General features: G+C 66.3%; 121 protein-coding genes and 5 pseudogenes (2 of these 126 cut by a window edge). 63 read left to right on the plus strand and 63 right to left on the minus strand.

Annotation, left to right across the window (positions count from 1 at the left end; all coding sequences use genetic code 11):
- Positions 1-417 carry the 5' portion of a class I SAM-dependent methyltransferase gene (locus C8E83_RS09240; RefSeq protein ID WP_121369596.1) on the minus strand. Its footprint begins 384 nt before the window's first position, so 417 of the gene's 801 nt are visible here — the first part of the coding sequence; it begins with the start codon at positions 415-417; the stop codon falls past the left edge of the window.
- Between the two features lie 246 nt (positions 418-663).
- Between C8E83_RS09240 and C8E83_RS09245 the strand changes: the two genes are divergently transcribed.
- The 3 genes from C8E83_RS09245 (at position 664) to C8E83_RS09255 (ending at position 1,608) form a co-directional block, all read left to right on the plus strand.
- Complete coding sequence (locus C8E83_RS09245) at positions 664-900, plus strand: hypothetical protein (protein ID WP_147430127.1); 237 nt, start codon at positions 664-666, stop codon at positions 898-900.
- A 66-nt stretch (positions 901-966) separates the two neighbouring features.
- Positions 967-1,206: a hypothetical protein gene (locus C8E83_RS09250; protein ID WP_121369600.1), complete on the plus strand. Its 240-nt coding sequence runs from the start codon at positions 967-969 to the stop codon at positions 1,204-1,206.
- Between the two features lie 69 nt (positions 1,207-1,275).
- Positions 1,276-1,608, plus strand: coding sequence for a hypothetical protein (locus C8E83_RS09255; RefSeq protein ID WP_121369602.1), 333 nt, complete (start codon positions 1,276-1,278; stop codon positions 1,606-1,608).
- A gap of 85 nt (positions 1,609-1,693) precedes the next feature.
- Here the strand turns inward: C8E83_RS09255 and C8E83_RS09260 are convergent, their stop codons facing one another.
- Entirely contained in the window at positions 1,694-2,272 is a 579-nt protein-coding gene (locus tag C8E83_RS09260) for a hypothetical protein (protein ID WP_245981554.1), read from the minus strand.
- 72 nt (positions 2,273-2,344) lie between these two features.
- On the opposite strand from C8E83_RS09260, the gene C8E83_RS09265 reads away from it, so the two are divergent.
- The 5 genes from C8E83_RS09265 (at position 2,345) to C8E83_RS09285 (ending at position 7,157) form a co-directional block, all read left to right on the plus strand.
- A complete protein-coding gene (locus C8E83_RS09265) occupies positions 2,345-4,135 on the plus strand; it encodes a hypothetical protein (protein ID WP_121369604.1) in 1,791 nt (596 codons plus the stop codon).
- Between the two features lie 262 nt (positions 4,136-4,397).
- Entirely contained in the window at positions 4,398-5,048 is a 651-nt protein-coding gene (locus C8E83_RS19175) for a hypothetical protein (protein WP_147430128.1), read from the plus strand.
- The gene (locus C8E83_RS09275; protein ID WP_121369608.1) at positions 5,045-5,302 is read left to right on the plus strand and encodes a hypothetical protein; all 258 of its coding nucleotides are present in this window, start codon (positions 5,045-5,047) and stop codon (positions 5,300-5,302) included. The genes C8E83_RS19175 and C8E83_RS09275 overlap by 4 nt, the downstream gene beginning before the upstream one ends.
- 65 nt (positions 5,303-5,367) lie before the next feature.
- Complete coding sequence (locus C8E83_RS19465; RefSeq protein ID WP_170159891.1) at positions 5,368-6,273, plus strand: hypothetical protein; 906 nt, start codon at positions 5,368-5,370, stop codon at positions 6,271-6,273.
- The gene (locus C8E83_RS09285) at positions 6,270-7,157 is read left to right on the plus strand and encodes a metallophosphoesterase family protein (RefSeq protein WP_170159892.1); all 888 of its coding nucleotides are present in this window, start codon (positions 6,270-6,272) and stop codon (positions 7,155-7,157) included. Before C8E83_RS19465 ends, C8E83_RS09285 begins: the two co-directional genes overlap by 4 nt.
- A 325-nt stretch (positions 7,158-7,482) precedes the next feature.
- Here C8E83_RS09285 and C8E83_RS19180 read toward each other — a convergent pair whose 3' ends face one another.
- The 6 genes from C8E83_RS19180 to C8E83_RS09305 all read right to left on the minus strand — a co-directional run bounded on the left by C8E83_RS19180 (position 7,483) and on the right by C8E83_RS09305 (position 12,980).
- Entirely contained in the window at positions 7,483-8,712 is a 1,230-nt protein-coding gene (locus tag C8E83_RS19180) for a hypothetical protein (protein WP_147430129.1), read from the minus strand.
- A 441-nt stretch (positions 8,713-9,153) separates the two neighbouring features.
- Positions 9,154-9,663 (minus strand): hypothetical protein, encoded by a 510-nt coding sequence (locus C8E83_RS19185; RefSeq protein ID WP_147430130.1) that lies wholly within the window; start codon positions 9,661-9,663, stop codon positions 9,154-9,156.
- A gap of 68 nt (positions 9,664-9,731) precedes the next feature.
- Entirely contained in the window at positions 9,732-10,280 is a 549-nt protein-coding gene (locus C8E83_RS09290) for a hypothetical protein (protein WP_121369613.1), read from the minus strand.
- A 470-nt stretch (positions 10,281-10,750) separates the two neighbouring features.
- Positions 10,751-11,155 (minus strand): hypothetical protein, encoded by a 405-nt coding sequence (locus tag C8E83_RS09295; RefSeq protein ID WP_121369615.1) that lies wholly within the window; start codon positions 11,153-11,155, stop codon positions 10,751-10,753.
- A gap of 272 nt (positions 11,156-11,427) precedes the next feature.
- The gene (locus C8E83_RS09300; protein ID WP_121369616.1) at positions 11,428-12,738 is read right to left on the minus strand and encodes a site-specific integrase; all 1,311 of its coding nucleotides are present in this window, start codon (positions 12,736-12,738) and stop codon (positions 11,428-11,430) included.
- Positions 12,735-12,980: a helix-turn-helix transcriptional regulator gene (locus C8E83_RS09305; RefSeq protein ID WP_121369618.1), complete on the minus strand. Its 246-nt coding sequence runs from the start codon at positions 12,978-12,980 to the stop codon at positions 12,735-12,737. Before C8E83_RS09305 ends, C8E83_RS09300 begins: the two co-directional genes overlap by 4 nt.
- Before the next feature lie 494 nt (positions 12,981-13,474).
- On the opposite strand from C8E83_RS09305, the gene C8E83_RS09310 reads away from it, so the two are divergent.
- The 4 genes from C8E83_RS09310 (at position 13,475) to C8E83_RS09320 (ending at position 16,619) form a co-directional block, all read left to right on the plus strand.
- Entirely contained in the window at positions 13,475-13,687 is a 213-nt protein-coding gene (locus C8E83_RS09310) for a helix-turn-helix domain-containing protein (protein WP_170159893.1), read from the plus strand.
- 238 nt (positions 13,688-13,925) lie between these two features.
- Entirely contained in the window at positions 13,926-14,465 is a 540-nt protein-coding gene (locus C8E83_RS19190; protein WP_147430131.1) for a hypothetical protein, read from the plus strand.
- A gap of 202 nt (positions 14,466-14,667) precedes the next feature.
- On the plus strand, positions 14,668-15,081 hold the full coding sequence (locus C8E83_RS09315) for a hypothetical protein (protein WP_121369622.1): 414 nt from the start codon (positions 14,668-14,670) through the stop codon (positions 15,079-15,081).
- Complete coding sequence (locus C8E83_RS09320; RefSeq protein WP_121369624.1) at positions 15,078-16,619, plus strand: relaxase/mobilization nuclease domain-containing protein; 1,542 nt, start codon at positions 15,078-15,080, stop codon at positions 16,617-16,619. The genes C8E83_RS09315 and C8E83_RS09320 overlap by 4 nt, the downstream gene beginning before the upstream one ends.
- Positions 16,620-16,692: 73 nt before the next feature.
- On the opposite strand, the gene C8E83_RS09325 is transcribed toward C8E83_RS09320, so the two are convergent.
- Both C8E83_RS09325 and C8E83_RS19195 read right to left on the minus strand, forming a co-directional pair.
- Entirely contained in the window at positions 16,693-17,076 is a 384-nt protein-coding gene (locus C8E83_RS09325) for a hypothetical protein (protein ID WP_121369626.1), read from the minus strand.
- Between the two features lie 82 nt (positions 17,077-17,158).
- A complete protein-coding gene (locus C8E83_RS19195; protein ID WP_147430132.1) occupies positions 17,159-17,380 on the minus strand; it encodes a hypothetical protein in 222 nt (73 codons plus the stop codon).
- 550 nt (positions 17,381-17,930) lie between these two features.
- On the opposite strand from C8E83_RS19195, the gene C8E83_RS09330 reads away from it, so the two are divergent.
- Genes C8E83_RS09330 through C8E83_RS09355 form a run of 6 tightly spaced genes read left to right on the plus strand, consistent with a single transcriptional unit; the run spans position 17,931 to position 19,993 of the window.
- Positions 17,931-18,296 (plus strand): MerR family transcriptional regulator, encoded by a 366-nt coding sequence (locus tag C8E83_RS09330; protein ID WP_121369628.1) that lies wholly within the window; start codon positions 17,931-17,933, stop codon positions 18,294-18,296.
- 8 nt (positions 18,297-18,304) lie between these two features.
- The gene (locus C8E83_RS19200) at positions 18,305-18,553 is read left to right on the plus strand and encodes a hypothetical protein (RefSeq protein WP_147430133.1); all 249 of its coding nucleotides are present in this window, start codon (positions 18,305-18,307) and stop codon (positions 18,551-18,553) included.
- Positions 18,546-18,983, plus strand: coding sequence for a hypothetical protein (locus C8E83_RS09340; RefSeq protein WP_147430134.1), 438 nt, complete (start codon positions 18,546-18,548; stop codon positions 18,981-18,983). The genes C8E83_RS19200 and C8E83_RS09340 overlap by 8 nt, the downstream gene beginning before the upstream one ends.
- Entirely contained in the window at positions 18,976-19,419 is a 444-nt protein-coding gene (locus C8E83_RS09345) for a hypothetical protein (protein WP_121369634.1), read from the plus strand. The genes C8E83_RS09340 and C8E83_RS09345 overlap by 8 nt, the downstream gene beginning before the upstream one ends.
- The gene (locus C8E83_RS09350; RefSeq protein ID WP_121369636.1) at positions 19,416-19,754 is read left to right on the plus strand and encodes a hypothetical protein; all 339 of its coding nucleotides are present in this window, start codon (positions 19,416-19,418) and stop codon (positions 19,752-19,754) included. Before C8E83_RS09345 ends, C8E83_RS09350 begins: the two co-directional genes overlap by 4 nt.
- Positions 19,754-19,993 carry a hypothetical protein gene (locus C8E83_RS09355; protein WP_121369638.1) on the plus strand — a complete coding sequence of 80 codons (240 nt, stop codon included), beginning with the start codon at positions 19,754-19,756 and terminating at the stop codon, positions 19,991-19,993. The genes C8E83_RS09350 and C8E83_RS09355 overlap by 1 nt, the downstream gene beginning before the upstream one ends.
- A 583-nt stretch (positions 19,994-20,576) precedes the next feature.
- Here the strand turns inward: C8E83_RS09355 and C8E83_RS19205 are convergent.
- The 7 genes and pseudogenes from C8E83_RS19205 to C8E83_RS09390 form a co-directional block, all read right to left on the minus strand.
- Positions 20,577-20,948: a hypothetical protein gene (locus C8E83_RS19205; RefSeq protein ID WP_147430135.1), complete on the minus strand. Its 372-nt coding sequence runs from the start codon at positions 20,946-20,948 to the stop codon at positions 20,577-20,579.
- A 560-nt stretch (positions 20,949-21,508) separates the two neighbouring features.
- On the minus strand, positions 21,509-22,228 hold the full coding sequence (locus C8E83_RS09365) for an aspartate/glutamate racemase family protein (protein WP_342768915.1): 720 nt from the start codon (positions 22,226-22,228) through the stop codon (positions 21,509-21,511).
- Positions 22,225-23,271 (minus strand): ornithine cyclodeaminase family protein, encoded by a 1,047-nt coding sequence (locus C8E83_RS09370; protein WP_121369642.1) that lies wholly within the window; start codon positions 23,269-23,271, stop codon positions 22,225-22,227. The genes C8E83_RS09365 and C8E83_RS09370 overlap by 4 nt, the downstream gene beginning before the upstream one ends.
- On the minus strand, positions 23,268-24,167 hold the full coding sequence (locus tag C8E83_RS09375) for an ABC transporter substrate-binding protein (RefSeq protein WP_121369644.1): 900 nt from the start codon (positions 24,165-24,167) through the stop codon (positions 23,268-23,270). Before C8E83_RS09375 ends, C8E83_RS09370 begins: the two co-directional genes overlap by 4 nt.
- 76 nt (positions 24,168-24,243) lie before the next feature.
- Complete coding sequence (locus C8E83_RS09380; protein ID WP_245981557.1) at positions 24,244-25,689, minus strand: MFS transporter; 1,446 nt, start codon at positions 25,687-25,689, stop codon at positions 24,244-24,246.
- A gap of 209 nt (positions 25,690-25,898) precedes the next feature.
- On the minus strand, positions 25,899-26,516 hold the full coding sequence (locus C8E83_RS09385; RefSeq protein ID WP_170159894.1) for a GntR family transcriptional regulator: 618 nt from the start codon (positions 26,514-26,516) through the stop codon (positions 25,899-25,901).
- A 722-nt stretch (positions 26,517-27,238) separates the two neighbouring features.
- Positions 27,239-27,526 (minus strand): annotated as a pseudogene (locus C8E83_RS09390) (integrase core domain-containing protein); the annotation flags it as partial.
- Positions 27,527-27,581: 55 nt separating this feature from the next.
- Between C8E83_RS09390 and C8E83_RS19755 the strand changes: the two are divergent.
- The 5 genes and pseudogenes from C8E83_RS19755 to C8E83_RS09410 form a co-directional block, all read left to right on the plus strand.
- Positions 27,582-27,872 (plus strand): annotated as a pseudogene (locus C8E83_RS19755) (integrase core domain-containing protein); the annotation flags it as partial.
- 669 nt (positions 27,873-28,541) lie between these two features.
- Positions 28,542-29,054: a helix-turn-helix transcriptional regulator gene (locus C8E83_RS09400; protein WP_211331681.1), complete on the plus strand. Its 513-nt coding sequence runs from the start codon at positions 28,542-28,544 to the stop codon at positions 29,052-29,054.
- A gap of 787 nt (positions 29,055-29,841) precedes the next feature.
- The gene (locus tag C8E83_RS19210) at positions 29,842-30,180 is read left to right on the plus strand and encodes a hypothetical protein (RefSeq protein WP_147430136.1); all 339 of its coding nucleotides are present in this window, start codon (positions 29,842-29,844) and stop codon (positions 30,178-30,180) included.
- Positions 30,177-31,352: a zinc-dependent alcohol dehydrogenase gene (locus C8E83_RS09405; RefSeq protein ID WP_121369650.1), complete on the plus strand. Its 1,176-nt coding sequence runs from the start codon at positions 30,177-30,179 to the stop codon at positions 31,350-31,352. The genes C8E83_RS19210 and C8E83_RS09405 overlap by 4 nt, the downstream gene beginning before the upstream one ends.
- Positions 31,353-31,400: 48 nt before the next feature.
- A complete protein-coding gene (locus tag C8E83_RS09410; protein ID WP_121371839.1) occupies positions 31,401-32,549 on the plus strand; it encodes a glutathione-independent formaldehyde dehydrogenase in 1,149 nt (382 codons plus the stop codon).
- 341 nt (positions 32,550-32,890) lie between these two features.
- Here the strand turns inward: C8E83_RS09410 and C8E83_RS09415 are convergent, their stop codons facing one another.
- Both C8E83_RS09415 and C8E83_RS09420 read right to left on the minus strand, forming a co-directional pair.
- Positions 32,891-33,100, minus strand: a complete 210-nt coding sequence (locus C8E83_RS09415) for a hypothetical protein (RefSeq protein WP_121369651.1) — start codon at positions 33,098-33,100, stop codon at positions 32,891-32,893.
- Complete coding sequence (locus tag C8E83_RS09420; protein ID WP_121369652.1) at positions 33,100-33,420, minus strand: DUF7882 family protein; 321 nt, start codon at positions 33,418-33,420, stop codon at positions 33,100-33,102. Before C8E83_RS09420 ends, C8E83_RS09415 begins: the two co-directional genes overlap by 1 nt.
- Positions 33,421-33,903: 483 nt before the next feature.
- Between C8E83_RS09420 and C8E83_RS09425 the strand changes: the two genes are divergently transcribed.
- Positions 33,904-34,311: an ROK family protein gene (locus C8E83_RS09425; protein WP_121369653.1), complete on the plus strand. Its 408-nt coding sequence runs from the start codon at positions 33,904-33,906 to the stop codon at positions 34,309-34,311.
- Between the two features lie 79 nt (positions 34,312-34,390).
- On the opposite strand, the gene C8E83_RS09430 is transcribed toward C8E83_RS09425, so the two are convergent.
- Complete coding sequence (locus C8E83_RS09430) at positions 34,391-35,524, minus strand: GAF domain-containing protein (protein ID WP_170159895.1); 1,134 nt, start codon at positions 35,522-35,524, stop codon at positions 34,391-34,393.
- Positions 35,525-35,813: 289 nt separating this feature from the next.
- Here C8E83_RS09430 and C8E83_RS09435 point away from each other — a divergent pair, with 289 nt between their 5' ends.
- From C8E83_RS09435 to C8E83_RS09450, 4 genes are all read left to right on the plus strand, one after another.
- Complete coding sequence (locus C8E83_RS09435) at positions 35,814-36,842, plus strand: AraC family transcriptional regulator (protein WP_121369655.1); 1,029 nt, start codon at positions 35,814-35,816, stop codon at positions 36,840-36,842.
- A 135-nt stretch (positions 36,843-36,977) separates the two neighbouring features.
- On the plus strand, positions 36,978-37,259 hold the full coding sequence (locus tag C8E83_RS09440) for a transposase (RefSeq protein WP_121369656.1): 282 nt from the start codon (positions 36,978-36,980) through the stop codon (positions 37,257-37,259).
- Positions 37,256-38,113, plus strand: a complete 858-nt coding sequence (locus C8E83_RS09445; RefSeq protein WP_170159896.1) for an IS3 family transposase — start codon at positions 37,256-37,258, stop codon at positions 38,111-38,113. The genes C8E83_RS09440 and C8E83_RS09445 overlap by 4 nt, the downstream gene beginning before the upstream one ends.
- A gap of 226 nt (positions 38,114-38,339) precedes the next feature.
- On the plus strand, positions 38,340-39,185 hold the full coding sequence (locus tag C8E83_RS09450) for an RHS repeat-associated core domain-containing protein (RefSeq protein ID WP_121369657.1): 846 nt from the start codon (positions 38,340-38,342) through the stop codon (positions 39,183-39,185).
- A gap of 227 nt (positions 39,186-39,412) precedes the next feature.
- Here the strand turns inward: C8E83_RS09450 and C8E83_RS09455 are convergent.
- Positions 39,413-40,656, minus strand: a protein-coding gene (locus C8E83_RS09455) for an IS3 family transposase (protein ID WP_425454761.1) whose coding sequence is annotated in 2 segments (ribosomal slippage) — positions 39,413-40,365 and positions 40,365-40,656 — 1,245 coding nt in all. Because the reading frame shifts where the segments join, the coding sequence is not laid out codon by codon here.
- A 109-nt stretch (positions 40,657-40,765) separates the two neighbouring features.
- On the opposite strand from C8E83_RS09455, the gene C8E83_RS09460 reads away from it, so the two are divergent.
- Positions 40,766-42,022, plus strand: a complete 1,257-nt coding sequence (locus C8E83_RS09460; RefSeq protein ID WP_121369658.1) for an integrase core domain-containing protein — start codon at positions 40,766-40,768, stop codon at positions 42,020-42,022.
- A gap of 497 nt (positions 42,023-42,519) precedes the next feature.
- On the opposite strand, the gene C8E83_RS09465 is transcribed toward C8E83_RS09460, so the two are convergent.
- The 3 genes from C8E83_RS09465 to C8E83_RS09475 all read right to left on the minus strand — a co-directional run bounded on the left by C8E83_RS09465 (position 42,520) and on the right by C8E83_RS09475 (position 45,827).
- Entirely contained in the window at positions 42,520-43,494 is a 975-nt protein-coding gene (locus C8E83_RS09465) for an FAD-dependent oxidoreductase (RefSeq protein WP_121369659.1), read from the minus strand.
- A gap of 157 nt (positions 43,495-43,651) precedes the next feature.
- Positions 43,652-44,968 (minus strand): MFS transporter, encoded by a 1,317-nt coding sequence (locus C8E83_RS09470; protein WP_170159898.1) that lies wholly within the window; start codon positions 44,966-44,968, stop codon positions 43,652-43,654.
- Position 44,969: 1 nt separating this feature from the next.
- A complete protein-coding gene (locus C8E83_RS09475; protein ID WP_121369661.1) occupies positions 44,970-45,827 on the minus strand; it encodes an NmrA family NAD(P)-binding protein in 858 nt (285 codons plus the stop codon).
- A 125-nt stretch (positions 45,828-45,952) separates the two neighbouring features.
- On the opposite strand from C8E83_RS09475, the gene C8E83_RS09480 reads away from it, so the two are divergent.
- The 4 genes from C8E83_RS09480 (at position 45,953) to C8E83_RS09495 (ending at position 48,855) form a co-directional block, all read left to right on the plus strand.
- Positions 45,953-46,513, plus strand: coding sequence for a CGNR zinc finger domain-containing protein (locus C8E83_RS09480; RefSeq protein WP_121369662.1), 561 nt, complete (start codon positions 45,953-45,955; stop codon positions 46,511-46,513).
- Between the two features lie 155 nt (positions 46,514-46,668).
- A complete protein-coding gene (locus C8E83_RS09485; protein WP_121369663.1) occupies positions 46,669-47,613 on the plus strand; it encodes an SDR family NAD(P)-dependent oxidoreductase in 945 nt (314 codons plus the stop codon).
- Entirely contained in the window at positions 47,610-48,371 is a 762-nt protein-coding gene (locus tag C8E83_RS09490) for an SDR family NAD(P)-dependent oxidoreductase (protein WP_121369664.1), read from the plus strand. Before C8E83_RS09485 ends, C8E83_RS09490 begins: the two co-directional genes overlap by 4 nt.
- The gene (locus C8E83_RS09495; protein ID WP_121369665.1) at positions 48,358-48,855 is read left to right on the plus strand and encodes a VOC family protein; all 498 of its coding nucleotides are present in this window, start codon (positions 48,358-48,360) and stop codon (positions 48,853-48,855) included. Before C8E83_RS09490 ends, C8E83_RS09495 begins: the two co-directional genes overlap by 14 nt.
- Here C8E83_RS09495 and C8E83_RS09500 read toward each other — a convergent pair.
- Positions 48,779-49,339 (minus strand): TetR/AcrR family transcriptional regulator, encoded by a 561-nt coding sequence (locus C8E83_RS09500; RefSeq protein WP_121369666.1) that lies wholly within the window; start codon positions 49,337-49,339, stop codon positions 48,779-48,781. The two genes, C8E83_RS09495 and C8E83_RS09500, sit on opposite strands and share 77 nt — an antisense overlap.
- A gap of 215 nt (positions 49,340-49,554) precedes the next feature.
- Between C8E83_RS09500 and C8E83_RS09505 the strand changes: the two genes are divergently transcribed.
- The 7 genes from C8E83_RS09505 to C8E83_RS09535 all read left to right on the plus strand — a co-directional run bounded on the left by C8E83_RS09505 (position 49,555) and on the right by C8E83_RS09535 (position 57,383).
- Positions 49,555-53,637: a discoidin domain-containing protein gene (locus C8E83_RS09505; protein WP_121369667.1), complete on the plus strand. Its 4,083-nt coding sequence runs from the start codon at positions 49,555-49,557 to the stop codon at positions 53,635-53,637.
- A gap of 1,110 nt (positions 53,638-54,747) precedes the next feature.
- Positions 54,748-55,002 carry a hypothetical protein gene (locus tag C8E83_RS09510; protein WP_121369668.1) on the plus strand — a complete coding sequence of 85 codons (255 nt, stop codon included), beginning with the start codon at positions 54,748-54,750 and terminating at the stop codon, positions 55,000-55,002.
- A 192-nt stretch (positions 55,003-55,194) separates the two neighbouring features.
- Positions 55,195-55,518 (plus strand): hypothetical protein, encoded by a 324-nt coding sequence (locus C8E83_RS09515; RefSeq protein WP_121369669.1) that lies wholly within the window; start codon positions 55,195-55,197, stop codon positions 55,516-55,518.
- Positions 55,519-56,045: 527 nt separating this feature from the next.
- Positions 56,046-56,243 (plus strand): hypothetical protein, encoded by a 198-nt coding sequence (locus tag C8E83_RS09520; RefSeq protein WP_121369670.1) that lies wholly within the window; start codon positions 56,046-56,048, stop codon positions 56,241-56,243.
- Positions 56,244-56,247: 4 nt separating this feature from the next.
- Positions 56,248-56,484 (plus strand): hypothetical protein, encoded by a 237-nt coding sequence (locus tag C8E83_RS09525; RefSeq protein ID WP_121369671.1) that lies wholly within the window; start codon positions 56,248-56,250, stop codon positions 56,482-56,484.
- A gap of 16 nt (positions 56,485-56,500) precedes the next feature.
- Positions 56,501-56,818 carry a biopolymer transporter Tol gene (locus C8E83_RS09530; protein WP_121369672.1) on the plus strand — a complete coding sequence of 106 codons (318 nt, stop codon included), beginning with the start codon at positions 56,501-56,503 and terminating at the stop codon, positions 56,816-56,818.
- A 109-nt stretch (positions 56,819-56,927) separates the two neighbouring features.
- On the plus strand, positions 56,928-57,383 hold the full coding sequence (locus tag C8E83_RS09535) for an SRPBCC family protein (protein ID WP_121369673.1): 456 nt from the start codon (positions 56,928-56,930) through the stop codon (positions 57,381-57,383).
- Positions 57,384-57,574: 191 nt separating this feature from the next.
- Here the strand turns inward: C8E83_RS09535 and C8E83_RS19470 are convergent, their stop codons facing one another.
- The gene (locus C8E83_RS19470; RefSeq protein ID WP_170159899.1) at positions 57,575-57,730 is read right to left on the minus strand and encodes a hypothetical protein; all 156 of its coding nucleotides are present in this window, start codon (positions 57,728-57,730) and stop codon (positions 57,575-57,577) included.
- A gap of 471 nt (positions 57,731-58,201) precedes the next feature.
- Between C8E83_RS19470 and C8E83_RS19215 the strand changes: the two genes are divergently transcribed.
- Positions 58,202-58,528, plus strand: a complete 327-nt coding sequence (locus C8E83_RS19215) for a hypothetical protein (RefSeq protein ID WP_147430139.1) — start codon at positions 58,202-58,204, stop codon at positions 58,526-58,528.
- A 1,203-nt stretch (positions 58,529-59,731) separates the two neighbouring features.
- Positions 59,732-60,160 carry a BLUF domain-containing protein gene (locus tag C8E83_RS09550; RefSeq protein ID WP_121369676.1) on the plus strand — a complete coding sequence of 143 codons (429 nt, stop codon included), beginning with the start codon at positions 59,732-59,734 and terminating at the stop codon, positions 60,158-60,160.
- Positions 60,161-61,278: 1,118 nt separating this feature from the next.
- Here the strand turns inward: C8E83_RS09550 and C8E83_RS19220 are convergent.
- The 5 genes and pseudogenes from C8E83_RS19220 to C8E83_RS19475 form a co-directional block, all read right to left on the minus strand.
- Positions 61,279-61,968 (minus strand): TetR/AcrR family transcriptional regulator, encoded by a 690-nt coding sequence (locus C8E83_RS19220; RefSeq protein ID WP_147430140.1) that lies wholly within the window; start codon positions 61,966-61,968, stop codon positions 61,279-61,281.
- Between the two features lie 259 nt (positions 61,969-62,227).
- The gene (locus C8E83_RS19225) at positions 62,228-62,494 is read right to left on the minus strand and encodes a hypothetical protein (RefSeq protein ID WP_147430141.1); all 267 of its coding nucleotides are present in this window, start codon (positions 62,492-62,494) and stop codon (positions 62,228-62,230) included.
- A gap of 861 nt (positions 62,495-63,355) precedes the next feature.
- Positions 63,356-63,624 (minus strand): annotated as a pseudogene (locus C8E83_RS09560) (GlsB/YeaQ/YmgE family stress response membrane protein).
- A gap of 490 nt (positions 63,625-64,114) precedes the next feature.
- Positions 64,115-64,330, minus strand: a complete 216-nt coding sequence (locus tag C8E83_RS09565; protein WP_121369678.1) for a hypothetical protein — start codon at positions 64,328-64,330, stop codon at positions 64,115-64,117.
- Positions 64,331-64,412: 82 nt separating this feature from the next.
- Complete coding sequence (locus tag C8E83_RS19475) at positions 64,413-64,565, minus strand: hypothetical protein (protein WP_170159900.1); 153 nt, start codon at positions 64,563-64,565, stop codon at positions 64,413-64,415.
- Positions 64,566-65,045: 480 nt separating this feature from the next.
- Between C8E83_RS19475 and C8E83_RS09570 the strand changes: the two genes are divergently transcribed.
- Positions 65,046-65,573: a MarR family winged helix-turn-helix transcriptional regulator gene (locus tag C8E83_RS09570; protein ID WP_121369679.1), complete on the plus strand. Its 528-nt coding sequence runs from the start codon at positions 65,046-65,048 to the stop codon at positions 65,571-65,573.
- Here the strand turns inward: C8E83_RS09570 and C8E83_RS09575 are convergent.
- The 3 genes from C8E83_RS09575 to C8E83_RS09585 all read right to left on the minus strand — a co-directional run bounded on the left by C8E83_RS09575 (position 65,547) and on the right by C8E83_RS09585 (position 68,298).
- A complete protein-coding gene (locus tag C8E83_RS09575; protein WP_121369680.1) occupies positions 65,547-65,873 on the minus strand; it encodes an SDR family NAD(P)-dependent oxidoreductase in 327 nt (108 codons plus the stop codon). The genes C8E83_RS09570 and C8E83_RS09575 overlap by 27 nt on opposite strands.
- 116 nt (positions 65,874-65,989) lie before the next feature.
- The gene (locus C8E83_RS09580) at positions 65,990-67,258 is read right to left on the minus strand and encodes a glycosyltransferase family 2 protein (RefSeq protein WP_121369681.1); all 1,269 of its coding nucleotides are present in this window, start codon (positions 67,256-67,258) and stop codon (positions 65,990-65,992) included.
- A complete protein-coding gene (locus C8E83_RS09585) occupies positions 67,234-68,298 on the minus strand; it encodes a glycosyltransferase family protein (RefSeq protein ID WP_121369682.1) in 1,065 nt (354 codons plus the stop codon). Before C8E83_RS09585 ends, C8E83_RS09580 begins: the two co-directional genes overlap by 25 nt.
- Before the next feature lie 129 nt (positions 68,299-68,427).
- Between C8E83_RS09585 and C8E83_RS09590 the strand changes: the two genes are divergently transcribed.
- Genes C8E83_RS09590 through C8E83_RS09605 form a run of 4 tightly spaced genes read left to right on the plus strand, consistent with a single transcriptional unit; the run spans position 68,428 to position 72,495 of the window.
- Positions 68,428-69,513: a glycosyltransferase family protein gene (locus C8E83_RS09590; RefSeq protein ID WP_121369683.1), complete on the plus strand. Its 1,086-nt coding sequence runs from the start codon at positions 68,428-68,430 to the stop codon at positions 69,511-69,513.
- Positions 69,510-70,643, plus strand: coding sequence for a glycosyltransferase (locus C8E83_RS09595; RefSeq protein ID WP_121369684.1), 1,134 nt, complete (start codon positions 69,510-69,512; stop codon positions 70,641-70,643). Before C8E83_RS09590 ends, C8E83_RS09595 begins: the two co-directional genes overlap by 4 nt.
- A complete protein-coding gene (locus tag C8E83_RS09600) occupies positions 70,640-71,668 on the plus strand; it encodes a glycosyltransferase (RefSeq protein ID WP_121369685.1) in 1,029 nt (342 codons plus the stop codon). The genes C8E83_RS09595 and C8E83_RS09600 overlap by 4 nt, the downstream gene beginning before the upstream one ends.
- Positions 71,665-72,495: a glycosyltransferase family 2 protein gene (locus tag C8E83_RS09605; protein WP_121369686.1), complete on the plus strand. Its 831-nt coding sequence runs from the start codon at positions 71,665-71,667 to the stop codon at positions 72,493-72,495. Before C8E83_RS09600 ends, C8E83_RS09605 begins: the two co-directional genes overlap by 4 nt.
- Here the strand turns inward: C8E83_RS09605 and C8E83_RS09610 are convergent.
- Positions 72,428-73,678, minus strand: coding sequence for a glycosyltransferase family 4 protein (locus tag C8E83_RS09610; protein ID WP_121369687.1), 1,251 nt, complete (start codon positions 73,676-73,678; stop codon positions 72,428-72,430). The genes C8E83_RS09605 and C8E83_RS09610 overlap by 68 nt on opposite strands.
- Before the next feature lie 101 nt (positions 73,679-73,779).
- On the opposite strand from C8E83_RS09610, the gene C8E83_RS09615 reads away from it, so the two are divergent.
- The gene (locus tag C8E83_RS09615) at positions 73,780-74,727 is read left to right on the plus strand and encodes a WcbI family polysaccharide biosynthesis putative acetyltransferase (protein ID WP_121369688.1); all 948 of its coding nucleotides are present in this window, start codon (positions 73,780-73,782) and stop codon (positions 74,725-74,727) included.
- Positions 74,728-75,624: 897 nt separating this feature from the next.
- Here the strand turns inward: C8E83_RS09615 and C8E83_RS09625 are convergent.
- Both C8E83_RS09625 and C8E83_RS09630 read right to left on the minus strand, forming a co-directional pair.
- The gene (locus C8E83_RS09625) at positions 75,625-76,683 is read right to left on the minus strand and encodes an AI-2E family transporter (RefSeq protein WP_121369690.1); all 1,059 of its coding nucleotides are present in this window, start codon (positions 76,681-76,683) and stop codon (positions 75,625-75,627) included.
- A gap of 84 nt (positions 76,684-76,767) precedes the next feature.
- On the minus strand, positions 76,768-77,655 hold the full coding sequence (locus C8E83_RS09630) for an SDR family oxidoreductase (protein ID WP_121369691.1): 888 nt from the start codon (positions 77,653-77,655) through the stop codon (positions 76,768-76,770).
- 120 nt (positions 77,656-77,775) lie between these two features.
- On the opposite strand from C8E83_RS09630, the gene C8E83_RS09635 reads away from it, so the two are divergent.
- The 5 genes from C8E83_RS09635 (at position 77,776) to C8E83_RS09655 (ending at position 83,069) form a co-directional block, all read left to right on the plus strand.
- On the plus strand, positions 77,776-78,792 hold the full coding sequence (locus C8E83_RS09635) for an aminoglycoside phosphotransferase family protein (RefSeq protein WP_121369692.1): 1,017 nt from the start codon (positions 77,776-77,778) through the stop codon (positions 78,790-78,792).
- A 79-nt stretch (positions 78,793-78,871) separates the two neighbouring features.
- Complete coding sequence (locus C8E83_RS09640; protein ID WP_170159901.1) at positions 78,872-80,221, plus strand: ABC transporter substrate-binding protein; 1,350 nt, start codon at positions 78,872-78,874, stop codon at positions 80,219-80,221.
- Entirely contained in the window at positions 80,218-81,162 is a 945-nt protein-coding gene (locus C8E83_RS09645; protein WP_121369694.1) for a carbohydrate ABC transporter permease, read from the plus strand. Before C8E83_RS09640 ends, C8E83_RS09645 begins: the two co-directional genes overlap by 4 nt.
- A gap of 1 nt (position 81,163) precedes the next feature.
- Complete coding sequence (locus tag C8E83_RS09650) at positions 81,164-82,063, plus strand: carbohydrate ABC transporter permease (protein WP_245981559.1); 900 nt, start codon at positions 81,164-81,166, stop codon at positions 82,061-82,063.
- Between the two features lie 124 nt (positions 82,064-82,187).
- Positions 82,188-83,069: a manganese catalase gene (locus tag C8E83_RS09655; protein WP_121369695.1), complete on the plus strand. Its 882-nt coding sequence runs from the start codon at positions 82,188-82,190 to the stop codon at positions 83,067-83,069.
- A 101-nt stretch (positions 83,070-83,170) separates the two neighbouring features.
- Here the strand turns inward: C8E83_RS09655 and C8E83_RS09660 are convergent, their stop codons facing one another.
- Positions 83,171-83,407, minus strand: coding sequence for a hypothetical protein (locus C8E83_RS09660; RefSeq protein WP_245981561.1), 237 nt, complete (start codon positions 83,405-83,407; stop codon positions 83,171-83,173).
- Positions 83,404-83,859, minus strand: a complete 456-nt coding sequence (locus C8E83_RS09665) for an SRPBCC family protein (protein ID WP_121369697.1) — start codon at positions 83,857-83,859, stop codon at positions 83,404-83,406. The genes C8E83_RS09660 and C8E83_RS09665 overlap by 4 nt, the downstream gene beginning before the upstream one ends.
- Before the next feature lie 550 nt (positions 83,860-84,409).
- Here C8E83_RS09665 and C8E83_RS09670 point away from each other — a divergent pair.
- Positions 84,410-84,823: pseudogene (locus C8E83_RS09670) on the plus strand (BLUF domain-containing protein); the annotation flags it as partial.
- A gap of 12 nt (positions 84,824-84,835) precedes the next feature.
- On the opposite strand, the gene C8E83_RS19480 reads toward C8E83_RS09670, so the two are convergent.
- The 3 genes from C8E83_RS19480 to C8E83_RS19485 form a co-directional block, all read right to left on the minus strand.
- A complete protein-coding gene (locus C8E83_RS19480; RefSeq protein WP_170159902.1) occupies positions 84,836-84,985 on the minus strand; it encodes a hypothetical protein in 150 nt (49 codons plus the stop codon).
- A gap of 287 nt (positions 84,986-85,272) precedes the next feature.
- Positions 85,273-85,773, minus strand: coding sequence for a MarR family winged helix-turn-helix transcriptional regulator (locus tag C8E83_RS09680; protein WP_121369700.1), 501 nt, complete (start codon positions 85,771-85,773; stop codon positions 85,273-85,275).
- A 28-nt stretch (positions 85,774-85,801) separates the two neighbouring features.
- Entirely contained in the window at positions 85,802-85,954 is a 153-nt protein-coding gene (locus tag C8E83_RS19485; protein ID WP_170159903.1) for a hypothetical protein, read from the minus strand.
- Positions 85,955-86,136: 182 nt separating this feature from the next.
- On the opposite strand from C8E83_RS19485, the gene C8E83_RS19490 reads away from it, so the two are divergent.
- Positions 86,137-86,304 carry a hypothetical protein gene (locus tag C8E83_RS19490; RefSeq protein ID WP_170159904.1) on the plus strand — a complete coding sequence of 56 codons (168 nt, stop codon included), beginning with the start codon at positions 86,137-86,139 and terminating at the stop codon, positions 86,302-86,304.
- 3 nt (positions 86,305-86,307) lie between these two features.
- Positions 86,308-86,451, plus strand: coding sequence for a hypothetical protein (locus tag C8E83_RS19495; RefSeq protein ID WP_170159905.1), 144 nt, complete (start codon positions 86,308-86,310; stop codon positions 86,449-86,451).
- A gap of 218 nt (positions 86,452-86,669) precedes the next feature.
- Here the strand turns inward: C8E83_RS19495 and C8E83_RS09690 are convergent, their stop codons facing one another.
- The 9 genes from C8E83_RS09690 to C8E83_RS09730 form a co-directional block, all read right to left on the minus strand.
- The gene (locus C8E83_RS09690) at positions 86,670-87,077 is read right to left on the minus strand and encodes a hypothetical protein (RefSeq protein WP_121369702.1); all 408 of its coding nucleotides are present in this window, start codon (positions 87,075-87,077) and stop codon (positions 86,670-86,672) included.
- Between the two features lie 82 nt (positions 87,078-87,159).
- Positions 87,160-88,035 carry a sugar phosphate isomerase/epimerase family protein gene (locus C8E83_RS09695; RefSeq protein ID WP_170159906.1) on the minus strand — a complete coding sequence of 292 codons (876 nt, stop codon included), beginning with the start codon at positions 88,033-88,035 and terminating at the stop codon, positions 87,160-87,162.
- Between the two features lie 2 nt (positions 88,036-88,037).
- Positions 88,038-89,069 carry an aldo/keto reductase gene (locus C8E83_RS09700; RefSeq protein ID WP_121369704.1) on the minus strand — a complete coding sequence of 344 codons (1,032 nt, stop codon included), beginning with the start codon at positions 89,067-89,069 and terminating at the stop codon, positions 88,038-88,040.
- Positions 89,070-89,108: 39 nt separating this feature from the next.
- The gene (locus tag C8E83_RS09705; RefSeq protein ID WP_170159907.1) at positions 89,109-89,849 is read right to left on the minus strand and encodes a PIG-L deacetylase family protein; all 741 of its coding nucleotides are present in this window, start codon (positions 89,847-89,849) and stop codon (positions 89,109-89,111) included.
- Positions 89,846-90,850 (minus strand): acyl-CoA/acyl-ACP dehydrogenase, encoded by a 1,005-nt coding sequence (locus C8E83_RS09710; RefSeq protein ID WP_121369706.1) that lies wholly within the window; start codon positions 90,848-90,850, stop codon positions 89,846-89,848. Before C8E83_RS09710 ends, C8E83_RS09705 begins: the two co-directional genes overlap by 4 nt.
- A complete protein-coding gene (locus C8E83_RS09715) occupies positions 90,850-91,614 on the minus strand; it encodes a glycosyltransferase family 2 protein (RefSeq protein ID WP_245981565.1) in 765 nt (254 codons plus the stop codon). Before C8E83_RS09715 ends, C8E83_RS09710 begins: the two co-directional genes overlap by 1 nt.
- Positions 91,611-92,222, minus strand: coding sequence for a class I SAM-dependent methyltransferase (locus C8E83_RS09720; protein ID WP_121369708.1), 612 nt, complete (start codon positions 92,220-92,222; stop codon positions 91,611-91,613). Before C8E83_RS09720 ends, C8E83_RS09715 begins: the two co-directional genes overlap by 4 nt.
- Positions 92,219-93,394: an alcohol dehydrogenase catalytic domain-containing protein gene (locus C8E83_RS09725; RefSeq protein WP_121369709.1), complete on the minus strand. Its 1,176-nt coding sequence runs from the start codon at positions 93,392-93,394 to the stop codon at positions 92,219-92,221. The genes C8E83_RS09720 and C8E83_RS09725 overlap by 4 nt, the downstream gene beginning before the upstream one ends.
- A 48-nt stretch (positions 93,395-93,442) precedes the next feature.
- The gene (locus tag C8E83_RS09730) at positions 93,443-93,850 is read right to left on the minus strand and encodes an SRPBCC family protein (protein ID WP_245981568.1); all 408 of its coding nucleotides are present in this window, start codon (positions 93,848-93,850) and stop codon (positions 93,443-93,445) included.
- Between the two features lie 672 nt (positions 93,851-94,522).
- Between C8E83_RS09730 and C8E83_RS09735 the strand changes: the two genes are divergently transcribed.
- Both C8E83_RS09735 and C8E83_RS09740 read left to right on the plus strand, forming a co-directional pair.
- A complete protein-coding gene (locus C8E83_RS09735) occupies positions 94,523-94,789 on the plus strand; it encodes a DUF7218 family protein (protein WP_121369710.1) in 267 nt (88 codons plus the stop codon).
- Between the two features lie 218 nt (positions 94,790-95,007).
- Complete coding sequence (locus C8E83_RS09740) at positions 95,008-96,570, plus strand: MFS transporter (RefSeq protein ID WP_121369711.1); 1,563 nt, start codon at positions 95,008-95,010, stop codon at positions 96,568-96,570.
- A 3-nt stretch (positions 96,571-96,573) separates the two neighbouring features.
- Here the strand turns inward: C8E83_RS09740 and C8E83_RS09745 are convergent, their stop codons facing one another.
- The 9 genes from C8E83_RS09745 to C8E83_RS09785 all read right to left on the minus strand — a co-directional run bounded on the left by C8E83_RS09745 (position 96,574) and on the right by C8E83_RS09785 (position 103,934).
- The gene (locus C8E83_RS09745) at positions 96,574-97,035 is read right to left on the minus strand and encodes a hypothetical protein (RefSeq protein ID WP_121369712.1); all 462 of its coding nucleotides are present in this window, start codon (positions 97,033-97,035) and stop codon (positions 96,574-96,576) included.
- Between the two features lie 22 nt (positions 97,036-97,057).
- Entirely contained in the window at positions 97,058-97,288 is a 231-nt protein-coding gene (locus C8E83_RS09750) for a DUF3072 domain-containing protein (RefSeq protein WP_121369713.1), read from the minus strand.
- A gap of 73 nt (positions 97,289-97,361) precedes the next feature.
- Positions 97,362-97,541: a hypothetical protein gene (locus tag C8E83_RS09755; RefSeq protein WP_121369714.1), complete on the minus strand. Its 180-nt coding sequence runs from the start codon at positions 97,539-97,541 to the stop codon at positions 97,362-97,364.
- Positions 97,542-97,584: 43 nt separating this feature from the next.
- Positions 97,585-97,770, minus strand: coding sequence for a hypothetical protein (locus C8E83_RS09760; protein WP_121369715.1), 186 nt, complete (start codon positions 97,768-97,770; stop codon positions 97,585-97,587).
- Positions 97,771-98,150: 380 nt separating this feature from the next.
- Positions 98,151-99,278: an enolase C-terminal domain-like protein gene (locus C8E83_RS09765; protein WP_211331683.1), complete on the minus strand. Its 1,128-nt coding sequence runs from the start codon at positions 99,276-99,278 to the stop codon at positions 98,151-98,153.
- 12 nt (positions 99,279-99,290) lie between these two features.
- The gene (locus tag C8E83_RS09770) at positions 99,291-101,135 is read right to left on the minus strand and encodes a thiamine pyrophosphate-requiring protein (protein WP_121369717.1); all 1,845 of its coding nucleotides are present in this window, start codon (positions 101,133-101,135) and stop codon (positions 99,291-99,293) included.
- A gap of 32 nt (positions 101,136-101,167) precedes the next feature.
- The gene (locus tag C8E83_RS09775) at positions 101,168-102,808 is read right to left on the minus strand and encodes a GMC family oxidoreductase (protein WP_121369718.1); all 1,641 of its coding nucleotides are present in this window, start codon (positions 102,806-102,808) and stop codon (positions 101,168-101,170) included.
- On the minus strand, positions 102,805-103,485 hold the full coding sequence (locus tag C8E83_RS09780; protein ID WP_245981569.1) for a gluconate 2-dehydrogenase subunit 3 family protein: 681 nt from the start codon (positions 103,483-103,485) through the stop codon (positions 102,805-102,807). Before C8E83_RS09780 ends, C8E83_RS09775 begins: the two co-directional genes overlap by 4 nt.
- The gene (locus tag C8E83_RS09785) at positions 103,482-103,934 is read right to left on the minus strand and encodes a hypothetical protein (RefSeq protein WP_121369720.1); all 453 of its coding nucleotides are present in this window, start codon (positions 103,932-103,934) and stop codon (positions 103,482-103,484) included. The genes C8E83_RS09780 and C8E83_RS09785 overlap by 4 nt, the downstream gene beginning before the upstream one ends.
- 72 nt (positions 103,935-104,006) lie before the next feature.
- Here C8E83_RS09785 and C8E83_RS09790 point away from each other — a divergent pair, with 72 nt between their 5' ends.
- Complete coding sequence (locus C8E83_RS09790; protein WP_121369721.1) at positions 104,007-104,516, plus strand: DUF6328 family protein; 510 nt, start codon at positions 104,007-104,009, stop codon at positions 104,514-104,516.
- Between the two features lie 16 nt (positions 104,517-104,532).
- Here the strand turns inward: C8E83_RS09790 and C8E83_RS09795 are convergent, their stop codons facing one another.
- The 3 genes from C8E83_RS09795 to C8E83_RS09805 are packed head-to-tail and all read right to left on the minus strand — an operon-like array spanning position 104,533 to position 106,869.
- Positions 104,533-104,871: a DUF3140 domain-containing protein gene (locus tag C8E83_RS09795; protein ID WP_121369722.1), complete on the minus strand. Its 339-nt coding sequence runs from the start codon at positions 104,869-104,871 to the stop codon at positions 104,533-104,535.
- Positions 104,864-106,225, minus strand: a complete 1,362-nt coding sequence (locus C8E83_RS09800; RefSeq protein WP_121369723.1) for a hypothetical protein — start codon at positions 106,223-106,225, stop codon at positions 104,864-104,866. Before C8E83_RS09800 ends, C8E83_RS09795 begins: the two co-directional genes overlap by 8 nt.
- On the minus strand, positions 106,222-106,869 hold the full coding sequence (locus C8E83_RS09805) for a hypothetical protein (protein WP_121369724.1): 648 nt from the start codon (positions 106,867-106,869) through the stop codon (positions 106,222-106,224). Before C8E83_RS09805 ends, C8E83_RS09800 begins: the two co-directional genes overlap by 4 nt.
- Positions 106,870-106,977: 108 nt before the next feature.
- On the opposite strand from C8E83_RS09805, the gene C8E83_RS09810 reads away from it, so the two are divergent.
- The 4 genes and pseudogenes from C8E83_RS09810 to C8E83_RS09825 form a co-directional block, all read left to right on the plus strand.
- Positions 106,978-107,829 carry an alpha/beta fold hydrolase gene (locus tag C8E83_RS09810; RefSeq protein ID WP_121369725.1) on the plus strand — a complete coding sequence of 284 codons (852 nt, stop codon included), beginning with the start codon at positions 106,978-106,980 and terminating at the stop codon, positions 107,827-107,829.
- Entirely contained in the window at positions 107,826-108,296 is a 471-nt protein-coding gene (locus C8E83_RS09815) for a VOC family protein (protein WP_121369726.1), read from the plus strand. The genes C8E83_RS09810 and C8E83_RS09815 overlap by 4 nt, the downstream gene beginning before the upstream one ends.
- Positions 108,293-109,201: pseudogene (locus tag C8E83_RS09820) on the plus strand (SDR family oxidoreductase). Before C8E83_RS09815 ends, C8E83_RS09820 begins: the two are co-directional and overlap by 4 nt.
- A protein-coding gene (locus C8E83_RS09825; protein ID WP_121369727.1) for a DUF1206 domain-containing protein crosses the window boundary here: on the plus strand, positions 109,198-109,999 show its 5' portion. It continues 83 nt past the right edge of the window; 802 of the gene's 885 nt are visible here — the first part of the coding sequence; the start codon lies at positions 109,198-109,200; its stop codon lies off the right edge, out of view. Before C8E83_RS09820 ends, C8E83_RS09825 begins: the two are co-directional and overlap by 4 nt.

The following is a 109,999-nucleotide window of genomic DNA, read 5'->3' on the forward strand; positions in this document are numbered from 1 at the left end:
ACGGAAGTCGATGGGAACGAGCGTCAGATCGCTCGTGTCCACACCGCTCGTGGCCAGTCGCCCCTTCTTATCCGCTGACACCCCCGGCAGGTCAAGATCGAAGAACCGCACGCCGGCGGTGCGAAACCGCAAGGCACGGTCGTCGTAGCCGGCCCCGCAAATGACGACCTGGGTGATGCCCTCGTCGAGGGCGGTGATGACCTGCTGGTCGAAGAAGTCGATTCGTGGACCCTTCATCTCGAGCAGGATTGAAAGGTCCATCGGCTCGCCATCGGGGTCGACTGGCTCCCATCCCTGGTTGATCGCTTGCTGCGACTGGACGTCACCCGCGATCGAGTGGGGACGGTCACGTTCGGCCCGGCAAAGGGCGAGCGTACGGCGGACGACGGCGATGGCCTCTTCGTCAGGTGTGGACATGTGATGCTCCTCGGCTCCGTGCGCAGGTGATTTCCGACGCACTATGACGGTAGATAGATAAGCACCGTACTGTCAAGAGCTTAACTAAAGTGATCTGAGGGCCTGGTCAATTCCGCCCGTCCCAAGCGGGCGCAACGCCTTCGGCAACCACCACGAAGTGGAGCCGGCGGAGCCGTCTCCGGGACATGTCGTGACGAGGAGGTCTTCCCCTGCTCGCGAGGACTTCCGTGTCGAAGGGCAGTGACCATGCAGAACATCGAGACGCCGGCCGAGATCTCCGCCGAGCCCTGGAACGACATCGACATGACCGACGTCGTCGTCCCGATCCCCGTCACCGCGTTCGACCTCGACGCGCTGGCCGCGCGGCCCGCGCCCGACGAGGCCGAGTGGCCCGAGGACATCGCCGGCTGCCTGTACTGCCTCGGCTCCGGGATCCTCCCGAGCTACGACGAGGGCGAGATCCCCTGCTACTGCGACCGCTGAGCTGCGCTGCTCGCCGCCCTCGCTCCACCACGAACACCCGCCTCGCCCGACCGATGGAGCCCTCCCATGCGCAACCGCGTCAACGCCTACTCGATCCTCCTCGGCCTCGGGCTCGTCACGTTCGCCCTCGTCGCTCCGATCGCGATGGTCGACGTCCACCGTCCCGACCTCGCTGTGCTCGCATCGCTCTTCGGCATCGCGGGCGCCTACATGCTCCTGCTCCAGGTGCGCGCCTTCGGCGTCGCCCTCGCCGCGCGGTCGCGTCGTCGCCGCGCGCCGCGCATCGCGCTGCTGCTCGCGCGCTGACCAGCGCACGCGCCCGCCTCTCCCCTCATCGCCCTCGCACCAGCTCCCGTTCCGGAAGGACGCCGCACCATGCTCAAGACCATCGCTCGCATCATGAAGTCCGTCGTCCGCGCCCCGTTCCAGAACGCGGTTGCCGTGATCGCCGCTGCGCCGGTTCCGGTGAAGCCGGCGCTCGTCGCGCGTCCGGACGCGGGCATGCGCGTCCAGCCCCGCGACGAGATCCTCCTCGGCGACACCCAGTTCGAGGACGCGACGCTCATCAGCCGCGGCACCATCGGCGTCGGTCTCGAGGCGCCCGCGATGTTCCTCCTCGACGACGAGGTCGTCGTGGACTGGCCGGTCGTCGGCACGATCGTGCACAAGATCGACACCCTCAGCAGCGCGGCGCCGGCGCGCGTCTGACGCGTCGCATCGACCACGAGACAGACCCCCGCAGCCACCACGGCTGCGGGGGTCTCGTTTTCGAGCACGAGAAGAGGCGCCGTGGCTACCAGCTCGGCAGTGCCTCACGCCATGGATGCCCTCCAGGCAGCCCCACCCGCTCGGTGTCCTCGGCGTACGTGTGGAACTCCGGCGGCAGCGCGACCGGGACCTCGTCGGTCGGCTTGGTCAGCAGCGACCAGGCGTTCTCGTACCCGGCGAACGTCGGGAGCGTCACTCGGGACCGCTCGGGTCCGACGTTCCGGACGCCCGGGGCTATGCCCGGTGTCGTGAGCCAGTTCATGTGCTCGATCCACGCAGCCGCCGCGACGTGATCCCGTGGCACCACGAAGAAGCGCAAGGGCGCATCGACGTCGTCGTCGATCGCCACCATCACGAACCACTCGCGCGGATGCAGCGCCGGCTGCTGCGACTTCTCACCCAACGGCCACGACAGCCGCGGTCCGCGGCCGCGGGCGGCCTTGACCTGCACCTCGATCATCGTCCGGCGTCCGGCAAGCTCGACGGCGAGGATGTCGGTGCGCTCGAGGCCGTCGCGCGTGAGCGCCGGCGCCCACCCTCGGCGGGCCCGCTCTGACGCCACGGCGTGCTCGCCGATCGTCTTCGTCTGCTTCGTGTCGACCATCAGCCGAGCGTAGGAGACGGAGAACCGTGGTGCTTCACTCGAGTTGTCGTCCGCCCACGCGAGAATGGGCAGGTGGTGGACGTCGAAGCCCTGGCCGTAACCGCGGTGGCCGCCGCGATCGCTCGTTGTTCGCATCTGTCGGGGCGCATCGACTCGAACGACAAGACACCGCTCACGGACGGCGCGATCGATCTGTACAAATCGCCCGACAGGAAGAAGAGCTCCCTCGTCGGACGCGTCCCGGTCCAGGTCAAGGGGCGTACAACGCCGAAGAAGATCAAGCTCAAGGCGAAGTCGGTCGGCTGGCCCATCGACCGCGACACGTTGGAGTTCATGCGAGCCGACGGTGGCGGGCTGTACTTCTACGTTCCGGTGTCCCCGGAGGGAAACGTTCGGGGCATCTTCTATGCCGCTCTCATGCCCTTCAAGATCCGCAGGTTGCTCGAATCCATGCCTGCCGAGCAAAAATCGCTGACCGTGCCCATGAGGAGACTCCCGGATGACGTAGCCGACATAGAACGTCTTGTTCACGTGGCCTTCGATGGCAAGAAGCAGATGAACCCGGTCAGTCTGAACGACGTTCTGCCGCAGCTCGAGAGCCTGACCGTGACGACCCTTACTCACATCAGCGGCTCCGAGCCCACCATCCTCAACCTGAGCGACACCGACTTCACCGTCGTCGGGAAGACGAAGAACGGCTCAGAGATCCCCGTCGACGTCGACCTGGCCTTCTATCCCGAGAAGCAGCAACAGTCCGTATCAGCTGCGTGCGGGGGCGTTGAGTTCGCCGCTGCCTCCGTAGAGCGAATTGACGACGAGACGAGCCGGATCGTTCTGTCTGCTGGCCTCTCGATTCGTGCCCGAAGGGTCGAGGACGGTCTGTCGACGAACATCGATCTGACGAGGGCCGGAACCCTCTTCGAGCAATTCGACGATGTCACGTTCTTCCTGGCAGCAGCCGCGGGAGAGCCCCTCGTCATCAACGGGCACGAGTTGCCTCCGCTTCCGATAGCGCCCGCCGACAGGGGCGACCTCGTGAAGGTGCGGCACCTGCTCGCGAAGATGATGGCGGTGATCGAATCGTTCGACTTAGGGCGCGATCTCGGACGCTCGATCGACGTCGTGCCGGAGGAGCAACAGCATCTGCTGATGCTGCATCCCGCGTTGGTCGGCGGCAAGGAAGTCCGAGTCTCCACGGACGGCGTCGGGCGCCTGAATCTCTCCATCGGTCCGTTCCAGATCGTCGTCCTCGTTTTCGATGGTGCCGATGCCGATCATCGTCAGATTGTCGACCCGTTCGCTCCCGAGCAGCGGAGCCGTCTCTACTTCCGCCAGACGTCCGAAGACGATGATCCCCTGACTGTTCGACGAGCCACCCTCTACGAGTCCCTGACCGCCGACGACCTTGGCAAGACGCTCAACCTCCACCTCGACGAGATCGTCGAGGCCTACGAGATGCTGGAAGACCGTCCAGTTGCCCTTGGGATGGCGAATCAGACTGCCCTCAACCTCCTGCTCGCCGCCGACAAGGTCACCTCAGCCGCTCATGCGGCCTATCTCCTGCGAGGTGCGAGCAATCTCACTGCCTGGCTCGTTCGTGAGGGCGATGGCGATCCCATCTACAGCGTCAACTCCTGGCAGGTGCAGCACCGGCTGGGCACCCTCGATGACGAGGACCGGCGATCGATCCGTCAGGAACGCCGACGTCATCGGAGCGACGGAGCGTTGGATCCCCTCGCGGAAGCGTGTCTGGCCATCCTGCTGGACGAGCGCGACGAATTGAACTCGATCCTTGACGACCTCTCCGAGGACGATCGAGCCAAGCTCCGAAGCTGGCCCATCTGGGCTTTGCGCAACGACTGATACCGAGTCATCAACCCATTGGGTGAGTGCAACACACATGTCCTCATGCTCAAAGATGGGACCTCGCTCAGATCATCGGCCGCTTGCAGCCATCCACGCCCCGTAGTCGGGAAGCGCGGTGGCAAGCGGCCACCTCAGTAAGTAGCCGAGGTCCTGGTGGGAATATTTTTGAGCCCCGTTTGCGCTCATAAACGAGCAAAAGGCCTGATAAGAGGCCGGTTAGCAGGTTGCGGACCGGGCCCTCGCCCGGGATCCTTAGAGAATGAACGACATCACTCAAGGCCCGCCAAGCCAGACGAACAACGATTCCTTCACCGCCGTTCGTCGCCTTGCCGCCGCAGTGTCTCGACTCGATGCTGACAGCGCTTGGCTCGTCGACGCTCTCACAGAGCACCTCGAGTCGATGCGGCCTGTCGACCGGAGCGTCTCTCGCGCCGAGCGCCGCGCTCTCCTCGTCGCTGCAGGAGCACTAACTCCCGAAGACTTTGACGAGGCTCAACGAAGAGTCGAACGAGGTGATCTTCACCTTCGTATGGCCGAGACGTGGCTCGATGCGGCGTGCGCGACGGCATCGCTCGACAGTACGAAGGGTTTCCTCGCGATCAATGACGATGAACTGGTGCGCCGCGTCGATCGCGGCGAGCTCGTGGCAGTTGAGCTGGCTGGTCGGCTCCGGTTCCCGACCTGGCAATTCGACGCCGCGAACCGTCCGAGCAAGGTCCTCAAGGGCCTGCCGGACGTCATCGCCGCTCTCACCATGAACGGAGACGGCTGGCGGAGTGACGCGGCATTCATGAAGAGCCCGAAGCGTTCACTCCGACGCGAAGGAGCTACTGCACCCGTCGAGTGGCTGCGTCACGGAGGCGACGTCGCGGCAGTCATCTCGTCAATCGAAAGCTCCGGAGCATTATGACGACGCGGTACGGCCATGATGCCATCGGGCCCTACCCGCCGGGATCGATCGAGTTCGAGGCGACGCTCGGCGAAGAGACTGCGCGACGCCTCGCGAACCGGCTCGCGAGAGAGCCGGGCAGCACCATCAAGCCGTGGTCCGACATGAGCCAGGACGAGCGAAGCGAATCCGTTCAAGCGGTGCTCATCGTGCGGTACGCGCTCGCCGAAGCATGGCCCCACGTTGTCGCGAGGACCAGGCACACCCGGGGCTGAACTCAAGACAGCACGCCGACTCCGATACACCAATCCGCAACCCGCCCACAAGCTTCTGGAGCGACTTGAACATCTCCACCCTCATCAACCTCACGCTCATGCCGGAACGCCGCGCTCGCGAGCTCCTCGAGATGAACCGACTCTCGCTGACTCCCACCGCAGACCAGGCACGACTAGAAGGCGCGATCATCGATCGATTTCCCTCACTCGCCTCCGGCCACACGCCCGGCAGCGTCGAACGGGCGATCGAGTACATCGAACCGTACGAGCGACTACTCGTCGTCCACCCGGGTCCCGACCTGAACATCAGGAGTCTTGCCTGGCACGTCGTCCCGTCCTTCATAGATGGCGGACTCGCGAACGGCATCCCTGCCCTGCGTCACGGTCCGGGCAATCGCGGCGTGGTGCTCTATCAGGAGGGCATCGACGCCGCCGTGGTCCTCGCGGGAGTGTCCGAAAGTGATTGGTTGGAGGCGGTTCAGAGCTTCGCGGACCCCGACGACGACGTCCAGTACGTGTCGGGCGGACAAGTGACTCCCGAGGAAGCGGCAGCGATTTCCGCGGACCGGGCCCACGAAACGCCGTACGGAAGCATCCTCGCCCGGCGAATCGGAGCCCTCTACGCGCTCCCCCACGTCGGCATCGAGCTGTACTTCAGGACACCAGGACGCGTGCTCGAGATCACGCAACAGGAGCGCGATGCACACGCGACTCGATACTTCATAAACACCCTTGAGCGTGCCGGCCTCGAACTCATCGACGACGAGTCCAACGCCGATCACCTCACGTTTCTGCCGCGCACGACGGCAACAGGATGGCTGCACCGAAGGGCGAAGCGCACGGGTCGCATTCGAACCAAGGACGACGCGCCCCTGCTTGTTCGCTTGTCGCACCGGCCCGTTTCATTCCCCGATGTGCGGACAAGTCCCATCAAGGCGCCCGGCGACAGCCACCCGCAACTCACGGCGTGAAGCCTGACCGGCACGTGCTCGTCGACGACCGCATCGGCCTCCTCGGCGACCCGCACGCAGACTTCCAATGGACGAAACTTGCCATCCGCAACCTCGACCGAGCCGGCATCCGACAGATTCACGTCCTCGGCGACTTCGGCTTCCTCTCCAACGGCAACCCCTACGAACGCGAGCGACTCAGGCAACTCAACAACGCGCTCCTCGCCCGCAACCAGTACGTGTTCATCACCGGCGGGAACCACGAGGGCTACCCCACCTTGCACCGGATGCGCCAACCAGACGCTCACGGCTACCGGCGCCTCGAACGTCGGATCATCTGGCTGCCCCGAGGATGGCGCGGACGAACAGAGTCGGGGAGCGTCCTGGGGAGCCTGGGCGGCGCGAACAGCATCAATGGAGGCAGCCGCAAGTCCATCGGCGGCCACATCGGCGAGTGGCACGCCGAGGAACAGATCACAGAAGAAGACCTCAGCGCTCTCGGGACCGAGCGCGTCGACGTGCTTCTCGGCCACGATGCTCCGATCACGGCTGCCCTCGACCGACACATCGCGAAGAATCGGCACTTCTGGACCGAGAAGGGGTTTGCTTACGCCCGGGCGGGGCAGGCCATGTTCCACCGAGGCGTGGAACAAGTGCGACCGAAGCTCGTCGTCTCGGGGCACTACCACCGGCACCTCGACACGACGGGGTTACTACAACCTGCTGGCCAAGAACCGTTCGGGATACGGAGCGTGATCCTCGATCGCAATCGCACCGCCCGCAGCGTCGGAATCCTTCAACCCGACTCGCTCACCCTCGACGTGCCGGAGAAGCTCAGCCCGGGGCTGCGACGGGAGCGCGACGCGGCGACGCGATGGAAGCGGCGACGGCGTTTAGCTTCATGAGCTCACCGAGGGTGGGACAGAGCGCCGAATACACGAACGTGCACAAACTCGTCGCAGAGTTCGTGCACTGAACCCGAAGCGCCGTTTGGCCCGACATTGCAACGATGCGGGCCGAGGCCGCTTCGACCTCGTGCACAACCTCGCGACGTCAACACAAGACTTCGATGCACCCGCGCGCGGCATGATTTCGCACATCCGGGCAAAGGAGTGCACCTTCATGCACATTCTCCCGAGAGATCCGGAGGGCACTTAAGTTATAGAGCCTGCAGTACGCGGTACTGCGGTACGCACCCGACGGCTAATGAACCGTCCCTGGGACCGTCATCTAGACCCGGTCGAGAACCCACGCCCAGCTTTCGAGATGCACGTATAGACCTTCCGCCCGCCGTGCGACTGCCCGCGGCAGGGCGAGGTCTGGCAAAAGTTGTGAATAGTCGCGAAAGTCTTGTCGCAGTCGCATAGACGCTTCACCAGTCGCCAGAGGGGTCCACTCCGCGATTTCGGCAGAACGAACTCGCACGGAGTGACGCATGAGCTCGTGATAGTCGAGAGCCATCGGCGATCGGCCCTTGCAATCCGGGCAGAGGCATTCGACTAGTTCGGGCGCTTGGTCCCAGATCGCGCCAGCGATGTCAACACCGATATACCGATGGAGTCGAGGAACGTAGAAGCGAGCGGGCGGTGCCCCGGAGGTCGGAAGCTCGATGTAGTCGCGTTGCTCTCCGTATCCAACGCCGTGAGATGACCCTTCGAGGCCATACCGATGTAGCAGAACGGAGAAGAATCCTCCATACAGAGCAAAGATGCGCTGTCCGCGCGTGGATGCGGCGTGGATCGCCCGCCCGTAGGTCAGGAGCTCTCCTCGACCCGCCGTCGAGGCATCGAGCTCGTCGAGATGGGACACCCAACCGGCGAGTTCGTGCTCAGGCGTAACTCGGAGTAGCTGATCCCAAGCGGCAGCTGACTCACCCGCAATCACACGACGCAACCGCAAATCATTTGGTCCTGCGGCGAGACGAACGGATGCCTCCCATATGCGGTCCCCCACCGTCCGCCACGGATCCTCAAGGCCGTCGACCATCAAATAAGGCGGCATGATCCACGCAGGTGCCTGGGCGTCTTCGATCTTGATGTCGTCGTCCGGCAGTCGTTTGGCGTATTTGTCAAACACCTTCATGCGGACATCTTCGAAGTCCACATTGAACCGCAGCCAACCCTCTGCGACTTTGGCGACAAGGGCTTCATCGAAGTCAGCCGGGCGAAGCTCCCGTGAGCCGCTCTCGCTCACGTACTGATCCAGCCCCAACACCTGCGCGAGCAGGAAATGAGACTTCTTCCAAGCAAACCCACTGTTTTGAAACAAGGGAAACCGCGAGTCGATGGCATAAGGCTCATTCGATCGCGCAGAAAGGGAAAGAACGAATCCCTTTGTACCCTCGGCCTGGAATGCCGCAATTGTCCCGGGCACAATCAATCCATCGAAATATCCAGTGAGACTGCGAGCAGTCTCCTGGTCCGTAGAACCGTAGCTCAGAAAATGCCGGAACTTAGCCATGCCTGCGCACCCGCTCTCGCATTTTCTCGGTCACGCGGCGACGCGGGATCGAACTAGGACAAGGCGCAGCGGGCTGGCAGACGATAGCAAACGAAGCGTCAGTCCGCACGAGAACACCAACTCCACAACGGGACGCTTCTTCGAGATTTCGGCGCCGGGGCATTGCGTCAAGCACTATCCAAGAACGATCGTATAGCCGCGTGTTGTAGAACGCTTGTTCCAACGCTCGACCAAAACTGCCTAGCTTGAGCTCGAACGCCGATAACGTTCCTGATCGTGTCAGAATTGAGACGTCGACTCGACGCCCGTTTATAGCTAGCTCTTCGATGACGACACTGTCATCCCGGACCCAACGTCGCCCCGAGAGCCAGTCGAGGAGAGGTTGGAGAAGAACCCTTTCTCCAGAGTCGGTTGCAGCAGGAAGCGGCGAAATGATTCGTGTCACGGGGCCACTCCCGCGCTCGATGTCTCTACAGCTTTCTGGATCGAGCTTTCGAGCCAAGCGAACGTGAGCACGCCAACGACACACGCTAGGAAGACGAGGACGGCCGCACCTGCCACAATTCCCCAAAGAACCTTAAGGTCAAAAGACAAGAAGTATAAAGCCGTTGCAGCCACGACCAAGGCCGTGAATGTAAAGGCACCGTTCCGGATCCAGGAGCAAACAGCCAGCATGCGGTGGAACCGCGCCTCGATTACGCTCCTCATTCGAAGGATGGCCACACCCTTCTTCGCCGACTGCCCGAGTGCTCCCGGATCTTGGAACGCGGTTGCAGGGTCGAACGGGGCCGTCGACGTCGGATATAGGCGATCGATATCATCCCGCAACTTCTGAAAAGTCTCTCTCGCGCGCTCCTCCAGTCCGGCGTATGCGATGTCGACTCGCGACCGTAGTCGCTGGTCGGTGTTGCTTCGAAGACTGATTGAAGCCCACACGGCGACGACGCTCACAAATGCCACACCTCCTCCGAGACCGAGTCCCCACTCCGGGCTCGGGGAACTTCCCCCAAAGATCCCCATCATGAATCGTGGCCCAGAATCTCCTCGCGGATCAGCGACTTGGTCGTGAATTCCTCGTACCTCTGATACACGTACCTAACAAGTTGGCGGAGCGGCAGCGTCGCGAATCGCGATTTGAATGACTTGAGCTCCTTCAACGCGTCCGGCTTCATCTCATTTTCCAGAGCGGCGAAGTATCGCCAACCGCGCTCGGTGAGTTCAAAATCTCGAGTGGTGTACGGGTAGTTCTGGTCGGGTGCCTTCCCGAGCACTTCTCGCTCTTCCCACGTGTCCATGTCATCGGGTGCGAACTTGGCGGAGTCCTTGACAATGCCGGCGGCCGCGAGAGTCTCGACCGCGTCGTAGACCTTCCGAGAGAAGGGCCCAAAGTTGTAAGCCACGAAGCCGGCGTCCTCGTCGAGCCAATCCCGGCTATGCGTTTCCTTTTCAAGGAGAAAGATGAGCTTCTCCAAGCGAGTGACACCTTGGATCCGCGCCTTGCCGCCGGGCTCTACTCCCGCTCCCAGCAAGAGGACGATGGCGTCGTCGATCTCGATTGGATTCGTCATGGCCCGCTCCAGCTACGTTCAAGCTTTCTCTAGATCCTATCTGGAGCCGACGACGTCGTAGATTGATCAAGCCCGCGGCTCGTACAGATCGTTACCCGAGGGACACGTCCGCCGGCCGTCTGGGCGCGCTTCGCGAAGACTGGGCCGCTCTAGCTTCGGAGCCGCCGCGACGCAGGGTCGACATCCACGCACACCTGGTGGGCTCATCGTTTTGCCGGCTCGCCAGGAACATCGCAGGGATGCTGCAGACTGGGGTGCCGCCGGCCACCTCGCGACGCGTGCACCATGACGAGCTGCTCGCACCCCGGCGCAGGTGCACGCAGATGCTCCGTTACCGCCTGGTTACTGGCGCGCGCCTCCCGAGCAACGAGAAGAGCCCTGGATCCCCGTCAATACGGGGACCCAGGGCTCTTCATCATGGCGGTACCGGTGGGATTTGAACCCATTGCAACTCTCGCTACACGGCTTGCTCATCCCACGAAGTCATGGAGATCTGCCCGCCAGAACAGGATCGGAACCGTCAAAGTTTCGACATAGATGCGGTCGCGCGCATCGCCCAACCGATGTTCCAGTCCGAACCGCAAAGCGAACTCTGCTGCGAGCGGTCGAATCTCTTTTGCGTCGGCATAGGGCGACAAGATGGCAAGAACGGGCTGCCTCGCGCCGCGGCCTCGCGGCCTGAACCGCTTCGTATGGTCGAAGAGCCGCGAGTACAGATCGCCGTCTCGGAGCATCTCCTCATCCTGGAGGTCCTTCGAGATCAGTCCGGCAATGCCGTAGGGGTTGCTGAACTGCCCGTCCCAGATGAGGCCCTCGCGGGCGGCGATCTCGTTGACATTCGTGTACATCCTGTTGTTCTCGTTGAACTTGGGCATCGTTTTCTCCTGTTGCTTGGACTAGATCAATTCGTCTTGTCGCGCATCTGGACTGTTCATCTGGATCCCCACACGGAGGGATTTTGTCTTCTTTGGACTGCGGTCCGGCATGAGGTGGCGCGGCCCCTCGCATCCGGGACGCGACCAGTTGGTAATTCACGGGAGGCCCTGAATTCCCTGCTGTGTCGGAATCCAGGGCATCCCGCGCGATCGAGTTAGCGGCGCACCGTCGCTGCTGGTGGTTGGGCCTCCTACGCCTGGTCGCCGCCTGGCTACGAGCCCTCGCCGCTGTCGTCCGCCTCCTCTTCGTCGGCCCGTCGCTGAGCACGCCGACGTGCTGCGTCGAGCATCGCCGTCGTGTCGGAGATGTCCGTGTAAGCGGTCCTGTTGACCGCGACGTCGTGACCAAAATAAGCCGACCGAATGGCCTCGGGCACGTCGGCGACGAGGAGGGTGTTGAGGGTCGCGCGCCAGACGTGCGTCCGGGCCGTGGTCAGCAGCGGGATCTCGAGCTCGGCGGCGAGCTCGAGGTACAGCTTGTTTGCGGCCTTCTGGCAGTTGTCGCGGTTCCACTTCTTCGTCGAGTCGGTCGGTGCACCGATGACGAAGTCAGTCAAAGGCACTCCGCTGGTCTGCCGATCCAGGATGCGGTCGGCGACCCTCTCATCGAGGATGGGCACCGTGCGCTCGCGGTGCGTTTTGGACACGTCCTCCGTGACGGTCACGCGAACGGTGTCATCTGCGGAGGACTTGACGTCGCCCCAGGTGAGCGAGTTGGCCTCGGTGACTCGCAGACCGGTGGCGGCCTGCAGCAACGTCAGGTCGACGATGTTACGGCGCTTGGCGATCAAGTCCTCGAGGGTCCAGCGACCCTGGACAGGCTTGATCAGCCCCACGCTCGGGTCGATCTCCAGCATGTAGTCGAGCGCCCAGCGGTACTCCTCCTCCGTGAGCGCACGCCCGCCACGACGGCGCTTCGGCTTGCTGCCCGAGAGGTCAATTGACATGCCCTTGAGCGGGTTGCCGGTCATCACCTCGTCGCGGTTGAGTTCCTGGATCACGTACTTCGAGAGCACAGAGCGGGCCTGGTGAGCAGTTTCAGACCCGTGCAGTTCAGCGATCTCCTTGAGGCAAGCCTCCAGGGCCCTGAACCTCGTGCCGGAGGCGATGGTGTGGCCGGCGAATGAGAAGGCATGGTCATGCGCCTCGCACTTGCCGAGGAGGAGATCCAGCACCGCGAAGTACCGTGCCTTGCTGTTCGGTCGCAGTCGCGATCTTTCGATTGCGGGCCGAGAGACGTCCTCGATGTAGCCCTTGAGATCCGCGGTCGGCTTCCAGGGTCCCTCATTGGAATTGAGGAGCTGCGCTGCGGTGACCTTCGCGCGCCTTCGCGCCTCGGAGACGGAGGCTGCTTGCGTGCGGCGGTTCACGATCCTGCCATCGAGCAGGCGAACCGACCAGTCGATGACGAACGCGTTGTCACGCTCGCGCGCCTTGACTCGGTCGATGGAGTGTTCGCCCGGCTCCAGTCGCGTGCGTGCGGCACGAACGGCCTTGCCGCGGGTTTCCGCTCCGGCGCTCAAGCGGCCACTGTCCCGACGACGCGGGCGGCGAGGAACGCGTCGAGGTCGGCTACGCGGTAGACCACGCGCGAGCCAGCCTTGCCGAGACGAACGTAGCCGGGTCCCTCGCCGAGCACGCGCCAGTTGGCGAGCGTCTTGCGCGAGACACCGATATAGGACGCAGCCGCATCGGTCTGAAGGGCACTCGGCCTCAGGTCGGTCGGTGCCGGCAGGCTCGTAGTGGTTATCTTGCGTGTGGTCATGATTGTTCCTCGAAAGTGTGTTCACTTTCGAGGGACCGGGTCCGCCGAACCTATTACCGGTTACTGGGGCGGTCGTGCACCGGCGGTGCGTGTCCACTCGTCGAGGAAAACAGGCCTGTCGTCCTGCAGTCTCTGACCCTTACCTTTTCGGGCTGAGACGAAAGTAACACGGAATCCCGGTCATTCCCGGACGCACTTTGCGCAGTGCTGGGAAGGCCCGCGAACACCACGAGGAACGATTCTGCAGCGGTCCGGGCGGTGGTCGGGACGGGACAGGCAGAGACACATGACCCCCGTTCTGGGCATGGTGAGCCATTGAGAGTCATGCGTATCGTAGGCGGCTCACAAAGAGATCGCTTCCTAAAACGACTCAAGGAAGCACGGGTCACCGTCGATCCACACATCGGACAGCACGTCGTGCGAAACCGGAATCTCAGCCTGAGATGGTTGACCGGGGGTCCCTTGCCATCGCCACTGCGACGCAAGGAACAACCATGCCCAGAATCGATCATTGCTCCGCTCCCGCGCCGGACCCGCTGCGCGCCTGTTCACTCACCGAGGTCGCGGAACGCCTCTGCGTCAGCCTGAAGACCGTGCGACGCATGGTCGACTCCGGCGACCTCAAGGCCTTCCGGCCCCACAAGTCCGGTCGCACGATCAGGGTGAGCGAAGCCGCTTTGCGCGACTTCTTCGACGCCGCCAGCTGATGCTTCACCTGACACCCACGCCAGGGCCTCCGCCGTGCCTGAGCATGCTCTTCACAGCTCTGAGTCTTGTGCTTTCAACGCGAAGTCTTCACGCCGCCGATGATCGCCCAGGTACGGAACTGCGTCCGCCGCTGCCGAAGCCGCGGCAGTCAGGCAAACGCCCTCGCTCTCGTTGCGAGCCGGTCTCAAACACGACGGATTTCGATGCGGCTCACGCCGCAGAACGGACGCACGCAGCATGACGACGGAACTTGAGAAAACACTCGCGGCGATCAAGCGGGAGGCGAGCGCAAAGGAAAAGCGCGTCCGCGACGCCATAAAGAAAGAGCAGACCACTGTCGACCTTCGTGTCGCAGGGATTCTTCGCGAGGTAGCACCGGACCTTTATGCGAGCTACTCGGAACAGGCCCGTGCCAACATGCGCGCTGAGACCGAGGCGCGGTCTGCGCGGGCCCGCACGAGCAAAACCGTGCGAATCAAGAGCGACGCTCCTGGTGCAACGGCTTCCACGCAGCACGTCACCACGGCGTCGAGAACGGACTCCGATTCCGTCGATGCCTCAGCCGCTCAGGAACACAGCGACGGGTGGGATATCCCCACTCCTGCCTTGCCGTGTCGACAGGAATCCGACGTCAGTGAACCTGGGCCGACCGCGCGTGGGGACGAAGCTCACGGGCCGAAGACGCCTTCGACGACAACTGACCTCGATCCCTTCGAACTGGCGCGCGCGGCCACGGGAATCGACGGCGCCGCATTCGACCCGGGATTCAGCCTGTGAGCGCCCGCCCCGCGGACACGGCTGCCGTGGGCGAGCTCCTTTTGGGAACAACCGCCGGCGTCGAGAAGAAACGTTGCCTTCGAGTCACCTCGACGTCGACGGGTCGAGCCAGCGCGGCCAGTGATCGGCGCGTCGGACAGTTCGTCTGCTTGCGTGAACTGGATCCAGATACTTCGGTTGCTGCGCGTACGGAGCAGGCGTCGTGAACGGGAAGGCGACGCGTCAGAGCGCTCCCCCGTCGCGACCGAAGAAGCTCGACATGCGGCTCACGGTCCAGGAGTACTCGCTGCTCGAGCGTGGCGCGCACCGTCGCGGTCTCACGGTGTCGGCATTCACGCGCGCGGTCGCGGTCGACGCGGCGAACACGTTCGAGGGCCGGCCTCCTGCTCCCGAGACGGCTCCCGTGGCGGCTGTGCCGCCACTCACCGACGAGCAGGCGGCCGTCATCGCAGCCCTTCGCGTCGAGGTGATGCGGGCGGGCATCGAGGTGCGCGATGTCGCACGCCGCGCGCACACGGACGGTGTTGACCTGGGCGAACTGGGCTCCGCGATCGATGCTCTCGGGGTGTGGATGCGTGAGGTCGTCGCACTGCTGGGTGGACGGTCGCAGCCGTGAGCGTGACCGACGTCAAGCCCGACTACGACCTCAAGGCCAGCACCGACTACCTCGTGCTGGGGAAGGACGCCAAGCGGAAGACGCACCTCGCCGACGGCACGAACCGCCTCGTGCCTGGCTTCTACTGCGACGCACCCGACATCGCGTCGTTCGTCGCGCTCGGCGACGAGCTGGCGACGCGGCACGGTCGGAAGATCAAGGCGCAGAGCTACGTGCTGTCGTTCTCGCCCCAGGAGCTCTCCGTCGACAACGACGCCGACCTCCAGCGGGTTGGGGATGTGGCGTTCCTGCTGGCGAAGAAGATGCACCCGCATTCCCCCTGCCTGATCGTCGTCCACGCCGATGGCAAGGGCCATGCTCCTCACGCTCACGTGAAGGTCCTCAATCACAACATGGTCACCGGAAAGGCGCTCACCGACCATCGGATGCACTGGCAGGTCAAGCAGGCCAACGACGAACTCATGCGTGAAGTCCGGCACGATGTCCTGGACGTCCAGCCGAAGTTTGCAGCGCCGGAGTGGTCGAGGCAGCGATCTGAGATGACACCGTTCGAGGTCGAGCTCGGTGACCGCGTTGCGGCGGCTCGCGACGAAGCCGGCAATGCAACGCACGCGGAGGGTCTCTTCGAACCGGAAGCGTTCATGACGGCGTTCGAGGTCGCGTGTCAGCAGCGGGGCGTTCGAGTGGAAGTCAGCGAGCACAGGATCCGACACGGCGGCCGTGGCAGTCGACTGGCCGGCGACTCGGTTACGGGCTTCACGTTTGCGATGCGCGACGAGTCCATGCCGGTGCCACGGTGGAAACGGCGCAAGGCTTCGTCGCTATCTCAGGACTTCACGCGCGACAGGTTGCTCCTTCTGCTCCTTGACGAGAAGCGACTGTCTTCTTTGCAAGAAGACAAGCGAGCGATCCCGACGGTCCGCGTGGCTGCGGTTGACAGGTCCGAGTGGGAACTCGAGGCTGCAGCAGAGGAGACACCCACCGCCGCAGCGACCGTTCTCTCGAAGGCCCTCCCGGAGACGCCCGTCGCACCCTCGTTCGCAGACCGCATGAGGGCGGCACTCGACGAGGCCGACCTCGTCGCACAGACACGCAGTGCAGAGGCGATCAGTGAATACCTTTCGGCCAAGCCTGCACGGGTCTCCGAAGCCAACGCGGAGCTGCAGCCTTCGACGACGACGGTGGACGAGCCCGAAGTCGCGGAGCCGCATCAGCAGGGCCCTCAACCCGTTCTGGCCGCAGTCCCCGAACCGTGGGGCGATTCGGGCAGCCACTTAGATGTCGCCCCGCCCATCGGAAGCGAGAGCGTCGTGGCGCCCGTCTCGCTGGTGGGCGATGAGGCCTCGGCTGACGTCGACGAGAGCCAGCTTGCAGATTCACGGGCCGTGGATGACTCGTCGGGACCCTCAGATCGGATCGCCCCTGCGCTGGCCACGGCCGACCACGCCCGGCAGCGGCGCCTGGCCAGGATCCGGGCCGAACTCGCCGCCGACGATGCGGACCGCGATGCGACGCACGACGGGCCTTCACTGACCTAGTCGTGCGGTCTTGGGTCGGGCGACAGGACAGCGCCCGGCCCAAGACCCGACCGGCCCTGGCAGGGTGACGAAGTCACGATAGCCGGACGGACCCGGCCTGAGAAGCGAACAGCAGGGCTTCCTCGAAGCGGTCGGTCCGTAGCGCTTGGGCAGGTGTGAGCCCATCAAGATCGTCCTCGGGAGCATTCAGCCAGAGGGCGTCACCCCACCCGTGACTCGGAGACGAATTCAGACAGTTCAGCGCTTCTCGCAGATGTGGCAGTGGAGTGCCGTCGGAGCCGAATTGAAACGCTGGGTAGACGACCATTCCGTCTCCCGTGATGAGCCGGAGCACGCCTTGGATCTTGACCAGCGACTCGAGATCGTTGGCGCTCATCCTCAAGAGACGGAGAACGCCGGCAGTGTCATAGAACGGGCCGACGTACTCGTCCCAGGACCCCAAGTCCTCATCGGTCATGTCAGTTCCTCGCTCAAGCACGGGTAACCGAGTTCGAGCGGAGACGTTGCCGCCGTCGGCTCCGGCACCGAGAGTTCCTCGCTCACGATTCACGTGCGGCTTCCGATCGAACAGACGACGCGATGCCGTCGAGCCGGAGAACCTCCTGAAAGTCCCTGAAGGGGATGATCGCCGCTTCGGGCACACCACTGCGCCCAAAGATCAGCGGCGTGGCGTCCCCCTTGCGGAACCGAGCCAGCGCAGCGCCAAGTTCCGAGCGAGCCTCCGACAGGCCCAAGATCGGTCGCTTCGAAGGTGAAGACACGAGCCGACGGTAGCCGGTGCTGCAGGGTTCGACCAAGCCTCGATCCGCGACTCTTTTTCGTCTGAAACTATAGATTTTTACAACTCTCAAATTTCCGTGCTCAATATTTCATCATTCTGCTCGTTTACGAGTAAAAAGAATGCCGGTCTTGTAAAATCCTGGCCAAGATCGCGATTTTGTTCTTCTAAACCACGGAATCGCGCAGCTTTTTTGGCGCCGCTTTTGCTTGGCAACGCGTGACATTTAATGCAACACTGCTCGGCATGACTTCTGAGAGTGATGAATCAAGGCCGAACGCGCATGCCGCGAGACCGTCGGACGACTCGGTGCGTCGGCTCGTTGAGTCAATAGAGCGTTTGGACGCGGACGGGCCTTGGATCGTGGATGCCGTGACGGAGAAGGTTCTGGCCGTGCCGCCCGTCGTTCGCAAAAGCCTGAGTGACGAGCAAAAACAGGCCTTGATCGATTCGGGTGCCTTCACCGAGGAGCAGTTAGCTGACGGCGATGCCGCAGTGGCCGCCGGCGGTCTAGAGATCATGATGCTTCGTTCGTGGCTGAGAGCGTGTGCGGGACGATGTCGGTCGACGAGATGAGCGGCTACCTCGGAGTCGACGACGAAGAACTTCGCCGCATGGTGGAGGAAGGACAGTTGCCGGCCGTGGTAATCGCGGACAGGATCCGGTTCCCGTCGTGGCAGTGCAACATCGGCTCGTACGTCAAGCTCCTCCCCGGTCTTCCGGAGGTCATAGCAGCCCTCACCGAAGATGAGGCGGGATGGCAGATCGACGCGGGATTCATGAGTGTCCCGAAAGCGTCACTGTTCGCAGAAGGACGACAGACGCCTGTTGAGTGGCTCCGCGATGGGCACTCACCAGAACGCGTCGTCGAGCTGATCCGAGATCGCGACCTGTGGTGAATCCCTCCATGCCCGAGACGCCCATCCAGACGTGGCGCGCGAATCGCAGCCCCGAATACCTGGCTGCGGTTTACGACACGGCGAAACGCGTGAACGACATGCAGTCACACCACGGACAGGGCCGGGCACTCGGATGGGAGGCTCTGCCAAACGCCGAGCAGGAGAACCTGGCCGAGTGGATCGAACTGGTCCTCACGCTCCATCAAGGATTCCTCGCCGAACGGGAACTGAAGATCCAGGGCGGACGAGATGACTGAAGCGTCGTCCGCGACTCCGATCTGGTCGCGGGGGCTGCCTACGCTGCCGACGGCCGAGTGGGTGAGCGCGTTCGACGACCTCACCGGCGACGAGAACGGTCACGCATGGGCACTCTCGGCCGCGACTTTCATCGACGGATTCACCCGCCGGCAACTCCAAGGTCCGACGTTCAGCGAGATGTTCCGCCACCTTCTCCACGAGCATGACGGGCTGCCTGCGGAATTTCCGCCCGGGATGCGCAGCCGCGACCGTGTCGTCCTCAAGGAAGGGTTCAGGCACCACGTCGCGCTCGCATGGCGACGGACGGGACTGATCAGCTGGACCCGTTTCGAATACCGGAGCTTGCGAGTCGGCCCTACCTTCCGTCGACGCTCCCGGATGCGACCGCTGTCGCATCAACTCGACGTCGGGAGGCACCCGGATGCCTGAAGCCACCAAATGCGGTAGCCACGAATGGTGGATCGACGGCGCGACGCCACCGCCCGCATCCTGGGCCTACGTCGTCGAAGAACTCACCCACCCTGACCACGTCCGAGAATGGGGCATCGCGGTCGGCGCGTTCGTCGCCCGATACCGGCGCCTGTACACGCTCGGCCCGACGTTCCGCGAGATGTTCCAGGAACTCCTGCCCGACACAGGAGGCCTGCCCGGCGACTTCCCCGATGAACTCGAACCTGACCAGCGGGCGGAGGCCGCAAGCCGGTTCCGCATGCACGTCGCGAACGTCTGGCGGCACGAGGGCATGATCGGCTGGCGCGACGGCCACGCGCACACTCTCCGCACCGGCACCCAGTTCCGTGCCCAGGTCGCGGCGAGGAAGGCGGCGATACGCGCCACGGTCGTCAGGAATATCGAGACGGCATGAGCTTCACCGTGTCCTCGATCGACGACATGCCGGCGTTCAGGACCCGGCTGCGGTGGCACCGGGAAACCCTCGCGCATGCACCGGCCGCCGGCACGCAACTTCTCCGGCAAAGGATCTGGCTCGGCACACCCCACGACGACTCCCCCGGCACCTTCGACCCCAACCTCGGCCAGCAGCTCGCCGTCTGGTGCACCTACGGCGCGCCCGACGACTTCGGCCAAACCGTCGTCATGAGACTCTGGGCAAAGCTCACCCTCGGCCCGCTCGCCGAGCCAGGAACCCGAGTGGAGCTCTACGACAAAGAACGATCCCTCGCTCTTGGACACATCATCTGATGTGGAACCCGACGCCTGACGATCCGGCCGCCGAAGTCGAGCGTCGCATCGGCCTGATCGGGGTGCTTGACGCCAACGTCCCGTGGCTTCTCGAGACCGCGGATTTCCCCTTCAACCACGACATCCGTCAGATTTACGTCCTGGGCGATTTGGAGATGGCGCACGACGGTGACGTGGCCCGCATTCAGTCGTTCCTCGAGTCGCGCGACGGCTTTTGTTCTTCACAGGAGCCGGTCTAGCTGCAGCGGGTGTTACTGCACCCCGGCTGTCAGTCGGTCGGGTTGGACTTCGACAGTCGACCGACAGGCTAGCCTGGTTGCCCCGCGGCTGGCACGGTAGGACGGCGGCAGGAAGAATTCTTGCCAGCTTTGGTGATTCCCAGGTTGGCAAGGGGGCTCGGAGCTCAGGTGACACCGTCTGCAAGGACGGAGGTTCCCGACCACGGGCAACGATCGACCGGGACGCCCTCGAGGTACTCGGATCGCAACCAGTTGAGGTCCTCCTTGCACACGATCCTCTACTCGCGGCGGGACGCATTTTCGCTTGCGCACAAGATGACACTCCAGGCTCTGATGACGAATTGCCGGACGCTCCGCTGACTCGCCTTGCGCTTGAACTCGCCGTAGAGCGAGTTCAACCGGCCATCGTCGTAACTAACGGTCATGCGGACTTCCACGACAACGTCGAGACTTTAATGACTGGTTTCCGGTACGCATACAACGTCCGAAGCGTCTTGCTCGCTAGCCACGGTCGACCACGTTCCTCGGCCATCCTCGAATCAGACAGCCAGTACCTGCAGATCATCGTCAAGCCGGGCACGCATCATCCACGCGACGAGGCTTCACCAGGCTGCTGGGTTATGACACTGCGTCGCTGGAATTCCTCGATGAGTCCCGGCAGCTCGGCCGACGTCGCGATAACCCGGTGTGGCTGGCCGTTGCGTGCCGGCGCGATGACCTTGCAGTGCTCGAGCCGGGTCAGCAGATGGTCTGCGACGGCCGGCGCGACGTAGAGATGCCTACCCAGCGATGCCTGAGTCGCGACTCGGGTCGCCACCACGTGGCGAGCCGCCTCGATGATCAGTGCAGTGTCGACGCTGCGCTGAACCGACTCGTGCGTCCCATGCTCACGTGACCCACGCGACTTACGCCCGCCCCCGGGCAGGAAATCGCGCAGTCGAATTCGCTTCCCCATGCTTGCACGGTACGTCTCGCCAGCGCGCAGACGCGAGTCCCGGTTCGGGCGGCACCCATTCGGGACGGCCGTGCGGCACGGCGGTCGTCGATACCCCGATCAAGACATCTCGGCTCACCACAGAATCGCCTCCACGAATGCCATGCAGGGCTGCAATCGGGAGCTCTGAGGGCAGCTTGAGGTGGGGTGGACTCCGGCAGCAGGAAGTCGCGCACGGACGAATGCGATAGCGCATAACCCAGTTAAAATACCGGCCAACTCGCAGAGCAGACGGCCCGGCCTCAACACTGGGGGGAGCGGAGGCCGGCCCGCAGCAGAAGCTTAGGGCCAAACGCCTTGTCCGCGCCTTGCGATTACCCCGAGAAGTTTGCCAGCTCGCCCCCGAGACGCGCATCGCGCGCTTTGCCGAAACCGAGACGCGACAAACGAGACCACAAAATACCTCTCACTCAACGCGCGACCGCTGGCGTGGCTGCGACTTCACTCCCCTAAGAAAGCTCGAACAAACAGCTTCGCCGATTGATGAGAAACGACACGTGCGTCCAAGGAAGAGGGAACCCTCACGCGAACGTCGGCCAGCTGCGCCGCTTGGGCAGGGGCGCGGCGAATGAGTCGATCTTGCTCGTCGTGAGCCCTTGGCGAATCAGAGCCTCGACCATCGCAGTCGCCGCGGCGACGCCGTCGACGACCGGCACGGGGAGTCGATCGCGGACGTGCTCCTCGAGCCCTGCCATGCCGGCGCATCCGAGGCAGATGACCTCGGCTCCCGCGGCGATGGCGCGCTGTCCGGCCGCGACGAAGGCCTCCGCGGTGGCGAAAGGGTCGTCGTCGAGCTCGAGCACACCGAGTCCGGTGTCGATGATCGCGGCGCATCGATCGATGAGCCCGGCGGTCGTGAGACTGTCCTCGATCTGCCCGACGGCTCTCCGCACGGTGGTGACGACCCCATACCGACGGCCGAGGGGCATGGCGAAGTGGGCCGCTGCTTCGGTGATGTCGATCACCGGAACCGACAGGATCTCGCGGGCGCCCTCGCGGCCGTGTTCGCCGAACCCGGCCATGACGACGCCGTCGACCGTTCCGTCCAGCCCCTCGAGCGTTTGGAGCACTGCGGCGGCGCTGAGGAAGCTGTCGTACCAGCCTTCGGCCGATGCGACGCCCCACGACGGCGTCACCGGCACGATCTCGACGTCCGGGCCGACGACGAGGCGCGCTCGGGCTGCCGCGGTCTCGGTCATCGACGCGGTGGTGTTGCAGTTGACGACGGCGATGCGGATCACGACGACATCACCCCGAGCAGCGATGACGCAGGATGCTCGACACCGGTCAGCAGGTCGGCTGCCGAGAGGCGGTGCTCGGCCCCGAGGCCACCCTGGCGGGCGAGCTCGATGACGACAGCGGCGACTGCCAGATCCTGCGCCGCGATGCCGGTGGAGTCGAACACTGTGATGTCGGAGGACGACGTGCGACCGATCGCTGTTCCCGCGACGACCTCGCCCAGTTCGGCCGGCGCGACGTCGGCGGCGAGGGCGCCGTCGGCGATCGCCTGCACGAGGTCGCCGGACTTCGAGAACGCCGTGGGGCGGCTGTCGACGACGAGCGTGCCGCGAGCCATCGCGGCTCCGTCGAGCTCGCGGTGTGTGGCGCGGGGCCGGGCGCCCACCGCGTTGACGTGCTGGCCGTCGTGCAGCCACTCGCCCAGCACGACCGGATCGACGGACGGGGTGAGGGTGCAGAGCACGTCGGCCTCGTGGGCGACCTCCTTCGGCGACGATGCGATGACGCAGGCACCGGGCAGCTGGGAGCCGAGTTCCCGCAGGAAGCGGTCGACGGTGTCGCTCGAACGCGACCAGACGACGACGCGGTCGAACGGGGTCGCCGCTGCGAAGGCGCGCACGTGCTCGACGGCGAGGTTGCCCGCGCCGATGAGGCCGAGGGTGTGTCCGCCGGGATTCGCGAGATGAGTCGTCGCCACGACCGACGTGGCGGCCGTCCTCGCGCGGGTGATGCCGCCGCCGTCGAGGACGGCGAGACATTCGCCCGTCCGTGACGACGACACGACGAGCGTCGAACGCTGGCTCGGCAGTCCTCTCGAGGCGTTGGAGGGGATGTCGGCCATGAGCTTCACCGCCACGAGTCCGAGCCGATCCGACCGGGCGGTCATCGGCAGGAAGACGCCGTCGTCGCCGCCGGTCATCGCGGCGGGCGCGAGCTGCTCCATAGCGCCGGTGCCGAGGTCGCGGTGGATCGCCTCGACGGCGGCGACCACGTCGACCAGGGGGAGGAGGCGCGCGATGTCGGCGGCGCCGAGGACGAGGGTCACGCGGAGACGCTGACCGGCTGCTCGCCGAGGAGCTCTTCGAGCGACGGCTGGTGGGTGGTGAGGCCGACCTCGTGCAGGATCCGCATCCAGCGATCCGATGCGTCGCGGTCGATGGTCGCCGAGCCCCACACGTTGCCGGCGATCATCTCGGCGATGGCTTCGCGCAGCAGGCCGTGGTCTTTCGTCGGCCAGCGCTCGGCGAGCACGGCGTCGATCTCCGCGTCGACCGAGCCGGAGGTGATCGCGACCATGGCTTCCGCGATGCCATCCATGAACCGCTCGACGCGGTCGCCGAGATCGGCGACCCGGTGCGACTCGGTGTAGTAGACGCTGTTGGGCATGAGGCCGGCGCTCAGGTGACGGAACACGATGGTGCCGAAGCCGTCAGCGACGACCTCGTTGGCGCTGACGAGGTCGAGCACGATCGCGTCGCCGGTGCCGGCTTTGTAGAGCTCGATCATCATCGACGTCGAGAGGTCACGCATCCACGAGGTGTCGGCGGGGCTGAGCCCGGCTTCGCGGATGAGGCCAGCGGTGAATTCGTAGGGGGCGCTGCCGCCGGCGCCGGGCGAGAGCACGACCTTGCCGGCGAGCTGGTCGAGGGTGATCGGGGACGTCTCCGTGCGCGACACGATCGCCATCGGGAAGGCGTGGTTCAGCTGCCCGACGACCGACAGTTTGCGGGGTGCTCCGGCGTAGAGGGCGGGAACCCACAGGCCGCCGAGGGCGAGATCGGCCTCACCCGACTCGATGTCGTCCAGCACGCCGGTCCACGGGTCGCAGGCTTTGGCCGTCACGGCGAGGCCGCGGTCGGTGAAGATGCTGCCGACGGTCGCGACGTACTCGGGCAGGTAGTTCAGGCCGTTGGCGGTGGCCGAGATCTTCAGGGTGTCCATGTGTTCCTCCGTATCGAATGCGGGCCGAAGCCCTGTGGTGCGGGCGGGGCCGGAGTGTCCGGCCCCGCCGTGGTGTTCAGTGGGTGGCCGTGGTCAGCTCGTTCTCGTTGACCTGCTCGAGAGTGCGGCCGCGGGCCTCGGGGGCGAAGCGCGAGGCGATCACGAGGATCGCGTACATCACGGCGGCGAGGCCGAAGACTCCCGCGAAGGCGAACGCTCCGAAGAGGGCGACAGCGAGGTACGGCATGACCGCGCCGGCGATGTTGCCGATGCCGTTGACGATGGAGGCGCCTGAGGCGCGGATCGCCGTAGGGTAGACCTCGGCCGTCCAGGCGGCCAGTGTCGTGTTGGTCACCATGGTGAAGAACTGGAACAGGGCGCCGAGCACCAGGATCATGCCGGTGCTGTTGCCGAATCCGGCGAATGCGAGCGCGGTGAGGCAGCCCAGGATCCCGGCGGTGGTAACGGTCACGCGACGCCCGACGCTGTTGGCGATGAGGGCGGCCAGGGTGCAGCCGAGCAGCGAGCCGATGTTCATGATCATCGTGTAGAGCAGGCTCTGCGAGACGGTGTAGCCGCGCTCGACCAGCAGCGTCGGCATCAGGAAGTTCAGCGTCACCTGCGCACCGAACGCCATCCACGAGGCGATGCCGATCGAGATCGTGCGGCGCAGAACGCTCTTGTGGAAGACGGCGGCGGGTGACGAGTGCAGGGCCACGGGCGGGAGGTCGGCCTCGGTGAGCTCGATCGGCGACTTCACGTCGGCGGCCGGGCGAAGCGACGACGAGGCCAGGATCGCCAGCGAGCGGTTCGCCTCGGCGACGCGCCCCTTCGAGAGCAGCCACCGGGGCGTCTCGGGCAGCCGGCGGCGGTAGAAGACCACGATCAGAGCCGGCAGAGCCAGGAGCACGAACGTCCAGCGCCACACGACGTGGTCGCCACCCAGCGGCACGGCCAACGGGCCGAGCAGGAGCAGGAACAGCCCGTACGAGATGAAGTTGCCGATGCCGCCGGCTCCCACGTTGATCGTGGCGATGAGGCCGCCGCGGAACTTGGTCGCGACCATCTCCGAGAGCATCGCGATGCCGATCATGAACTCGCCGCCGACGCCGACACCGACGATGAAGCGGCTCACGAGCAGCACGTCGTAGTTGAAGGCGAGAGCGCTCAGGATGCCGCCGAGCGTGTAGACGAGCAGGTTCAGGCTCAGCGAGAAGCGTCGGCCGTAGCGGTCGGCCAGCCAGCCGGCCAGGAAACGGCCGACGAGACCACCGATCACGGTGGCCGTGTTGATCGTGGTCAGCTGCACGTCGCCGATCTGCAGGGACGCCTTGATGTTGGTCGCCATGGCGCCGACCGAGTTCTGCTCGAGAGTGTCGAAGAACTCGCCTGCGAGGATCAGCATGAGGACGGCGAACTGTGCGCGCGTGAACCCGATCGAGTCGAGGGCGGTCGCGACGCCGTTGCGGGGCGTCGCGGCGGGGGAAGTCGTGGGTGCGGTGGAGCTGGTTACAGCAGTCATGAGTAACTCCAGCGGAAAAGAGGTGTGACGGTCGCACCCGATCGTCCTGATCAGTATGCACCGCGGGGACACTCTTTTGTATACGACCTGGTGTTTCTGGCGGGTTACAGGCTCAATACGCTTTGTTTCGGGGCCCGAAATTCCCCGATTTCCGGGCATTTCTCGAAAGATGTGTCGCGTGGGGCTCAGGGTCGTATACGAGAATCGGACTACGAGGAGAGTGCCTGACCCGCCCGAAGCGACTCCTCGTCCTTGCTCAGGTGCTCGTCCATGAAGACGGAAGCCTGCACCTCCGAGCCGCGGAGGATCGCCGCAGCGATAGCGGCGTGGTCCTCGAGGCTGGCGCTGAGCGCATCCTGGGTCTGCCGCTCGAAAGCCCAGGCGGTCTGTTGGATGACCCGCTCGATCATGGATTCAAGTTGGCGGTTTCCGGAGGCGCCGGCCACGAGGTGATGGAACTCGATGAGGGGTTCGACCGGGGGCTTCGACTCGCGAGCCAGCTCGACGACCACTTTGAGGTCGGCGGACGACTCGCCGCCACGACGCTTGGCCGCCAGACGAGCGGCCAGGCCCTCGAGCTGCCGGCGGATCTGCATCAGCTCGATGACCGACTCGGCCGACGCTTCGGCGACGGTCACGCCCCGGTACTTCTCGGCCAGGGCGAAGCCCTCCGACTCGAGCTGCCGCAGGGCTTCCCGCACGGGAACCCTCGACACGCCGAAACGGGCGGCAATGACGTCCTCTTTGAGACGCGTTCCACCCAGCAGCTCCCCCGACACGATCTCGGCGCGCAGCGTGCGAAGAATTGCGGCGGTTTTCGATTCCACGCGTCGATGGTAGCGATCAGCCCGCGCGGCTTCGCGCACCGCGCTACGGGCCGCTTCGGCCCTGGCGCCTCTTCTCGATCCTGGCCGTGCTGGTGAAAGACTCGCTACCCTCAACGCAACGACGGCCGACCGCACCCAGGCATCGGCCGGGAAACGTGAGGGAGAGGACATGTCAACTCCTGTGTTCCCGGCGTTCTCGCTGAGCCGTGCGGGGCAGAGACTTGGTAGGCGCGGGCGGTCTCATTCGAGCGGCGTCTCCTCACCACGTCACGTGCCGACTCTGCAGACGGCTGATCGATCCCACGATAGCGAATACCGATGGCCCGACCAGGCACGCCCGACGGGGAACGTCACGAAACGATTGACCCGCCGAAGGCGCGCCCCGACGCGGATCTCATGTCGGGGCGCGCTGCCGGGGTCAGCACGTGACCCCACCAGCCCGGATCAGAGGGCTAAAGAGATTCGCCGCGTCTCGTCGACATGCCGGGTTACCACCCCGACAACAAGATTGTACGTCCAAAACGAAAATGGTGGTCTCTCAGCACGAAGAATGTCGATCCCCGCCAAACGCACCGCCATCAAATCCGCGCGATCCGCGCTGGCGCACACGACCGGCGAAAACTCCCGTCTCCTGACACCTACTTGAGCCAGATGGGAATGCTGTCGATTTAGTTGACTCGTTGACGTGCCCTACAGCTCGGTTACCCGTTCCGGTCTGAAGATCAGGCGGTGATTAGGGTTTTGTCGAAGCAAAGCTCGTGCTCGATCGGGTTGATGTATCCGAGTTTCGAGTGGCGTCGCTGGCGTTTGTAAGAGATCTCGATGTACTCGAAGATGGCGTTCGCGAGATCGATTCGGGTGCGACATTTCTTCCGGTTCAGCAGCTCGCTCGGCATGCTCGACCAGATGGACTCCATCATCGAATTGTCGTAGCAGTGGCCGACGGTGCCGAAGGAGGGCATTAGTCCGGATTCGCGAATCTTGTTGGTGAAGGCCCACGAGGTGAACTGGGCGAGTTCAACTGGTCGATGCAACAACGCGGTGTTGCATCGACCAGTTGAACTCGCCCAATTTCGGTCAAGGAAGTTCGTTGAGCAGCTGAAAGACTTCGGGATCGCCGGTTCGATGGGCAGGGTCGGCGCATGCGCCGACGACGCCGCGATGGAGTCGTTCTTCTCGCTCTTGCAGAAGAACGTCCTGAACCGTCAACGGTGGCGTTCAAGGTAGGAACTGCGACTCGCCATCGTGTCCTGGATCGAGCGGACCTACCACCGCAGAAGACGACAACGACGACTCGGCAGGCTCACCCCGATCGAGTTCGAGATAATCAACTCACAGGCCGCTCACGCGGCCTGAAAACCCCAAACAAGAAGAGTCAACTAAATCGTCAGCAGTCCCGAGCGACATTCTTTCTATGGGGCCCTGCGGCTGGCCGCGAACCCACTTTTGCCGGTCGACCACAAGACAATCTCCGTGTTGGCCTTGTTAGGACGACGTTAGATCTAACGGACGGCTCGTGACGGTCAGGGAGCGGCTCTCATGCCCTCGGTGCGCCGGGTGCCTCGCCGATCGATAGTGTCGCTCTGAATTAGAAGCGAGGTGCATGAGGTGTTAGTCGATTCTGCTCGTCAAACAAGAGATGTTGGCGAGGCCGAGGAAGCCATCGGCCGCATCTACAGCAAGGTCCGATTCCGATCCACGGCTGAGCCCTTCCAATACCGCCAGCGGATCCAGGGAGACGACCGAGCAGCCATCGGTAGATTCAGTGTCACCTCCCCCACAGATCTGACCATCGATGTTGATGGCCTATTCGCCGTTGGAATCTGTTCGGGTGGCAATTACCAGGCGACCTGCCACGGGGTTCCCGTTGACGTGCGGCAGCCTTTTCTCTTAGAGCCTGGGACTGCACGATCGGTGTCGGATCACCATCGGTTGACCATCGTCAACTTGGCCCTTCCCGCTCTGACTTCCTTTTGGGGAGACGATACCGGTGGTTGTGCGCTCCGTGTTGGTTCGGCGGCGCCCGTGAGCCGCGAGATGGGTCGACATTGGAAGAAGGCGGTTGAACACACGCTCGGAGTGTTCTCCACCCCGGAGTTGCTCGACAACGTCCTGATACGCCGGGCATCCACCGACTTGCTGTTCGCTACGGCGATCGCCGCCTTCGGCATCGAGAGCATCAGCACGCGTCCCAGCCTGCACGACGGTCTGTCTCTGCCAAGCGCTGTCCGGCGCGCGATGCGCTACATGGACGACAACGCCCACAACCCCATTGGGGTGGAAGAGATTGCCGAGGCAGCTCGTCTGAGTGTCCGAGGGCTCCAAGGCGCCTTCCGCCGCGCTGCTGGCATTACCCCCCTGGAATACCTACGAACGGTTCGTCTCGCCCAAGCGCACCACGAACTCCGGGCGGCAGACCCTCGAACCACGACGGTGACTGACGTCGCTCACCGCTGGGGCTTTTCGAACGTCACACGGTTCAGCAACCTCTACCGAGGCACCTACGCAGAATCACCCCGAGATGCCCTGACAAAATAGGGAACCGCCTCACGATCCGGACCCAATCTGCGTGGCTGCGCGGGCTGGACTCCGGTGGTGAATCAGGAACCACCGACACCAGCCCGCGTGAGGCCACCAGCGGCTGGCTGGACACAGAACGTAGCAGATAGACACCAAACGCATCACACCGTCGACTTTGGTTCACCTCAAGTAGCACCTTCCCCTGGCTGGAACAGATTGACTGCATGATGGGTGGCACCCCAGGTCCGATTCAAGGCCGTGGGAAGAGGGGCGAGGGACCTCACCACCCCTCGCTCCTGTCTCCCCTATGGCTTCGTCCCCTGGCGGCGGCTTGGGACCGTCGCGTCTCGTGATCTCCTCGAGATGCATGAACGCCTGATCCACCTCCGCGACGTGGTTGTCAACCCCGATCTTTTCGACGTTGACGTCCTCCGCCGCGCGGCGCACATTCGTGAGAGGAAAAGGAGCGGGAGAACGAGGCTAGGTCTGGGTCCCGTGTCCCTTTCCCATCCTGTTGTTCTCCGTTGATGCGAATCGAGGTGGTTGTGATGGCATTCGTTGTTCAGAAGGCACCTTGTGAGGCCGGAGCCCCTACGGGCTTGTCCCCAGTTTCTCCTGGTCTCAACCGGTTTTACCGGGCGTCTCGCCCAGGCCCGTTAGCGAAGAGGCCTGACTAATGCGCGGCCGCATTATTGGGGCGGCCATGGTCGCCGGTGTAGGAGCCATCCTCGTCTTTCGAAGGAGCGGCCGCCTTCCTGAACAGGGGGCCGGTCGGCTGCGAGACCCACGATCCCGATGGCAGTCAGTGACGATCCTGGGAGCCTCAGACGAGGTGATGCCGGGCCATCGACCACCTGGTGCCCTTGCAGATTTGGGGGATGCCGTCGAGGTGGAAGTTCGCCCGGCACCTGGTGACAAGGGCACCGAGCTGCGCGCGCGATCGCGAGGGCCTGCGCGGTCGGCCACCTACACGCAAGAGACAGCACGGGAGCTGCGCGTGGCGCTGCGGCGAACCAAGCAGATTTTCGAAGCCGGCGAAGTCCTGCGAGTCGATCCGACACCGCACGGGCACCGGAAGGCGGCACCGGCGGGGTTCCTCGTCGACAAGACGACGGAACAAGCCGATAAGGAGGGACTGCTGTGAAGGCGCTCTGCTGGACGGGCATTAACAAAACCAATGTCGAGACCGTCGACGACCCAAGGATCCTGAACGAGCAGGATGTCATCGTCAAGGTGCACCTCAGTACGACGTGCGGGTCCGACCTGCACCTTCTAGGCGGCTACATCCCCACCATGCGAGCCGGGGATGTTCTCGGGCACGAGTTCATGGGCGAGATCGTGGAGGTGGGCTCGGCTGTGAAAAAGCACAGGGTCGGCGACCGTGTCGTGGTGTGTTCGTTCATCGCGTGCGGGCGGTGCTGGTACTGCACCCATGAGCTGTATTCGCTGTGCGATAACGGCAACCCCAACCCCGCGTTGACCGAGACCCTCTGGGGTTCTCCGATCGGGGGCTGCTTCGCCTACAGCCACGCCCTTGGCGGGTTCGCGGGCAGCCACGCCGAATACATCCGGGTGCCCTACGGCGATTACGGCGCCTTCTCCGTCCCCGACGGCGTCTCCGACCGTGCCGCCCTGTTCGCCTCCGATGCGGCCCCGACAGGTTGGACCGGTGCCGACCTCGCCGGGATCACCCCCGGCGACACCGTGGCCGTGTGGGGTGCCGGCGGCGTCGGGCAGATGGCGGCCCGCGCCGCGATGCTCCTCGGAGCGGAGCGCGTGTTTGTCATCGATCGGTTCCCCGAGCGCCTGCAGCAGGTCCGCGAGTTCATCGGTGCCGAGACCCTCGACTATACGAAGGACGAGATCCTTGCCGAGTTGAAGGAGCGGACCGGCGGCCGTGGGCCCGACGTCTGTATCGAGGCGGTCGGGATGGAGGCGCACGGTACGGGGCCGCAGTACTGGTACGACCAGGTCAAGCAGCAGCTGCGCGTGCAGACAGATCGGCCGACTGCTCTTCGGGAGGCGATCTACGCCTGCCGGAAAGGCGGGAGTGTCTTCGACCTCGGTGTCTTCGGCGGCCTGGTGGACAAGTTCCCCCTTGGCGCCATCATGAACAAAGGCCTCATGTTCCGCGGCGCCCAACAGCACGGGCACCGCTACATCCCGATGATCCTCGACCGCATCGCAGCCGGAGACATCAGCACCGAACACCTCGCCACCCACGTCCTGCCTCTCTCGCAGGGGCCCGAGGGGTACCAGATGTTCAAGAACAAGGAGGACGGCTGCGTTCGTGCCGTCTTCCAACCGGGGTCGTAAGAACACGACCCACCGTCTCCCAGTCACCACTTCTGGAAAGGCATGATCATGAAAGCAGTTGTCTACGAGGGCCCGAAAAGCGTCACCGTCACCGACGTTCCGGATGCCCGCATCGAAAAACCCACCGACGTGTTAGTCCGCATCACCAGCACCAACATCTGCGGATCCGACCTCCACATGTACGAAGGACGAACCGACTTCGAGACCGGACGCTGGTTCGGCCACGAGAACCTCGGCCACGTCGTCGAGGTCGGGCCCGGTGTCGACAAGATCGCCGTCGGCGACTGGGTCGTCCTGCCCTTCAACGTCGCCTGCGGGCACTGCAAGAACTGCGAACGAGGCCTCACGAACTACTGCCTCACGGCTCAACCCGAAAAAGCGTGGGCCGGTGCCGCGTTCGGGTTCGCCGACATGGGACCCTGGCCCGGAGGCCAGGCAGAGCTGCTCCGGGTGCCCTGGGGGGATTTCAACTGCCTCCGCCTCGGCGAGGACGCCGAAGAAAAGCAGACCGACTACGTGATGCTCGCCGACATCTTCCCCACCGGCTACCACGCCACCGAGCTCGCCCATGTCTCCCCCGGGGATCAGACAGTCATCTACGGCGCAGGACCGGTCGGCTGGATGGCCGCGTACTCGGCGATCCTCAAAGGAGCAGGGAAAGTGATGGTCGTCGACCGTCACCCTGACCGGCTGAAGAAGATCGAGGAGATCGGCGCGATCCCAATCGACGACTCCACCGTCGACCCGGTCGAGGCCGTCCTCGATCTGACGATGGGTCTGGGCGCGGACAACGGCTGCGAATGCGTCGGCTACCAGGCCCACGACCACGACGGAACCGAACAACCCAACCTGACCCTGAACCGTCTGGTGAAATCCGTCCGATTCACTGGCGCCCTCGGCGTCGTCGGCGTCTACGTGCCGCAGGATCCCGGTGGGGTGGACGACCTCGCCAAACAAGGCATCGTCCCATTCGACTTCGGCGAGTTCTGGTTCCGCGGCCAGGCGTTAGGTAGCGGGCAGTGCCCCGTCAAGAAATACAACCGGCCCCTCCGAGACCTCATCGCCGGCGGCAAGGCCACACCATCGCAGGTCGTCAGCCACGAGCTCCCACTCGAGCAAGCGCCGGAGGCGTACGAGCACTTCGACAACCGCGACGACGGCTGGACGAAAGTCGTCCTCCACCCCGCATATACATAACCGGCCACCGCACCACCCGTCCACACGGCGGGTGGTGCGGCCAGCCTGGTTCCGACTACCTCAACTGGGGACATACCTGGACAGGCAGATCCTTTCCGCACGCGGAGCGAGCCTTTCTGCCGCCGCCGGACTTCTGGTCGGAGTCGGGCCGCACTCCTCGGTGCGCCGACCCTCGGATCTTTGGCCCGTTGGTGCACCGCCGGCGTCATCAGCTTCGTGCGAATCTGGCCGAAGTGCTGGCGGCAGGACGTCGCCGGGACAAGATCTTCACCACACAGCAATAAGACACGCGTCCGTAGCTACTGGCCGGCACCTCAGCCACTCGTTCTTCGGCCAGGAAATCAATCGGTTGAGATCGCAGCGAGGCTGACTCCGGTGTTGGCGTTGATGAGCAGGTCGACGCCCCTGACGGTCCCCTCACCTTCGTTCACCCGCAACCCGACCGCAGGCCCGCCATTAGACGCGGAGAGGATACGGCCCTCGAGCTCCTCGAGGTCGACGCCGGCGAGGCTATAGGCGCGCCCGTCGTACACGATGTCGATGCGACTCATCAGGCCGGGTGTCCACTAAGTGCGTGCTCGGGTTCGGGCACAATCTGGAGCCCCGTGTTGGTGTTTGCGGACAACTCCAGGTCATGCACCCACGCCGGATTGATTCGAGGGGGCCTTGACCCGTAGTACTTATAGAGCAAAACGACGCCCGGATGCAGCCAAATCGTCGTGCGTCCATCACCGACCGACTGGTCGTCCTTCCAGGAGAAGTAAAACGAGTCTCCGCGCCGCAACTTGATGCCGATGACGATTTGCAGATGTGCCAAGACGCGGTCGTCGAGCTCGACCGACGCCACCCTGTCGTAAACCAGTTTGCCCATAACATCACCCCTGACTGTTGGCGACGCACGGCCCCAGCGACCAAACGCCGCAATCCCGCCCGCTCTCACGGCAAATGGGACACCTCACGGTACTCCGAACGGCTCCGGACGAGACTACGGATTTGACACCCCGACATGTGTGTGGGCCTTGGTCACTACACGGCTATTCCCGACCACCAAGGCACGAAATTTTGACGTGCACTAACGCTCATGGTGAAGCATTCTCACCGCTCATCGCCCGGGTTAGGGCGAGGAAAATCCCACCACTCTGCATCGTAGTAATACGTGTCGGCTGTGAACGCGCTCCGCGGCCCATCTGCACTAAGGCCGTTGGTGGCGTCCTGCAACCAGGCAAGGATTCGACCATCTTCAGGTTCTGGCACGTCCGAGGGCACAGGCATCGCTGGCCGGCGACCCCAACCGGGTCGAGTCGCAGTACCACCTCGCCGCGCGGCACGTAGCCAGGTTGCATCGATCGATTGGATGGCCACCCGTTTCGGAACGACGCGAGGTAAGCCGACGACGCCGTCGGACCTCTTGCAAGCCCTGATGGATGGCGACGGCGGAGCGACCAGCGTGGTGCGGGACGCCGCTCTGCTGATCGGCGATGTCGTCGCAAACCTCGTCAACTTCTACAACCCCGCGCGCGTCGTGCTCGGCGGACCGGTGACCGAGAGGACCGAGGACATGCTCGCGCAGATCCGCAGCGTCGTGTACCAGCAGGCTCAGCCCCTGGCGACACGGAATCTGTCCATCGTTCACAGTTCCCTCGGAGACGACGCAGCACTGGTGGGCGGCATGGTGAATGCCATCGAGCAGGTCCTCTTCCCGCGAGGCATCCAATACCAGACGCGAGGCTCCGACTTGAAGCTGCTCCCGTTGGGGCTTTGACAGTCAGAGTTTGCCGGTCCGCCTCGGGCCCCGGCGCTTCGCTGCCCCCATCGCAGTGGTCATCCACCCGTGACTACATCTAGCGTGCGAGCTGGTCAGTGATCATCAGCGCGAGTTCTCGTAAGTAGGTCGTCTCGAGGGTGGAAGCGTCTCTGGGCTTGCCGTCGAAGACGCAGAGAGCGCCGATGGGGGTGCCGTCGGGTGCGCTGACCGGGTAGCCGGCGTAGAAGCGAATCTCGGTGTCGAAGCGGATCCGGGAATCCTTCCAGGCGTCCTCCACCACGAACGCTCCGTTGGATTTGATTGTTGTTGCGCAGAACGATTCCTCGATCGGAACCTCGGTGGAAGCGGAGCCGATCTTGGCTTTGTTCCATTGGCGTGTGTCGGTGATGAGAGAGAACACCGCTCCTTCCGTGCCGAAGAGGTCACGTGCCCGGCGAACGATGGAGGTGTAGCCAACTTCCGGGGAACTGTCGACGATGGCGAGGCCCTCGAGTGCCGCGAGCCGCCTACGAAGGGCGAGAGGGCCCGTCATCTGCATGCGGCCCGGGTCGTCGGGCGTGAGGGCGTCGTGTGCCGTGCCCAGAAGAGGAACGAGGTGCCGGGCCAGGTTTACCGCCCATGCTTTGTACACGACCGGGCTCTTGAAACGCAGTCGGTCGACATCGTCGAGGACGCTCTCCGGGGCGGCCGGTGCTGGGAGGAAGTGCAGTCGGTCCTGCCCCGTAAGGGTGGCCCGAGTAATCTCGTTCAAGCTTTCGGCCCACCGATCGACGAGGCCGTTTTCCTTCGTCCGCGTGATGTTGATCGAACTCGCGGGCTGGATTCCCACGAGGGTGATCGTCGTCGTGGGCGATGAGGTCTCGAGGAGGGCAGACGTGAGCTGGTCGACGCGTTGCCGCCACACGCGGAGCGGCATGAGTTGAAAGGCGTCTCCGACCCCGGTCAGCACGACCACGGCGTCATAGACGCCGAGGTCATGCCCTTCGAAAGACACCAGCGCATCGGCGATCGACATTCCGGGGGTCGCAACGACGTCCAAGTCGGCGCCAAAGCCCGTCCGGAGCGCTAGCTCGCGGGCGAGTTGGCCGGGCAGGGCGAGCGCGTGCAGGCGCACTCCCCACGAGATGGCGTAGTCGTTTCCTACGACCAGGATCCGGTGGCTGACCGGAGCCGGAACACTCACCGCGGGCGAATCGTCGGGTCGTGCCACCAAGCCGGCTCGCGACGACAAAAACCGGTATCTCTGGCGCATCACGCTACGAGCGGCGGGAATGAGGCTGGTCCTGATCATCGGGTCTCCGGTGGTGAATCGCGACGGCGATGCCGCAGTCCGCAAGATGAGATGGACCTCAGCCCATCTTCCCGTCACCCGGCTGTGGCGAACTCTCACCGTAAGAAAGACCAGGGTCCACGCACTATCCGCATCCTGCGGCGACCAAGCCGTATCGTGCCGAAAGTGGCGACCGTAGCGGCCGCATCCACCCGCGTAGAATGCATCTATGAGTGCAGACACAGAAATGTTTGCCGACCACAGGATCGTTTCGACCGTTGGCGTCGACGAATCGCGAGAGGCCCTTAAGAGCGTCTACCTTCCTGTGGAGTTCCCATCCGCCGGAGCGACCTCAACAGTCGGCATGCACCTGAACGCGCTGTCTGTCGGACACGTCACCGCCGGGTTCATGAGCTTCCAGAACGCCGTCCGGATCCGCACGGCTGAACCCGAGAACTATCACGTCGACATCCCGACTCAGTCACGGACCGTCATGGGCGCCGTCCACGGCCCGCAGGTCTACGGCACAGACAACACGGCCGCTGTCTTTATGCCGGGCCGCCCCGTCGACTTGGATTGCGAGGAGGGATTCGCGCAGATCGCTCTCATGATTCCGAGCACGACTCTACAGCGCGAGATGGAGCTGCTACTCGACAAGGAAGGTCTCCCTCCCCTCGTTTTCCAGACGGAACTGAGCCTGGATACAGCCGGTGGCCAGACGCTCGTTCAGACGATGCGGCTCATCGATGACGCGTCCCGACGAAACAGCGGTTTATTGACCCATCCGCTGTCAGTCCGCCACCTCGAACGAGTCGTTCTCGATCTCCTCCTCTTCGCTCAGCCCCACAACTTCTCCGACGCGCTTGCTGCGCCGGCGCCGAACTCGGGCCACAGGGACGCCGCTCGCGCAATCGACCTGGTCCAGAACGACCCTGCCCATCCCTGGACTATCAGCGAACTAGCTCGAGAAGCGGCGACGAGCGCACGGAGCCTTCACTTGGCGTTCCGGAATGGCCTCGACACCACTCCCATGAAGTACCTGCAGCGGATCCGGCTGGAGAAAGCCCGAGAGGATCTCTTGACAGCGCCGCCAGACACCCTCAGCGTTACCGGCGTGGCGAACAGATGGGGCTTCACGCACCTGGGCCGATTCGCTGCCGCCTACGCGAAACGGTTCTCCGAACTGCCATCGGAGACGATCCGTCATAGGCCTACGACGGCGCCTGGCGTTCGGCACGAGGCATCTGATTCCGACTGAGTGGACCCGCTGTCGAGGCTCGTTGAAATTTAGGCCGGTTTCGGTCTTCGATGTTGTCAGGCCCCCCGTTTTTTGGTCCAGTTCTTGTGTGGGTGTTCTCGATAATGAGAGTGCTGATGAGAGTGGAGGCGCGTGATGGCGTCGGCTAAGAGGTTCACGGCGGAGCAGATTGTCGCGAAGTTGCGGGAGGCGGAGAAGCTCCAGGCTCAGGGGCTTACGATCCCGCAGCTGTGCAAAAAGCTGCAGGTCTCGGACCAGACGTTTTACCGGTGGCGGTTGAAGTACGGGGCGTTGAAAGAGGACGAGGCGCAGCGGTTGAAGGCGTTGGAGCTGGAGAACGCCCGGTTGAAGCGGATCGTCGCAGAGCAGGCTCTGGATATCTCGATGTTGAAAGAGGTGAACCGGGGAAACTGGTGAGCCCGTCCTCGCGGCGGGCGGCGGTGGCGTTTTTGGTCCGCAAGCATGGTGTCTCCGAGCGTCGCGCGTGCCGGCTGCTGGGTCAGCAGCGGTCGACGAACCGGTATCGGCCGGTGCCGGGCGACTTCGAGAAGCGGCTGGTGAAGGACATGCGCCGGCTCGCGGATGCGCATCCGCGGTTCGGGTATCGGCGGGTGCACGCGCTGCTGCTGGCGGAGGGGTGGCCGGTGAACGTGAAACGCGTCGAGCGGTTGTGGAAGTTGGAGCAGCTGCGGGTGCCGCCACGACGCGTGAATCGTGGTCAGAAGGCCGGTGGGACGGGCGAGAACTCCGCCTGGGCGTTGCCGGCGTTGCGGCCGATCCATATCTGGTCGTACGACTTCGTCAGCGTCCGACTCGTCGATGGCGGGCCGCTCAGGGTCTTGAACGTTGTCGACGAATACACGCGGGTCGCGCTGGGATCGCATGTGGCACGTTCGATCGGATCCGCTGCAGTCATCGCGCACCTCGCACGCCTGTTCGAGCAGCATGGGCGTCCGGAGATGATCCGGTCGGACAATGGGCGGGAGTTCGTCGCGGACAGCGTCAAGGAGTGGCTGGCGGGGCAGGGCGTGAAGCCGGTGTTCATCGCGAAGGCCAGCCCATATCAGAACTGTTATGTGGAGAGATTCAACGGGTCGATGCGGGACGAGCTGCTGAATGGTGAGACTTTTCATTCGATCACGGAGGCGCGGGTCGTGATCAACGGGTGGCTGGAGGATTACAACACGTTCCGGCCGCACCGGGCGCTCGGAATGAGAACGCCGGCCGCGTTCGCTGCCGACGCTCTCGCGCATCCGAAGACGTCGGAATGAGAGGGGTTGCGAGAGGGACTTACGACACTGACACTGGACCAAACAGGGTCACCGTCCGGGGCCCTGAAAACCGTCGAGACCACTCACCGAGTGGACCAAACGACGGGGGCCGGACATCACCTACAACGCCGCGAACCAAATCACGACCGCCGGATACAGCTACGACGCCGCCGGAAACCTCACCGCGACACCGACGGCAACCTACACGTACAACGCCGCCGAGCAGATGACCACCGCGAAAAACACCGCGACCGGTGTCGTCACCAGCTACACCTACGCCGGAGCCGCGCAAAACGCGGTCCTGTCGGAATCAACTCCGGGCGATCACACCTACAACATCACCTACGGCGGCAACGACGGCAACGGGCAGCCCGAGATCGTGAAGTACAACGCCGTGACAGGTGGAGGCAACAGCACCGGCAACCTGTTCGCCGACCCGACCACGGGGCAAGCCACGATGCTGACCACCTCGTCGGACATCGCCTGCCTGTACGTCTACGACGGACTCGACAACCCCGTCGGACTCATCACCGACTTCTCCACCAACGCCGTCACCAGCAACTTCGACCCCTACGGAGTCGGCACCCTCAACGGGTCAGGCAACGGCGTCGGACAGAACCCGTACTCGTTCCACTCCGGCATCCAAGACCGCGCCTCAGGACTCGTCAAATTCGGGCTCCGCTGGTACAACCCAGTCACCGGTACCTGGACCCAACAAGACACCCTCGACGCACCCCTCGACCCCGCCAACGCCAACCGGTACGTCTTCGTCGGCGGCGACCCCATCAACGGACTCGACCCCACTGGGCAGTCAAGGTGCTCAACCGCTCAACTTTATTATTATTCGAACCTGGCAGGAGTCGGAGCGGAGAGCGTTGGTCTCGCGTCTACGGGTCCCGCCGCACCCGCCGTTGCCGTATTCGGCGGCGCAGCAGCTATTGGCGCGACTGCAGGATTCCTCCCCGGTAATGCAGACTCGGTGGTAGACCAGTGCATCGCTACGAACCCTGTAGCAGCTGGAATCCCGTGGGGCATCGATAACGCCCTTTTGGGCTACCCGATTGGATACTAATTGAGCACTCGACGGCGAATCGGTTATGTGATCCTGTGTGCTGTGATCGCGTTGTCAACCGCCATTAGTGTTGTCGGCTTCTGCACAAACGGCCGCTGGGCGTCGGCAACCGTCATTGGAATAATCGGACTTGGATTTGTCACATTTCTGATCCTGCTTTTGGCGAGATCAAAGTCCAGCCACTAAGCCATCGGGGCCATGCGGGTGAATCGGCCTGGGTTGAGTTCCTAGGTTGCGCCTGGTCCGGCGGGTGCCGGCTGGGCTGATTCGAGGTCAGCGTAGTACGCCTGTTCGACCTCGATCGGGGTGGCGTAGTCCAGCTCGGAGTGCAGGCGCTGGTTGTTCCACCACCACACGTATTCGAGCGTCGCCAGCTCGACTTGTTCGACGGTGCGCCAGGGACCGCGCTGGCGAATCAGCTCGGTCTTGTAGAGCCCGTTGACGGCCTCCGCGAGGGCGTTGTCGTAGCTGTCGCCGACGGTCCCGGTCGACGGGGTCGCGCCGAGTTCGACGATCCGCTCGGTGTAGACCAGCGCCACGTAGTTCGAGCCGTGGTCCGAGTGATGGATCAGCCCGTCGAGGTTCCCGTCGGCCGCCCACGCCGCCATGTCCAGGGCCCGGAGCGGGAGGATGTCGGCCTTGAGCGTCGAGGCGACGTTCCAGCCGACGATCCTGCGCGAGTAGACGTCGGTGACGAACGCGACATAAGCGAACCCGTTCCATGTCGCGACATAGGTCACGTCCGCGACCCAGAGCTTGCGCGGTCCTTCCGCGGTGAAGCGCCGCTTCACGAGATCATGCGGCAATGCTTGACGAGGGTCGGCCTTCGTCGTGAAGAGTCGCTTCGAGCGTCTCACCCCGCGAACGCCGGCCGCGAGCATGAGTCTTTCGGTCTGGTCCCGGCCGATGTCCCAGCCCTGCCGGCGCATCAGGGCGTGCATTTTCCGCCGCCCATAGACGCCATAGTTCTCACGGTGCAACCTGGCGGCCTCAGGAACGAGAAGGTCGTCGCGGAGCTGCCGGGCCGACGCCGGGCGCGCTTTCGCGGCCCGGTATCCGCGAGCGGTGAGGAACCCCACCTCGGTCTGCCGCATCACACGGCAGATGAACTCGACCCCGAAACTGTTCCGTCGCTCGTCAACGAACCGGATCATCTCGGCGAGGGGCGGTCGAGTTCCTTGGCGAAAAACACGGACGCGGCCTTCAATATCTCGTTCGCCTTCTTCAGCTCAGCGACCTCCCGCTGCAACCGCGTGATCTCCGCCGCCGCCTCGGTCGTGACACCGGGCCTGGTCCCAGCATCGACTTCGTAGCGGCGCTGCCACATTCGAAGCGTCTCCGGGCTCATCCCGAGCATCCCGGCGACATGCCTGATCGCTGTCATCAGATTCGGGTGCTCCGGGCAGGCCTCGCTGAGCATCCTCAAAGCCCGGTCACGCATCTCGGGCGTGTATCTGGTCATGGTGTCCATCCTTGATCAAAGATGTTATGTCGCAGGACTTCGGTGGCAGTTCTGCCTCAGGACTTCGGTGACGTTTCGGGGGTTGTTGGTGGTGACACTTCTCCCGGTCTGATGGGGTGTGAGCCGAAATCAGCCTGTCGATCCTCGTGTCCGTCTCGCGATCTCGAGGTGGCCCGATGACGCGCCTCGGGGAGCGGTGACGACCTTCTGCGCCGAACACGGCATCACGCGGAAGACGTTCTACGCGCTCCGCGCGAGAGCAGCCGAGGAAGGCCCCGCGGCGGTGCTGGAGCCGAAGTCACGCCGACTACGCTCGTCCCCGACGCGAGTCGGTGACGACGTCAGAGCGCAGGCGGTGCAGGTGCGGGCGTCATTGGAACAATCGGGCCTGGATCACGGGCCGATCAGCGTCCACGCGAAGATGACAGCGATGGGTCTTCCGGCCCCATCACCGGCGACACTCGCCCGGGCCTTCCGAGACGCCGGCGTGGCCCGGAAGGAGCCGAAGAAGAGGCCGCGGGCGTCGTTTCGCCGGTTCGTGTATCCGGCGCCGAACGCGTGCTGGCAACTCGACGCAACCGAGCATGTCCTCACCGGGGGCCGGAAGTGCGTCATCTTCCAACTCCTCGATGACCACTCTCGTCTCGCGGTCGCGTCCCATGTGGCCGCTGGGGAGACGTCTGTTGCCGCGGTCGAAGTCGTCGCGAAAGGGATCGCCGCCCACGGGGTTCCGCAACGTCTCCTGACCGATAACGGGGTCGCGTTGAACCCGTCACGGCGCGGAATCGTCGGGCAGCTCGTCGACTACGTCACGAGGCTCGGCGTCGAGCCGATCACCGGGAAACCCTACAAACCGACCACGCAGGGCAAGAACGAGCGGTTCCATCAGACCCTGTTCCGGTTCCTCGACAAACAGCCCCTGGCCGCGACCCACGCCGAACTGCAGGCGCAGGTCGACGAGTTCGACGGCATGTACAACACCCAACGCCCGCACCAGGGCCTGCCCGGGCATGTCACCCCGCAGCAGGCCTGGGACGCGACCCCGGTCGCCGCCCCGCCCCGGCCAATCACCCCGGCCTCGGCGGCCCCGTCCGCCATCGAGATGCCGGGCGCGCTGCTGCCCGAGAACACCCGCCGTGTCGCGTCCAGCGGTGGCATCAAGATCGGTCAGGTGAAGTTCCAGATCGGCAGCGACCTCGCCGGCAGACTCGTCGCCGTCGTCCGCGACACGTCAACGATCAGCTTCTACCTCGTCGACACCGGCGAGCTCCTCATCGAACACGCGTTGCCGAAGCCAGGAACGACCTACGTCAGCAACGGCCGCCCCCGAGGCCCGAGGACGAGACGGCACGACGAGCCGTCACCGAAGTCCTGACACATCAACCGTCACCGATGTCCTGAGACAGAAACGTCACCGAAGTCCCGAGACAACACATCCTTGATCAAAGAACGGAACTAAACCCAGGCCGATTCAGGTCAGCTTCGAGCTGCACACGCATCGCGGCCTTGATGGCGTCGTTGCCGCGGCGGGACGAGGCGATGGCGGAGTGGATGCGAGCGCTGGTAGGGGCCCAGCGATTTTTGTTCGACGCCAATAGACCCTGGATCGGCAGGCGCGGACGCCAACCCGCGCTAGCTGTGTCCCGCTTCGTTGTCGGCATCAGGCATCTTCGCTGTCATTGACGAGCGCCCACCGACGACCTGGGCCGCAGGGGGGCGGGGCCCGATGAGAAACGGGCAACGGAAGCGTTCGAGCATCGTGGGTCCTTCACGACGGCACGGATGCGATCAGGCGTGACGGCCTTAGGAGGCCTCCGTGCTTTCTGATTTCGAGCGACGGTCCATGGGCTTCACGGCACATGCAGGAGCGGACTACCGCCTTGCGTCTCGAGCCACGGCAACGGAAGCGGCGATGTCGGCAGCGGCGATGAGTCCGGACGACAGAGCGGTCACCACCGCCGCGGGAATTCGCGCGTCAGCCCGTTTCGCCACGTCGCCTGCCGCCCAGACGCCGTCGCGGCTCGTTCGCCCGAGGGCATCGATCTCGATGCCGTCTCCGTCGTAACGGATCCCGAGATCCTCGGCGAGCCCCGAGCGGGGGACCCCGTTCGGTGGAATGAACACACAGGAAGCCTCGACGACCCCGCCGTCCAGCAGCATGATCCGCACGCCCGTTGCCGAGCGGGCCACCTCGGCGACCTCTCCTGGCGCGATGACGGGCACGTGCGACGACAGCCCGCGCAAGAGGCCACCCACGTGCTCAGCGTGGCTTCCCTCAGAGATCACAGCGACGGGGCCGCCGGCGAACTCGTGACCGTGACAGTACGGACACGGCAACACTACATCACCCCACAGTTCACGCACCCCGGGGATGGGCACCAACGCGTCTTCCACGCCGCTCGCGATGAGGAGGCGTTCGACGCTCCACTCGGCACCTGAGGCCGTGAGCACCAGACCCCGCCCGTCGTCCCGAGCAGACTCAGCGCCCGCCCGGACAAGCCGGACCCACGGGTATTCGGCCAGCTGCGCATGCCCGGCCGCCCTCAGAGCGGCAGGCTCGGCTCCCTCCCACCCGAGCACGTTGCCCATCTGGGGCGACGCCGCGTTCCGGTAGCGCACATCGTCGAACAGCAGCGTCTCGACATGCATCCGCCCCAGAGTGAGAGCGGCTTGGAGGCCCGCGGGACCGCCTCCGACGATCGCCGCCTGATACCGATGAGTCACGGAAGCATTCTCCCCGGAAGCAGCACCGGAGGACAGAGGGCGGTGGTGACCGCACCCCCGAAAGGCACTGATCCCGTCCGACTCACTTCCTGTCAACCCCCGACAGAAGATCCACGGCACCACTACGGTCCATCGAGGCGAGATCCTTACCCCGCCCCGGCCCCGTCAGAGCGTCATCGACGCGAGGAGCCGGCGGGACGCCGCCGACACCCCATCGGCTGCGTCCCGCATGTCCCGGTTTCTCCTGGCCCAGGGCGTTCGGTCCGCACGCCGTGTCGGGCTATCCGGACGCCTTGTCGGCGCCCATGACTGACCGGTTGACCCGTCGTCGGAGGTTCGAAGACACGGCCAGGCCGACGATGACGGCGACGAGGATACCGATCTGCCCGACCAGGAAAGCGTCGGCGTATATGGTGGCGTGTCCGGGAGTTCCCGAGGCGATGCGATGAGCGAGCCCAGGTGCGGCGTGTAGGCCGATGACGCCGGCCGTGGAGGCGGCGTAGAGGCCGACGACGAGTGCTTCGGTTCCCAGTCGGAGGAAGTTCAGCAGTCCCGCGGCGGCACCGCTGAGGTGCCGTGGCGCGTTTTCTTGCGCGGCGCCGTCGATGATGCCCAGCGGCAAGCCGAACGAGATTCCGAGGAGGATCATCGGGACGATCAGCGCCCAGACCGGCGCGTGGGCGACGAGGAGGATCATGCCCGCGTTGCCCACCAGCATGAGCAGAATCGACACGGTGGCGAGGGTGTGCAGAGTCACCCGCGGTCGCGTCTGGACGAGTCGGGCGCCGACGAGTGGGGCCACCAGGACGGGGCCGGTCATCGCGAGCATCACGAGACCGGTCGTCCCGGCGCTGAGGCCGTAGACGGCACTGAGGGCGATGGGCAGATAGGTCAGCAGGGCGATGAATCCGAACGCCTGCACCATGGGCACGAGAACGACGCTCATGAATCGCGGATCGCGCAGCAGTCCGATCTCGATGAGGCGTCGCTGGGGGTGCGGCGACGCAGCCACGCGGGGTATGAATCCGGCCAGGGCGACCGAGAGGGCGACGACGACGGCCGACACGACGAACACGCCTCGCCATCCGGCCGCAGCGGTGATCCCTCCTGCGATGGATGGCCCTACGGCCAATCCGACCCCGAGCGTCGTGCCGAGCAGGGCGAAGTTCCTGGCTTTGGCCGCACCTGTGTAGACGGCGGCGACGATCGCTGGAGCGGCGGTGGCGATCGCGGCGGCGGACGCGCCGGCGACGAGTCGACTGATGTCGAGGATCGTCAGGGTGGGTGCCAGTGCGCTTCCCAGGGATGCGAGCACGTTAACGATCACGCCGAGGAGGAATACCTGTTTGTGGCCGATCCGATCCGCGAGGCTGCCCCAGACCAGCGTGAAGGCGGCGAACGCCGCGTTGAACCCGTTGATCACCCATTGCAGGCCAACGGGCGATGACCCCAGCGTGGCGGCGACGTGCGGCAGCGTCACGGCGGTTCCGGCGATGCTCAGCGGCACGACGAACACCGCCAGAAGCATGGCCGGCATCGCCAGACGTGACGGCTGTGACGTGGAAGCGCGAGTGGCGGCGCGAGATGTCGTGGTCATGTCAGGCGTCCTGCGTGGTGAGCCATTCGGCGAATGACACGGGGCGGCGACCAACGAGCCGTTCGAACGAGTCGGTGACGTCGGCCATGATGCTGTCACGGAGCATCGCATCCAGCCCGAGCAGCACCTCGATGCGCAGCGGCGGCAGACCGAGGTCTTCCAGGATCGCCCGCTGCTCGACCTCGGAACGGCGGACGTATGTCACAGCTCGGCCGAGGTGCGCCGTGAGGAGCGTCTGCACGTTGTCGATCGTCAGCGAGTCGGGGCCCGTGACGACCTCCACGTCGACCGATCCGCTTGCCCGTTCGATCGATCGGTCGAGGAGGAGTCGCGCCGCGAAGACGCCTACGTCGTCGTGGCCGACGAAGGCGGCACGACCGGTCCCCGCGTCGCCGCCCCACAGTCCCGCGTCGATGAGGGGACGCGGGGCCAGCCCGATGGCCTTGAAGAAGGTCGCCGGCCGCACGATGGTCGCGGTCAGGCCGCTCGACCGGAGCGCGTTCTCGATCTCGGTGTTCCACCGCTGCACGATCACCGGGTAGTCGCCCCCGGCGCCCTGGACGGAGAGCTTCACCGCGTAGTCGACACCTCTGTCGGCGGCCGCCGTGATCAGCTTCATCTCGTCGCCGACCTGCCGCGGATTGACACCGGTGGCGATGAACGCCCGATCCGCGCCCGCGAAGGCTCGCTCCAGCGTGGAGGGGTCGTCGTAGTCGACGACATGCACCTCGACATCGTCTCCGAAACGCGCTGCGCGAGCGGCGTCGCGCGTCAACACCCGCACCAGCTCACCCGAGCGAATCACCTCCCGCGTCACCGCTTGCCCCACGCTGCCGGTCGCTCCAGCCACTGCGATCATCTCGTCACCAATCTCCTTTTGAATGAGGCATAAGTTTTATGCCTACGTCGTAAAGCTAGCATCGGTGCCCTAGATTGCGAAAGATGTATCTGCCTAAAGGCTCTTTCGCGGCGTAGACTGACATCATGACGTGGACAGCGATTGAGCGATTCGGGGCGGCGGCCGCCCCGGCCGAGCTCGGCCTGGTGCAGGACTTCCTCATGACCGCCGCGGCCGGCACCCCGCGGCAGCCGGACCTGTTCGACGAGCAGGCGACGGCCGAGACATGGGCCGAGCAGGCCCTCGGCCCGGGCGACTGGAGCCTCGACGCCGGCGATCTCACGGCCCTCAAGCACATGCGCGCATCGGTGCTCGGTGTGATCGAAGCACGCGACGGGCTCCCGACATCGTCGACCTGGCACCTGCCCACCTCGCGACTGTCGATCTCCCTCAATACGCACGGCGAGGTGCGACCCGAGCCGACGGGCCCTCCCCGGCAGCGCATCCTGGGCGCCGTCCTTCTCGCGGTCCACGACGCCCAGATCCGCGACACCTGGCGGCGGCTCAAGGCCTGCAAGAACGACACATGCCGAGGCATCTTCTACGACCTCTCCAACAACAACAGCCGCGTCTGGCACAACGTCAAAACCTGCGGCAATGTCGAGAACCTCCGGGCCCTCCGCGCACGGCGGAAAGTCGCCCGGTAGCGGCCGCCCCGACGGCCAGGGCGTCCGTGGTGGGAGGTACTGCCCCTACCGCCTTCGATCTTGTATGCGGACCCGGGTCCGTTTACTCTCGATCAAACGGACCCAAGTCCGTTTAGCCGGAGCAGCCTCCGGCCCCCTCGAGAGAATCGAATCTCATGTCATCTCGTATCACGACGCCGTTCGGCGCCGAATCCACCGCGGCCGACGTCATCGACGGCGTCGACTTGCACGGCAGGCACGCCCTCGTGACCGGCGCGGCTTCCGGTCTCGGCCTCGAGACCGCACGCGCTCTGGCCTCCGCCGGCGCTGAGGTCACGATCGCGACCCGGCGACTCGACGCCGCCGAAACGGCGGCGAAGGCCATCGCGGAGAGCACGGGCGCTGCGACGCACGCGCTCCGCCTTGACCTCGCCGACCCCGAGTCCGTTCGCGAGGTGATCGCGCTGTGGTCTGGGCCGCTTCAGATCCTGGTGAACAACGCCGGTGTGATGGCGACCCCGGAGGAGCGCACGCCCGCCGGTCGCGAGCTGCAGTTCGCGACCAACCACCTCGGTCACTTCCAGCTCGCCCTGGGCCTGCAGCAGAACCTCAAAGACGCAGGATCGGCCCGCGTCGTCGTGCTGAGCTCGGTCGGCCACACCAACGGCCCCGTCCGCTTCGACGACTACGACTTCACCCGCGACGCCTACGACCCGTGGCTCGCCTACGCGCAGTCGAAGACCGCGAACGTCCTGTTCGCCGTCGAGGCCGCGAAGCGGTGGAAGGCCGACGGCATCGCGGTGAACGCTCTGAACCCGGGGCGCATCTGGAACACCGGACTCGGCCGCCACATCGAGACCCCGCCGCAGTCCTTCGACCCGTCGGGCACGACGGGCGTGTCCGAGAAGACCGTCGAGCAGGGCGCCGCGACGAGCACTCTGCTCGCTGCGTCGCCGCTGGTCGAGGGCGTGACGGGCAAGTACTTCGAGGACTGCCAGGAGGCCGAGCCCTTCACGCCCGGCGTCCGCCGTGGCGTCGCCGACTACGCGATCGACCCCGAGAACGCCCGCCGCCTCTGGGACCTCTCGCTCGAGCTGATGTCGACGGAGGCGCTCTCATGACCCGCGAACTGGCAGGCACGCGCGCCTTCATCACCGGAGGCGGCACCGGCATCGGGCGCGAGTCTGCGCTCGCCCTCGCAGCTCTCGGCAGCCACGTCACCGTGGCCGGCCGCACCATGGCGACCCTCGACGAGACCGTCGACACGATCACCGCTGCGGGCGGTTCCGCCGAGGCGGTCCAGTGCGACGTCTCCGACGAAGCATCGGCCCGCGCCGCCGTCGAAGCCGCGGCAGGGCGGGATGGCAGGCTGGACTTTGCGGTGAACAGCGCCGGCGTCTCGGGTGGAGACGACCTGCGTCCGCTCGGCGAGTACGACACGGCCCAGTTCGACCGGATGGTGGCGATCGACCTCCGCGGCACGTTCCTGGCGATGAAGTACGAGATCCGCGCGATGGAGAAGAACGGTCACGGCTCGATCGTGAACATCGCCTCCGGCGCCGGCCTCGTCGGCGTGCCGGGGTTCGCCGGCTACGCCGCCGCGAAGCACGGGCAGGTCGGCCTCACCAAAGCCGCAGCACTCGACTACGGCACCAAGGGCATCCGCGTGAACGCGATCGCCGCGGGCCTCGTCGACACTCCACTGGTCGCGACCGGCAGGTCACCCGAGGTCATGGCGGCCAGGATCGCGGCACACCCGATCGGCCGAATCGGACGGCCCGAGGAGATCGCCGACGCCGTCGTGTGGTTGTGCTCGAACCGGTCGAGCTTCGTCACCGGCACGGCGATCCCCGTGGACGGCGGGTATGTCGCCCGCTGACCGGCCAGCCCCGGAGCCCGGGGCACTGCGAGCGGCTCAGGCAGACCACATCGCGATCTCCGTCGCGAGCCTGAGCCGCTCCGCGGCGTTCTACGAAGGGCTCGGCTTCCAGCAGGTCCAGACCACGGACTTCGCCCCCGCTCCCGTCCGCTCCACCGTCCTCGTCAACGCGTCGGGACTCCGCATCGAGCTGATCGAGCACGGCCGGTCGCACGGCTCCGCTGTCGCCGAATCACCGATGGACGCAGCGCTCGAGCAGGGCCTCGGCCACGTCGCGCTCCGTGTCGACGACGTCGACGGGGCCCTCGAGGCGTGCCTGGCGTCCGGGGCGACCACCGTCGCCGCGCCCGGACTCACCTCACGAGGCGACGCCGGATTCGCCTATCTCGCCGACCTCGACGGGACGGTCATCGAGCTCGTAGGCCCTCCAGCAGCAGATCCACCAGCCGCCGGCCGAGAGACGGATCGCCTTCGTACTCCGTGATCATCGTCGTGCCGCCGAGCGCCATGGACACATCAGCCGCCGAGAGGTTCGCACGCAGCGACCCTTCGGCGGCTCCTGCGGTCAAGAACACCTCGATCGCGTCTGCGATGCGCTGACGGGACTCGCCCCGCAGGCCCTCGCGCGCGGTCAGGATCGCAGGCAGGGCCTCGGCCATTCCCTGCTTGATGTGCATGTACGCGAGGAAGTCGTTCGACCAGTGACGGAGGCCGCCCACGGCGCCGAGCTCGCCGAGGACTGCACCGGCCGAGTCGCACAGTTTCGCCGTCTCCGCGCGATACACGGCCTCGATGAGGTCTTCACGCGTCGGGAAGCGCCGATAGACGGTTCCGATGCCGACCCCGGCCTCTTTCGCCATCGCCTTCAACGATGCCTGCGGCCCATCCGTAGCAAACGCCCTCGCCGCGATGATGAGCAGACGATCGTGGTTCTCCTGTGCGTCCGCCCGGAGGGTCGATTCGGCCATGTGGAGTCGCTCCTTGCCCTGAGCCTCAGAAACGGACTCGGCTCCGATTCTACTCGGTCGGTGGCGGTGGCTCGAGGCGCCCAGGGCCGCGCAGTCGTAGGCAAATTTGGAGAAACTCTTGACAAATAACCACTCTGTCCATCAATGTGACAACGCTGTCAGCCAACGTTGTCACGTTGGCGTCCTTGCCGCATGACCTGAACGGAGCTGTTCACATGTCCGACGTCGACTCGCCGACCAATTCGCTCACGCACCCCACTCGACGAGGTGTCCTGGCCGGTGGTGCCACTCTCCTCGCCGGCTTCGGCCTGGCAACGGCGGCGGCCTCGCCGGCGACCGCCTCCCCGGCGACGGCTGCAGGGCCCACGACCTCGGCAACGCCGACGTCGACCGGCGACCTCGCCGTCAACCGCCCGGTGACGGTGTCGTCGACCGACTACGCTCCGACACCGGGCGCGTTCGCCGTCGACACCCTCTGCGAGACCGGCGTGAAGGGCACGGGATGGAGAGCGGCACAGGGCGACCCGCAGTGGATCAGTGTCGACCTGCAGGCCTCGTGCACGATCACGAAGGTGACGCTGGTGTTCGAGGCGACCTTGTCGGATCCTGCGTTCGACGGGAACTACAGCGCCACTTACGGCGACGAGATTCTCTCGAGCGCGGCCGTGGCCTTCAGTCTCGACACGTCGGTCGACGGGAAGACCTGGACGAGCGTGTACAGCACGACCGCGGGCACCGGCGCCGAGATGGACATCACCCTTCCGCAACCGGTCACCGCGCGGTACGTCCGGATGACGTCGACGAAGCGGTCGAACACCAACCCGGTCGGCCTCAACGGGTTCCAGGTCTACGGGACGAGTCACGGATCACGGCCCGCGGCGACCGGGTGGACCAGCTGGGGCACGCACTACGCGCCGGCACCCGCCCTGCGGGTCGCGGCCGACGGTACGGTGCCGGTGGAGTCCGGGTGGACGGTGACCCTTGACGACTTCGTCGACGGGAAGGACGGCAAGGCGCTCTCCGCGGCGTCGGTCGACACGTCGACATGGCTACCGGCGACCGTGCCGGGCACGGTGCTCGCCTCGCTGGTCGAGCAGAAGCACTTCCCCGACCCTGTCGCCGCGTTCAACAACCTGCAGATTCCCGAGGCGCTGTCGCGGCATTCCTGGTGGTACCGGCGCACCCTGGACCTTCCGCGCGGCCTCGACACGAGCGCCGGTCGGCACGTCTGGCTCGAGTTCGACGGCATCACCCAGACGTCGCAGGTGTGGGTCAACGGGGTGAACGTCGGCTCGACGCCGAACCCGTTCCGTCGAGGCATCTTCGACATCACCTCCGCCCTCGCGAAGAAGGGGCCGCAGGCGATTGCGGTGCAGGCCACGCCGATGGCGCACCCGGGTACCCCGGGCGACAAGTCGGACAACGGCAACACGTTCGTGCAGGGCGGCCACCTCTACCTCGACTCCCCCACCTACCTCGCCGCCTCCGGCTGGGACTGGATGCCCGCCGTCCGCGACCGCGGCACCGGCATCTGGAACCACGTCCGCCTCCGCAGCACCGGCCAGATCGTCATCGGCGATGCCCGAGTGCAGACCAGCCTGCCGAACCTCCCGAAGACCGACGTGGCCGAGATCACCGTGACCGTGCCCGTCACCAACGTCGGCACCTCGGCGACGAGCACGACGGTCACGATCGCGTTCGACCACGTGACCGCGACGAAGACGGTCACCGTTCCCGCCGGCGGATCAGTCGACGTCGTCTTCGCACCCGCGGTCTTCCCGGCGCTCCGGGTGAAGAACCCGTCGCTGTGGTGGCCGAACGGCTACGGCGAGCCCGCCCTGCACGAACTCGTGATGACGGCGGCGGTCGGCCGTGCTGTGAGCGACCGGCGGACGACGAGCTTCGGCATCCGCCAGTTCGGGTACGCGTCGAACGAGCCCGTCGTCGTCCCGCCCTCTGTATCGCCGACCTTCGTCGTCCCCTCCGGCAGCGACCTCCCCGGTCAGGTCGTGAACTTCCAAGCGGCAACAGCGAGGTACGTCCGCATCTCCATGGGGCAGAGGGCCACGCAGTACGGCTTCTCGCTCTACACGCTCGCCGTCCGATCCAGCGCGGATCCTGCGACCGATCTCGCCCTGCACCAGACGGCCACGGCGTCGTCAACCGGCGACAGCTGGGGTGCCCCGTCGAACGCGGTCGACGGCGACACCACCACCCGCTGGGAGTCCGTCTACGCCGACAACCAGTGGCTCGAGGTCGACCTCGGCGCGTCAAAGGCGTTCGACCGGGTCGAGATCGCGTGGGAGAACGCGTACGCGTTGAACTTCACCGTGCAGACCTCTGACGACGGCGCCACCTGGGCCGACCAGATCGCCGTCGACAACAACGCCGCGCTCGGCGACACCGCCACGCAGACCGAGAGCTTCGCCTCGCAGACGGCCCGCTATCTCAGGATCCAGGGCGGCGCGCGGGCGACCGGCTACGGCATCTCGATGTGGACCCTCTCGGCGTTCGACACGAGCGTCTCCACCACGAAAGACCTCGCCCAGGGCACCACCGCCACGGCGTCGTCCGACGACGGCAACCCCGCACCGAACGCCGTCGACGGCAACCCCCGCACCCGGTGGTCGTCCGCCTACCAGGACGACCAGTGGATCCAGGTCGACTTCGGCGCCGCCACCACCTTCGACCAGATCGCAATCGCCTGGGAGCAGGCATACGCCCGCGACTACGAGATCCAGGTGTCGACCGATGCCTCGACATGGACCACCGTGAAGTCGGTCAGCAACGTCATCACGCAGCTCACCATCAGCGTCAACGGCGTCAAGGTGTTCTGCCGAGGCGGCAACTGGGGCTACGACGAGCTCCTGCGCCGCACCGACGACGGCCGCCTCGACACCGTCGTGAAGATGCACCGCGACATGAACTTCACCATGATCCGCAACTGGCTGGGCTCCTCCGACCGAGAAGAGCTCTACGCCCTCGCCGACCAGTACGGGATCCTCATCTGGAACGACTTCTGGGAGGCCGGAGCGTTCAACGACGACATCCCCGGCTACGTCGACACCGTCACCGAGACAATCCGCCGCTACCGCACCCACCCCTCGATCGTCGTCTGGTGCGGCGCCAACGAGGAGAACCCTCCCGGACACCTCGACGCCGGCATGCGCGCCGCCGTCGCCGCCGAAGACGGCGAGACGATCTACATCCCGAACTCTGCCGGCGGCATCGTCTCCGGCCACGGCCCCTACGGCTGGAAGGACCCGTCGGCGTACTACGACAAGTCGACCTTCGACACCGACGCGTTCGGGTTCCACACCGAGATCGGCATGCCCGTCGTCAGCGTCACCGAGACCCTGCAGAACATGGTCGGCACCGAACAGGGATGGCCCATCAGCGAGGTGTGGAACTACCACGACTGGTCCGAGACCGCGAACCAGCAGACCGGCACGTACAAGACCGCCATCGACACCCGCCTGGGCGAATCGGCCACCCTCGACCAGTTCTCGAGGCGAGCCCAGTTCGTCAACTACGAGAACCACCGGGCCATGTTCGAGGCATGGAACGCCAACCTCTGGAAAGACGCGTCCGGCCTCCTGCTCTGGATGTCACACCCCACCTGGTACTCGACCGTGTGGCAGACCTACGACTACGACCTCGACGTCAACGGCGCCTACTACGGCTCCCGGATCGGCTGCGAACCCCTCCACATCCAGGCCGACCCCGTGAACTGGCGAGTCGTCGCCGTCAACCACACCCGCACCTCCCGCACCGGCGTGACCCTCACCGCGACGCTCTACGACCTCACCGGCAAAAAGCTCGACACGCCCATCACCCAGAAGGTCGAGATCGCCGCGTCGAACACCACCACCGCATTCACCGTCCCGACAACGCCAGGAGCACCGGCACTGCACCTCGTCCGACTCGCCATGACCGACAGCCACGGCCGTCTCCTCTCGCAGAACACCTACTGGCGATACACCGACGCGAGCGACATGACCGCGCTCACCTCCCTGCCCAGCACGAGACTGGCGATCAGCGCAGGCCGCCAGAGCAGGTCCGGCGACAGCATCGAGACCACGGTCACGGTCACCAACCGCGGCAAGACAGTCGCCCCGATGACGAGGCTGAGCGTGCTAAACCGATGGAACCGCAGGATCCTGCCCGCCACGTACGGCGACAACTACCTGTGGCTCCTCCCCGGCGAATCGCGACAAGTCAGCGTGAGCTGGCCCGCCGACGCCGGCTCCGCCCGCCTCAGTGTCGACGCCTACAACGCATCCACCGTGACCTGCTGACGGTGGCGGGGGGCCGGGTCTGCCTGAGCAACGTCACGGCAGCACCACACGGACCGCCGGTCCCCCCAAGATCTGGCCGCCACGGGCCCCACGCCAGGACCGTGGCGGCCGAGATCTCATCGGGTCAGCCGAATTCCCCGCCACGGCAGGAACGCCGAACGCACGTCGCCCTCCGCCTGGTTGACGGACACTAAGTCCCGGAAGTCGTGGCCAATGCTCGTACGTTCCACCATTGCGGCGGTCACCACGGACGCCGCGAGCCGGTGACGCCATGAAGGCGCCGTCAACACGTCGTCGCAAAGACGATTAGGCGGCGGCGTGAAGTGGTTGCGCCCTGACTCTCGGATCAGGAGAGATGCCAGGACGCAACGCAGCCAAGTAACCAGCTCGACTTGCGCCAGCTTAACCGGTTTCGTGATCATCATCTGACCCATGAACTGGGGTCACGACAGGGCATGGTGGCCCTTCCACCGCCGACGAAGGCGACGTAACCTCATCGCGACCCGAGTGGGGTTCAGGCATTTGGGCCACGCAGCCCCGCCTGTCGAATTCAGAAGAGACAGCCGGAGCGCGTTGGCCAGGGCTGGAAGGACTCCTTCGGACAGCGGACAGTTCGGGTCCGAGTCGACATGGAGTTCGGTGACCGCGCCCGCGTCCACAACGCGATCGCCCGCACCGCGGAGCTCGCGTTGCGGCAGGTGCGAGGAGCGATCCACGCCGTCCTCGACGACGCGGGGCAAAGCTCGGTCATGTTCCACAGCGTGCTGCAGATGCCGATCTCCGAGTTCCCCGCAGCCTCCACGCCGCCGGATTTCCTTCCCCTGTTCCAGGAACCGTTGGACTACCCCTTCGTACATTCCGACATCGCCCAGACCCAATCCGAATGGGGTGGGTCGTACCGCCGGATCATCGCGCACCGTGCCTCGGAGGACCCGACCGTGGCACCCTTCGATTCCTGGATGGCCCTCGAGGAACGATGGGCGCGCAGCATCGATCACGCTCGATACGCCTTCGATAACGAGGCAGCCACCGTCGGGGGAAACCCGATGGCGTTGACCGAAAGACTGATCCGGTATCGAGCCCTTTCCGAAATGGCCCACCTTGCAGCCGATGCCGCAGCTCGCCGTTCCCGACTCCGCGTTCGCGCAAATGCTCGTCTATCGCAAGGATCTCTTCGCGAAGGCGGGCCTGCCTGCTGTACGCCTGCTGCGGCGGCTCGACCTCATCCGAGGCGCAGGTATACCTCGCCGGACCCGCGACCGTGACGGCCTCGGCGATCGCTGGGCGCACGACGCTCAAGCGGAATGGGAAGACGACATGAGCGGAAGACGTGCTGGGCAGAGCTTGCTGCGACGATTTGACTGACTCACCGCGTCCGCAAACGACCACCGCGTACGGGAGCCTTGGCTCGAGAACACCGTCGCCCAGGCAGGCCAGCACGAGCCCGACTCTCACGAGCTCATCGCGCGTAGCGCTTTCAAGCCGGAGCCCCAGCCGCCGGCAAGCGACCGACCGTTAACACAGCCACCTATGCCGCCGGGCTGGTAAGCCTGAGGCATGGCCGCGAAGAAGTCCCCGTTAAGCAAGTCGCTGAAGCGTGCCACCTCGATCCGTGTCACGACGGAATACAACGAGCCCAGCCATGTCGACGTGTCCGGCCTATTCCTCGAGATCTACGACGACCAAAACCGGGTGCTGCGCGCCGATCGGGTCGAATACGAGCCACCGCGGCCCTTGACCCTCAGCGAAGTGATGGATGCTACGCGCAGTCGCCTCATGCAGACCATGGGGCTCGATGTCCCGCAAGAATCTTTCGAGTTCCTCGCCGGCGGACTCATCCTCCGAGCTCTGGTGACGCGCGTGGGCCGCGCGTTGAAGTAGGCGCTACGGCGTTCCGAACGGGCCGCGGCTCCTGCGAAAATGACCGCATGGGGGAATCGGCAAAAGCGCGCGGCAGGAGCGCGCCCGGAACGGCTTCCACTTCGGAGTCGCGTACATCCGCACGCTCGCGCCCGCCGACCGGGCGGTTTTCTCGCGGCTCACGGACAGCTCCAACCTACGCGGATGCGCCGGGCTGCTCTGGCCAGTGGGCCTCGCAGCGTTCGCCTCGATTCACGGCGAGATCACCGAGCCGAACCTCCCGGGCCTGAGCAAGTACCCGTACCAGGCGTTGCGATACAGAGGTCCTCCTTGACGTGCAAGGCCGCACCTTGAACCGCCTCGGTTGCCGCGCCGCGCCAGCCGCGGGATCAGCGAGTGATGACACCGCGACACGCGACCTCTCCGCCGTGTAAGTCGTGATTGACAGCCACCCCTTTCACAGGCCGACCGCGGGGTTCGTTTCGGATCGATGCCAGCCGCCTCCTTTCTGAGGAGCGCGTCCGTGGGTTGCGCGTACCGTCCGCCCCATGAGCACAGACCTCCAAGAAGAGTTCGTCATGGACGGCAGTGACGACGGGACCAACGAACAGAAGCTGCACGGTCTGGTGCAGCAGGTCGAGCAGGACCACGGCGACGAGGGAGCTGGCAGCATGGCCGAGGACCTGCGTGACCGGATGGAGGAGACGAAGACGGAGCCGGAAGACGGCGGAGACAGGGAGGACTGACACCATGGCCGGTCTCGAGAGTGTGCGCTGGAACGACGAAGCGCGGTCGAAGATCCTGAGCGATGCCGACAACGTCCTCCGCGACGCAGTGAGCGCCGTGGCCCGGGAGTTCACGGGCACATCATGGGAGGACGCGTTCAGGGCGTTGAACGAACGACTCAAAGAACGATTCATCGACTACGAACCCGGACCCGACGTCCGCAAGTACGCCGAAGCCATCGCCGCCGGCGACTACACCTGACCTGACGCAACCGAACATGACGAGCGATAAGGAGTCGGTGTCGGAGGACGACAGGCGGCTGATCATCGACGGGCGGCGCTGGCGGCGCACCGACCCCTGCCTCCCTGACGCTCTCGTGCAACAGCTCAAGTCGCATCTCGGGCGCGGGAGATCCGCCGTTCGACGTGCGAGATCCGACAACGACACGGCGGCTCTCGCCCGGGCGCGGCACCGCGTCGACGTCGCGAAGCACGGCCTCGGCGAACGCGGCCAGGAATGGTGGTCGAGCGCTGAAGCCGACCGCCTCGCGCGCGCCGAAGGGGCCCTCCGCGAACTCGACGCGCTGGAGGACTGACCTGTCGCCATCCCGCGACTGGCAACCGGCCGGGCATCGGCCAACCTGAGAGCGCCCGACAACACGCGCACCTACCGTTCGACTCTCACCCGAACACGAGGAGAAACCCATGGCACAGGCCATCGAAACAGTCGACGTGAACGTTCCCGTCTCCGTCGCCTACAACCAGTGGACCCAATTCGAAGAGTTCCCGAAGTTCCTCGACGAGGTCGAGTCGATCACCCAGGAATCCGACACACTGACCCACTGGACGGTAAAGGTCGGCCCGGTCGAGAAGCACTTCGACGCCACCATCACCGAGCAGCACCCGGACGAGCGGGTCGCCTGGAACTCCACCGGCGGCGAGGTCGACCACGCCGGCGTCATCACGTTCCACAAGCTCTCCGACACGGAGACCCGCCTCACCGTGCAGATCGACTGGCAGCCCACCGGGTTCCTGGAGAAGATCGGCTCGACCCTCGGCGCCGACAACCATGCGATCAAGAAAGACCTGCAGAACTTCAAGGAGTACATCGAGTCACAGGGCACCGCGGACGGCGCCTGGCGTGACGACGTCAGGGCCTGACCGGCCGGGCGAAAGCAGAAGCGCGGAAACCCGTCAGGGTTCCCGCGCTTTCGTGTGTTCGGGGTACAACTGTCAGGCCGCGGGACGCAGTTCGCCGTGACCGGAGGGATTCTCCACCGGGGTGCCATCGGGCTCCGTACCGGTGTCAGGATCGACGTCCGGTGCCGGATTGCTTGCGGGCTTGGGGTCGCTCATTCGGGTTCACCTCCCGACGGCGTGTCACTGTCCTGCTGAGGGTCCTCGGTCGCGTTCCCCGTGGGTGAACCGTCGCCGAGGTCCGCTGTTCGCTTCTTCTGCTCGTCGGTGATGTCCGTCGACCCGCCGGGGGCCTTGCCTTTGTCGGTCATGTGGCGAACGTACGCTCAAGCACTCGTCTTCCCACACATGCGCCAGAAGCCTGTAGCGCGAGCCGATCCTGCTGCGATAGCGCGAGGTCACTTGGCGCCCGAAATTCACCCCTAGCGGCCTCCAATTCGGCGACGAATGAGGAGAATGACCGCTCCGACTGCTCCTCCGCACCACGACCGCAGGAGGAAGCCAGGGTGCGATTTGGCCGGACTCGATCTGGGAGCGACCCCGCGCGTCAGACGAGTAACTCGTTGCCTAGGACAGGCCCGAGTCGACGCCGTCGTCATCTACCTCGTGCCGCTGAGTTGTGCCGATTGCCCTTATGAGAACACAGACGCTTGCGTTAGTAGCACCCCTGCCCGGACCTGGTCCGTGGCTAGTCGTGCCGATCATCCTGGCGGGTGCGGCTGTGGCTACGTGCGTCCTGCTGAGTTACTCGCGGCACAAGAAGTAGTTGCGAGCTCGTCGCGATGAGCATCGAACGAAGGTTCCAGAAGGCCAGCACCATCGCCGACACGCTGTACCGAGTCGGTTTCGACCTGACCGTATTCGACATCGGTCCCGGCCGCGTGGCGTCGGTCGGCGGCACGGACGTAAATCGGTCGACCAATCCTCACGAGTTGCTCGACGCACGCCCTCTGTGCGCAGTGCGCAAGGCCGACGAGGATCTCGAGACGGACCGCTATCATCGCGCGCTTCACGACAAGTCGTCAGAGGTCGTCGGGGAACTCCATCACATCGCCAGGCCCTATTGGCTCGGCACGAGGCCGGGCGAGTTGTTCCGTCTTCTCAAGTAGCCCGTCAACGAGGCCTGTGTCGATGATGTCTTCACGGTCGCTCGCCTCGGGCACATTCAGCACCTGACTGGCGGGACCGATGAGGATCTCGGCCCATCCCACGTCACCATCGTCCAAGAGGATCGGAAACGTGACCGTGTCGGAGTCCCCGTTCTTAGCCAGGGCGCGCGCGTAGCCCACGATTGCGTGCGCAATAGCATTACCCGTGACCACGGAGCCGACCGCATAGTTAATTCGCTCCATCCACACTCCTCGTTTATCTCAGCCAAGCAGCCGCCCCGCACTCAACCTGCGAACACCGAACATGGGGTACGGATCTATCACGCTGGCAGCCGACCTCAGCTCGGGCGACGACGGGACGACGAACGGGTCGCGCCATCCCGTGCAGCTAGGCCGCCTCACTCCCTCGCAAAGGTGCGGAGCCGCACCGTGAGGTTTCTGTTCACGATCCGATAGGAAGATGGATCGGCCTCGAGCCGAGCCGTCGTAAGCAGGAAATGTTCGAGCAAGGTCATCAGCTCGCTCGAGTCGTGGTCCCGACCCAGAGCCCCGGTCGTAGAGGAGTTCGCAAGAGATACGCCGGCTCCCTCCGTGACGGTGACCAAGTACCCGGCATCGAGCCGGTCCTCCTTGTCGTTGGCGACGGGGATGAAGGCACCGCGGGGGCGCCGCCGACCCAGCCGCGCAGGCCCTCGATAGCGTAGAGCGGCAATCGCGACATTATGTGAACGGTATTTGCCATTGGTCTGAGGCGACGCCACAACGCGAGTTGGCCAGGTGGGCCAGTCGTGAGGGAGATCAAGACGACGGTCGTCGCGTTAGCTCGGCAGCATAGGCCAGATGACACCATGGTGGAGATGGGCCTCATAAAGACACGGGGGGATGGTCCGTCGAAATGCGGACAGCATCGTCGGCCGCGGTCGCCTATCGTCGTGACATCACCAACCGGTGCTGTTGGTGCTGGCGGGGGTGTGACGTTCGGGTCGTCGCATCCCCGCTATCTTGCAAGAACGACAGCTTCGGCCGAATGTACGTCGATTCGTGCGATCGGTGGTGACTGCACTCACCTGATTTGCCGCCAGCCAGTGATTCAACGAGCGGCGCGTCCGGGGTGCGTAGACCGTGTCAAGCACCCGTCTCGGGGGTTTCCACCGGCGGTCCGACCGGGCACACTAAGACAGTTCACCAGCCAAAGGGACCCGAATGCTTCTCCTCGCTTACAGCAGCACAGCCTCGTACGACTTCACCGACGGTGACCTCATCACGCTGCTTATGAATAGCCGTGCGAACAACCGCCGTGACGGGATCACGGGGCTGCTGCTGCACGATCAGGGCCGGTTCTTGCAGATCCTCGAGGGCGACCCGGAGACCGTCCGCGGACGGTACGACATGATCCGGGACGACCCGCGACACCATGACGTCACTCTTGTCGCCGAACAAGCAGAGCCCGGCCGGCAGTTCCCGAAATGGTCCATGGGCTACACCGCCCTTAACGATCCCCTGGTCAGGTCAATCCCCGGCTTCAGCAACTCCTTCCAGGAAGACACGCCTCAACGCTCCGGAGCGGTCACGGCGCTCCTGGACCATTTCCGAAACGGCGACGAACTCACGGCCTTCGTGGAGTCCGAGTGATCACCTGTCAACCGTCACGAGGTCCGAGGCGCCACTCCGGTCCACCGGGGCCAGTTCCCTACTTCGTCACCGGCCCCGCCAGAGCGTCATTGACGCGAGGTGCTGGCGGGATGCCTCCCACACCACGTCGGCGACCTCCTGCGCGTACCCGCTTTTCCTGATTCAGCGCGTCCGTGGCACCCGTGCTGTCGACACCATCACTTTTCGCCGCTTCAGCTAGGCGCGCGTCCTGCGGGTTCCAAACGTCAATCGAGGCTGGAGTCGCCAATTTCGCCACCAGACCCGAGAAACTCCGTGGGTGGTTCGCAGATCTTTGGAAGCCCCCTCAATAATCAGGATCGCGTCAATTCCTGGAGCCATCGACGTGCATATGTGGCTGAATGTTTATATAGTAAACATAATTTTCCGGGTTACCCGCGAGTTCGCTTCGTGTGCTGCAGCGAGTGGTAGATGGCTCATGGCGGGATCGTCAGAAGACTCGGATGAGGTCGGCCAGACTACTCTCGTTCGCGCCAGGATTACGAAAGACCTGGTGGTTGCAGCGCAGGCCTCGACATCCGATACGGTCGCCGGATCGCTTCGTAAATAAAATGACGCCCCTCTCGCATCTAATATACATACCTTGGTCATGATGGCGACCGAGGGACGTGTAAACCCCACGCGAGCCCGATCAGCGGCAAGGTTGGGCCTCAGGCGAGGTCGAGGCTCCTTAGAAAGCCGACAAGCACCTTCGCAACAGGGGACTATGCCGATGAGTCGGATTGCTCCCTGGAATAGCTGCCTTCTCCGGACGAGAAAGCTTCGAAACGTCCCAGCGCCATTTGGCATCATCTCTGCCGATTATGACCATTGGGTGCGCGATGAGCCGAAAACGATTCGAGAGACTTGATTAGGGGACCTGATCGCTGATCGAGTTTTCCTCAAATGGCGGCACGCTAATAGGGCGACCAGAGGAAACGTTTAGCTGGCCAGATCACGCCGGCGCAGCGTGCGGTCGGGTGACTCGAAGTCACGCGACAGCTAGCGTCAAACCTACGTCTCTTGTGCTCCAGTCTTGCGGCTTCGTGCTTTGACCATTGGTTTTGAGATGGCGACTCGAGTTTGTCGTCGATGTCTGACTACTGCAAGTCGTCGTCGAGGTTCCAGACGGGCGGGGTATACGTGTTGGCCCAACCGTCGCGCAGGCGGGTGACGGCTCGATCGAACGCGTCGAGCAGGTCCATCCCCGGGCGGACCATGGACTGCAACTGCAGTCCCTCGTATAGGGCGATGAGTTGCTCGGCACCTCGGGCCGGTTGCATGGTGTCGGGTTCTCTGCCGGCCTCGATGTCCGTGGCAAGTTGATGCATGACGAACGCATGGAAGTCCCGCCACGCACGCTGGAGATGGCTGGCCAAGGGATGAGATGGTGTGGCGGCGATGTTGACGCAAGCGGACAGAGCCCGCATGAGCGCGGGGTCGGCGATGTTGGCCTGCACGATGGTCCTCAGGAACACCACGGCGCCATGATGTTCGGCGACCGGAAAGATGGGTCGGATTCGCTGCCCGTTCCAACGGTCCAGGGTCGCGACCAGGAGAGAATCCCAGGTGGGGAAGGCATTTGTCACCTCGGCAACCGACAGGTTCGAGGTGACCGCGACGAGGTCCAGTGATGCTTCGTGGAATGCGTAGCGGCGAAGGACCGCGATCGCCGCTTCGATGATCCGAACCCGCGTCTCAGCGTCGCCACTGGATCGAGCAGGCCCGCCCGACGCCGCACCCGGTGCGGAGACACGGTGGGCAGAGTGAACGGCTGCCTGATCAGTCACAGCTCGAAGCTATCTTCGGAACCCGCTGCGCTAGAACACCCAGTTCGGGGACTGACTCGCAGCACGAGGACTCATTGGACCAGCCTCGCTAGAGGCCAGATCGCTAGATCACGCCCTCCTGACCGACGGGCAGTCTCGCGTTCGCGAACGCCAGACGGGCGGCTCGACATGTGCAGGAAGTCACATACGAGCACGGCTGTCCGCGCCGGCGTCACTCGCGCATCCGCTGTCCGCTTGGACTCCGGCGGCGGTCACGCGCTCAGCCGACGAGTCGTACGCCGAAGATGTGTCGCAGCGGCACCAGAAGCAGTGGCATGAGATTCGTCGGGACTGCTACTTCGACGCGTCGATGCGAGAAGAATTCGAAGGTCACACGAGCCGCTCCCGTCAACATCAGGATGGTCACGGTCCTCGTGTTACCTGGTGTCAAATGAAATAGTTGGGGCGCTTCGCGCCGCCCGTGCCCCGCGAGGATGTCGAAGGATTCCGCATCGAAGTGGATCTCGACCCGACCGGTCGACTCCATCCACCAAGAAGCCTTCCCCTGCACACAACGACGGTAGTGCACCCTGAATCTCTTCGCGGCGGGGTGGCAAGGTCGACCGGGTGAGTGCTCCGACCCTGGTCGCAGCCAGGATGAGAGTCCGCCCCGTGCGGTCGCCGTCGACTGGTGGGTTCGACGCCCTGAATCCGTGGAGGTGTCAGCGTCGCCTCATCCGTCGTCCGAGGAACACCTCTACCTTAAGCACGTACAGGACGATGTACAGAGTGGGCGTGAGGCGCCCGGCCCCCAAGGAAAGGGACATGACCGTGTGTCGCGAGACGCTTGAGCTCGCGGCGCGTTCGGCTGCTAATCGCGCGCAGGGCCGCGTCAAGGATGCCTCCCTGATCCGAGGCGCTGACGGCGCGGCCCACCCCGGATCGGCGGTCGTTTGACGGGGATCGCCGTGCGCTCGGTTCGTTGCTTGACTGCGAATTATCCCGATCGCGTCGTGAACGTGGGCGTTGAGTTGTCTCGGGGCGTTAGGTAGCGTGTAGCTGGAAGCGCTGATACGCGTTTTCACCGGTTGTGACCGTGTCTTGCGGTCCCTGCCCGTGAAGCTACAACCGCAGATCACGGCCGGCTACGGGGTCCTCGCGCATCTCAGTCGTGAGGGCCCCATCTTCATCGGCAGGTTATGGTACGCGCTTATCGGTGGCGGAGCTCTGACCGGTAGCTAGACGGTCACCTTGATTCCTGGGCTAGTCGGGTTGCATGCTGTGAGTGTTGGTGCGGGGAGTGGCGTGACACGCGTCATTCACGGGCAGGGACCACCCACCCCCGCCCACACTCCTATAACGAAAGCCACCCCGAATGGGGTGGCTTTCGTCATTACTGGGGTGGAGGTTAGGCGCGGGCTCCGCGGCGTCCGCTGATCGCGCCGTAGATGAGCAGGACGATGATCGATCCGACAATCGCGATGATCCAGGACTGCAACGAGAAGAACCCGTTGTAGCCGACATGGAATAGAAGACCGCCGAGCCAGCCTCCGAGGAGTCGCCCACAACGCCGAGAAGGAGGGTGAGGAACCAGCCTCCGCCTTGCCGTCCCGGGAGGATGAGTTTTGCGATCGCTCCCGCGATCAGGCCAAGAAGGAGGAAACCGAGGAAGCTCATGCTGCTGTTCCGATCGAGGAAGGGCTAGGGGTGTGGTCAAGGAGGAGTTGTTGTGCGGCGGTCAGGGTCGAGCGGTGGCCGAGGGGTTCGCCGCAACTGCTGGTGACGGTGAAGCGCGCTCCGTGCCGGTCGATGGTCCCGCCAAACGTGTGGTGCTGGTTCAACACCCACAGGCCAGGGGCCGGCGTGGACCACGACACTATGGGCGGTGTGCGAGCAACCAATGAGCCTGTTCGAGAATCTGGAAGTGGGGAAGGTGTTGTGCTGAGCATGGGGTGGGAAATTAGTCGGCGTCGTTCCAGGAGACGATCTCACCGAAGCTGGCGGTGACGTACCCGATGAGGTCTTCGTGGATGAGCTGGTCGAGGCGAGGAATGTTGTCAGGCATAAGAACTGAGGTCTTTCTAGTCGTCCCAGTCACAGTCGACCAGGTCCAGGTCGTAGTAGGGGCGGTGCTCCGGTTCGGTCGGCCCCAGTGCCGTTGTTGGGTTCATGCGACCTCCGACATGTGCGCCATTGAGGAGGTCGTGTCGGTCGGCTGGAAGAAATCCGCGTAGCACGGATCGGAATTCGCACCGGCCGGGGAGACCCGGGACGCGGCCGGGCTTGTGGTCGTGGTGAGGGTGAAGTAGCTGCTGAAGCGCCGTTTCGGGTACGCCCGGATTTTGACAGGCAGGACACCGCGGCCGGGCAGGTAGGTGCTCATGCGGTGTGCTCGTCGAGGAGGTCTTTCAACTCGCCCAGATCCAGCGGTTGCGTGTCCACCAGGTGAGACGGCACGGCAGGCATCAGACCAGCCCCAACGCCACGAAGACACCGGCGATCACGAACCCGGTCGCGGCGAGGGTGGAGGCGGCGATAACCATCAGGGTGCGGTCTCGCTCCAGTTGACGGATCTCCGAGAAAGGCGAAGAGGCGTTTTCGGCGCGATGAAGCGTCATGGTTCAACTCATTTCTGGGCCCTGCGAGCCCCGAGGCAAACGGATCAGACTGTGGGTTCCGCCGTGAATCGGAGCCCTGTCACCGCCGTGAATCGGTGACGAATCCGATCATGGACCGAAATGCCTAGTTTGTCTAACTAAGCACGTCGCGGCGTACGCTCCGCGGATAGTCGACGCCCGGGACGGGTCCGCCCACCACGCGAGGGGCCCCTGGTCAGCACCGCGGTCAGGCACTCCGCAGGCGGTTCGAGGAAGACGCCGGCGATGTGACACCCCAACGGCGCGGTCTGGGTCAGCTCCGCGATCAGCCCACGCCGATCCGCGTGTTGGAGTCAATCCGACGGGTCACCCCATCGGAGGTAAGAAACAACAACGAGCCACGCACGCAGATGACCATTCGAGAGGGTGAGACTGGAGAGGCGAGACGCCGTTGGTCGCCCGGAACTGGTACCTACACGGACTAGGCAATATCCTGGTGGCATGTCAGGGGCGTCACCATCCACCGCCGCGACCACCTTCGACCAGTCGGGGTACTGGTACGAGTCGGACTCGCAGGAACGCGGCGCAGCAGTGCTGAACGCCCTTCGCCGGTACCGGCAAGCAGAAAAAGACATGCGCGCCCGGACCCGCCTGTCGATGAAGATGGGCGAGACCGACCTTACCGCGATCCGGTTTCTCCTTCGAGAACAACGCGCCGACCGGACCGTGAACGCGTCCCAACTCGCAGAACACCTCGGAATCACGACAGCGTCGACCGCGGTCCTCATTAACCGGCTCGAGAAGTCCGGGCACATCGAGAGACGCGCGAATCCCGCTGACAAGCGCGGAGTGCTTCTGACGGCGACCGGCGACTCCGACGAGGAGGTCCGCGCGACCATGGCGGGCATGCACGCGCAGATGATCATCGCCGCCGAGAAGCTCCGCCCCGACGTCGCGCAAGGCGTCCTCGAGTTTCTTCAGGAGATGACCGACGCGCTCGACTCATCCGTGGCCACCGATCTCACCTGAGAGGCATTCCGGGGCGTCAGCGTGCATGCTTTTGGGCATCACGACTTCACGCAGCAGGAGCAGGATCGCGGCCGCGATCGACACCCCCGTGGCCGCCTCGACGGCCGTGTTGTCGGCAACTTCGACCGACAGCGGCAACGCCCGACTCCCCTCGCGCATCACGTCGGCCGCAGCACCCTGCAGGCCCTCCTCGCCCCGGGCCAGGATCGCGATATCCCACCCCCAGTGGGCGAGCTCGCGCATGATGGCGCGGCCGAGACCAACGGTCCCTCCGGTGACGACGGCGATCCTGGCAGACATATCATTCCACGTGATGGACGGCGGTTCCCGTGCTGTCGTTTCACGCTAGGCTTGGGTCGCTGACAAAGGCCGCATCGGCTGTACCCGGGGCGGCAGCAGGCGTCCGTCTGTCGCGCTCAGCCCCAGCCGCCGAGATAGGCGCCCACATCGATGTCGTCGCCGATCCGGTCGATGCCCGCGACAACGCCCTGCCTCGCGGGGAAGAGGTCGAAACGCTGCCACCGTGCAGCCCGGGCCGCGGCCCGTGTCGCCGTGACTGTGCAGACGGGGTCGCCGACGGCATCGATCACGGAGAACGAGTGGAGCTGTTCGGCTGCGACCTTCTCGACGACCTTCCGGAGAGCCCCGGGCGCCACACGCATCGGACGATGCACATCAACGACGATGCGCGTCTTGGCCCTCGACCGTGGATCGCCCGGTAGAGCAGCGAGGGGCAGATCGGCGGCGAGGGAATCCCGTGTGACGAACCACTCAGCCGCCGTCGGGTCGGCTCCCTCGGGCACGGTGATCGCGACGTCGACCAGCGGGCCGCGGAGACCGCGGGGCCCGGAACCAGGGACGGGGATCCTCTCCGACAGGCGGAGCGCCTGCGCGTTGGCCGCTGCGTGCGCCGCCTCAGGACGAGCCGCCCAGTCCGGCCCGTCGTGCCAGGCCACGGCCTCAGGCACATGGGCGAGCAGTGCTCCGGACAGCCATGCCCGGTAGGCCCACTCCCAGTCCTCACCCCCGTACTCCGTGAACGACTCGTCGAACCCGTTCGTCTCAGCGAAGAAGGCCGCATCGCAGGCGATCACCGCGCCGATGACGTGACGGTACGACAGGTCGTCGGCGTCGAGGAGGTTGCGACTGCGGCGGTACGCGTCGCGTAGCCAGCGAGGTTCCTCGAGCTCGACCGGGGGTGCGGCATCCTCGAGCAGCGCATCGGCGGATACGGTCGAGAGAGAAGCATGCCGGCGACGCCCGACCGCGACGACATCGGGAGCCAGGGCCGGCAGCCGCGTCAACCCGCGCACGTAGCCACGCTCCGGGGCGGTATCGGCGTCGAGGAAGCAGAGCACATCTCCGCGGGCGACCGCTGCGCCGGCATTGCGAGCCGCAGCGAGGCGGAAGCCGCGATCTTCCTGGACGACGAGGCGGACGTCGGCCGGGACTTCGGGTGGAGTCGACGACCCGTCGTCGACCACCACGATCTCGAGGTGGGACGCAGGATGGTCCTGCCGACGCAGCGCCAGAAGCGTGCGATCGAGCTCTGTCTGTTGCTCGTAATGAGCGACGATGGCGGTGACGAACGGCGGCTCCTCGGGCCATTGGCCGTTGAGAAGCGACCAGTCGTTCTCTGGCAGGCAAAAGCCCCGACGAGTCACCACGCGAGACCGTCCCACCATGCCAGGTAGGCTCCGGCGGCATCGTCGAGCGTGGGTGACAGGGGATGACCGGCGGCCAGGTAGGTCGTCGCTGGCTCCTGGACCCGAGCCTCGATCGCGTCGGCGAGTGTTTCCAGCCCCGGGGCGACCACGTCGAGCGTGCCGGGTCGCAGCGCCGCCATCTCATGCGCGTACGCATTGTCGACCACGACGGCACGACGACCCTGCTCGCCCCAGTCGAGCAACGACCGCGACGCCGAGTAATGCCGGTGCGCCACGACGGGAACACCGTCTGCGCGACAAAGCGCCCGGTAGTCGTCGCCGCTGAGGAATCCGGTCACCTCGAAGGATACGCCGTTCGACGTCGCAAGCTCGTTCAAGGACTCGACCTCGTGCGCATGGCCGCGGGCCGCGCCGCCGAGGGCCGTGACCGTCACGGGACGACCCAAACGCGAGGAGACGACCGCGGCGGCGCGCACGACGTCGTCGTGGCCTTTGCCCGGGTAGACGTAGCCGGCGACCAGGATGCGGATCGTTTCAACCGGCCTCCCCGGGGCAGTCCTGCGGATAGCCTCGCTCGCCGACTCGGAGGCCTCACCGGGCGTCGATGGACGGCGGGTGCCCAACGGCACGACGCGTGGTTCGAGGCCCGGGCAGAGGTGCCGCCGTACGAGGTCGGCCTCGTGCCGGCTGCTCACGGCGACCCCGACGGCGAGCGACGCGATGCGTCGGTAGACGTCGCCTCGGCGCACGAGGTTGCGCTCGCCGTCCGACTCCTGCGGCACGTCGTGGAGCGTCACACTCGTCGGGGCGGCCGAGACCACCTCCGCAAGTGCGTCACCCGCGGCTTCCAGCGACTCACCGAAGAGAGCATCGGTGACGTGGAGATGCGCGCGTGGGTGCGACCTCGCCACGGAAGCGGTTCCGGCGACGACCGCGTGTCGCACGATGACCGTCGAAGGCCTGCGTCGCCGGATCGCCTCAGCCAGATCCATCGCGTAGTCGACGACGCCGTTACCCTCCGGGCCGACGATGATCTGGGTCGGAGCAGTGGCAGACATCGCCGCGAAATTGACACATTTTCACGCGCCCGTCAAGGGGGGTGCAGAGAATCGGGCACCGTGTATCGCCGCCCCGTAGCGTTTATAAGGCGTAGCCACCGTGGTCCGCTGAAGCACCCAGGAGTTCCCATGGCGCAGCGTCTGCGCGTCGCCTCCGTTCCGGCCGGTCACCCGTACGTCGAACGCGTGATGGCGTCGTCCGACCTCACAGTCCAGCCCGATCCGCGTCCCGTCGGGGCCCCCGAGGGGCAATGGTGGCCGCCCGTCGTGCTCGCCCCCGGATGGATCGACGAGCACCGCGACCAGGCCGACGTGCTCCACCTGCATTTCGGACTCGAATCGTTCACGCCCTCCGAACTCGTCGACGCCGTCGAGGCCGCTCATCGCGTGGGCTGGCCGGTCGTGCAGACCGTGCACGACCTCCTAAACCCTCAGCTCGCCAACCAGACGCCGCACCTCGCAGGCCTCGACGCCCTGGTCCCGATCGTCGACGCCGTGGTCACGCTTACACCCGGCGCCGCCCACGAGATCGAGACGCGCTGGCATCGCCGCGCCGTCGTGCTGCCTCACCCCCGGCTCCTGCCCGATGACCTGGTGCTGCCGCGGGGCGTCGCGCGCGACGTGCCTGTGATCGGCGTGCACCTGAAAGACCTGCGCCCGAACGTCGACGGGCTGGGGGCCGTGCGCCTGCTCCTGGTGGCGCTCGACGGCCTCTCGCGACAGGGCGTGCCGGCGACGCTCGAGGTGCACCTGCACCGTCAGGTGCGCGATCAGGAGCAGCGCGACGCGATCCGCGCCCTCTGCTCGGGCCGCGGCGACGTGGTGCTCCTGGAGCACGACCGCTTCGACGACGAAGCCCTGGCACATGCCCTCGCGCATCTCGACGCGTGCCTGTTGCCCTACCGCGCGGGAACGCACTCGGGCTGGCTCGAACTCTGCTGGGATCTCGGTGTAGCCGTCGCCGCGCCCGAGGTGGGGTTCTTCGCCGAGCAGCACGACGACCCGACCATCGGCGGGTTCGCGTGGACGGACGGCGGGGCCGGCCTCGTCGCGACCCTCGCGCACTTGCTTCGGTCGACGCCGCCCGCCGGAAGCGACGCTCGTCGACGGCTCGTAGCCGAGCGCCTGCGAGCACGCGCTCAGCGCGACGCCGAGACCGCGACGGCGCATGACGACCTCTACCGTTCGCTCCTGCCCTCCGGGGCCGCACGGTGACCGCGGTCGCCGCCCCGCTGCGGATCGTCGCCATCGCCCCCCTCCGATTCCCCATCGTCCCGCCCTTCGCCGGCGGGCTCGAGTCGGCCGTGTGGAACGAGGTCCGGATGCTGCGCGCGCGAGGGCACCGCGTCGACCTCATCGCCACCGAGGGGTCCGATTTCCTCGACCCATCGATCCCAGCCTTCACCCTGCCGGCGGCCGACTGGGCCGGCGACCCGCAGGCCGCCGACGACACGTACCCGCCCGGCTACCTCGACCGCGCCCTTCCCGCCCTCGGTCGAGCCCTCGACCTGGTGGGCCGCAGCGCGGACTCCTACGACGTGATCGTCAACCACTGCCTGCACGGCCTGCCGCTCGAACGGGCTGGCAGCCTCGGCGTGCCCATGGTGTCGACCCTGCATACGCCCGTCGTGCCCGAGCTGGCCGAGTCACACCACCGCGCGGCGGGTCGTCGAAGCCGGTTCCTGTCAGTGAGCCGACACACCTCCGCCACGTGGCAGAGCGCCGGAATCGTCTCGCGCGTGCTGCACAACGGCGTCGATGCCGACACCTGGGGCGAGGGCCCCGGTGGGGAGCGCCTCGTGTGGTTCGGGCGCATCGTGCCCGAGAAGGCGCCTCACCTCGCCCTCGAGACGGCCCGGCTGCTGGGGATGCCGCTGGTCGTGGCCGGACGGATCGGCGATCGCGACTACTACGACCGGGAGGTGGCCCCGCGTCTCGACGAGACACGCGTGCACGTGGGCGCGCTCGACACGCCGGACCTCGCTGCCCTCGTCGGGCGGAGCGCCTGCACTCTCACCACCCCCGTGTGGGACGAACCCTTCGGCCTCGTCACCCCGGAGTCGCTGCTCTGCGGCACGCCGGTCGCCGGGTTCGCAGCCGGCGGTGTCACCGAGATCGCCGAGGGCACTCCGGGCGTCGAACTCGTGGCGCCGGGCGATCTGGAGGCGCTGGCCGCCGCCGTGAAGCGCCTCGTCGAGTCGGAGGGGCAGGATGCCGGGTCACGCCGCCGCATCCGGGCCGCCGCCGTCGAGCGCTTCTCTCTCACTGCCCGGGCGGGCGCCCTGGAGGCGGTCCTGAGCGACGTCGCCGACCGCGGCCGGGCCGACACGGAGACGGTCGCGTGACCCGCCCCACGGTCGGCTGGTACGTCCACAACCACGGCCGCGGGCACGTCACGCGTTTTCTCGCCATCCGGCGGCAGCTCGACGCCGACGTCGTCGTCTTCAGCTCCCTCGACGAGCCGCACGACCTGCCGGATCGCACGCGGTGGATCCGGCTCGACCGCGACGACCTGGCCGAGACGGATTCGACGGGACGAGTCCGGGAACCCGCCGACGCCGCGCCGACCGCGGCGGGGCTGCTGCACTGGGCGCCGCTCGGCCACCGGGGGCACCGATCGCGGCTCGGCCGGATCGCCGTCGAGACCCTCCGACTGCACCTGGCCGCGTTCGTCGTCGACGTGTCTGTCGAGGTCACACTGTTCGTGCGGCTCCTCGGCATCCCGGTGGTGCTCGTGGCGCAGCCCGGTCGTCGCGACGACGACGCGCATCGGCTCGCCTACCGGGCGGCCACGCGCATCCTGGCCCCGTGGCCCGCGGGACTCGTCGACGAGCCCCGCTTCGAGCCCGGGGTCGACGTCGTGTACACCGGCGGCATCAGCCGGTTCTCCGACCGCGCCACCGACGTGGCGGCCGAGCGCTCGGGCGTGCTGGTGCTGCTCGGAGCCGGCGGCCACGCCGTGTCGGACGCCGACCTCGACGCCTTCTCCGACGTGCTGCCCGAGGAGGCGACGACGATCCTCGCCGCCGGGCGTGGCTGGAGCGACGACCCGTGGCCCCTCCTCGCCTCGGCCGAGATCGTCGTGAGCTGGGCCGGGCAGAACTCCGTCGCCGACATCGCCGCCGCCGGGGCGCGTGCGGTCGTGATCCCGCAGCAGCGGCCGTTCGACGAGCAGGTCGTCACAGCGACGGTCCTCGAGCGGCACGACCTCGCCGTCGTCGAGCCTGCGTGGCCCGACGCCTGGAGCTGGCCGAGCGTGCTCGACCGGGCACGGCTGCGGGAGCCGCGGTGGTCGCTCTGGCAGACGTCCGGCGCGCCCTGTCGTGCCGCCGCCACCATCGCGGAAGTGGCCGAGCGGTGGTTGCCGTGAGCACGATCGTCGTGACCATCGGCTCGGCGGCCCGGCGCGCGCATCTCGAAGTGCAGCAGACCGTTCTCGCCCGCTCGGGCGTCCGTCGGGTCGTCGTCTGGCTCGACGACTCGCCGCCCCCGGGGCTCACGGCCGACGAGCTCGTGTCGGTGCCCCCCGGCCCGCACGGCCTCCGGCTCGCCGCGGCGCGCAACGCCGGGGCCGATCGGGCCCTTGAGGCCGGTGCCTCGCTGATCGTGTTCCTCGACGCCGACTGCGTGCCCTCCTCCGACCTTCTGGACCGCTACGCGGCGGCCGCCGACGCCGAGCTCGACGCTGTGCTGTGCGGGCCGGTGACGTACCTGCCTCCCGGGGTGGACGCGCTCGACGAGCAGGAGCTGCGGCGCCATCGCGCACCCCACGCCGCCCGCCCAGACCCGGCCGATCACAGCCTGCTGCGCGCGCCGCCCAGCGACTACCCGCTCTTCTGGTCGCTGTCGTTCGCGCTCAGCGCGGAGCGCTGGCGGTCGGGCCCCCGATTCGACGAGGCGTACGAGGGTTACGGCGGCGAAGACACCGACTTCGCGTTTCACCTGCGCGAACGCGACGTGCCGCTCGTCTGGGTGGGCCGCGCGGACGCCTACCACCAGCACCATTCGACCTCGTCTTCCCCGGTGCAGCACCTCGACGACATCCTGAGGAACGGGCGCCTCTTCGCCGAGCGCTGGGGCGAATGGCCGATGACGGGCTGGCTCCGCGAGTTCGAGCGGCAGGGGCTCGTCAGCCGCGACGGCGACGGCTGGCGTCTAGGCGCCTCGACGGCATCGGGAGCGCGCCCAGGCGGGTGACCGCATCGACCACGTCGGGTGCGACGGCATCGGCGGTGAAGCGGTCGACGCCTGCCTGGGCAGCGGCGCCCAGGCGGGCAGCGCGACCCGGATCCTGCACCAAGGTCTCGATGGCTCGGGCGAGCGCTCGGGAATCCGCCGGTCGCACCATCAGGCTGTCGACGTCGTCGGTGCAGAAGTCGTCGTAGCCGCTGCCGGTCGTGACGACGAGAGGTCGGCCGAGCGCCTTCGCCTCGAGCGCGACCTGCCCGAAGCCCTCCCAGCGCGACGGGCAGACCACTACGGTCGCGTGCGCGATCGCCGCGTAGAGCTCGTCACCGGGTACGTGTCCGAGAATCCGGGTGTGCGGAGCCGCTCGCCCGAGCAAGGCATCGAGGTCTGCGACGGTGGGCTCGAAGCGGCTGTCACCCGGTGCGCCGGCGAACACGAATCGCGTCTCGGGTAGACAGGCCGCGACGCGGCTGAACGCCTCGGCCGCATCGATGACGCCCTTGCGTCTCTCCAGCCGACCCAGGAAGAGCACCACCGGCCCGTCCCCCGCCGGCCAGCCCTCCGGCACGGACGCCGTGGCAGCTCCGCGGCGGACGGACTCGACCTCGACACAGTTGCGCACGACCACGCCCGGCGGCACGTCTCGCACGAGGCGACGGGTGGCCTCGTCCATGGCTGTCGAGATGGGGAGGACGCCCCGGGAGTGCCGGATCTGGGCCTCCTCGCACCACCTCTGCACCGAGGCGACGACGCGGCGCGACCACGGCAGCTCGGCGGCGCGGACCCCGGAGATCACATCGGAGAGCCGCATGCCGGTAGCGAGATTGGTCACGAGTGGCGCGCTCCGCGGAAGAGCCGCACCGATGCCGCCCCACTCCGGCAGCAGGATGCGGTCGTAGCGGCGTAAGCCGGCGATGGCGCGGAAGTCGAGGGCCCGCACGACGGGCTCGATCCACGCGGGCGCGAGGGGCAGGCGACGATGGGCGACGAGTCTCACGCCGCCCGGCGGCTCGCGCCGCACGAGGTCTCCGCGGCTGAAGACGATGAGGTCGACGTCGATCCCGGCGCGCACGAGGCCGGGGAGCAGAGAGGCGTAGTGCCTTCCGATACCGCCCGTGTAGGCGGTGAGACCGGCGTACTCGGTGACGCCGACCAGCCAGCGCGGTGAGCGGCTTCCAGTCGTCGACGGCATAGGTCTCGTCTACACGGGACGCCCCGGGCGGGCTCGGGTTGTCACCCGGCCGCCCCCGCCCCCGCCCCCGCCCGCAGGTCGGCCCAGGTAGCGTTCACGACATGAGACCCGACGTCGACCCGGTGGCCGAAGCGGACGGCCGCCTCCGCCACTACTCCGACTTCTACGGGCTGACCGAGCCCGTCGCCCGGGAGCGCGTCGTGCTGGTGCTAGGCAACTGCCAGGCTGAGTCGCTGCGCATCATGCTGCAGGGCGACGACGCCACGACCGTGCGCGTTCCGCCTGTCCACGAGCTCACGGCACGCGACATGCCCTTCCTGGAGAGGTGGCTGGAAGCCGCCGACCTGCTCGTGTCGCAGCCGGTGCGCGACGACTACCACGGGCTGCCCGTCGGGCTCCGGCAGACTTCGGCACGGCTCGGCGGGCGGCGCGGCGGTCTCACCATCGCCGTGCCGGTCGTGCGGTTCGCCGGACTGTATCCGTGGCACGCGATCGTGCGTCCGCCCCGCGACGCCTCCATCGTCCCGCCGGTGGTGGAGTACCACGACCTCTCCACTCTGGCGGCGGCGGCCGGTGAGACCCTGCCGCCGCTCGTCCCGGCGACCGTCCGTGCCGTCGCCGAGGCATCGATCGACGAGCTGCGTCGGCGCGAGTCGATCTGGGGCACCGTGGTCGTCTCCGACCTGTTCGAACGCCCCGGTTTCGAGCTGATGCGCACGATGAACCATCCGGGGAATGCCGTGTGGACCGCCCTGGCCGAGAGGGTGCGGCGCCGCGCGGGCATGAGACCGACCGTTCATGATCCGGGTCGTCCGTTGCTCGATGCGGTGCACGCGCCGCGGGACGCCGCCGTCATCGACGCGTGGAGCCTAGCCGACGAGCCGACGGACCATTGGCTCGTCGGCGGCGCAGCCGTGGCGGTCGACGAGGTGCGTCGCGCCCAGCTCGCCTGGTACACCGACAACCCCGACATCGTGGCCGCGGGCATCGCCCGGCATGGTTCGACCCTCCGCCTTCTTCGTCACAGCGCAGTGGTCCGTTCGCGGTGAGGTCGTGGTGCGTAAGGTGACCGATCTGTGAACGCCTCGACACCGTCCGCGTTCAAGCTCTATAGCTGGAGACGCTGGTGCGCGTTTTCACCGGTTGTGACCATGTCTTGCGGTCCCCGCCCGTGAACCTCCAACCGCCCTGCGGCATCTGCCCTCTTCACGACAGGGCACCGACAGAAAGAGCCACCCCCTTTGGAGGTGGCTCTTGCTGTCGGCGTCGCTCGTCACAGGGGCCTTGTATGACTGAGCAGGTGGTCTTGAGCGGCGGAGAGGGTAGCGAAGGTGCCCAGCGGGCGTGCTCGCCCGTCGGTGACCGCGAACCCCTGCGGTTGCCGGTCGACAGTGCCGCCGAAGGTCCGGTTCCGATCGAGTACCCAGAGGCCTTCGTCGGCACGGAACCACGACGCACTCTCCAAGAGCTCGGCCTCGATCATAGAGAGGCTCATGCCACGTCGCGATCGAGCAGGTCTTTCAGCTCCTGCAGATCGAGGGGCTGAGTGTCCAGGAGGTGAGACGGTTCCGTGTTCACGAGAGGACTCCCATAGCGACGAGTGCTCCCGCAATGAGGAAACCCGTCGCAGCGACGGTCGACGTGGCGATGACCATCAGAGTCCGTTCGAGTTCGATGTGACGGATCTCAGAGAACGGTGACCGGTCGATGGCGCGACGAAGCGACATTGTGCACTCATTTCCAGGCCCCTGCAGGCCCACGAGGAACAAAGGAAGACGGTGGTCCGCCGTGATTAAGACCACCTGCGAGGCCATCGCGTGACGGCCCCTCTGATGAGACCAAGATACCTAGTTCGTCTAGATATGCGCTTGCATTGTTCGTTCTACGGATGGAAACGCGCCCCGAACGACGAGCGCACCCCGTCACTCTCTAGCACCGTCTGCATGTCAGCGTCTCTCCTGCCGGGGCACGACGACTTCGCGAAGAACGAGCAGGATCGCCGCCGCGATCGGAACCGAGATCAGGGCGCCGAGCACGCCGAGGAGGGTCCCGCCGGCCAGGGCCGCGATCACGACGAGAGCGCCAGGCACCTGCACGGTCCGACGCATGACACGGGGTGCGAGCAGGTACGCCTCGAGCTGCATGTAGACCAGATACCAGGCCGCGAGGACGATCCACGTCACCGGGTGCCCGGGCACCAGGGCGATCTCGGCCGCGACGATGACGGCGGCGGCCGAGATCGTGCCAACGAGCGGGATCAATGCGCCGAGGAAGGCGATGAACGCGAATAGGGCGGGCAGCTGCGCGCCGATCAGGGTCAGCACGATGAAGCTGCACACCCCGTTCAGGAGCGCGAGAGCGACCTGCCCGAGCACGTACCGGCCGACCGAGTCGCTGATCTCCTCCGCGAGGCGGCGGAACTCGACCCGGGACGAGGCCGGTACCAGCGTGTAGAGGCCGCGCTTCATGCTCCTGAGCGAAGCCATGAAGTACAGCGTGAGGATCAGGACCACGATGGTACCGGCGACCCCGTTGCCGATCGCGAGGCCGACCGAGAGCAGGCCGCCGCCGATGCCGGCGAGGTTCGCCGGGTTCTTGAGGAACGTCACGCCGCTGTCGATCGCCGACTGCACTTTGAAGGTCGACTTCGGGATCAGTGACTGCAGGTTGTCGATGATCTGCTGCGAGCCGGTGCTCTCGACGTACGTCGTGAGGTTGCCGATCAGCGTCGACGTCTGGGTGACGATCGGCGGCACGATGGCGAGCACGATGCCGGCCACAGCCAGGAGCACGACGATGGTGACGATGGCGACGGCGAGGGGGCGCGGCATCCTGCGTCGCTCCAGCCAGACCACCACCGGATCGAGCCCGAGAGCGAGAAAAAGTGCGATGCCCACGTAGGTGATGACCGTCGTCAGATGGCCGAGGGCCGCCCCGATGAGGATGGCCGTCAGTACGCCGAGCCCGCCGACGAGCCCCAGCTGGAAAGCAGAATGGATCCTCATGACCGCATTTTCCGCGGCCAGGCCGCCCTCGCCCCGCAGGCGCACCGCACCTGTCCACTGATCGCACTGCCGCCCGGGGCGTTCTCAGAAGACGGGGTTGCCTCCCGCGACCGAGATGGTCGACCCCGTCTGGTAGCTCGACTCCGGCGACACGAGGTGCACGTAGGCGGCGGCCAGTTCCGCGGGCTGGCCCGGACGCCCGAACGGGGTTCCCTCACCGAACGTCGACACCGTCTCGGCGTCGTCGGATCCCGGCTGCAGGGGAGTCCAGACCGGACCGGGCGCGACCGAGTTCACCCTGATGCCCTTCGGCGCGAGCTGCTGCGCCATCGCCTCGGTGAAGATCTTCACCGCACCCTTCGACACGGCGTAGTCCACCTTGTCCGGCGAGGGAGACGACGCCTGGCTCGAACTCGTCGTCACGATCGTCGAACCGGGCTCCAGATGGGGGATCGCCGCCTTCGTCAACCAGAACAGCGAATAGATGTTGGTCTTGAAGGTCGAATCGAATGCTGCCGTGTCGAGGGTGAGGATGTCGTCGTTGCTGTCCATCCGACCGGCCACCATCACAAGCGTGTCGAGGCCGCCGAGTTCATCGACGGCCGTCTCGACGAGGCGGTTGCAGTACTCCTCGTCGGCGATATCGCCGGGCAGCAGGATCGCCTTCCGGCCCTCTGAAGTGAGGAGATCTCTGACCTCCTCCGCATCCCGCTGCTCGTCGGGGAGGTAGGAGAGCACGAGGTCGGCGCCCTCGCGCGACAGAGCGATGGCGGCCGCACGACCGATGCCGGAGTCCGCGCCGGTGACGATGCCGCGAAAGCCCGTCAGCCGGTCTCGGCCGACATAACTCGTTTCGCCGTGATCCGGCTTCGGGTCCATCTTCCACGCTGCACCCGGCAGGCTCTGCTCCTGCTTGGGAAACGGCGGGGCCGGGTAGATAGTGTTCGGGTCGTGCTTGTCGTACTGGGTCATGACGCCACTGTGCTCCGCTCGGCTCACGGCCCCGTTCAGCAGTCGGGGGACGGCCTGCTCGGGCTTCCTCTCAGAGGGACCGCGTAGCGCTCCGATGTACCCCGGGTGCACCCTGTCTCCATGGCTGACCACACGCGTCCCAGCGCGGAGACTATCCAGGGCTGGCTCAAGACTGACTTCGGCCTGACGAGCGGCGAGATGGTGGCAGCGACCGGCGGGTACGACCGAGAGGCGACCGTCTGGTGTGCCACCGACGATGCCGGTGACCTCTGGACCGTGAAACGGACACGCCGCGACAACCGCTACGGGCTCCTCCTCGCGCTGGCTCTGGCGAACGCGGGCGTGAAAGGCGTGCCGGAGCAGCTGACGACGGCCGAGGGTATTCCGTGGAGCGAGCACGAAACCGATCGTCTCTCGGTCAGCCGATGGGTCGACGGGCGCGAGGCAGCCGAGCGCGGACTCGATGAGGCGGAGTGGACCCGGTTCGGCAGCCTCCTCCGGCGCGTGCACGAAGAGCCGAGGCTTCGTCCGCCCCGACCGGATCCACGACCGCGGCGCGGAATCCGGCGCGCGGGCGAGAGGATCCGGCATCGGCTCGCTCGCGTCGACGCTCTCGTCGCCGACGGCGGGTGGCCCGCGGAAAACGCTGACGCCGTCCGGATCGCGGCGGACTGGGCGCAGCTCCGAGAGAGGATCGGCGCGTTTCGGACGGCGGCCGCTCGGCTCAAGGCCGCGAAGAGCCCTACCGTCCGGGTGAGCTGCCACGGCGACCCCCACCTCGGCAACGTGATCGTGGACCGCTGTGGGCAGCCTTGGCTGATCGATTTCGACGATGCGGTTCACGCTCCCCGCGAGGTCGACCTCATGCTCATCGAACTCGGAGTGCTGTTCACCCTCCCGGTCTCGGAGGGCGAGCGGGCGGCATTCCATTCGGGGTACGGACCGGTCGATCTCGACCAGGACCGTCTGCTGCGCTTCGGTTGCGTCCGGGCGGTGGAGGATCTCCTCGACACCGTCATCGCGATTCTGGCACCGGGAGGCACGGTGCCCTCGAGCGACCTCGTCGCGATGCTCGCTGGCATCCTGTCCGCGCAGGGCCTCGCCGGCCTCGTCGCGGCGAGACTCACTGAAGTGTGAGCACGCCCAGGCTGCGACGCCTATGTTTCCTGCACCTCGCAGGGTTTTGCGGGGGTACAAGAACGGGGTACAGCACGACATGAAGACGTCGACGATCACTCGACGCGGCCTTCTGGCCGGCACCGTGGGAGCAGCGGCGACGGCTGTCCTGGCCGCCTGCGCCTCCACGCCCGGGCCGGTCGCCGCGGGCGGGCCAGCGGGGTCGCGCGCCACCGGCACAAAGGTCACCGGAACCCTGACCTTCGCCTACTGGGGTGGCAGCAGCGGTGAGACGGCCGGATTCGCCGAGATCAAGAGACGGTTCGAGGAGCGGAACCCGGGTACGGAGATCATCCTGAAGGTGCTCCCCTATACCGGGTTCTTCTCCAGCATCGATCGTGGAATCGTGTCGAACACGGCTCCCGATCTTTTCCGCGTTGACTACACCTCTATCGGCAAGTACATCTCGCACGGTGTGCTCCTCGACGTCACCCCGTATTTCTCGCGCGCAGAGACCGAGGCCTTCTTGCCAGCCTTCTGGAACTCGGTCACGTACGACGACCGCGCCTGGGGCGTTCCCCACCAGACCGACACGACGGCGATCGTCTACAGCAAGAAGGCCTTCGAGACGGCCGGCATCGGCGCCGTGCCCGATCGACTGGAGGATGCCTGGTCGTGGGAGGAGTTCAGCACGGTCGCCGCGAAGCTGCGGGCCTCGCTCCCCGCCTCGAAGTACCCGTTCGCCTACGACTGGACGGCGGCCGGCGCCTACCGCTGGTCGTCGTTCCTCTATCAGGCGGGTGGCTCCCTGCTCTCCGCCGACCTGAAGCGGCCGGCCCTGCCGAGCTCCGCCGCCGCGAAGGCCCTCGACTTCACCAAGAGCTTCTTCACGAAGAAATGGGTCCCCGCGAACAACACCATCAAGACGACCGTCTACTCCGACAACTTCTTCCTGAACCAGACGGCGCCGATGTCGTTCATCGGCGATTTTCTCGTGCCTGAGATCGCCGATAAAGCCAACGGATACCAGGGCGGTGAGTGGAGCACGACGTTCATGCCCCGCGACGAGACGGCCGCCTCCGACCTCGGCGGGAACGCCATCGTCGGGTGGAAGGGCACGAAGAACCCCGACCTCGCCGCCGCTTTCATGAAGTTCCTCGTCTCGGAGGACTCCATGAAGCGCTTCTGCGAGTCGGCGACCGAGCTGCCGACGCTGAGGACGCTGGCCGCAGAGATGCTCGACTACCCCACTCGCCCCGACAGTCTCGCCGTCTTCACGAAGCAGGCGACCACCATCACCGACGTCGTCGTCAAGGAGACCACCGTGCCAGCATTCGCCAGCATCTCGACCACGCTGCAGGACGAGCTCGAACTCGGCCTCCACGGCGGAAGCAGCGAGTCGACGCTCAGAGCCATCGCCTCCGGGATCCGAGAGGCGATCGGCGCATGACCGTCCACCCGCTCCGACTCCGCGGTGCCCGAGATGCGAGGCAGCCGCTGAGGGTCCGGGCGAACACGACGCTGGCCGCCTCGGGATTCATCCTGCCAAACCTCGTCATGCTCGGCCTCTTCACGCTCTTCCCGCTCGTCTACGCCTTCGTGATCAGCTTTCAGAACCTGGATTCACTGGGCTGGATCACCTGGGCCGGATTCGGCAACTACGTCACGATGGTGACCGACCCGGTCTTCTGGCAGTCCATGGCCAACACCGGGGTCTTCACGCTGTGCACCGTGCCCGTCGGCATGGCCCTCGGGCTGGCGATCGCCGTGCTGCTCAACGGCGTGCTGCCGGGCCGCACCCTGTTCCGGTCGATCATCTTCCTGCCGCTGGTGGTCTCGGGGGTCGCCACCGGCGTCCTCGGCGCATGGATGTTCGATCAGAACAACGGCTTCATCGACAAGATGCTGCAGGCTATCGGTCTGCCGGCGGTCGACTGGCAGTCGAACGGCGCCTGGGCGCTCACGTCGATCATCCTCGTCACGCTCTGGCAGCGCGTCGGCTTCGACATGCTCATCTATCTGGCTGGGCTGCAGGGCGTCGACGCCGGCGTGCAGGAGGCGGCACGCGTCGACGGGGCCTCGGGCTGGCAGTCGTTCCGCTACATCACTCTGCCGCTGCTCGGCCCGTCGACCTTCTTCCTCCTGATCATGAACCTCATCTACTCGTTCCAGGTCTTCGACACCGTCTGGGCTATGACGCGGGGTGGCCCCGGCTACTCGACGACGACGATCGTGTCATACGCGTACCGGCTGGCCTTCGACGAGTCCGGACCGTCGCTCCTGGGTTACGGTGCCGCCGTGGGCGTCGCGATCTACCTCATCACCCTGGCCATCACCGCCGTCCAGTGGCGGCTCAACATCCGGCGCGAGCACGCCGAGCAGGGAGTCTGACGTGTCGTCTCTCACCGATGTGTTCGAGGTCGGGTCAGGGCTGCCGGAGGTCGCGCGAACGCCGCGCGGCCCGAAGAGGAAGCACGGCCGCCTGCTCTGGCTCCGCCTGACCGTCGCCATCGTCATCACGGTGGTGATGGCCTTTCCGCTCTACTGGATGCTGCTGACGGCATTCTCGACCCGAGCCGATCTGTACGCGCCCGGGCTCCACCTCTGGCCGAGGCATCTCACGATCGACAACTTCGTCGCGCCCTTCCAGGCGTTCCCCGTGTGGCGCTGGTTCGGCAACTCGCTGTTCATCACCGTCATGACGACGATCATCACCGTGATCTGCAACCTGCTGGCGGGCTACGCCTTCGCCAAGCTGCGCTTCCGCGGCCGCAACGCGCTCTTCCTGGTGCTCCTGTCGACGATGATGATCCCGCCGCAGGCGATCATCGTGCCGCAGTTCAAGCTGTCGGTCGGCCTCGGCCTCTACGGGTCGCTGTGGAGCGTCATCCTGCCGGAGAGCGCCGTGATCTTCGGCGTGTTCCTCGCTCGCCAGTTCTTCATCGCCATCCCCGACGAGCTGGTCGAAGCCGCTCGGGTCGACGGCGCCGGACAGTTCCGGGCGTTCCGCTCGGTCGTGCTCCCCCTGTGCAAGCCGCTGCTCGCCGTGCTGATCCTGCTGACGTTCATGGGCGAGTGGAACGCGTTCGGCTGGCCGCTGGTCGCCCTCTCGGGCAATCAGAACCAGTTCACGCTCCCCATCGGCATCGTGGCCGACCTCCAAGGGCAGTACACCTCGAATTACGGCGCGATCATGGCGATCAACCTGCTCATGATCCTGCCGATCGTGATCCTGTTCGTCGCGTTCCAGAAGTACTTCGTCGAAGGGCTCGCGCGCTCCGGCCTCAAATGACTGGGGCTCGCGTCGCCTTTGTCAAGCCCGTCCTGCGCAGTAACCACCCGGCTACCGTCCACGGAAACGGTGCCGAGATCCTCGCCGTCAGCGCGTCGACCGGCCTGTTCACCGGAAGGAAACCATGTTTTTCCATAAGCAAGAGTTGCAGTTCACGTCGAGCCCGTCGAAGCCGGATCCCGCGTATGCGAAGAGGATGCAGGAGATCCTGGGTGGGCAGTACGGCGAGATCACGGTCGCGATGCAGTACGGGTTCCAGGCGTGGAACAGTCACCTGCCCGGTAAGTATCGCGACCTGCTGTGCAGCATCGGCGCGGAGGAGTTCGGTCACGTCGAGATGATCGCGACCATGATCGCGCAGCTGCTCGAGACCGCCCCCGTGGAGCAGAGCGAGGCCGCGATGAAGGCCGACCCCGTTCTCGCCGCGGTGGTGGGCGGCACCGACATCCAGGCGGCGATCGTCGCCGGTGCGGGGGTGCGTCCAGTCGACTCGAACGGCAACCCGTGGCAGGGTTCGTACATCACCGCGTCGGGCAACCTCCTCGCCGACGTTATCGCGAACGCGAACGCCGAGATGCAGGGCCGCATTCAGGTCGCCCGCATCTACAACATGACCGACGACCACGGGGTCCGCGACATGCTGTCGTTCCTTCTCGCACGCGACACGGGCCACCAGAACCAGTGGACGGCGGCAGCGAAAGAGCTCCAGGAGGAGGGCATCGAGGAGTTGCCGATCCCGTCGAACTTCCCGCTGTCGAAGGAGTTGAGGGAGGAGGAGTACAAATTCATCAACTTCTCCGACGGGCAGGAAGCGAAGAACGGCTCATGGGCGAACGGCCCCACCCCCGACGGGAAGGGCACGTTCACCTACCTCGACGGGCCGGAGGGCACCGTGCCGTGGCCAGCACCGACCCAGCCCGACGAGCGCTTCTACGGCACGACGCCGAAGCCCAACGTCGTCGAGAAGGTCAAAGGCGCCGTGAAAGACAAAGTCAGCAAGAAATAAGGTGCCACCCCGGCCTCGCTCAGGCGTAGGCGCCGTCGGCGGCTGCCACCCCGGCCTCGCTCAGGCGTAGGCGCCGTCGGCGGCTGCCACCCCGGCCTCGCTCAGGCGTAGGCGCCGTCGGCGATCTTCTCGGCGTACTTGCGCACGTCGGGGCCGGGCTCGTAGTCGATGAAGCGGTCTTTCAGTCGCTCGTTCAACGACCGGTAGGCGTCTTCCCATGTGCCGCCCGCGAAGTCGTGAGCCACCGAGCTCACGGCCTCGCGGAGCACGCGGTCGGCGTCGGAGACGATCTTTTCTCGCGCCTCGTCGTTCCAACGCACGTCGTCGAGGTCACTCACGCGTCGACCTCGCCGCGCCATGCGCCGTCTTCGGAGCCCTGCGACTCGATGTACTCCTTGAAGTTCCGCAGGTCTTTCTTCACGGCGTGGTTGTCGGCACCGAGCGTGGAGCCGAGCTTCTCGAACACGCCCGTCGGCTCCCAGTCGATCTGCACGGTCAGCCGCGTCTCGGTGTCGCTGAGCTTGTGGAACGTGATGACGCCGGCGTGGTCCGCCTCGCCTCCCGTAGAGTTCCACGCGACGCGCTCATCGGGGTGCTGCTCGGTGATCTGAGCCTCGAAGGTCTTCTCGACCGGGCCGACCTTGACTTTCCAGATGGTCAGGATGTCGGTCGGCTGAGTGATCGACTCGACCTCGTCGAGGAACTTGGGGAACTCCTCGAACTGGGTCCACTGGTTGTATGCGACGGACACGGGGACGTTGACGTCGATGGTCTCGATGGTCTGTGCCATGTGATTCTCCTTTGCTGGAGCGGTCGACGGTAGGTCGCGGCCACCGCCGCCGCCCGCTACAGACACGATGCACGGCGTTCTGACAGACGCCCCGTCCCCCGGCCTCGGCGCTCCTGCCCCGAGTCACCGTGGCGAGCCGACCACAGAGTCAGCGCGGCGAGTCTCCAGCGCGGCCCTCGCGCAGGGCGGGTGACGGGGCCGTAGCCTCTGCCTCGTATCGCACCCAACTCGCCACCGCATACGGGTCGGGCTCGTGGCCTGACGCCACGGCTCGCGCGATCTCGTTCGCGTACACGTTCCGCATGTCTTCAGCTGCCCGTCTCAGCGGCATACCGTCTCCCCCGACGCCGCCTGCGAGCGCCCTGTCTCCAGGCTAGAAAGCCATCCACGACAGTGCGACCCCGCTTTCTGGGCTGATCGCAGGAGTCGATGGGGCGACCTCCGAGACGCCCATCCGGGGGCTACACACGGAGGGCTGTCGTTGCCACAATGATGTGCCGACAGATCCGGAGACCCCATGCTTCTTCTCGCATAGTCGAGTCGCGCCTCGTTCGACTTCGGCGACGGCGACCTCATCACCCTGCTGATGAACAGCCGCGCGTCGAACCGGCGCCTGGGCATCACGGGACTTCTGCTCCATGACGCCGGACGTTTCGTGCAGATTCTCGAGGGCGAGCCATCGGCCGTCGAGGACCGCTACGCCCGTATCGCGGGCGACCCGCGTCACACCGACGTGCGCCTGCTGCTCTGCGAGGAGGAAGACGAGCGCCGTTTCCCGAACTGGAGCATGGGCTACCGGGCCCTCAACGATCCCCTGATCGGCGCCATCCCCGGCTTCGACAGGTTCTTCGACACCGACCAGGTCGATTTCTCCGACGGGAGCGGCCAAGAGTCGCCGATCCACGGCCTCCTGGAGCGCTTTCGGAGCGGCGACGACCTCGCCCTCTCCGTCAGCTCCGACTGAGCCGCCCGCAGGTCAGTAGTCCGACCAGTCGTCGTCGGCCAGAGCGAGGTCGTAGTAGCTGCGGTGCTCCCCTGCCGCAACGTCCACGCCCTTCCACGCGAGCGCGTCGGTCGCCACCGAAGCGCGCGACGCCAGGGTGTCAGCCGAGGAGGAAGTCGACATAGCGAGGCTCACCCCCGTGTCGCGCAGCACGGTCGGCCGCCGGCGTGACCGTGTCGAGCGAGGCCAGGCGGGTGTCGTTCATGAAACCCCGTCGGCGCCGCGGATATGCGCCGATGTGCGCCGGGGCGACTCCGGGGGCGCTCGAGTAGACGCTCATCGGATCACTCCGTCGGAGACGGTCTGAGACGTGGCGTGCGTGGTGTGGACCGCCTGGTCGAGAGCATCACGGGCCAGCATCGACGGTGAGATGTGTCGCGTACGACGCTTCATCGGGCGGGGCGTCTCGTTCATTCTCGCTCTCCTCGTAGGGCTCGGGTCAGGCTGTGGGCGAATCGGATGACCGCCTCGGCTTCGTCTGCCGAGAGGCGGTTGACGACGTCGACCAGGGGTGAGTCGACGTGGCTGTAGGCGGCGTCCATGTCGTGCATGAGCTGCACGGTCGGACGGATCACGACGGCTCGGCGGTCGAATGGATGCGCAGTCTTCTCGATGCGACCGACCTTCATGAGCCGGTCGACGAGCTTGGTGACGGCAGCACTGGAGAATCCCAGGAGCCGCGCGAGGTCGTTGGGGCCCAGGTGGCGGCCGTCTCGCTCCGCCTGCATGAGATAGCGCAGCGCCAGAGTGTCGGAGGCCGTCAGGTCGAGCTGAGCCAGTGCGCGCTTCTCGGCGGCGTCCGTAGCCTCGCGCAGAAGCCGGATGGCCGCCACGACCTGGGCCCCGGCCGACGTCTCGGGGCTGTCCGCGTAGAGATGCTGACGCTCGCGGCTCAGGAAAGTGTCGGTCATCGCGCTCCTGCCTCCGTCTTCTGGTCGGTCACTGCAGCACCCCCGCCGCCGCGGCGACGGCCGTGAGGAGGCACGCGACCGCAGCCGCGCCGGAGATGCCGATGGTGATCAGGTGGTGACGACGCTCGGCCTCTTGGGCGGACGAACCGGCCCGGATGGAGCGGGGGTTGATGACGCTCATGGTGCCTCCCTGACTCTCTCTCACACTGCGTACGTGACACACCTAACTAGTAGTCAACCAAGTTAGCAACCTAGTTGTCCTGAAAACGCACGGGCTCGTCGCTCCTGCACGGTGACGGTGCAACGTCAAGCCCGTCAGGCGGATGCGGACCAGAAGGGCGACGTATGCGTAGCGTCGGCACGATGAGCGATGACAGCACACACGACGGTCAGCCCGACGGTTCTACGAACCTCAGCGAGGCCGACAAGGAGTACACCGAGAATCTCGACGACGGTTCGACGACCGGCGATGCCGGCGACACCGACACCGACTACGTCTCCGGCGGCGAGCCGGATGAGCCCGAGGAGTAGAGCATGAGCGACACGACCAACAACGATCACGACGACGACAACGGGGAGACCCACGGCATCGACCACGAGACGCCCCAGGCTGACGAGGTCGACCCCGACGAGGGGACCACAGACGACGGCACCCCGGTCGACAACCCCGCCGGCTGAGTCGGCTCCGCCGGCTGGCCCGAGGCGCGATGAATTAGGGCGCCGCCACGGTCGGGTCCGGGCGGCGCCCTCGCGGCCGGCGCTAGGGTTCGCCGGCCGCGGCGGGGTGGGAATCGCCTCGCGTGACGCTACGCGGCCGCGCACGATGCGGACAGGGATTGACACCGCACGTCCAGACTCCGCTCTTCGTGGCTGCGCAGCGCTGCGGCAGGCCTGTCTCAGCGGCGGCGGAAGTAAGCGTTCGCGCCGCCCACGAACATGAGGATGGTGGCGACGACGACCGCGACTCCGCCGATCCAGCCGAAGGCGTTGCCACCGGAGAGCGCTCCCACCCCTGCGACGCCGATCACCTGGAGGATGGCGACGATCAGGAGCACGATGCGCGCCCAGTTGCGGCCGTCGCGCATCCGGAAGACGATGATCACTTCGACGACAGCGAGGATGAACGCGAAGATGGCGGTCCCGACCAACGGCGCGGTTCCCACGCTCTGAGCGGTCGATGCGCTCGAGTTGCCGCTGACGAGACTCACGATCCCTTGCAGGATGTTGACCAGGACGACGACGAGCCAGATGATGAACGAGACCGTGACGGTGGTCGGACGGCCGGATGAGCTGGTGGTGGACACTGTGACTCCCTTTCGATGCGCCGGGTGGCGCCTGTGACTGGAATCTAGTCACCTTCGAGTTTCCTGTACCCCGAGAGGTGCTTCAGGGCGAGCCGGTCTCGGCGCCGAGCACGCGGGTCGCCGCCGTGAAGGCCCGCTGCAGCACGACCGGGACCGGCAGGGCCCGGAGCACGTCGGACATGACCTCGACACCCCACGCGCCCGTCCAGCCCGTGCCGCGCACGGCTGACACGAACGCGGAGACGTCGAATGCGCCGTCACCGGGCAGAAGCCTCCGGTCGAACGTGTCGCCGAAGAACGATCCGATCGCCGTGGCGGCGCCGTCGGAGATTTCGACCGCCGTGATGGCCGACGCCGCAATTCCGGTGATTACGTCGTAAGGCGTACCGCTCCGCACGAAGTGCCAGGGGTCGAGCATCAGCCCGACGTGAGGATCGGCCAGGGCGACGACCGCCGGCAGCACGTCGTCGACGAGGTCGAGGCCGGAGCCGGCACCCGTCTCGACCGCCAGGCGCGTGCCCGCCTCCCTAGCCTCGGTGCCGAGCCTGCCGAGCTCGTCAATGAGACGACCGGACGCGTGATCGTCACCGGGCTGCCCCGAGCCCAGCTTCATGGGGTGCGCGCCCAGGGCGGTCGCCGCGTCGAGGAGCCGACGCCTCCGGGGATCCGAGTCGGCACGCCGGTCGCCGTCGAGCCACCAGTCATTCAGGAACTCCACCTCGACGTGGGTCAGACCGTGATCGGCGATCAGCGTGCGCGCCGACGAGAGGCCGCGAGACCTCCGCACCGACTCGAGGTCGGCCAGCTCGAGGCCGATGCCCGTGAACCCGGCCTCCGCCACGGCCGCGACCCGGTCTTCGAAGGCGACCGGGCTCTCGTCCGGAGTGAGTCCCGGGCGGACGTCACCGGCCGAGGTCCAGCAGGTCGCCAGGAGCTCGGTCGTCGGGGTGTCCCCCACCGTCAGCGACCACCCGCGATGTTGCGGTTGCGCTGGGCGACTCCCGCCGTGCCGTAGGGATAATCGTCGATGCGGGGTGCGCTGGCCTCCCCGAGCCGGTCGAGCTCGTCGGCGGTCAGCTCCACCGACGACGCGCCGAGGTTGTCGACCAGCTGCTCGACGGTGCGGGCGCCCAGGATCACGCTGGTGACCGCCGGCTGGGCCAGGAGCCACGCGATCGCCACCTGCGAGGCCGTCGCCTCGTGATCGTGCGCGGTGCCCTCGACTGCGTCGAGCACGGCCCAGGTGCGGGGGTCGGCGTTGCGGGCCTCCCACGCCTCCATGCCGCGCGACGGGTTTTCACCGAGCCGCGAGGCACCTGTCGGCGACTCGTCTCGCCTGTACTTGCCGGTCAGCCAGCCGCCGCCGAGCGGCGACCAGGGCAGCAGGCCGACGTGCGCGTCGAGGGCGGCCGGCACCACCTCGTGCTCGATGTCGCGCACCAGCAGGCTGTACTGCGGCTGGAGGGTCACCGGCGGTTGCAGGTGCAGGGCCCTGGCCCGATGCACGGCCTTCGTCAGATGCCAGCCGAGGTAGTTCGAGAAGCCGTAGTAGCCGATCTTGCCCGCCGTGACCGCGTCGTCGAGAAAGGTCAGCGTCTCGTCGAGGGGCGTGATGGCGTCCCACGCGTGCATCTGGTAGAGGTCGATGTGCTCGACCCCGAGCCGGTCGAGGGATGCGTCGAGGGCCGTGCGGAGGTGACGCCTCGACAGGCCCAGGTCGTTGGGCCCGTCGCCCATGGGGAAGCGCCCCTTGGTGGCGACGACCACCTGCGCGGCCTCGGCCGGGTGGTCGGCCAGCCAGTGGCCGATGATCGTCTCCGAGACGCCCGATGAGTAGACGTCGGCCGTGTCGATGAAGGTGCCGCCGTGCTCGACGAACGTGTCGAGGATGCGGTGGCTCGTGGTCTCGTCGGCCTCTACGCCGAAGGTCATGGTTCCGAGTGTCAGCTCCGACACGATCGCGCCGGAGTTACCGAGGGTTCTGTAGTCCATGCGGTGGACGCTACGCCCGGGCACGATCGAGAGCTTCCATCAGGCGCGCTCGACGACGAACAGCTCGTGGTTGCGCCGGAAGTGCTCGAGGAACCTCTCGTGCAGGATGGGCCGCTCCCCCGACGTCTGAGAGTCGTAGCGGCCGAGAGCCGCGGCCTTCGCGGCCTGCGCGGAGCCCGAGAGCCCGAACGTGCCGAGGCTCGTCCACGGCACCTCAGGCCTCTCGGGAGCGCCCCAGTGCCAGAGCCAGATGGGGTACGCCCACACGGTCCACGCGCGGCGGGCGGCGAGGTCGTCGACGATCTCGCCGACCACCCGGTGGTCGCGGTGCCCGTCCCCGCGCCACGGTGCGACGACCACGGCTCGGGCCGGCGCGACGTCACTCGCCAGCAGGGTGTCGAGAGCGTCGGAGACGGCGGCGCGCTCCTCGCGGACGCCCCCGTCGGCGAAGCCCAGCAGCCGCACGTCGTCGACGCCCAGCAGCGCGAGAGCCGCCCGGGCCTCGTCGGCCCGCTCCCGGGCGAGAGCGTCACGCCGGTCCGGCCCCGCCGTGGGATCGGCCGCGGCCCCGTCGGTGACGATGGCGACCGAGACCTCGAGGCCTCGTGCGACGGCGGCCGCGAGGAGTCCCCCGGCGCCGAGCGTCTCGTCGTCGGGGTGGGCGGCGACGACCACGAGACGGTCGAAGCCGGAGAGCCCGAGCCGGGGAAGTCGTGACCACCTCGGATCGTCCGCCCACTCCGACGCGGCCGTGCCCGGGTCGTCGGAGTCGAAGATCACCACTCGACGCCGTAGTCGCGCACGCTCCGCCCGAGCGACACGTCGTCGCGCTCGCCATGATGCTGACGCAGGTACACCTCGAGGTCGGCCGCCCGCTTCGCGTGCTCGCGGTCTCGCACGAGGGGCTCGGGGCCGAGGGCGTGGCCGACGTGCAGGAGCACGTCTTCGGCGCACCGGGCCACGGTGGCCCGCACCCGCTTGCCGACGAGGACGGCGTCGTGGCCGGAGTCGACGACGGCGGCGGCCCCGGCCAGGGCGGAGCGCGCCTCGGTCAGCCGGGCGTCGACGATGCCGAGGTGCATGAGCACGATCGCGTCGTCGTGCCGGGAGGGTCGCCGAGACGCGTCGAGGAGGGCTCGTCCCAGCCCGACGGCACCTCCGAACCAGCACGCTGCGACGCTGATGCCGCCCCACGTGAATCCCGGCCGCCGGAGGTACCACCCGGTCTCGCCCACGGGGAACGCGCGGGCGCCGGAGAACTCGACGGAGCCGCTGGGGATCTCCTGGAGCCCGCGTGCGTGCCAGGGCTCCGACGAGACCCTGACCGATGCCTGACCGAGTCGCACCCGGAAGAGCCGGCGTTCCGACTCGTCTACCCAGGCGGTCACGAGCGCGTCCGACAGCACGCTCGCCAGCGAGCACCACGGCTTGACGCCCCGGAGCTCCCAGCCCCGCGGCCCCTCCACCGCCTCGAGGCGCGCACCTGGGCCCTCGGCGGCGAAGACGCCCCAGGTGCCGCCGCGGATCTGCGACGAGTCGGCCTGGTCGAGGATGGTGAGCGCGTCGACGTGCGGCTCGATGGCCCGGGCGACGCCGAGGTCGTGCGCTCCGAGCGTGGCGAGGGCCTCCCAGACGTCCAGGCTGCCGCCCAGTCCGACGAAGGGGCGGAGGGGCCCGAGAGCCTTGCCGAGGTCGAGGGCGTCGTCGACGGTCTCGGGCAGCGCGTCCAGCGCCCGGGCCGTCACCGGTCCGGGCTCACCGGGGGCGAGCGCGACGCGCATCACGGCGCAGCCTGTGGTTCGAGACCGGGCTCCCGGCTGTCCGACAGCGCCTCGACGAGGTGAGCAGCGTATCCCCCCGGCGTCCGGCCCACGGGCCGACCTGAGGTCACGACCTCCGCGACGTCGGAAGCGACGATCACAGCGCCGCGCTCGCGGAGGCGCGCGACGAGCAGGTTGTCCTCGTGCTCGGCCACGGGGTCGAAGCCCGACACCGCCTCGTACGCGCTCGCCCGCACTCCGAGATTCGCGCCGTGCACGTGACCGTTGGGTCTGCCGCGCTCATGCGTCGCGGTCCACCGAGCCCACTGGTCGGCGGTCAGGTCGGCAGGATCCGGCCGCACGGTACCGACCATCACGTCGGCCCCGGCGTCGGCCAGCTCGACCTGGTGTGTCAGCCACAGCGCCGGGACGACGGAGTCGGCGTCGGTGTTGGCGATCCACGCCGACCGCAGCGCCGGCCCGTCGCCGCTCGACAGAGACCGGCGGATGCCTATGCCGCGCGCCACGCCCACGCGGCCCACGCGCACGACGGCCAGGTCGACGCCGCGATCCCCGTACGAGCGCACGATCTCCTCGGTCGCATCCGCGCAGGCATCGGCCACCACCACAATCGTCACGTCGACGGCGGGGTGGGTGACGGCGACCTCGGCACGCGCCGCGATCAGCGAGTCGAGGCACGGGCAGATGAGTGCGGCCTCGTCGCGAGCCGGAACGACGACCGCGACCGACTGGATCTTGCCGTCCATCTGGGAGTCTCCGGTCACACGATGCCTGTTCTGCGCGCGACGGAACGGTCGTCGACACCGAAGACGTCGAGCACGAAGTCAGCCTCCTCGTGATGCACCAGCCGACTCAGCATCGACTCGAAGGCGATGAGGCGGTGCACGGCGTCGCCGGTCTGCACGAAGTCGGGCTCGTCGCGCCGCCAATGACAGGCGAGCAGCACGCCGGTCGGGGCGAGCTGCTCCTCGATGCGCGAGACGAGGTCGGAGAGCCGGTCTCGGCTCAGGTAGTAGGCCACCTCGGAGAGCACGATGAGGTCCCAGGGGCCGGGCGGCAGGCCCTCGCCGACATCGACGCGGGCGACCTCGACGTGGGTGAGCGGGGCGAGCCGCTCCCGGGCGCGAGACAGAGCACTCTCGGCCACGTCGACGGCTAGCACCCGGTCAACTCGGCGAGCCAGCTCCTCGGTGAGCACCCCGATCGAGCAACCGACCTCGAGCACCTGGCCGTAGTGCTCGTCGGGGAGCGAAGCGAGGGTGATGGCGCGCTTGCGGATCTCGTACCACCGCGAGGTCACGCTCCACGGGTCGTCATGGAGGGCGTGCTCCTGCTCGAAGTGCTCGTGAAGCCCCGCCGCCGAAGGGCTCACGGCTTAAAGACGACCTTGATGCAGCCGTCCTCCTTCTTCTTGAAGATCTCGTACATCTCGGGCGCGCGATCGAGCGCGACGGGATGGGTGACGAGGTCTTCCGTGCCGAGCGGGTCGGCGGGATCTTCTACGAGGGGCAGGAGGGTCTCGGTCCATTTCTGCACGTTGCACTGCCCCATGCGGATCGTGACCTGCTTGTCGAAGAGGTTGAGGAACGGCGTCGGGTCGGCCGTGCCGCCGTAGACGCCGCTCAGCGAGACGGTGCCGCCGCGCCGCACGATGTCGAAGGCGAGGTGCATGGCCGACAGGCTGTCGATGCCGGCCTTCTGCATGAGCGGCTGCGCGACGCGGTCGGGCAGGCGTGCCGCCGCCTTCTGGAAGAGGCCCACCGGGCCGTGGTCGTGGGCTTCCATGCCGACGGCGTCAACCACGGAGTCGGGGCCACGACCGTCGGTCAGCTTCGCGATCACGTCAGAGATGTCGTCGGTGAGGTCGAGCGTCTCGACGCCATGGCGCTCGGCCATCGCCCGACGCTCGGGCACCGGGTCGACGGCGATGACGCGGTAGCCGCGGTGCACGCCGATCCGCGAGGCGAACTGCCCCACCGGGCCGAGGCCCAGCACGACGAGCGTGCCACCCTCCGGCACCTCGGCGTAGTCGACGCCCTGCCAGGCGGTCGGCAGGATGTCGCTGAGGAAGAGATAGCGCTCGTCGGGCAGGTCGTCGCCGACCACGATGAGGTTCGCGTCGGCGCGCTTGATGCCGAGGTACTCGGCCTGGCCACCGGGAATCTGGCCGTACAGCTTCGTGTAGCCGTAGAGGGTGGCGCCCGAGTCGTACTCGGTCACCTGTGTGGTCTCGCACTGCGAGAACAGGCCGCGATCGCACATGAAGCAGTGCCCGCAGGCGATCACGAAGGGCACGACGACGCGGTCACCGACGTGGATGCGCTCGACGCCCGGCCCGACCTCGCTGACGACGCCCATCGTCTCGTGGCCGAGCACGTCGCCCTTGTCGAGGTAGGGACCGAAGACGTCGTAGAGGTGGAGGTCGCTGCCGCAGATGGCGGCGGAGGTGACACGGATCACGGCGTCGCCGGGCTCGACGATCGTGGGGTTCGGCACCTCTTCGACGCTGACGTTCTCGACGGACTGGTAAGTGAGAGCCTTCATGGTGACGGTCTACACACTCCGTGGTGTGCGGGGTACAGCGACTGGCGCTCAGCGGACCTCGGGTTGGTCGGAGGCGGCTCCGCCCTCGGCCAGCCACGCCAGGCGCTGCAACGCCTCCGTGTTGCGCACCTTGATCGCCACCGCCATGAGCGGCTCCGGCACGAGGGCGCCCGGACCCGACGACGCGTACTCGTCCATGCGGACGACGCTTCCGCTCCCCCGAGGCTGCGCGTCGATGATCACGTGCGCCTCCCCGATCGGCCAGCCGCGCGCGACGAACTCGGCGTGCCGGGGAGCGTCCCACGCGATCACCGACGTCGTGTCATCGATGACGGCGGGCCAGACGCCGAACGAGTGGTGGATCTGCGAGTCGGGCGCCGGCCACGCGGCGTCGACCTCGCGGATGCGCGACGCCCCGACGACCCAGCTCGGAAACAGCCAGCCGTAGGCCAGCACGCGGAAGACGGCCTCGGGTGAGGCCTCGATGTAGCGGTGGCGGACGGCTATGACGGTGCCTCTCAGTGGATGCGGGTGTTGCTGGTGATGGAAGTGGAGATCAGGAATCGATGCCGAGGTGCGGCAGCTCAGTGATGCCGAACTCGTGTCGGAGGGCGCTGCGGGCGGCGTACGCCCCGTTGTCAGGTGGCATCGTCGGGGCAAACCGGGAGAGGCACCTTTCCGAACCTCACGGGGTGCCCAGATCACCCGGTGGCGCCTTCTCACGCAGGCATGAGAAGGCGCCACGCTTTCCAGTCTTTCGCCGATCCCAAATCACGAAGGACATCCACCGGCGAAACCGCCCCACTACGTGAGAGGCCATTTGAGGTGCAGGTGCGGGCGGGCATGGGGGATGCGCGCCCGCACCCGGATGCGACCCAGGACGTGGGCCGACCTACCCGGCGATGCGGGTAAACGAACGGTATCGGGTCACCGTCCGGAACGCTCGGGGTTGACGCGCGTGCTCCCTCATGACGTAGGGACGTCGAACCCTACCCGGCCTCTCCCGCGCCATACACTGGGACCAGGCCGGGGAGCGACACCTGACTTCTGCTGCAAGATCTCCGCACCCTTAGGCCCATCTCATTGAGCTCATGCGCTGCGACAGCGGATCGGCGTAGGGTCCGGGCTATGCCAGGACGACAAATGAACGGGGTGAAGAATCCCGAGATGTATGAGGAACTCCGCAAAGAGGGCAACTCCAAGGAGAAGTCAGCCCGGATTTCAAACGCTGCCGCAAAGCGCGGGAAGTCCGCGGTCGGCAGGAAGGGAGGTGAGAGCGGCTCCTACGACGATTGGACGGTCGCCGACCTCCGGAAAAGTGCGAAGGAGCTTGGCCTCACCGGGTACTCAGACAAGCGGAAGAGTGAGTTGATCAAGGCGATCAGGAAGCACTGACCGACTCCCAAGTCGCCTCGTAATGCGGCATTTCTGGGCCTGTCTAGTCCTCTTCCAGACCCACTCTGGACAAGCACCGACCAGCGAACAGTGCTACGGCCGACCTTGGCCGACTCTGATCGGCGTTCCATCGGCCCGTAGAGCCCCGTCCACAGACGCGCTCAGTGGGGTACGCCCGGCTTCGCCACGTCAGGCCGTCGGGCATACCGTGTGACATCATGAGCCCCTCGCATGCCGATGAATCCCTGCCGGTTGATGCGATCCCGACGGGCGTCGACGGGCATCACGGTCGACACATCGTCGGTGAGCAGCCGCCTCGACCAGCAGCCGACCGTCAGCAGGCTACGGAGCGGAAGCACGACGGCGACGACCCGAACCGGTGGCGAGCCCTGGTCATCATCCTCATCGGCGGCGGGATCGTGCTCCTCGACGTCTCGATCGTTAACGTCGCTCTCGAGTCGATCTCGAAGGGGCTTCCCGGTGCCTCGGCGGAAGCGGTGCAGTGGGTGTTGTCGGGCTACGCCCTGTCGTTCGGGCTCCTGCTCGTGCCGGGTGGTCGGCTCGGGGACGTCACGGGGCGGCGGCGCATGTTCGTGCTCGGCATCGCCCTCTTCACGCTGGCGAGCGCTTTCTGCGGCTTCGCACCCAACGGTCTCTTCCTGGTCATCGCCCGTCTCGTCCAGGGGCTCGCGGGTGGCCTGCTCACCCCGCAGGTCACAGCGCTCATCCAGCAGCTGTTCCAGGGGCGCGAGCGGGGCACGGCGTTCGGCCTCTTCGGCGCGACGACGGGAATCGCGACGGCGATCGGGCCTCTAGCGGGCGGGGCGCTCATCGCGGCCTTCGGCGAGACCGAGGGCTGGCGATTCGTGTTCTACGTCAACCTGCCCATCGGCATCATCACGATCCTGCTCGCGTTCCGTCTCATACCGGCCGACAAGAAAGAGCGCGACAATAAGCGGCACGATTTCGATCCTTTTGGAATCGCTCTTCTCGGCGCGGCCGTGGTGGCTCTTCTGCTGCCGTTCGTGCAATCGCAGGAGTGGCCCGGCGCCGGCAAGTACTGGCTGGTCGTCGTGGCGGTTGTTTTCGCTGGGCTGTTCCTTCTCTGGGAGCGTCACTACGGTAAGACCCGCGAGGCCGTCGTCGACCTGACGCTGTTCACACGACGTTCGTTCTCGCTGGGGGTGCTCCTCGCGACCGCCTATTTCGGCGGCTTCACTCCGTTGTTCTTCGTGGTCACACTCGCCTTGCAGTCGGGCCTGAAGTACTCCGCGCTCCTTGCTGGTGTGTCGACGGTGTCGTTCGCCGTCGGCTCGGGCATCGCCGCGACGATCGGCGGCAGGATCGTGCACCGGTTCGGCCGGCAGCTCATCATCGTCGGCTGCATCCTCGTGCTGTGGGGCCTCGCGGGTGTCATTATCGTCGTCACCTACCACTACGGGCCCGACCTCGGCTGGTGGCTGATCGTCCCGTTGCTCGTGGGCGGAATCGGCTCCGGGCTGACGATCGCCCCGAATCAGACACTGACCCTGGCCGAAGTCCCCGTATCGCAAGGAGGCACGGCCGGGGGCCTGATCCAGGTCGGCGCCCGCGTCGGATCGGCGATCGGAATCGCGGCGGTCGGCAGCCTCTTCTACGGGACACTGGCGTCACAGCACGGCGATTACTCCAAGGCCCTGCCCCTCGGGCTCGGCGTCTCGCTCGGCTTCGTCGCGGCGGCGCTGGCCGCCGGCATCGTCGACAGCGTCATCGGACGGGTGCGAGACTCCCGCATCGAGTGAAAGTCACAGCTCGTCGTTCGGGCGAGCCTCGTGGTGGGCGCGACCGTGCGTTCGCCGCTCCTCCTTCATCTCCGCCTCGAAGAGGTGGCGGCGACCCCCGACCAGGTCATCGCGAGCCGTCTTTTCGAAGTCCTTGACCGTGGCGTAGTAGCCGTCGTCGTAGTCCTCGACGACCTGGAACGTCCATCGGCCGTGGATCACATTGCGGCCGATCACGCCGTTGCGAAGGCGGTCGGCCAGCTCCCGTTGCCCAGCCGCGTCGAACAGGTCGGCGGCCTCGCCGAGTGCGAGGTCCGCACGGCCCGTCAGTCGGTGGAATCCGTAAAGGAACCCTCGGGCCTGCTCGACGACCTCGAGAGCCTCGGAGAGTTTGCCGAGGGCCTCCACCGTTTCGTTCGTGACACCATCGGGCCTCGTATGTGCCGCATCCGGGCGGTCGTCTGAAGAGGGCAAGCCGTCTGCCATTACGACCGGCGGACGCTGAGGCTCATGCCCCGCGCCCGGTCTTCTGCTGGAGCCGCTCGATGTGCTCACTCGCTTCGGCCTTGGTCATGTCGGCGGGCAGCTCTTCGCGGGCGAGCGTGTCGAGGTAGCTCTTCTGGGCGGCCGTCCTGGGCTCGTCGCCGGTGACCCAGTCCTCGGGATCTTTTGAGGCCGGGTTCGCAGGATCAGGTGCGGGTCCGCCGAGTGTCTCGACAGAGAGTTCATCGTCGCTCATGCCGTCGAACCTACGCTCGGGCTCAGCGGTTCATCGCAGTCCACGGCCGGGCAGGGCGGCCATGAAACAGTCATCAGTCGTCGCCTGCGGGCGTCTTGCCCGTGTAGATCGAGCCGATGTCGCTCTCCGCGTCGTCGTCGGTCCCGGCGTCGTCGTCGGGCTGTCCGACGAGGTCGCCGGCAAGCCCGTTCGTCTGGTCGAATCCGGTGGCAGGTTCCTGCTCGTCGGGTGTGTTGTCGTTCGTGTCGCTCATGGTCGACTCCTTCGTCGGATGGTGTGCGTCCGTGTGTGGCGGTTCAGTTCTGCCCGCCGCCTTCGGTGTCGTCGGTCGTGTCGCGACCGGTGGGGACGTCGTCGCTGTGAACGTCTGTGTCCGTCTCGTTGCCGCCCTCCGATTCGACTTCTTCCGGGTCGGTGTCGGGCTGTTCGGGCTCGACGTCGGCGGTGGTCTCTTCGGCGGGGTCCGGCTGGCTGTACGTCATGCCCGGCAACGTACGCGGGATCGCGAGACGAGAAGCGGCCTTGTACCCCGAGAGGCCGTTCCACGCAGAGGGAATTCGCCCGGCAACCGCTTGTGAGCCGGTGCAGCCCATGCCTCCGCGTCGGCGATCGCCCTCGTTGCCTCCCCTGCGATCGCGTCGGTACCCTCAGACAATCGGCTCTGGTGTGGATTCGGGAAGGGGAAGGACATGGGGGCGTCTCGCGACCATCCGACGGTACAGAACGGCCTCATGCGCATCGTCGTGCCACGAGCCCGCGCTGCGCGCACTGTGCCACGGGACGACCCCATGGCGGGACTAAGCCTCGAGACAGATGAGTACGTCGCCGCACCGGATCGTGGTGTGTCGCTGTGGCGCCGCGATCACGACGAGCGCCACGAAGCGCGTGCGTAGCGGTCGACGTCGGCCCGCCGAATCGACATTCCATGTCCGGGCGCGGCGAGGTCTGCCAGGAGCCGACCGTCGACGAGTGCCGGCGTGCCGTCGAAGAACTCGCTCTCGATGAGGACGTGGTCGTGGAAGTACTCGACATGGACGACGTCGTCGAAGGCCGGGGCGAGGACCCCGTGCAGGGCGGGCGACGTGTGAGCGCTCAGCGGGACGCCGGCTTCTGCCGCCGCTTCGACGGCGAGCCCGAAACCTGTGACGCCGCCGCACCGTGTCGCGTCGGCCTGAAGGGTGTCGACGGCACCGGCATTGAGCATGGTGCGGAAGTACCAGGGCGTCCACCCGTATTCGCCGGCCGCCACGCGCATCCCGTCAGGAGCGGTCTCGCGCACGAGACGCAACCCGGGGAGGTCGTCGCTCGAGACCGGCTCCTCGAACCAGGTCACGTCGTGCTCGGCGAAACGGTGAGCGAGGTCGATGGCTTCGGAACGCTCGTAGGCGCCGTTCGCATCGACGAACAGGGCGATGTCGTCACCGATCGCCTGGCGAGCGAGGGCGACCCGCGCAGGATCCTGCTCGGGGTGAGTGCCGATCTTCATCTTGACCGCCCTGAGGCCCTCGTCGACCCACCGGCTGAGCTGACGTGACAGCTGGGCATCGGAGTAGTTGGTGAATCCACCGCTTCCAGAGGCCATGACTCCGTCATGCGGCTGACGGCCCGTGGCGCCCCGGGCGAGGAATGCGGTCAGCGCCTCGCCGGCGAGCCGAGCCCGCAGATCGTGCAGGGCGACATCGACGGCTGAGATGGCGGACGCGCTGACTCCGACCCAGCCGAGGTTGCGGACGACGGCACCCATGCGCCAGAAGGTCGCCGTCGGATCGTCGACGTGGGAGTCGAGCACGATGGGCGCGAGCAAGTCACGAATGAGCGGGACCGCCGCCGGTGATGTGTAGGCGTAGCCGAGGCCCGTCAGACCGCCGGCGTCGATCTCCACGACGATCACGTCGGTGCTCTTCCAGGTCAGCGTGCCGTCGCTTTCAGGCATCGCCTCGCCGTCGGTCGTGGTCGGGACCGTGTAGGCGTCGACCCGCAACCGAGTCACCGCCGGCATCGTTCAGTCGTCTTTCTCGTCGAGGTCTCGGTCGCCGCCGAGATGCAGGGCGCCCTTGACGCGGTCCAATCCCTCGGCTGCCATGGCCTTAGCCGAGTCCTTGATGACGTCGAGCTCGACTGGGTCGCCCTTGATGAGCGACTTGGCGGTGTTGAGCGCGTACTCGCGGGTGATGTGCGGAGGCAGTGGCGGCACGTTGCGGCTGACGTACGCGTCGATGACGGTTACGCCGTCGTGGGCGAATGCTGCGTCGAGGGCGGCGGCGACGGCGTCGTCGTCTTTCACGGCGATTCCTCGGAATCCTAGGAGTTCGGCGTAGCCGGCGTAGTCGACCGTCTCGACGTCCTGGGAACCGCGCCACATGGGGTTGCCGTCTTCGGTTCGCATCTCCCATGACACTTGCCCGAGGTCGTCGTTGTGCATGATGACGACGATGAGCTGCTTGTTCTTCCACCGCGACAGGTACTTCTTCACGGTGATGAGCTCGTTCATGCCGAGCATCTGGAAGGCGCCGTCGCCGATGGTGCAGACGACGGGACGGTCGGGGTAGGCAAACTTCGCGGCGGTGGCGTAGGGCATCGCGGCGAGCATGGTCGCGAGACGACCGGAGAGGTCGCCCATCATGCCGCGTCGGAGGCGGATGTGGTGCCCGTACCAGTCGGCGGTGGTTCCTGCGTCGCAGGTGACGATCGCGCCGTCGGGCAGACGGTCGTTGAGGCCGGCGAACACGCGGCGCGGGTTGACGCCGTCGTCGTAGGCGATGTCCGCCTGATCCTGCATCTCGGTCTCCCAGTCGGCCATGTCGGCGGCCGCCTTCTCCTGCCAGGAGCGGTCGTCGTGACGCTTCAGGAGTGGGATGACAGCGGTGAGGACGCTCTTGACGTCGCCCCACAGGTTGACCTCGGTGGGGTAGCGGATGCCGAGCTGCTCGGGTTTGAGGTCGACCTGCACGGCACGTGCCTGACCGGTCGCGGGCAGGAACTGCCCATAGGGGTAATTGGCGCCCAGGATGACGAGGGTGTCGCAGCCCTTCATCTGGTCGAGGCTCGGCTTCGAGCCGAGGAGACCTAGTTGCTGGGTGTGGTAGGCCACGTCGGAGGGCACGACCGCCTTGCCGCGGAGCGACGTGATGATCCCCGCACCGGCCAGGTCGGCGGCCTCGAGCACCTCGTCTGTCGCGCCGGTGGCGCCGTGGCCGACGAGGAACGTCACCTTCTGCCCGGCGTTGATGATCTCGGCCATCGCCTGGATCTCGGCGATCGGGGGCGTGATGGCGGTCGACGCGGCCACGGCGCTCGAGCGGGACACCCAGTTGGCGGGGGCCGGCTCCTGCCAGTCCATGGCCTGAACGTCGTGGGGCAGCACGATCACAGCCGGCTGCAGGCGCAGCTTCGCCGTGCGGAATGCCGTGTCGACGACGACCTGCGCCTGGTCGGGTGTCGTGATGGTCTCGACGTAGCAGGCGACGTCGGCGAAAGTCCGTTCGAGGTTCGACTCCTGCTGCACGAAGGTGCCGAGAGCCGCGAGGCCCTGCTGGCCGACGATGGCGACCACGGGCTGGTTGTCCATTTGGGCGTCGTAGAGGCCGTTAAGCATGTGAAACGCGCCCGGGCTCGAGGTGGCTACGCAGACGCCGACCTCGCCGGTGAACTTCGCGTGCGCCGTCGCCATGAGCGAGCAGATCTCTTCGTGGGTCGGGCGGATGTACTCCAGCCCGTCGCCGTCGCGATCGGTCTTGCCGAGCATCCCGTCGAACTCGCCGATGCCGTCACCGGGGAACCCGAACACGCGGGTGACGCCCCACTCTCGGATGCGCTGGATGATGAATTCACTGACGTTGATGGCCATGAGGTGTTCCTTTCTGTCGTGCGTGCGAGCGGTCAGCCGAAGGTCGGCCCGGCGGTCGCGAGGTGGTCGGCGACGCGTGCGGTGAGCGCCATGATCGTCAGGGCCGGGTTCGCGCTGCCCTGGGTGGGCAGCACGCTGCCGTCGGTGATGTAGAGATTCGGGACGGCGAACGTGCGACAGTTGCCGTCGACGACTCCGTGCTGCTCGTCTGAGGCCATGCGGGCGCCGCCGACCAGGTGCGCGTAGCGCTGGATCGTGATGGTCTCGTCGGCTCCGGCGGCCTCGAGAATCGTCTCCATCGTCTTCGTGGCGGCGTCCATCAACTGGCGGTCGTTGTCGCAGAGCGAGTACGCGAAGTGCGCCACGGGCGTTCCGGTTCGGTCGGTCTCGTCCGCCAGGGTCACCCGGTTGTCGGCCTGCGGAAGCAACTCGCACAGGCCACCCAGAGTCGCCCAGTGAACGTAGTCGGACATGTAGTTGCGGAAGTCGCGCCCCCAGTGGCCCTGGGCCATGACGTGCTCGGCCCAGGTGATCGGCATCGGCGAGATGTTCTGAATCGAGTAGCCGCGCTTGTACGGTTTCGACGGGTCGGTCTCGTAGAACTGCTCAGAGCTGACCTCGGGAGGCGGCGCCTTGAACATCCTGATCTCCGAGTCGAACCGTCCGGCCGTCTGGGGTGCACCCTGCACCATCAGGTACCGGCCGACCTGGTCGAAGTCGTTCGCCAGGCCTTCCGGGAATCGGGCCGACGTCGAGTTGAGCAGGAGCCGCGGAGTCTCGATCGAGTAACCAGCCACCGCGACCATCCGTGCTCGTTGGAACCGGCTGACGCCGTCCTTCACGTAGTGCACCCCGGTGGCCAAGCCCGTCCGCCCGTCGATCTCGACACGGGTGACGAGAGCGTCGGGGCGGATCTCGGCCCCGTGAGCGAGAGCGTCGGGCACGTGGGTGATGAGCGGAGACGCCTTGGCGTTGACCTTGCAGCCCTGAAGGCAGAATCCGCGGTAGATGCAGTGCGGGCGGTTGCCGAAGCGCCCGTTCGGGATCGCGACAGGACCGACGTGGGCTTCTATCCCTGCAGCAAGGGCACCGCGCTGGAAGATCTCGCCGTTTCCGCCGACCGGATGTGGACGGTGTGGATACGTGTGCGAGTCGCCCCACGGCCAGTCGTCGCCGGCGACGGGGAGCTCGGCCTCGATGTGCTCGTAGAACGGCTTGAGGTCGTCGTAGTCGATCGGCCAGTCGGCGCCGACACCGTCGCGGGTGAAGGTCTCGAAGTCGCTCGGGTGGAACCTCGGCGTGTAGCCGGCGTAGTGGACCATGGATCCGCCGACGCCGCGGCCCGAGTTGTTGGAGCCGAGCGGCACCGGATCGCTTCCGCCGATCTGGCGCGGCTCCGTCCAGTACAGCTTGTGGCTGCCGGCCTCGTCGCTGACCCAGTCCTTCTCCGGGTCCCAGAACGGGCCCGCGTCGAGGGCGACGACCTTCCAGCCGTGCCGTGCCATACGCTGCATGAGCGTGCCGCCGCCGGCCCCACAGCCGACGATCACCAGATCGACTTCGTCGTCGTCGTCGAATCGACGCATGTCGTGCCGGAGGCCGTGCCCGAGCGCTCCGTTTTTCTCGAGCAGCCAAGCCGACTCGTTGCGCGTGCGGATGTCGGCGTAGCTCATGAGCGGTCCTTCGCTCCGGCGCGGCCGGCCACCGGGTCGTCGTCCTGCCGCACGTCGTGGACCTCGAAGGGCTCGAGCCTGTCGACGCCAGGGTTCTTGTATCCGCGAGGGTAGGCGGGCCCGGAGAAGCCGATCTCGTTCCAGGCGTAGGGATGCGAGTAGAACGCCGTGGCGGCGTACCTCGACCAGAGATCCCACACCCGCTTGCGCGGCAGGTCGTGCCAGTGCTCGTCGGTCGAGTCCTTGATGGATGCTAGAAGCACTGTCTGGGTCTCCCAGTCGAGTTGCGCGACAGCGGCTCCGTGGACGGCTTGCGCGTCGTCGTCGAGCGCCGCGAGCGATCGCTGCCAGGCTGTGCCGTCGTCGGGCATGTCGTCGTAGTGCCAGCCGTCGGTCTCGTCCTCGGCGAGACGCGAATCGACCATCCGAGTCAGTTCGATGCGGGGCTCGCCGGGCGCCGGGCGCTGGTTCATGAGCTGGTCGAGGACGACCGTGGCCGCTGCCTCCTCGGCCGGTGTGAAGAACCGGATCGGCGGCAGGTCGTGCAACCGGTCGGTGACGGCGGCGCGCGTGGCGTCGTCCCAGTGCGAGGTCTGTCGCAGCACGTCGAAGCCGGGGAAGCGATGTCCGCCCTCCTCCGGCGGGAGGGGCAGAGTCGTCCCGGTCGATCGGCTCACGACTCGCGGCGGAGGACCGCGGCGAGCAGTCCCATCCCGCCGACCAGGGTCACCAGCAGCGGGGCGAGCAAAGGCGGCCCGACCTCCATGTTGTAACGGAAATTCTTCCATCCACCGGGCTTTTGACCGATGCCGCGGGCATGCAGGATCGTGCCCTGCAGCCCGTTGGCGACGACGACGATGCTCGTCGCCGGAAGGACCGTCTTGGCGAGTCGGTGACTGACGAAGCCGGCCACGCCGGACGCCGCGGCGATGGGGCCGACCACGATCGGCGTGTACATCCATCGATTGCCAAAACTCGCCTTGTCGTGCTCGAAGAAGATCTCGAGGGTGGTCACGACGGCACCCATGGCCGTCAGCGCCGACAGGGTCTGCTCGAACCGACCGTGACGGACGTCTTTCACGAGCCTGTCGACGCCGAGGGCGCTCCTGGTGATGCCATGTGCCATGCCTCCCGTGTACTCGGCATCCCATGACGCGGCTGGGCGTTTGTCACCCGTCGGCGTCGGTAGCATCTCGGCATGGCCGAGCAGCAGCACGCCCCGGACGCCGACGCCCTACCCGGCGACGGCCGCGACGAGACCGAGACCGAGCGTCTGGACCGCAACTTCTCCGAGATCCTGCAGGAGCTGAGGGTCACCCAGACCGGAACCCAGATCCTCACCGGATTCCTCCTGGCCGTGGCCTTTCAGAACAGGTTCACGTCGCTGAACGAATTCCAGGTGGACGTGTACCTGGTCCTCGTGATCCTCGCGGCCAGTGCGACTGCACTGGGTCTGGCCCCGGTGAGCCTGCATCGAATGCTGTTTCGTCGCGGCGAGAAGGATCGGATCGTCGCGATCTCCAGCGCGCTCCTCGACGTCATTCTGATCTGTGTCGCGGCCTGCATCACGGGCGTCGTCCTGCTTGTCTTCGACGTCGTCGCCTCGCTGACGGCGGGCATCGTCGCGTCCTCCTGCGTGCTGATCGGTCTCCTGGTGCTGTGGTACGTATTCCCACGCCGTGAGCGGCGTTCCCGTCGCAAGCCCTAGCCGTAGATGGGGACGGTCACTTCTTGTCGGGGTCGTTGCCCCAGTTCATGAGCGAGTACCGCCAGGGAATGTCGCTGGTGTCGCCCGAGGGCCGCTGCTTGGAATGCCGTGCGACGTAGCCCACGACCTTCCGCATGTGCGTGAAGTCACTGTTGGTCAGGTCGGCCTTCTTTGTGCGGAGGATCGCCACGATCCGGCGACCGCTCGCGTGACCGGTCGACTCGCCGCCGCCCTTCTTCTGGCCGACCTCCTTCGACTCGTCTGTGTCGAGCCATTTCTCGATCTCGGAGGGGCCCATGTTCACGGCGTCGTGGAAGTCCTTCCAGGTCGCATCGTCGTCGTGCTCGTCAGCCATCGTGGTTCCTTTCCGTTGTGACGAGGGTGCGACCCCGTTCACCGACGATGCTCCCGAGTGCGGCGGTCACCTCGTCGGGGGCGAGGGGTGCGTCGTCGAGTCGGGCTGTCGGCTCCTGCGAGAAGAAGTCGCGGTAGCGGCCCATGGCTCCGATGTCGTGCGGTGACGCGTCGGCACGCAGGGCCGGCAGGTGGGCGAAGGCGCCCTGGCCGAACGATTGGATGGTGGCGCGGACGTCGTCGGGCGTGACGCGTCTCGGGGACTCGGCACCGTGCTGGAAGAGGAACGCGTCGACCTCGTTGTAAGGCTCGCTGTTCTGCAGGTGGAAGCGCAGCGAATCGAGGGCGGATTCGACCGGGAAGAACGTCCAGAACGGGACCGCGCCGATACGCAGCGTCTCGCCCGGATCGCCGAGCACGAACGAGGGCACGACGAGGCGGTCCGCTTCGCCGCCTCGGAAGCGCGTCCAGTCGCGGATGATCTCTGCCACCGGGTGTGACGCCTCCTGCGGGCCGTCGACGACAATATCGACGAGTGTGTGCCCGTTGGCGGCGCACCAGTCGCGGACACCCTGCGAGAAGCCGGGGTCGGATCCCCACTCGGCCTCCGGGGACGTGTCGTCGGCTTGCGGCGCGTAGGGCATCGCCAGGTACTCGTCCGGCGTCACTCCGCCGCGGCCGCCGACCTGGAACGCGTGGCGGTCGCCGACGCGCGTGACGGGCCAGGTCGACTCGTCGTGGATCAGATAGACGGGTGCGTCGGGGGCCAGCGCGTCTCCGAGGAATCGTGCGTAGGCGTCGGGAAGGGTCGACCATTTGGTGCGGAAGTACGCCATGCGGGCGACCATCAGCTGATCCTGCGCGCTGTCGTGCATCTGGTGCAGGGTCACGTCGGGGTTCGAGCGCAGGAGCCGCGGGCCGACTTCCCGGCCGAAGTCGAGGGCGCGATCGGCCCGCTCGGCGTCACCGACGTGGTGCACGGGGATGAGGACGGTACCGGGCAGCCAAGGAGCACCCATGGCCGCCGCCAGATGGGTCAGGGCGCCGTTGCTCGAGCCGATGAACACGGCCGGGTAGAGGCCTCCGTCGTACGCGCCCGCGAAACTCGCCGCCACCCGAGACAGGTCGACGTCGGCGAGTGTCTCAGGGTCGATGCCTTCGGCTCCGCCGATGCGCGCGTAGATCGGCCCGAGCACCGACCACGGCAGGTGGCTCGCGATTCGAGCGGCGTCACCGGCGATCCGCGGGTTGCCGAGGTTCGGAAAAGCCCGCCCGGTGAGCGCTGCCACCGTGGAAGCGTGGAGGACGCTGGCCGAGTCGAAGGCCGCCACGACCTTCTCGGGATCGAGACTCACGATGGGACCTCCTCGGTCGTGATCAACCCTTCGACGAATCGGGCGAAGGCTTCCGAATCGTTGACCGGCCAGGAGTGCGCCTGCCTCGGGATCTGCACGAAGCGTCCGCCGAGGCTTCGTGCATAGCGCTCACCGCCGAGGGTGTCCCACTCGGGATGCGCGATGGTGAGAGGGCCGTCGAACCCTCGCAGGGACGCTTCGATCGGCGTGCGGGTCGCCGAGACGAGACCGCGCACGATCCGTGGGATTCCGCTGTGGGCCCAGTCCGGCAGATTCTGCGACAGTTCGGGGTCGCCCTTCTGCTTGCGCAGAAGCCAGGCTGCTGCCAAGCGGGTGGGGGTGCGCAACTCGGGCGCGACAGTGGGGCTGATCAGCAGGAGCCGGCGGATCCTGCGACCGGCCCCCGCGGCTGCGGCCGCTGCCTGTGTGCCGACCGACAGCCCGACGAGGAGGTCGACGTCGCGTGCACCGTCGTCGATCTCGGCACCGAGCAGGCGCCCGTAGTGGTCGAGCTGGACCGGCACACCGTGCCAGGTGGGAGCAGGAAGCAGATGGGCGTCGTGCCCGCGCGCCCGGAGCGCGGCGGCGGCGGGGGCGGCGTAGTGCCGGACGGCGAGCCCCGGGACGATGAGGATGAGCGCCATGGGCCCATCGTGCTCCTCGGGGTACAGCGCGACTGCGGGTACCCGACGGTCCACGAGGCGCCGGGCGTACGTTCGGCTCGTTCGCACCGAATCGGAAAGGGTCCACCCATGCCGTTCCTCACCGTTTCTCAGACCGGAAAACCTGAAGTCGAACTCCACTACGAGGACGTCGGTGACGGCAAGCCCGTCGTGCTCGTCCACGGGTGGCCTCTAAGCGGCCGCTCCTGGGAGGGGCAGGTCCCGGCACTCGTCGAGGCCGGATATCGCGTAGTGACCTATGACCGGCGCGGGTTCGGACAGTCGTCGCAGCCGTGGGAAGGCTACGACTACGACACCTTCGCGGCCGACCTCAGGGCGGTCATCGAGCACCTCGCCCTCTCGGACGTCACGCTGGTCGGCTTCTCGATGGGCGGCGGTGAACTGGCCCGTTACGTCTCGATCTACGGCACGGACCGGATCGCAAAACTCGTCTTCGCCAGCGCCGTGCCACCGTACCTCTACAAGGGCGATGACAATCCTGATGGCGGCGTGGACGACGACCTCGCGGCCTGGTTCCACAATGGCATCACGGGCGACCGCCCTGCTTTCCTGAAGCAGTTCATCACCATGTTCTTCACGGCGGGAGAGCCCTCGCTGCTCAACAAGCCACTCGTGAGCCACGAGCAGGCGGCGTACAACCTGGCGATCGCCGAGCTCGCGTCGCCCAAGGGCACCCTTGACTGCACGGTGGCGTTCGCCACGACCGATTTCCGTGAAGACCTTCCGAAGATCGACGTTCCGACGCTCGTGATCCACGGCGACTCCGACGGCATCGTCCCCTTCGAAGTCAGCGGCAAGAGGACTCATGAGGCCGTGGCGTCGGCTCAGCTGGTGCTCATCGAGGGCGGACCGCATGGCGTCACGGTCACGCACCGGGACGAGTGGAACCGACACCTTCTTGAGTTTCTCGGCCAGTCATGAGCGAGGCGACGAACCCGGCCGGTGATGTCGACCGGCCGATCGCCATACCGCACGGGTTCTCACACGTGAGACTCACGGTCACGGATATCCGGCGTAGCAAGGAGTTCTACACGCGCCTGTTCGGGCAGCGGCCGGGAAGCGACTTCAGCGATCAGATCGATGACTTGACGATTCACGATGACCCAGATCGCACCTACGGAGGCTGTTCTTTCACATTCAACGGGCAGACGCTGGGCTTGCGACCCGTCGCGCCGAGGACTGACACGTTCAACCCCGATCGGGTGGGCCTGGATCACGTCAGCTTCATGGTCGCATCGGTTGAAGACCTCCACGACGCTGCCGCACGACTCGAGGAGGCGGGCATCGAGCATGGCAAGGTGACCGACCTGCCCGCGTTCGGCATCGCCATCCTGCCTCTTCAGGACCCTGACGACATCAACCTCGAACTCGCGACACCTCTGCGATGAGCCACGCATCAGACGACCAGTACACGTTCGGTGATCCGACAAGCCGTTACCCGACCATTCGGCCCCGGTGCAGCAACAAGCCGAGCCCGGTCTGCAATCGGAGATGACGCCCGTTCCCGACCTCGGCGAGAGCTCGTATCGAGGAACGGGACGGTTGATGGGCCGTAAGGCTCTCATCACGGGAGCCGACTCGGGGATCGGTGCCGCTGTGGCTATCGCCTTCGCACGCGAAGGTGCCGATGTGGCCCTCTCATACCTGCCCTCGGAACAGGCCGACGCCGATCACGTCATCGAGCAGATCGAGGCAGCAGGATCGCAAGCAGTCGCTCTCCCTGGCGACCTCACCGACGCCGCGTTCTGCCGCGAACTCGTGGAACAGGCGGTGCAACGTCTAGGTGGGCTCGACGCGCTGGTGAACGTGGCCGGAAAACAGGTCTGGCAGCAGAAGATCGAGGACATCAGCGACGAGCAGTTCGACCTCACCTTCAAGACCAACGTTTACGCGCCGTTCTGGATCATCAAGGCCGCCTTGCCGTTCCTGCGGCCCGGCTCCACGATCGTCAACACGGCGTCCCTCGAGGCGTACCAGCCGGCGCCGGACCGACTCGACTACGCAACCACCAAGGGTGCGATCAACAACTTCTCGAAGGGGCTCGCGCAGCAGCTCATCGAACGCGGCATCCGGGTCAACGTGGTGGCGCCCGGCCCGACATGGTCGGTCCTCCAGGTGACAGGCGGCGTCGACCCTCAGTCGCTCCCGGAATTCGGGGCGAGCGAGTCGCCTATGGGACGCGCGGGTCAGCCCGCGGAGCTTGCCCCCGCCTACGTCTTCCTCACGAGCACCGAGTCGAGCTTCGTCGCGGGCGAGACGCTCAATTGTGAATGACGGGATGGTCACGCCGTGACGACTCCGTCGTCCGGGAGAGCGAGTGCCCGCCGCGCGTCCGCCGACGCCGCCGAGCGCGCGGGTGACGCCGCGAGCGATGCCGCCGAGCGCGCCGGTGACGCGACCACCAGACGGCCCTTCCGCGCGGCGGCTCGAAGCGGATTCGCGGTCAACGGACTCCTGCACGTGCTCATCGGCATCCTGGCGATCCGGATCGCGACCGGCAACGGCGCATCGGGGCAGGCCGACCAGTCGGGAGCGCTGCGTCAGATCGCCTCGGTGCCCGCGGGCGTGGTCGTGCTGTGGGTGCTGGTGGTCGGCCTCGTCGCACTCGCCGGCTGGCACGTCGTGCAGATCGTTCACTCCCGCGACCAGGAGCTTGATCACCCGTTTTGGCATCGGGTGACCCTCGCGTCGAAGGCCGTCGTCTTCCTCGCGATCGGCGTGACAGCCTTCACGTTCGCGCGCGGGGGCTCGACCGACTCGACGAAGTCGTCGAAGACCCTGAGCGCCAGGATTCTGGCCGCTCCGGGAGGCGAGCTCCTCCTGATCGTGATCGGCCTGGCGATCGTCGGCGTGGGCGTGTATTTCGTCGTGCGCGGAGTCACGGCCAAGTTCCGCAAAGAGCTCGACCTGCCGGGCGGGACGATCGGCAGCGCCGTGACCGTGCTCGGATTCGTCGGGTTCATCGCGAAAGGCGTGGCGCTCGCGGTCGTCGGAATCCTGTTCGTCATCGCGGCGTGGACGTTCGACCCGCAGAAGGCGACGGGTCTCGACGGTGCTCTCCAGTCGTTGGCGGGACTGCCGTTCGGCAGGG

Origin of the sequence: Frondihabitans australicus (genome assembly GCF_003634555.1) — a bacterium.
GTDB classification, from domain to species: Bacteria; Actinomycetota; Actinomycetes; order Actinomycetales; family Microbacteriaceae; genus Frondihabitans; species Frondihabitans australicus.

What these genes read in the sequence shown, in the direction of transcription:
- C8E83_RS19215 (WP_147430139.1), top strand. Translation starts at nt 58,202, where the DNA reads ATGAGCATCGAACGAAGGTTCCAGAAGGCCAGCACCATCGCCGACACG.
- C8E83_RS19225 (WP_147430141.1), bottom strand. Translation starts at nt 62,494, where the DNA reads ATGGAGTCGACCGGTCGGGTCGAGATCCACTTCGATGCGGAATCCTTC.
- C8E83_RS09535 (WP_121369673.1), top strand. Translation starts at nt 56,928, where the DNA reads ATGGCACAGGCCATCGAAACAGTCGACGTGAACGTTCCCGTCTCCGTC.
- C8E83_RS09345 (WP_121369634.1), top strand. Translation starts at nt 18,976, where the DNA reads ATGCCTGAAGCCACCAAATGCGGTAGCCACGAATGGTGGATCGACGGC.
- C8E83_RS09505 (WP_121369667.1), top strand. Translation starts at nt 49,555, where the DNA reads ATGTCCGACGTCGACTCGCCGACCAATTCGCTCACGCACCCCACTCGA.
- C8E83_RS09725 (WP_121369709.1), bottom strand. Translation starts at nt 93,394, where the DNA reads ATGAAGGCTCTCACTTACCAGTCCGTCGAGAACGTCAGCGTCGAAGAG.
- C8E83_RS19200 (WP_147430133.1), top strand. Translation starts at nt 18,305, where the DNA reads ATGCCCGAGACGCCCATCCAGACGTGGCGCGCGAATCGCAGCCCCGAA.
- C8E83_RS09680 (WP_121369700.1), bottom strand. Translation starts at nt 85,773, where the DNA reads ATGACCGACACTTTCCTGAGCCGCGAGCGTCAGCATCTCTACGCGGAC.
- C8E83_RS09805 (WP_121369724.1), bottom strand. Translation starts at nt 106,869, where the DNA reads ATGGCGCTCATCCTCATCGTCCCGGGGCTCGCCGTCCGGCACTACGCC.
- C8E83_RS09380 (WP_245981557.1), bottom strand. Translation starts at nt 25,689, where the DNA reads ATGACTGCTGTAACCAGCTCCACCGCACCCACGACTTCCCCCGCCGCG.
- C8E83_RS09525 (WP_121369671.1), top strand. Translation starts at nt 56,248, where the DNA reads ATGGCCGGTCTCGAGAGTGTGCGCTGGAACGACGAAGCGCGGTCGAAG.
- C8E83_RS09655 (WP_121369695.1), top strand. Translation starts at nt 82,188, where the DNA reads ATGTTTTTCCATAAGCAAGAGTTGCAGTTCACGTCGAGCCCGTCGAAG.
- C8E83_RS09700 (WP_121369704.1), bottom strand. Translation starts at nt 89,069, where the DNA reads ATGGACTACAGAACCCTCGGTAACTCCGGCGCGATCGTGTCGGAGCTG.
- C8E83_RS09740 (WP_121369711.1), top strand. Translation starts at nt 95,008, where the DNA reads ATGAGCCCCTCGCATGCCGATGAATCCCTGCCGGTTGATGCGATCCCG.
- C8E83_RS09275 (WP_121369608.1), top strand. Translation starts at nt 5,045, where the DNA reads ATGACGACGCGGTACGGCCATGATGCCATCGGGCCCTACCCGCCGGGA.
- C8E83_RS09245 (WP_147430127.1), top strand. Translation starts at nt 664, where the DNA reads ATGCAGAACATCGAGACGCCGGCCGAGATCTCCGCCGAGCCCTGGAAC.
- C8E83_RS09485 (WP_121369663.1), top strand. Translation starts at nt 46,669, where the DNA reads ATGTCATCTCGTATCACGACGCCGTTCGGCGCCGAATCCACCGCGGCC.
- C8E83_RS09415 (WP_121369651.1), bottom strand. Translation starts at nt 33,100, where the DNA reads ATGAGTCGCATCGACATCGTGTACGACGGGCGCGCCTATAGCCTCGCC.
- C8E83_RS09645 (WP_121369694.1), top strand. Translation starts at nt 80,218, where the DNA reads ATGACCGTCCACCCGCTCCGACTCCGCGGTGCCCGAGATGCGAGGCAG.
- C8E83_RS19490 (WP_170159904.1), top strand. Translation starts at nt 86,137, where the DNA reads ATGAGCGATGACAGCACACACGACGGTCAGCCCGACGGTTCTACGAAC.
- C8E83_RS09305 (WP_121369618.1), bottom strand. Translation starts at nt 12,980, where the DNA reads ATGACCACACGCAAGATAACCACTACGAGCCTGCCGGCACCGACCGAC.
- C8E83_RS09475 (WP_121369661.1), bottom strand. Translation starts at nt 45,827, where the DNA reads ATGATCGCAGTGGCTGGAGCGACCGGCAGCGTGGGGCAAGCGGTGACG.
- C8E83_RS19205 (WP_147430135.1), bottom strand. Translation starts at nt 20,948, where the DNA reads ATGGGGAAGCGAATTCGACTGCGCGATTTCCTGCCCGGGGGCGGGCGT.
- C8E83_RS09480 (WP_121369662.1), top strand. Translation starts at nt 45,953, where the DNA reads ATGACGTGGACAGCGATTGAGCGATTCGGGGCGGCGGCCGCCCCGGCC.
- C8E83_RS09325 (WP_121369626.1), bottom strand. Translation starts at nt 17,076, where the DNA reads ATGACCGATGAGGACTTGGGGTCCTGGGACGAGTACGTCGGCCCGTTC.
- C8E83_RS19190 (WP_147430131.1), top strand. Translation starts at nt 13,926, where the DNA reads ATGACGACGGAACTTGAGAAAACACTCGCGGCGATCAAGCGGGAGGCG.
- C8E83_RS19470 (WP_170159899.1), bottom strand. Translation starts at nt 57,730, where the DNA reads ATGACCGACAAAGGCAAGGCCCCCGGCGGGTCGACGGACATCACCGAC.
- C8E83_RS09745 (WP_121369712.1), bottom strand. Translation starts at nt 97,035, where the DNA reads ATGGCAGACGGCTTGCCCTCTTCAGACGACCGCCCGGATGCGGCACAT.
- C8E83_RS09585 (WP_121369682.1), bottom strand. Translation starts at nt 68,298, where the DNA reads ATGTCTGCCACTGCTCCGACCCAGATCATCGTCGGCCCGGAGGGTAAC.
- C8E83_RS09610 (WP_121369687.1), bottom strand. Translation starts at nt 73,678, where the DNA reads ATGCCGTCGACGACTGGAAGCCGCTCACCGCGCTGGCTGGTCGGCGTC.
- C8E83_RS09295 (WP_121369615.1), bottom strand. Translation starts at nt 11,155, where the DNA reads ATGCCCAAGTTCAACGAGAACAACAGGATGTACACGAATGTCAACGAG.
- C8E83_RS09735 (WP_121369710.1), top strand. Translation starts at nt 94,523, where the DNA reads ATGCCAGGACGACAAATGAACGGGGTGAAGAATCCCGAGATGTATGAG.
- C8E83_RS09490 (WP_121369664.1), top strand. Translation starts at nt 47,610, where the DNA reads ATGACCCGCGAACTGGCAGGCACGCGCGCCTTCATCACCGGAGGCGGC.
- C8E83_RS09510 (WP_121369668.1), top strand. Translation starts at nt 54,748, where the DNA reads ATGCCGCAGCTCGCCGTTCCCGACTCCGCGTTCGCGCAAATGCTCGTC.
- C8E83_RS09635 (WP_121369692.1), top strand. Translation starts at nt 77,776, where the DNA reads ATGGCTGACCACACGCGTCCCAGCGCGGAGACTATCCAGGGCTGGCTC.
- C8E83_RS19180 (WP_147430129.1), bottom strand. Translation starts at nt 8,712, where the DNA reads ATGGCTAAGTTCCGGCATTTTCTGAGCTACGGTTCTACGGACCAGGAG.
- C8E83_RS09435 (WP_121369655.1), top strand. Translation starts at nt 35,814, where the DNA reads ATGAGTGCAGACACAGAAATGTTTGCCGACCACAGGATCGTTTCGACC.
- C8E83_RS09350 (WP_121369636.1), top strand. Translation starts at nt 19,416, where the DNA reads ATGAGCTTCACCGTGTCCTCGATCGACGACATGCCGGCGTTCAGGACC.
- C8E83_RS09255 (WP_121369602.1), top strand. Translation starts at nt 1,276, where the DNA reads ATGCTCAAGACCATCGCTCGCATCATGAAGTCCGTCGTCCGCGCCCCG.
- C8E83_RS09470 (WP_170159898.1), bottom strand. Translation starts at nt 44,968, where the DNA reads ATGACCACGACATCTCGCGCCGCCACTCGCGCTTCCACGTCACAGCCG.
- C8E83_RS19475 (WP_170159900.1), bottom strand. Translation starts at nt 64,565, where the DNA reads ATGACGCTTCATCGCGCCGAAAACGCCTCTTCGCCTTTCTCGGAGATC.
- C8E83_RS09420 (WP_121369652.1), bottom strand. Translation starts at nt 33,420, where the DNA reads ATGGGCAAACTGGTTTACGACAGGGTGGCGTCGGTCGAGCTCGACGAC.
- C8E83_RS09290 (WP_121369613.1), bottom strand. Translation starts at nt 10,280, where the DNA reads ATGACGAATCCAATCGAGATCGACGACGCCATCGTCCTCTTGCTGGGA.
- C8E83_RS09425 (WP_121369653.1), top strand. Translation starts at nt 33,904, where the DNA reads ATGGCCACCCGTTTCGGAACGACGCGAGGTAAGCCGACGACGCCGTCG.
- C8E83_RS09495 (WP_121369665.1), top strand. Translation starts at nt 48,358, where the DNA reads ATGTCGCCCGCTGACCGGCCAGCCCCGGAGCCCGGGGCACTGCGAGCG.
- C8E83_RS09410 (WP_121371839.1), top strand. Translation starts at nt 31,401, where the DNA reads ATGAAAGCAGTTGTCTACGAGGGCCCGAAAAGCGTCACCGTCACCGAC.
- C8E83_RS09450 (WP_121369657.1), top strand. Translation starts at nt 38,340, where the DNA reads ATGACCACCGCGAAAAACACCGCGACCGGTGTCGTCACCAGCTACACC.
- C8E83_RS09340 (WP_147430134.1), top strand. Translation starts at nt 18,546, where the DNA reads ATGACTGAAGCGTCGTCCGCGACTCCGATCTGGTCGCGGGGGCTGCCT.
- C8E83_RS09440 (WP_121369656.1), top strand. Translation starts at nt 36,978, where the DNA reads ATGGCGTCGGCTAAGAGGTTCACGGCGGAGCAGATTGTCGCGAAGTTG.
- C8E83_RS09310 (WP_170159893.1), top strand. Translation starts at nt 13,475, where the DNA reads ATGCCCAGAATCGATCATTGCTCCGCTCCCGCGCCGGACCCGCTGCGC.
- C8E83_RS09710 (WP_121369706.1), bottom strand. Translation starts at nt 90,850, where the DNA reads ATGCGCGTCGCGCTCGCCCCCGGTGAGCCCGGACCGGTGACGGCCCGG.
- C8E83_RS09815 (WP_121369726.1), top strand. Translation starts at nt 107,826, where the DNA reads ATGAGCGAGGCGACGAACCCGGCCGGTGATGTCGACCGGCCGATCGCC.
- C8E83_RS09640 (WP_170159901.1), top strand. Translation starts at nt 78,872, where the DNA reads ATGAAGACGTCGACGATCACTCGACGCGGCCTTCTGGCCGGCACCGTG.
- C8E83_RS19485 (WP_170159903.1), bottom strand. Translation starts at nt 85,954, where the DNA reads ATGAGCGTCATCAACCCCCGCTCCATCCGGGCCGGTTCGTCCGCCCAA.
- C8E83_RS09795 (WP_121369722.1), bottom strand. Translation starts at nt 104,871, where the DNA reads ATGGCTGACGAGCACGACGACGATGCGACCTGGAAGGACTTCCACGAC.
- C8E83_RS09500 (WP_121369666.1), bottom strand. Translation starts at nt 49,339, where the DNA reads ATGGCCGAATCGACCCTCCGGGCGGACGCACAGGAGAACCACGATCGT.
- C8E83_RS09785 (WP_121369720.1), bottom strand. Translation starts at nt 103,934, where the DNA reads ATGGCACATGGCATCACCAGGAGCGCCCTCGGCGTCGACAGGCTCGTG.
- C8E83_RS09750 (WP_121369713.1), bottom strand. Translation starts at nt 97,288, where the DNA reads ATGAGCGACGATGAACTCTCTGTCGAGACACTCGGCGGACCCGCACCT.
- C8E83_RS09515 (WP_121369669.1), top strand. Translation starts at nt 55,195, where the DNA reads ATGGCCGCGAAGAAGTCCCCGTTAAGCAAGTCGCTGAAGCGTGCCACC.
- C8E83_RS09520 (WP_121369670.1), top strand. Translation starts at nt 56,046, where the DNA reads ATGAGCACAGACCTCCAAGAAGAGTTCGTCATGGACGGCAGTGACGAC.
- C8E83_RS09810 (WP_121369725.1), top strand. Translation starts at nt 106,978, where the DNA reads ATGCCGTTCCTCACCGTTTCTCAGACCGGAAAACCTGAAGTCGAACTC.
- C8E83_RS09550 (WP_121369676.1), top strand. Translation starts at nt 59,732, where the DNA reads ATGCTTCTCCTCGCTTACAGCAGCACAGCCTCGTACGACTTCACCGAC.
- C8E83_RS09625 (WP_121369690.1), bottom strand. Translation starts at nt 76,683, where the DNA reads ATGAGGATCCATTCTGCTTTCCAGCTGGGGCTCGTCGGCGGGCTCGGC.
- C8E83_RS09790 (WP_121369721.1), top strand. Translation starts at nt 104,007, where the DNA reads ATGGCCGAGCAGCAGCACGCCCCGGACGCCGACGCCCTACCCGGCGAC.
- C8E83_RS09250 (WP_121369600.1), top strand. Translation starts at nt 967, where the DNA reads ATGCGCAACCGCGTCAACGCCTACTCGATCCTCCTCGGCCTCGGGCTC.
- C8E83_RS19480 (WP_170159902.1), bottom strand. Translation starts at nt 84,985, where the DNA reads ATGTCGACTTCCTCCTCGGCTGACACCCTGGCGTCGCGCGCTTCGGTG.
- C8E83_RS09770 (WP_121369717.1), bottom strand. Translation starts at nt 101,135, where the DNA reads ATGGCCATCAACGTCAGTGAATTCATCATCCAGCGCATCCGAGAGTGG.
- C8E83_RS09375 (WP_121369644.1), bottom strand. Translation starts at nt 24,167, where the DNA reads ATGGACACCCTGAAGATCTCGGCCACCGCCAACGGCCTGAACTACCTG.
- C8E83_RS09630 (WP_121369691.1), bottom strand. Translation starts at nt 77,655, where the DNA reads ATGACCCAGTACGACAAGCACGACCCGAACACTATCTACCCGGCCCCG.
- C8E83_RS09570 (WP_121369679.1), top strand. Translation starts at nt 65,046, where the DNA reads ATGTCAGGGGCGTCACCATCCACCGCCGCGACCACCTTCGACCAGTCG.
- C8E83_RS09755 (WP_121369714.1), bottom strand. Translation starts at nt 97,541, where the DNA reads ATGAGCGACACGAACGACAACACACCCGACGAGCAGGAACCTGCCACC.
- C8E83_RS09665 (WP_121369697.1), bottom strand. Translation starts at nt 83,859, where the DNA reads ATGGCACAGACCATCGAGACCATCGACGTCAACGTCCCCGTGTCCGTC.
- C8E83_RS09575 (WP_121369680.1), bottom strand. Translation starts at nt 65,873, where the DNA reads ATGTCTGCCAGGATCGCCGTCGTCACCGGAGGGACCGTTGGTCTCGGC.
- C8E83_RS19175 (WP_147430128.1), top strand. Translation starts at nt 4,398, where the DNA reads ATGAACGACATCACTCAAGGCCCGCCAAGCCAGACGAACAACGATTCC.
- C8E83_RS09565 (WP_121369678.1), bottom strand. Translation starts at nt 64,330, where the DNA reads ATGAGCACCTACCTGCCCGGCCGCGGTGTCCTGCCTGTCAAAATCCGG.
- C8E83_RS09260 (WP_245981554.1), bottom strand. Translation starts at nt 2,272, where the DNA reads ATGGTCGACACGAAGCAGACGAAGACGATCGGCGAGCACGCCGTGGCG.
- C8E83_RS09760 (WP_121369715.1), bottom strand. Translation starts at nt 97,770, where the DNA reads ATGACGTACAGCCAGCCGGACCCCGCCGAAGAGACCACCGCCGACGTC.
- C8E83_RS19495 (WP_170159905.1), top strand. Translation starts at nt 86,308, where the DNA reads ATGAGCGACACGACCAACAACGATCACGACGACGACAACGGGGAGACC.
- C8E83_RS09775 (WP_121369718.1), bottom strand. Translation starts at nt 102,808, where the DNA reads ATGAGCTACGCCGACATCCGCACGCGCAACGAGTCGGCTTGGCTGCTC.
- C8E83_RS09615 (WP_121369688.1), top strand. Translation starts at nt 73,780, where the DNA reads ATGAGACCCGACGTCGACCCGGTGGCCGAAGCGGACGGCCGCCTCCGC.
- C8E83_RS09590 (WP_121369683.1), top strand. Translation starts at nt 68,428, where the DNA reads ATGGCGCAGCGTCTGCGCGTCGCCTCCGTTCCGGCCGGTCACCCGTAC.
- C8E83_RS09580 (WP_121369681.1), bottom strand. Translation starts at nt 67,258, where the DNA reads ATGGTGGGACGGTCTCGCGTGGTGACTCGTCGGGGCTTTTGCCTGCCA.
- C8E83_RS09530 (WP_121369672.1), top strand. Translation starts at nt 56,501, where the DNA reads ATGACGAGCGATAAGGAGTCGGTGTCGGAGGACGACAGGCGGCTGATC.
- C8E83_RS09355 (WP_121369638.1), top strand. Translation starts at nt 19,754, where the DNA reads ATGTGGAACCCGACGCCTGACGATCCGGCCGCCGAAGTCGAGCGTCGC.